96 protein-coding genes, 8 tRNA genes, 3 rRNA genes and 5 pseudogenes (2 of these 112 only partly in view) are annotated in these 115,343 nt (G+C 60.8%); 53 read left to right on the top strand and 59 right to left on the bottom strand.

All coding sequences use genetic code 11. The features are described 5' to 3' along the window. A protein-coding gene (locus PSH78_RS04865) for an SDR family oxidoreductase (RefSeq protein ID WP_305498856.1) crosses the window boundary here: on the top strand, positions 1–220 show its final stretch. The gene continues 545 nt to the left of window position 1, outside the view; the window shows 220 of its 765 coding nt (coding positions 546–765); the start codon falls outside the window, past its left edge; the stop codon is at positions 218–220. Positions 221–248: 28 nt separating this feature from the next. After that, on the top strand, positions 249–554 hold the full coding sequence (locus PSH78_RS04860; RefSeq protein ID WP_305498855.1) for a YkgJ family cysteine cluster protein: 306 nt from the start codon (positions 249–251) through the stop codon (positions 552–554). A 109-nt stretch (positions 555–663) separates the two neighbouring features. Here the strand turns inward: PSH78_RS04860 and PSH78_RS04855 are convergent, their stop codons facing one another. The 6 genes from PSH78_RS04855 to hemA form a co-directional block, all read right to left on the bottom strand. Next, positions 664–1,182 (bottom strand): acyloxyacyl hydrolase, encoded by a 519-nt coding sequence (locus tag PSH78_RS04855; RefSeq protein ID WP_305498853.1) that lies wholly within the window; start codon positions 1,180–1,182, stop codon positions 664–666. A gap of 112 nt (positions 1,183–1,294) precedes the next feature. Then, a complete protein-coding gene (gene murI / locus PSH78_RS04850) occupies positions 1,295–2,086 on the bottom strand; it encodes a glutamate racemase (RefSeq protein WP_305498851.1) in 792 nt (263 codons plus the stop codon). Then, a complete protein-coding gene (locus PSH78_RS04845) occupies positions 2,079–2,834 on the bottom strand; it encodes a molybdopterin-synthase adenylyltransferase MoeB (RefSeq protein ID WP_305498848.1) in 756 nt (251 codons plus the stop codon). Before PSH78_RS04845 ends, murI begins: the two co-directional genes overlap by 8 nt. Next, a complete protein-coding gene (prmC, locus tag PSH78_RS04840) occupies positions 2,828–3,658 on the bottom strand; it encodes a peptide chain release factor N(5)-glutamine methyltransferase (RefSeq protein WP_305498847.1) in 831 nt (276 codons plus the stop codon). Before prmC ends, PSH78_RS04845 begins: the two co-directional genes overlap by 7 nt. A 14-nt stretch (positions 3,659–3,672) precedes the next feature. Beyond that, a complete protein-coding gene (prfA, locus tag PSH78_RS04835; RefSeq protein WP_305498846.1) occupies positions 3,673–4,755 on the bottom strand; it encodes a peptide chain release factor 1 in 1,083 nt (360 codons plus the stop codon). Beyond that, positions 4,752–6,041, bottom strand: a complete 1,290-nt coding sequence (hemA, locus tag PSH78_RS04830; protein ID WP_305498845.1) for a glutamyl-tRNA reductase — start codon at positions 6,039–6,041, stop codon at positions 4,752–4,754. The genes prfA and hemA overlap by 4 nt, the downstream gene beginning before the upstream one ends. A gap of 181 nt (positions 6,042–6,222) precedes the next feature. Here hemA and PSH78_RS04825 point away from each other — a divergent pair, with 181 nt between their 5' ends. The 8 genes from PSH78_RS04825 to ychF all read left to right on the top strand — a co-directional run bounded on the left by PSH78_RS04825 (position 6,223) and on the right by ychF (position 13,139). Then, positions 6,223–7,947 (top strand): tetratricopeptide repeat protein, encoded by a 1,725-nt coding sequence (locus PSH78_RS04825; RefSeq protein ID WP_305498843.1) that lies wholly within the window; start codon positions 6,223–6,225, stop codon positions 7,945–7,947. Between the two features lie 3 nt (positions 7,948–7,950). After that, positions 7,951–8,568, top strand: a complete 618-nt coding sequence (gene lolB, locus PSH78_RS04820; protein WP_305498841.1) for a lipoprotein insertase outer membrane protein LolB — start codon at positions 7,951–7,953, stop codon at positions 8,566–8,568. A gap of 1 nt (position 8,569) precedes the next feature. Then, positions 8,570–9,421 (top strand): 4-(cytidine 5'-diphospho)-2-C-methyl-D-erythritol kinase, encoded by an 852-nt coding sequence (gene ispE / locus PSH78_RS04815; protein ID WP_305498839.1) that lies wholly within the window; start codon positions 8,570–8,572, stop codon positions 9,419–9,421. A gap of 37 nt (positions 9,422–9,458) precedes the next feature. Continuing rightward, positions 9,459–9,533: transfer RNA gene (locus PSH78_RS04810), tRNA-Gln, on the top strand. A gap of 47 nt (positions 9,534–9,580) precedes the next feature. Then, on the top strand, positions 9,581–10,522 hold the full coding sequence (locus PSH78_RS04805) for a ribose-phosphate pyrophosphokinase (RefSeq protein ID WP_003171603.1): 942 nt from the start codon (positions 9,581–9,583) through the stop codon (positions 10,520–10,522). Between the two features lie 142 nt (positions 10,523–10,664). Further along, complete coding sequence (locus tag PSH78_RS04800) at positions 10,665–11,267, top strand: 50S ribosomal protein L25/general stress protein Ctc (protein WP_186612429.1); 603 nt, start codon at positions 10,665–10,667, stop codon at positions 11,265–11,267. 164 nt (positions 11,268–11,431) lie between these two features. Continuing rightward, a complete protein-coding gene (pth, locus tag PSH78_RS04795; protein ID WP_047735973.1) occupies positions 11,432–12,016 on the top strand; it encodes an aminoacyl-tRNA hydrolase in 585 nt (194 codons plus the stop codon). Between the two features lie 22 nt (positions 12,017–12,038). Then, positions 12,039–13,139 (top strand): redox-regulated ATPase YchF, encoded by a 1,101-nt coding sequence (ychF, locus tag PSH78_RS04790; RefSeq protein WP_305498836.1) that lies wholly within the window; start codon positions 12,039–12,041, stop codon positions 13,137–13,139. Between the two features lie 57 nt (positions 13,140–13,196). Here ychF and PSH78_RS04785 read toward each other — a convergent pair whose 3' ends face one another. The 5 genes from PSH78_RS04785 to PSH78_RS04765 form a co-directional block, all read right to left on the bottom strand. Beyond that, positions 13,197–15,272 (bottom strand): calcium-binding protein, encoded by a 2,076-nt coding sequence (locus PSH78_RS04785; RefSeq protein WP_305498834.1) that lies wholly within the window; start codon positions 15,270–15,272, stop codon positions 13,197–13,199. 31 nt (positions 15,273–15,303) lie between these two features. Beyond that, positions 15,304–15,507: a hypothetical protein gene (locus PSH78_RS04780; protein WP_305498832.1), complete on the bottom strand. Its 204-nt coding sequence runs from the start codon at positions 15,505–15,507 to the stop codon at positions 15,304–15,306. 134 nt (positions 15,508–15,641) lie between these two features. Next, positions 15,642–16,229, bottom strand: coding sequence for a hypothetical protein (locus tag PSH78_RS04775; protein WP_305498830.1), 588 nt, complete (start codon positions 16,227–16,229; stop codon positions 15,642–15,644). A gap of 4 nt (positions 16,230–16,233) precedes the next feature. Beyond that, positions 16,234–16,677 carry a DUF3592 domain-containing protein gene (locus PSH78_RS04770; protein WP_305498828.1) on the bottom strand — a complete coding sequence of 148 codons (444 nt, stop codon included), beginning with the start codon at positions 16,675–16,677 and terminating at the stop codon, positions 16,234–16,236. Between the two features lie 163 nt (positions 16,678–16,840). Continuing rightward, entirely contained in the window at positions 16,841–18,058 is a 1,218-nt protein-coding gene (locus tag PSH78_RS04765; RefSeq protein ID WP_305498826.1) for an MFS transporter, read from the bottom strand. Positions 18,059–18,392: 334 nt separating this feature from the next. Here PSH78_RS04765 and PSH78_RS04760 point away from each other — a divergent pair, with 334 nt between their 5' ends. Further along, the gene (locus PSH78_RS04760; protein WP_305498824.1) at positions 18,393–20,450 is read left to right on the top strand and encodes a methyl-accepting chemotaxis protein; all 2,058 of its coding nucleotides are present in this window, start codon (positions 18,393–18,395) and stop codon (positions 20,448–20,450) included. Between the two features lie 103 nt (positions 20,451–20,553). Next, positions 20,554–20,630 (top strand) — tRNA-Met (locus PSH78_RS04755). 125 nt (positions 20,631–20,755) lie between these two features. On the opposite strand, the gene PSH78_RS04750 is transcribed toward PSH78_RS04755, so the two are convergent. Both PSH78_RS04750 and PSH78_RS04745 read right to left on the bottom strand, forming a co-directional pair. After that, positions 20,756–22,081: an APC family permease gene (locus tag PSH78_RS04750; protein WP_305498823.1), complete on the bottom strand. Its 1,326-nt coding sequence runs from the start codon at positions 22,079–22,081 to the stop codon at positions 20,756–20,758. 230 nt (positions 22,082–22,311) lie between these two features. Beyond that, positions 22,312–23,133, bottom strand: coding sequence for a carbon-nitrogen hydrolase family protein (locus PSH78_RS04745; protein ID WP_305498822.1), 822 nt, complete (start codon positions 23,131–23,133; stop codon positions 22,312–22,314). Positions 23,134–23,257: 124 nt separating this feature from the next. Here PSH78_RS04745 and PSH78_RS04740 point away from each other — a divergent pair, with 124 nt between their 5' ends. Further along, positions 23,258–24,058: a LuxR C-terminal-related transcriptional regulator gene (locus PSH78_RS04740; RefSeq protein WP_305498821.1), complete on the top strand. Its 801-nt coding sequence runs from the start codon at positions 23,258–23,260 to the stop codon at positions 24,056–24,058. A 124-nt stretch (positions 24,059–24,182) separates the two neighbouring features. Then, complete coding sequence (gene ggt, locus PSH78_RS04735) at positions 24,183–26,027, top strand: gamma-glutamyltransferase (RefSeq protein ID WP_305498819.1); 1,845 nt, start codon at positions 24,183–24,185, stop codon at positions 26,025–26,027. 164 nt (positions 26,028–26,191) lie between these two features. Here the strand turns inward: ggt and PSH78_RS26590 are convergent. Beyond that, positions 26,192–26,623: pseudogene (locus PSH78_RS26590) on the bottom strand (methyl-accepting chemotaxis protein); the annotation flags it as partial. 156 nt (positions 26,624–26,779) lie between these two features. Next, a pseudogene (locus PSH78_RS26585) lies at positions 26,780–27,352 on the bottom strand (PAS domain-containing protein); the annotation flags it as partial. Between the two features lie 374 nt (positions 27,353–27,726). Here PSH78_RS26585 and PSH78_RS04725 point away from each other — a divergent pair. Next, the gene (locus tag PSH78_RS04725; protein WP_305498815.1) at positions 27,727–29,145 is read left to right on the top strand and encodes a short-chain fatty acid transporter; all 1,419 of its coding nucleotides are present in this window, start codon (positions 27,727–27,729) and stop codon (positions 29,143–29,145) included. A gap of 112 nt (positions 29,146–29,257) precedes the next feature. Further along, positions 29,258–30,418, top strand: a complete 1,161-nt coding sequence (locus PSH78_RS04720) for a hypothetical protein (RefSeq protein ID WP_305498813.1) — start codon at positions 29,258–29,260, stop codon at positions 30,416–30,418. 92 nt (positions 30,419–30,510) lie between these two features. Here the strand turns inward: PSH78_RS04720 and can are convergent, their stop codons facing one another. Then, positions 30,511–31,155, bottom strand: coding sequence for a carbonate dehydratase (gene can, locus PSH78_RS04715; protein WP_305498811.1), 645 nt, complete (start codon positions 31,153–31,155; stop codon positions 30,511–30,513). A gap of 133 nt (positions 31,156–31,288) precedes the next feature. Between can and PSH78_RS04710 the strand changes: the two genes are divergently transcribed. Continuing rightward, positions 31,289–31,693, top strand: a complete 405-nt coding sequence (locus PSH78_RS04710; RefSeq protein WP_305498810.1) for a serine kinase/phosphatase — start codon at positions 31,289–31,291, stop codon at positions 31,691–31,693. 347 nt (positions 31,694–32,040) lie between these two features. Here the strand turns inward: PSH78_RS04710 and rimI are convergent, their stop codons facing one another. Together rimI and PSH78_RS04700 are read right to left on the bottom strand one after the other, a co-directional pair. Further along, a complete protein-coding gene (rimI, locus tag PSH78_RS04705; RefSeq protein ID WP_003205585.1) occupies positions 32,041–32,493 on the bottom strand; it encodes a ribosomal protein S18-alanine N-acetyltransferase in 453 nt (150 codons plus the stop codon). Further along, positions 32,486–33,271, bottom strand: coding sequence for an energy transducer TonB (locus PSH78_RS04700; RefSeq protein WP_305498808.1), 786 nt, complete (start codon positions 33,269–33,271; stop codon positions 32,486–32,488). Before PSH78_RS04700 ends, rimI begins: the two co-directional genes overlap by 8 nt. A 181-nt stretch (positions 33,272–33,452) precedes the next feature. On the opposite strand from PSH78_RS04700, the gene mksB reads away from it, so the two are divergent. The 3 genes from mksB to mksF are packed head-to-tail and all read left to right on the top strand — an operon-like array spanning position 33,453 to position 38,261. After that, positions 33,453–34,733 carry an Mks condensin complex protein MksB gene (gene mksB / locus PSH78_RS04695; protein ID WP_305498806.1) on the top strand — a complete coding sequence of 427 codons (1,281 nt, stop codon included), beginning with the start codon at positions 33,453–33,455 and terminating at the stop codon, positions 34,731–34,733. Continuing rightward, positions 34,723–35,424, top strand: a complete 702-nt coding sequence (mksE, locus tag PSH78_RS04690) for an Mks condensin complex protein MksE (protein WP_305498804.1) — start codon at positions 34,723–34,725, stop codon at positions 35,422–35,424. Before mksB ends, mksE begins: the two co-directional genes overlap by 11 nt. Beyond that, positions 35,421–38,261, top strand: a complete 2,841-nt coding sequence (gene mksF / locus PSH78_RS04685) for an Mks condensin complex protein MksF (RefSeq protein WP_305498803.1) — start codon at positions 35,421–35,423, stop codon at positions 38,259–38,261. Before mksE ends, mksF begins: the two co-directional genes overlap by 4 nt. A 212-nt stretch (positions 38,262–38,473) precedes the next feature. Here the strand turns inward: mksF and PSH78_RS04680 are convergent. From PSH78_RS04680 to PSH78_RS04615, 14 genes and pseudogenes are all read right to left on the bottom strand, one after another. Beyond that, positions 38,474–40,776 (bottom strand): annotated as a pseudogene (locus PSH78_RS04680) (MlaD family protein). Continuing rightward, a complete protein-coding gene (locus PSH78_RS04675) occupies positions 40,769–41,392 on the bottom strand; it encodes a paraquat-inducible protein A (protein WP_305498801.1) in 624 nt (207 codons plus the stop codon). The pseudogene PSH78_RS04680 and the gene PSH78_RS04675 overlap by 8 nt, the downstream one beginning before the upstream one ends. Then, positions 41,379–42,038 carry a paraquat-inducible protein A gene (locus PSH78_RS04670; protein ID WP_305498800.1) on the bottom strand — a complete coding sequence of 220 codons (660 nt, stop codon included), beginning with the start codon at positions 42,036–42,038 and terminating at the stop codon, positions 41,379–41,381. Before PSH78_RS04670 ends, PSH78_RS04675 begins: the two co-directional genes overlap by 14 nt. Positions 42,039–42,186: 148 nt before the next feature. After that, positions 42,187–42,302: ribosomal RNA gene (gene rrf, locus PSH78_RS04665) — 5S ribosomal RNA — on the bottom strand. 149 nt (positions 42,303–42,451) lie between these two features. Next, a 23S ribosomal RNA gene (locus tag PSH78_RS04660) occupies positions 42,452–45,343 on the bottom strand. A gap of 242 nt (positions 45,344–45,585) precedes the next feature. Further along, a tRNA-Ala gene (locus tag PSH78_RS04655) sits at positions 45,586–45,661 on the bottom strand. 10 nt (positions 45,662–45,671) lie between these two features. Next, positions 45,672–45,748 (bottom strand) — tRNA-Ile (locus tag PSH78_RS04650). 122 nt (positions 45,749–45,870) lie between these two features. Beyond that, positions 45,871–47,409, bottom strand: a 16S ribosomal RNA gene (locus PSH78_RS04645). The 16S, 23S and 5S rRNA genes sit together here with 2 tRNA genes alongside, the layout of an rRNA operon. A 552-nt stretch (positions 47,410–47,961) precedes the next feature. Continuing rightward, positions 47,962–48,582: a protein-methionine-sulfoxide reductase heme-binding subunit MsrQ gene (msrQ, locus tag PSH78_RS04640; protein WP_305498798.1), complete on the bottom strand. Its 621-nt coding sequence runs from the start codon at positions 48,580–48,582 to the stop codon at positions 47,962–47,964. Continuing rightward, positions 48,582–49,595 carry a protein-methionine-sulfoxide reductase catalytic subunit MsrP gene (msrP, locus tag PSH78_RS04635; RefSeq protein ID WP_305498797.1) on the bottom strand — a complete coding sequence of 338 codons (1,014 nt, stop codon included), beginning with the start codon at positions 49,593–49,595 and terminating at the stop codon, positions 48,582–48,584. Before msrP ends, msrQ begins: the two co-directional genes overlap by 1 nt. 75 nt (positions 49,596–49,670) lie before the next feature. Then, complete coding sequence (pssA, locus tag PSH78_RS04630; RefSeq protein WP_305498795.1) at positions 49,671–50,516, bottom strand: CDP-diacylglycerol--serine O-phosphatidyltransferase; 846 nt, start codon at positions 50,514–50,516, stop codon at positions 49,671–49,673. 143 nt (positions 50,517–50,659) lie between these two features. Continuing rightward, entirely contained in the window at positions 50,660–51,676 is a 1,017-nt protein-coding gene (ilvC, locus tag PSH78_RS04625) for a ketol-acid reductoisomerase (RefSeq protein ID WP_003185459.1), read from the bottom strand. A 45-nt stretch (positions 51,677–51,721) separates the two neighbouring features. Continuing rightward, entirely contained in the window at positions 51,722–52,213 is a 492-nt protein-coding gene (ilvN, locus tag PSH78_RS04620) for an acetolactate synthase small subunit (protein ID WP_003176102.1), read from the bottom strand. Between the two features lie 2 nt (positions 52,214–52,215). Next, positions 52,216–53,940 carry an acetolactate synthase 3 large subunit gene (locus PSH78_RS04615; protein ID WP_305498794.1) on the bottom strand — a complete coding sequence of 575 codons (1,725 nt, stop codon included), beginning with the start codon at positions 53,938–53,940 and terminating at the stop codon, positions 52,216–52,218. Between the two features lie 400 nt (positions 53,941–54,340). Here PSH78_RS04615 and PSH78_RS04610 point away from each other — a divergent pair, with 400 nt between their 5' ends. Beyond that, positions 54,341–54,763, top strand: coding sequence for a DUF4124 domain-containing protein (locus PSH78_RS04610; protein WP_305498793.1), 423 nt, complete (start codon positions 54,341–54,343; stop codon positions 54,761–54,763). A 6-nt stretch (positions 54,764–54,769) separates the two neighbouring features. Here PSH78_RS04610 and PSH78_RS04605 read toward each other — a convergent pair whose 3' ends face one another. Genes PSH78_RS04605 through mrcB form a run of 3 tightly spaced genes read right to left on the bottom strand, consistent with a single transcriptional unit; the run spans position 54,770 to position 58,156 of the window. Further along, a complete protein-coding gene (locus tag PSH78_RS04605) occupies positions 54,770–55,099 on the bottom strand; it encodes a YqcC family protein (RefSeq protein ID WP_305498791.1) in 330 nt (109 codons plus the stop codon). Continuing rightward, entirely contained in the window at positions 55,099–55,821 is a 723-nt protein-coding gene (locus tag PSH78_RS04600; RefSeq protein WP_305498790.1) for a M48 family metallopeptidase, read from the bottom strand. The genes PSH78_RS04605 and PSH78_RS04600 overlap by 1 nt, the downstream gene beginning before the upstream one ends. Positions 55,822–55,837: 16 nt before the next feature. After that, entirely contained in the window at positions 55,838–58,156 is a 2,319-nt protein-coding gene (mrcB, locus tag PSH78_RS04595) for a penicillin-binding protein 1B (RefSeq protein ID WP_305498789.1), read from the bottom strand. A 116-nt stretch (positions 58,157–58,272) separates the two neighbouring features. Between mrcB and PSH78_RS04590 the strand changes: the two genes are divergently transcribed. The 3 genes from PSH78_RS04590 (at position 58,273) to PSH78_RS04580 (ending at position 60,747) form a co-directional block, all read left to right on the top strand. Further along, positions 58,273–59,829 (top strand): bifunctional aminoglycoside phosphotransferase/ATP-binding protein, encoded by a 1,557-nt coding sequence (locus tag PSH78_RS04590; RefSeq protein ID WP_305498788.1) that lies wholly within the window; start codon positions 58,273–58,275, stop codon positions 59,827–59,829. A 90-nt stretch (positions 59,830–59,919) separates the two neighbouring features. Then, positions 59,920–60,261: a pentapeptide repeat-containing protein gene (locus PSH78_RS04585; RefSeq protein WP_305498787.1), complete on the top strand. Its 342-nt coding sequence runs from the start codon at positions 59,920–59,922 to the stop codon at positions 60,259–60,261. Between the two features lie 213 nt (positions 60,262–60,474). After that, complete coding sequence (locus tag PSH78_RS04580; protein ID WP_039593847.1) at positions 60,475–60,747, top strand: TfoX/Sxy family protein; 273 nt, start codon at positions 60,475–60,477, stop codon at positions 60,745–60,747. Between the two features lie 220 nt (positions 60,748–60,967). On the opposite strand, the gene PSH78_RS04575 is transcribed toward PSH78_RS04580, so the two are convergent. From PSH78_RS04575 to PSH78_RS04560, 4 genes are read right to left on the bottom strand one after another with little or no spacing between them, the layout of a single operon-like run. Then, the gene (locus tag PSH78_RS04575) at positions 60,968–61,816 is read right to left on the bottom strand and encodes a ChaN family lipoprotein (RefSeq protein WP_305498786.1); all 849 of its coding nucleotides are present in this window, start codon (positions 61,814–61,816) and stop codon (positions 60,968–60,970) included. 21 nt (positions 61,817–61,837) lie between these two features. Then, positions 61,838–62,605 (bottom strand): heme ABC transporter ATP-binding protein, encoded by a 768-nt coding sequence (locus PSH78_RS04570; RefSeq protein WP_305498785.1) that lies wholly within the window; start codon positions 62,603–62,605, stop codon positions 61,838–61,840. Beyond that, positions 62,605–63,642, bottom strand: a complete 1,038-nt coding sequence (locus PSH78_RS04565) for an iron ABC transporter permease (RefSeq protein WP_305498784.1) — start codon at positions 63,640–63,642, stop codon at positions 62,605–62,607. Before PSH78_RS04565 ends, PSH78_RS04570 begins: the two co-directional genes overlap by 1 nt. Continuing rightward, positions 63,639–64,508 (bottom strand): hemin ABC transporter substrate-binding protein, encoded by an 870-nt coding sequence (locus tag PSH78_RS04560; RefSeq protein ID WP_305498783.1) that lies wholly within the window; start codon positions 64,506–64,508, stop codon positions 63,639–63,641. Before PSH78_RS04560 ends, PSH78_RS04565 begins: the two co-directional genes overlap by 4 nt. Before the next feature lie 166 nt (positions 64,509–64,674). On the opposite strand from PSH78_RS04560, the gene PSH78_RS04555 reads away from it, so the two are divergent. Continuing rightward, entirely contained in the window at positions 64,675–64,992 is a 318-nt protein-coding gene (locus PSH78_RS04555; RefSeq protein ID WP_305498782.1) for a Rieske (2Fe-2S) protein, read from the top strand. Here the strand turns inward: PSH78_RS04555 and sfsA are convergent. Then, the gene (sfsA, locus tag PSH78_RS04550; RefSeq protein ID WP_305498781.1) at positions 64,948–65,706 is read right to left on the bottom strand and encodes a DNA/RNA nuclease SfsA; all 759 of its coding nucleotides are present in this window, start codon (positions 65,704–65,706) and stop codon (positions 64,948–64,950) included. The genes PSH78_RS04555 and sfsA overlap by 45 nt on opposite strands. Then, the gene (locus tag PSH78_RS04545) at positions 65,706–66,878 is read right to left on the bottom strand and encodes a pyridoxal phosphate-dependent aminotransferase (protein WP_305498780.1); all 1,173 of its coding nucleotides are present in this window, start codon (positions 66,876–66,878) and stop codon (positions 65,706–65,708) included. Before PSH78_RS04545 ends, sfsA begins: the two co-directional genes overlap by 1 nt. 337 nt (positions 66,879–67,215) lie before the next feature. Between PSH78_RS04545 and dksA the strand changes: the two genes are divergently transcribed. The 15 genes from dksA to PSH78_RS04470 all read left to right on the top strand — a co-directional run bounded on the left by dksA (position 67,216) and on the right by PSH78_RS04470 (position 87,350). Further along, a complete protein-coding gene (gene dksA / locus PSH78_RS04540) occupies positions 67,216–67,659 on the top strand; it encodes an RNA polymerase-binding protein DksA (protein WP_305498779.1) in 444 nt (147 codons plus the stop codon). Between the two features lie 231 nt (positions 67,660–67,890). Further along, entirely contained in the window at positions 67,891–68,772 is an 882-nt protein-coding gene (gene gluQRS / locus PSH78_RS04535) for a tRNA glutamyl-Q(34) synthetase GluQRS (RefSeq protein ID WP_305498778.1), read from the top strand. Between the two features lie 78 nt (positions 68,773–68,850). Continuing rightward, positions 68,851–69,027: a hypothetical protein gene (locus PSH78_RS04530; protein WP_003176118.1), complete on the top strand. Its 177-nt coding sequence runs from the start codon at positions 68,851–68,853 to the stop codon at positions 69,025–69,027. After that, complete coding sequence (locus PSH78_RS04525) at positions 69,011–71,965, top strand: sensor histidine kinase (RefSeq protein ID WP_305498777.1); 2,955 nt, start codon at positions 69,011–69,013, stop codon at positions 71,963–71,965. The genes PSH78_RS04530 and PSH78_RS04525 overlap by 17 nt, the downstream gene beginning before the upstream one ends. Positions 71,966–71,987: 22 nt before the next feature. After that, complete coding sequence (locus PSH78_RS04520; RefSeq protein ID WP_305498776.1) at positions 71,988–73,424, top strand: sigma-54 dependent transcriptional regulator; 1,437 nt, start codon at positions 71,988–71,990, stop codon at positions 73,422–73,424. A 710-nt stretch (positions 73,425–74,134) separates the two neighbouring features. Next, complete coding sequence (locus tag PSH78_RS04515; RefSeq protein WP_305498775.1) at positions 74,135–75,532, top strand: polynucleotide adenylyltransferase PcnB; 1,398 nt, start codon at positions 74,135–74,137, stop codon at positions 75,530–75,532. Positions 75,533–75,535: 3 nt separating this feature from the next. Beyond that, complete coding sequence (gene folK / locus PSH78_RS04510) at positions 75,536–76,021, top strand: 2-amino-4-hydroxy-6-hydroxymethyldihydropteridine diphosphokinase (protein WP_305498774.1); 486 nt, start codon at positions 75,536–75,538, stop codon at positions 76,019–76,021. Positions 76,022–76,347: 326 nt separating this feature from the next. Beyond that, positions 76,348–77,148, top strand: a complete 801-nt coding sequence (gene panB, locus PSH78_RS04505; protein WP_305498773.1) for a 3-methyl-2-oxobutanoate hydroxymethyltransferase — start codon at positions 76,348–76,350, stop codon at positions 77,146–77,148. After that, complete coding sequence (gene panC, locus PSH78_RS04500) at positions 77,145–78,005, top strand: pantoate--beta-alanine ligase (protein WP_305498771.1); 861 nt, start codon at positions 77,145–77,147, stop codon at positions 78,003–78,005. The genes panB and panC overlap by 4 nt, the downstream gene beginning before the upstream one ends. Before the next feature lie 213 nt (positions 78,006–78,218). After that, positions 78,219–78,599 carry an aspartate 1-decarboxylase gene (gene panD, locus PSH78_RS04495; RefSeq protein WP_003228271.1) on the top strand — a complete coding sequence of 127 codons (381 nt, stop codon included), beginning with the start codon at positions 78,219–78,221 and terminating at the stop codon, positions 78,597–78,599. 341 nt (positions 78,600–78,940) lie between these two features. Continuing rightward, complete coding sequence (pgi, locus tag PSH78_RS04490; protein WP_305498770.1) at positions 78,941–80,605, top strand: glucose-6-phosphate isomerase; 1,665 nt, start codon at positions 78,941–78,943, stop codon at positions 80,603–80,605. Between the two features lie 191 nt (positions 80,606–80,796). Beyond that, the gene (gene acs, locus PSH78_RS04485; protein WP_305498769.1) at positions 80,797–82,734 is read left to right on the top strand and encodes an acetate--CoA ligase; all 1,938 of its coding nucleotides are present in this window, start codon (positions 80,797–80,799) and stop codon (positions 82,732–82,734) included. Positions 82,735–82,985: 251 nt separating this feature from the next. After that, positions 82,986–84,002 carry a class I SAM-dependent rRNA methyltransferase gene (locus tag PSH78_RS04480; RefSeq protein WP_305498767.1) on the top strand — a complete coding sequence of 339 codons (1,017 nt, stop codon included), beginning with the start codon at positions 82,986–82,988 and terminating at the stop codon, positions 84,000–84,002. Positions 84,003–84,117: 115 nt separating this feature from the next. After that, the gene (locus PSH78_RS04475; RefSeq protein ID WP_305498765.1) at positions 84,118–87,051 is read left to right on the top strand and encodes a DUF748 domain-containing protein; all 2,934 of its coding nucleotides are present in this window, start codon (positions 84,118–84,120) and stop codon (positions 87,049–87,051) included. 2 nt (positions 87,052–87,053) lie between these two features. Next, positions 87,054–87,350: a DUF2845 domain-containing protein gene (locus PSH78_RS04470; RefSeq protein ID WP_370871108.1), complete on the top strand. Its 297-nt coding sequence runs from the start codon at positions 87,054–87,056 to the stop codon at positions 87,348–87,350. A gap of 317 nt (positions 87,351–87,667) precedes the next feature. On the opposite strand, the gene PSH78_RS04465 is transcribed toward PSH78_RS04470, so the two are convergent. After that, positions 87,668–88,021, bottom strand: a complete 354-nt coding sequence (locus PSH78_RS04465; RefSeq protein ID WP_305498762.1) for a BON domain-containing protein — start codon at positions 88,019–88,021, stop codon at positions 87,668–87,670. 285 nt (positions 88,022–88,306) lie between these two features. Continuing rightward, on the bottom strand, positions 88,307–88,717 hold the full coding sequence (locus PSH78_RS04460) for a pilin (protein ID WP_305498760.1): 411 nt from the start codon (positions 88,715–88,717) through the stop codon (positions 88,307–88,309). 223 nt (positions 88,718–88,940) lie between these two features. Between PSH78_RS04460 and pilB the strand changes: the two genes are divergently transcribed. From pilB to yacG, 5 genes are read left to right on the top strand one after another with little or no spacing between them, the layout of a single operon-like run. Continuing rightward, positions 88,941–90,641 (top strand): type IV-A pilus assembly ATPase PilB, encoded by a 1,701-nt coding sequence (gene pilB, locus PSH78_RS04455; RefSeq protein ID WP_305498758.1) that lies wholly within the window; start codon positions 88,941–88,943, stop codon positions 90,639–90,641. Positions 90,642–90,643: 2 nt separating this feature from the next. After that, positions 90,644–91,861: a type II secretion system F family protein gene (locus PSH78_RS04450; protein WP_305498757.1), complete on the top strand. Its 1,218-nt coding sequence runs from the start codon at positions 90,644–90,646 to the stop codon at positions 91,859–91,861. 1 nt (position 91,862) lies between these two features. After that, positions 91,863–92,732: an A24 family peptidase gene (locus tag PSH78_RS04445; protein WP_305498756.1), complete on the top strand. Its 870-nt coding sequence runs from the start codon at positions 91,863–91,865 to the stop codon at positions 92,730–92,732. Next, positions 92,732–93,355: a dephospho-CoA kinase gene (gene coaE / locus PSH78_RS04440; RefSeq protein ID WP_305498755.1), complete on the top strand. Its 624-nt coding sequence runs from the start codon at positions 92,732–92,734 to the stop codon at positions 93,353–93,355. Before PSH78_RS04445 ends, coaE begins: the two co-directional genes overlap by 1 nt. After that, the gene (gene yacG, locus PSH78_RS04435; RefSeq protein WP_305498753.1) at positions 93,352–93,558 is read left to right on the top strand and encodes a DNA gyrase inhibitor YacG; all 207 of its coding nucleotides are present in this window, start codon (positions 93,352–93,354) and stop codon (positions 93,556–93,558) included. The genes coaE and yacG overlap by 4 nt, the downstream gene beginning before the upstream one ends. A gap of 47 nt (positions 93,559–93,605) precedes the next feature. Here the strand turns inward: yacG and PSH78_RS04430 are convergent, their stop codons facing one another. From PSH78_RS04430 to PSH78_RS04415, 4 genes are all read right to left on the bottom strand, one after another. After that, positions 93,606–94,292: an energy-coupling factor ABC transporter permease gene (locus PSH78_RS04430; RefSeq protein WP_305498752.1), complete on the bottom strand. Its 687-nt coding sequence runs from the start codon at positions 94,290–94,292 to the stop codon at positions 93,606–93,608. A 232-nt stretch (positions 94,293–94,524) separates the two neighbouring features. Next, positions 94,525–95,913, bottom strand: coding sequence for a hypothetical protein (locus tag PSH78_RS04425; RefSeq protein WP_305498750.1), 1,389 nt, complete (start codon positions 95,911–95,913; stop codon positions 94,525–94,527). Between the two features lie 161 nt (positions 95,914–96,074). Then, the gene (locus tag PSH78_RS04420) at positions 96,075–96,278 is read right to left on the bottom strand and encodes a response regulator transcription factor (protein WP_305498748.1); all 204 of its coding nucleotides are present in this window, start codon (positions 96,276–96,278) and stop codon (positions 96,075–96,077) included. An 11-nt stretch (positions 96,279–96,289) separates the two neighbouring features. Beyond that, positions 96,290–96,490: a response regulator transcription factor gene (locus PSH78_RS04415; RefSeq protein WP_305498746.1), complete on the bottom strand. Its 201-nt coding sequence runs from the start codon at positions 96,488–96,490 to the stop codon at positions 96,290–96,292. Positions 96,491–96,794: 304 nt separating this feature from the next. Between PSH78_RS04415 and PSH78_RS04410 the strand changes: the two genes are divergently transcribed. The 4 genes from PSH78_RS04410 to PSH78_RS04395 are packed head-to-tail and all read left to right on the top strand — an operon-like array spanning position 96,795 to position 99,530. Further along, complete coding sequence (locus PSH78_RS04410; protein WP_030140261.1) at positions 96,795–97,421, top strand: DUF1780 domain-containing protein; 627 nt, start codon at positions 96,795–96,797, stop codon at positions 97,419–97,421. Beyond that, a complete protein-coding gene (locus PSH78_RS04405; RefSeq protein WP_305498744.1) occupies positions 97,418–97,945 on the top strand; it encodes an MOSC domain-containing protein in 528 nt (175 codons plus the stop codon). Before PSH78_RS04410 ends, PSH78_RS04405 begins: the two co-directional genes overlap by 4 nt. A gap of 52 nt (positions 97,946–97,997) precedes the next feature. Next, entirely contained in the window at positions 97,998–98,171 is a 174-nt protein-coding gene (locus tag PSH78_RS04400) for a DUF3094 family protein (RefSeq protein WP_076386361.1), read from the top strand. Positions 98,172–98,231: 60 nt separating this feature from the next. After that, positions 98,232–99,530, top strand: coding sequence for an NAD(P)/FAD-dependent oxidoreductase (locus tag PSH78_RS04395; RefSeq protein ID WP_305498742.1), 1,299 nt, complete (start codon positions 98,232–98,234; stop codon positions 99,528–99,530). Between the two features lie 147 nt (positions 99,531–99,677). Here PSH78_RS04395 and PSH78_RS26580 read toward each other — a convergent pair whose 3' ends face one another. The 9 genes and pseudogenes from PSH78_RS26580 to rluD all read right to left on the bottom strand — a co-directional run bounded on the left by PSH78_RS26580 (position 99,678) and on the right by rluD (position 106,566). After that, positions 99,678–100,541, bottom strand: a complete 864-nt coding sequence (locus PSH78_RS26580) for a methyl-accepting chemotaxis protein (RefSeq protein ID WP_370871106.1) — start codon at positions 100,539–100,541, stop codon at positions 99,678–99,680. Continuing rightward, positions 100,533–101,303 (bottom strand): annotated as a pseudogene (locus tag PSH78_RS26575) (MCP four helix bundle domain-containing protein); the annotation flags it as partial. The gene PSH78_RS26580 and the pseudogene PSH78_RS26575, both read right to left, overlap by 9 nt. A 155-nt stretch (positions 101,304–101,458) precedes the next feature. After that, a tRNA-Pro gene (locus PSH78_RS04385) sits at positions 101,459–101,535 on the bottom strand. Positions 101,536–101,629: 94 nt separating this feature from the next. Beyond that, positions 101,630–101,705, bottom strand: a tRNA-Lys gene (locus PSH78_RS04380). 5 nt (positions 101,706–101,710) lie between these two features. Next, positions 101,711–101,787 (bottom strand) — tRNA-Pro (locus PSH78_RS04375). A 7-nt stretch (positions 101,788–101,794) separates the two neighbouring features. Further along, a tRNA-Asn gene (locus PSH78_RS04370) sits at positions 101,795–101,870 on the bottom strand. Positions 101,871–102,185: 315 nt separating this feature from the next. Further along, positions 102,186–104,750: an ATP-dependent chaperone ClpB gene (gene clpB, locus PSH78_RS04365; protein WP_305498739.1), complete on the bottom strand. Its 2,565-nt coding sequence runs from the start codon at positions 104,748–104,750 to the stop codon at positions 102,186–102,188. Positions 104,751–104,881: 131 nt separating this feature from the next. Beyond that, a complete protein-coding gene (gene pgeF, locus PSH78_RS04360; RefSeq protein ID WP_305498737.1) occupies positions 104,882–105,607 on the bottom strand; it encodes a peptidoglycan editing factor PgeF in 726 nt (241 codons plus the stop codon). Next, the gene (gene rluD / locus PSH78_RS04355; RefSeq protein ID WP_003205696.1) at positions 105,604–106,566 is read right to left on the bottom strand and encodes a 23S rRNA pseudouridine(1911/1915/1917) synthase RluD; all 963 of its coding nucleotides are present in this window, start codon (positions 106,564–106,566) and stop codon (positions 105,604–105,606) included. The genes pgeF and rluD overlap by 4 nt, the downstream gene beginning before the upstream one ends. Before the next feature lie 150 nt (positions 106,567–106,716). Between rluD and PSH78_RS04350 the strand changes: the two genes are divergently transcribed. The 4 genes from PSH78_RS04350 to PSH78_RS04335 all read left to right on the top strand — a co-directional run bounded on the left by PSH78_RS04350 (position 106,717) and on the right by PSH78_RS04335 (position 111,013). Continuing rightward, a complete protein-coding gene (locus tag PSH78_RS04350) occupies positions 106,717–107,733 on the top strand; it encodes an outer membrane protein assembly factor BamD (RefSeq protein ID WP_305498735.1) in 1,017 nt (338 codons plus the stop codon). Positions 107,734–107,857: 124 nt separating this feature from the next. After that, positions 107,858–108,091, top strand: a complete 234-nt coding sequence (locus PSH78_RS04345; protein ID WP_305498734.1) for a PP0621 family protein — start codon at positions 107,858–107,860, stop codon at positions 108,089–108,091. Beyond that, positions 108,081–109,670 (top strand): nitrogen regulation protein NR(II), encoded by a 1,590-nt coding sequence (locus PSH78_RS04340; protein ID WP_305498733.1) that lies wholly within the window; start codon positions 108,081–108,083, stop codon positions 109,668–109,670. The genes PSH78_RS04345 and PSH78_RS04340 overlap by 11 nt, the downstream gene beginning before the upstream one ends. Further along, positions 109,667–111,013 (top strand): sigma-54 dependent transcriptional regulator, encoded by a 1,347-nt coding sequence (locus tag PSH78_RS04335; RefSeq protein WP_305498732.1) that lies wholly within the window; start codon positions 109,667–109,669, stop codon positions 111,011–111,013. Before PSH78_RS04340 ends, PSH78_RS04335 begins: the two co-directional genes overlap by 4 nt. 121 nt (positions 111,014–111,134) lie before the next feature. Here the strand turns inward: PSH78_RS04335 and thiO are convergent. The 3 genes and pseudogenes from thiO to PSH78_RS04320 all read right to left on the bottom strand — a co-directional run. Next, positions 111,135–112,237 (bottom strand): annotated as a pseudogene (gene thiO, locus PSH78_RS04330) (glycine oxidase ThiO). A gap of 53 nt (positions 112,238–112,290) precedes the next feature. Next, the gene (locus PSH78_RS04325; protein WP_305498730.1) at positions 112,291–112,692 is read right to left on the bottom strand and encodes a type IV pilin protein; all 402 of its coding nucleotides are present in this window, start codon (positions 112,690–112,692) and stop codon (positions 112,291–112,293) included. Between the two features lie 8 nt (positions 112,693–112,700). Then, positions 112,701–115,343 carry the 3' portion of a pilus assembly protein gene (locus tag PSH78_RS04320; RefSeq protein ID WP_305498728.1) on the bottom strand. The gene runs 459 nt beyond the window's last position, so the window shows 2,643 of its 3,102 coding nt (coding positions 460–3,102); its start codon lies beyond the right edge, outside the window — the gene reads right to left on this strand; its stop codon occupies positions 112,701–112,703.

The following is a 115,343-nucleotide window of genomic DNA, read 5'->3' as shown; positions in this document are numbered from 1 at the left end:
ATCGCCGGCCATAGACGATGGCTTGCCGCCGTCGATTCGATGGTCGGCTGAAACGGCGGCCCATCACATCCTGACCCAACTGACCGAACGTCCCCTTGAAGTGATCCTGCCCGCCATGTCCATGAACCTGCTCTGGCCATTGCCCTCGAACGACACGGTGCTGGCGGGCGCGCATTCACGTTCGGACAGCTATCAGTGCCCGATCAAGGGACACCCCTGAATAGCGCGCTTGCCTTACACTGCGCGCCATGAAGACCATCCCGCTGCACGAAATCGCCGCGCCCGCCGTCACGTGTTCAACGTGTGCGGCGTGCTGCTGCCAATTGGAAGTCATGTTGATCACCGACACCGGTGTGCCCGAGCGCTTCATCGACACGGACGACTGGGGTGGAGAGGTGATGCTGCGCCTTGACGACGGCTGGTGTGCGGCGCTGGATCGCGACACCATGAGATGCACGATCTACGAAAAACGTCCGCTGATCTGCCGGGAGTTCGAGATGGGCGCGCCGGAGTGCCTGGAAGAGCGCCAGGGCATTGCCACGGCGTATAGATAGAAGAGGCTTTTTGTGGGAGCGAGCTTGCTCGCGATAGCGGTGGTCCAGGCGATACTTGACCGACTGACCTACCGCTATCGCGAGCAAGCTCGCTCCCACAGTTTCTCAGTTACAGCGGCATCGTGTAGTGCAATGCGTAGCTCTCCACGCCATCGTTGGCCGACTTGATGCCGGCGTTGGAATAGTGGGTGGCACGAATGCCGACTTCATGCCCGCCATTGAACCGCAGGCCAAAACCGATGCGGTCTTCGAACTGGAACGCGGTGCCGAGTTTGTTGCTTTCGATTTCAGTGTTTTCAAACAGCGCAACACCGATACCCGCCTCGATGTAAGGTTTCACGTTCTGACCGGCAAACTCGTACACCAGGACTGGCGAGAACGACAGGCTGTGGTTGCTCGAAGTTTCGTCCCCCTCCCAGTACGTGTAGGCACCGCTCCAATAACCGGTCAAGCGACCCACGTCGCTCTGCAGCCAGCTCTTGTCCCAATCGAATTGCATGCCCAGGCGATAGGTCATGGTCGAGTCGCCGGTCTGGCCAACCCCAAATTCCACGCCCGCCGCCTGTGCGGTGTAAGTGTGCCCCAGCAACGCAGCCGCAAACGCGGCAAAGCAGAATAAACGCTTCATTAGAAACATCCTTTTCCGACAGTCTTAGTTAGTTTTTCTTACAGAAGACACAGCTATAGAAATCCACGCCAAATCAGAAGTTCAGCACGATTCACATAATTTTCACGTTTTTTTACAGAACGAAGCTTCGCACAATGCCAGACGAATTCCATAGCATCGGTAGGATTTTTCTTAAATGTATCGGATCAGCGCTACTCCAGAATTGAGTTTCGCTGGCAGGCCCTTCGGCCAGTAGCGCCCGCTCCGCCAACAGGCGCTGGAGTTGCCGGGCCACGGCGGCGCCCGTATCGATCAGACTGATATGGGCCGGAATCATCTGTTTGAGCAACGGCTTGAGGAATGGATAGTGGGTACAGCCAAGGATCAGTGTGTCGCAGCCAGCCGCCAGCAACGGGTTGACGTAGCCTTGTAGCAGTTGGTGCAAGGCCGGACTGTGCAGGTCGCCCGCCTCGATCAATTCCACCAGTCCCGGACAGGGCTGGGTGATCACGCGGACATCCGTGGCGAAGCGGTCGAGCAACGCGGCAAATTTGGCGCTCTGCAAGGTGCCAGTCGTTGCCAGCACGCCAACGATGCCGCTTCGCGTCGCGGCGGCAGCCGGCTTGACCGCCGGCTCCATACCGACGATGGGCCAGTCGGGGTAGTCGCGACGCAGGTCAGCCACCCCGGCGACTGTCGCGGTATTGCAGGCCACCACCAGGGCCTTGGCGCCCTCGCGCCGGAAAAAATCGGCTATGACCGCGCAACGCTGCCGGATAAATTCCGGACTTTTTTCGCCATAAGGAATATGTCCGCAGTCGCCAACGTACAGCAGCGACTCATTGGGCAACAACCGACGGATTTCCCCCAGCACCGACAGCCCGCCGACACCCGAGTCGAACACACCGACCGGCGCCTCACGCATGCCGGTTACCGCAGACACTGCAGCGCGGATCGCGCTTGACGCGTAATTCGCGAAAACGCGTGCCCAGGGCATCGATCAGCAGCAGGCGCCCCACCAGTGGCTCACCGAAACCCGCCAGCAACTTCAAGGCTTCGAGCGCCTGGAGACTGCCCACCAAACCCACCAGCGGACCAAGCACACCGGCTTCGCTGCAGGTCAGCTCGGCTTCGCTGCCGTGCCCGTAAAGGCAGTGGTAGCAAGGGCTTTCGGGACGGCGCGGATCGAATACTGACAACTGCCCTTCCAGGCGAATCGCCGCGCCGCTGACCAGGGGCTTGGCGGCGGTGACACACGCCGCATTCACCGCTTCGCGGGTAGCAAAGTTGTCGGAACAGTCGAGCACCACATCCACCGCCGCCACCGCGCCGGCCAGGGAGTCTTCATCCATGGCGGTCGAATGGGAAACCAGGCGAACCTCGGGATTGATGGCGGTCAGGCGACGCACCGCCGAATCGACCTTGGTGAGGCCGACGCTAGCGGTGTCGTGAATGATCTGTCGCTGCAGGTTGGTCAGGTCGACCGTGTCGAAATCCGCCAGGTGTAACTCGCCGACGCCGGCGGCGGCCAGGTACAACGCCACCGGGGCGCCCAGGCCACCGAGGCCGATGATCAATACGCGGCCCTGCTTGAGGCGCAGTTGCCCATCGATGTCGATGTGCTGCAACAGAATCTGGCGACTGTAGCGCAGCAGTTCTTGATCATTCAGCACGGCAGGCGTCCCAGGCTGATGCGTTCATGATTACCCAGATCCTTGCGACTGTGGACCTCGGCAAACCCTTGCTTTTGCAACAGGCCACGCACCGCCTCGGCCTGGTCATAGCCGTGCTCGAGCATCAGCCAGCCGCCTGCGCCGAGATGATCAGGGGCCTGGGCGATGATTGCACGCAAGTCGTCGAGACCGTCCGGCCCCGCCACCAGCGCACTGGCCGGCTCGAAACGCACATCGCCCTCGGCCAGGTGCGGATCGCTGGAGGCTATATAAGGAGGGTTACTGATGATCAGGTCGAAACGCTCGCCTTCCAGGGCGCTGAACCAATGGCTGCTCAGCACCGTGACATTACGCAGGCCCAGGCGCTGGCGATTGCGCTCGGCCAGGGCCACGGCTTCCAGCACCCGGTCGACCGCCGTGACGTTCCAGGCCGGACGCTCGCTGGCCAGCGCCAGGGCAATCGCGCCGCTGCCGGTGCCAAGGTCGAGGACCCGGGCGGGCGTGGCTGGCAACAATGCCAGTGCGGTCTCGACCAACAGTTCGGTGTCGGGTCGTGGGATCAGTGTATGGGGCGCGACTTCCAGGTCGAGCTTCCAGAAGCCCTGCTGCCCGAGAATATAAGCCACCGGCTCGCCGGAGCGACGGCGACGCAAGTATTCGGAAAACAACAGCGCCGCCTCGCTCGGCACGATTCGCTCGGGCCAGGTGTGCAGGAAGCTGCGGGACTTGCCCAGGGCGGCGGCCAGCAGCAGCTCGGCATCCAGTCGTGGGGTGGGCGAATCCGGCAATTCTGCGGCACGTAGCAAACTGGCGATGATGGTCATGGGTTTACCTCTGCTTACTCGCCAATCGCGGCCAACTGGTCGGCCTGGTATTCAGCGAGCAAGGGCTCGATGACGGCGTCGACACCACCTGCAAGAATTTCGTCGAGGGAATACAGGGTCAGGTTGACACGGTGGTCGGTGACCCGGCCCTGGGCAAAGTTGTAGGTACGGATCCGCTCGGAACGGTCGCCCGAGCCCACCAGCAACTTGCGTTCGCTGGCGATGGCATTGGCGGCGGCGCTGGTCTGCTGGTCGTTGAGCTTGGCCGACAACCAGGCCATCGCCCGCGCGCGGTTCTTGTGCTGGGAGCGCTCTTCCTGGCACTCCACCACGATGCCCGAAGGCAAGTGCGTGATGCGGATCGCCGAGTCGGTCTTGTTCACGTGCTGGCCGCCCGCGCCGGAGGACCGGTAGGTGTCGACCCGCAGGTCCGCCGGGTTGATCTCGATGGCTTCCTGTTCGTCCGGCTCGGGCAATACCGCCACGGTGCAGGCGGACGTATGGATGCGCCCCTGGGATTCGGTGGCCGGCACGCGTTGTACGCGGTGGGCGCCGGACTCGAACTTCAACTTGCCATAGACGTTATCGCCCTCGACCCGGGCGATGACTTCTTTATAGCCGCCGTGTTCGCCTTCGTTTTCCGAGAGGATCTCGACCCGCCAGCCGCGACGCTCGGCGTAGCGCGAATACATGCGGAACAGGTCGCCGGAAAAGATCGCCGCCTCGTCGCCGCCAGTGCCGGCGCGGATTTCGAGGAACACGTTGCGCCCGTCGTTCGGGTCCTTGGGCAACAGCATGCGTTGCAGGTTGCTTTCCAGCTCGACCAGTTGCTCCTTGGCTTCGCGAACTTCTTCCACGGCCATCTCGCGCAGGTCCGGGTCGCTGTCCTTGAGCAGCGCCTGGGCGCCCTCAAGGTCGCTCTGCACCTTGAGCAACTGCTTGTAGGTCGCAACAATCGGCTCGACTTCCGCGTACTCCTTGGAGTAGGTGCGAAATTTGTTCTGGTCGGAAATGACTTCGCCATCGCCCAGCAAGGCGGTCAGTTCCTCGAAACGGTCCTGGAGAATGTCCAGCTTATTGAGCAGTGACGCTTTCATTGCGGTTTCTTATCCGATAAGCCATCCGGTGAAGCTTCACCGAGGGCGAAAAGTTCCTGGGCCATGGCCAGCGCATCGAGGCGGCCTTCGGCTGTCAGCTTCTTGAGCTGGACGCTGGGCGCGTGAAGCAATTTGTTGGTCAGGCCACGCGCCAATTGCACCAACACCTCTTCGGCACTGCCGCCGTTGGCCAGCAGGCGCTGGGCCTTTTGCAGTTCTTCGTCGCGCAGCCGCTCGCTTTGCTGACGATACGCCTTGAGCACATCCACCGCCGCCAGCTCGCGCAGGCGCACCATGAAGTCCTCGGCGCCAACGGTGATCATTTCCTCCGCCGCCTGGGCAGCGCCTTGCCGGCTCTTGAGGTTCTCGGCGACGACTTCGTGCAGGTCATCGACACTGTAGAGGTAAACGTCGTCGAGTTCGCCCACTTCCGGTTCGATGTCACGGGGAACGGCGATGTCGACCATGAAGATCGGCTTGTGCTTGCGCAGCTTCAGGGCGCTTTCCACCGCGCCCTTGCCGAGGATCGGCAGTTGGCTGGCGGTGGAACTGATGACGATGTCGCTGTGCACCAGCTCGGCGGGAATGTCCGAGAGCAGCACTGCATGAGCGCCGAACTGCTCGGCCAGGGTGCTGGCGCGCTCCAGCGTACGGTTGGCGACCACGATGCGCTTCACGCCGAGGTCGTGCAGGTGCCGGGCGACCAGGGTGATGGTCTCGCCCGCGCCGATCAACAGCGCCTGGCTGCGTTGCAAATCACTGAAAATCTGTTTCGCCAGGCTGACGGCGGCGAACGCCACGGACACCGGGTTTTCGCCAATGGCAGTGTCGGTGCGTACTTGCTTGGCGGCATTGAAGGTGGCCTGGAACAGACGCCCCAGCAGCGGGCCAACCGTTCCGGCCTCGCGGGCCACGGCGTAGGCCGATTTCATCTGGCCGAGAATCTGCGGTTCGCCCAGCACCAGCGAATCGAGCCCGGAGGCGACACGCATCATGTGACGAACTGCCGCATCGTCCTCATGCACATAGGCACTGGCGCGCAGCTCTTCAAGGCTCAGATCATGGTATTGGGCCAGCCAGCGCAGCACCGAATCGGCCGAAACGTGATCCTGCTCTATATAAAGCTCACTGCGATTGCAGGTGGAGAGAATCGCAGCTTCTCGGCTGTCGGTGAGTCGGCAGAGCTGCTGCAGGGCCTCCACCAGCTGCTCAGGCGTAAAGGCCACGCGCTCGCGGACGTCTACTGAAGCAGTCTTGTGGTTGATACCAAGTGCAAGGAAGGCCATTCAAGGTCGCTGATGGTGACGTGAAGCCGGCAATTGTCCTACTTCGTCAGATTCAGAACAACCACCACCGACTATTGTCACAATTACCTGTGCCTATGAGGCATCCACCGAGACTCGGTTATGTTTGGCCGATGGCTTGTGTCATGATGATCCGACCGCAGGTTAGTCGCCCTCTTCCTATATGAATAGATCTTTCGCGTTGCTCCTCGCTTTTGCCTTCCTCGGCGGCTGCCAGTCCATGGCCCCCGTCTCGACGGACGGTACGCCACCGGTCGAAGACAGCACCCCGGCCCCCGAAAAGCCCAAGGTCTACGGATCGTTCAGCGAAGAAACCGTCTTCAGCCTGTTGAGCGCCGAACTCGCCGGCCAGCGCAATCGCTTCGATATTGCCCTGGACAACTACGTGACCCAGGCCATCAACACCCAGGATCCGGGCATCTCCGAGCGGGCCTTTCGCATCGCCGAATACCTGGGGGCCGACCAGCCCGCGCTGGATACCGCGCTGATCTGGGCCAGGAACGCTCCCGACGATCTCGAAGCGCAACGCGCCGCCGCCGTGCAGCTGGCGCGCGCCGGCCGTTACGACGACTCCATGATGTATATGGAGAAAGTCCTGCTGGGCAAGGGCGATACCCATTTCGATTTCCTCGCGCTTTCTGCGGCCGATACCGACCAGGAAACCCGCGACGGCCTGATGAAGAGTTTCGACCGCCTGCTGCAGCGTCACCCGAACAACGGGCAGCTGATTTTCGGCAAGGCCTTGCTCTTGCAACAGAACGGCGACACCCAGGGCGCCCTCACGCTGCTGGAAGACAACCCGCCGGAACCCGGCGAAGTGGCGCCTATCCTGTTGCGCGCCCGCCTCTTGCAAAGCATGAATCGCGGCGATGAAGCCCTGCCGCTGATGGAAAAAAGCATCAAGAAATACCCGGACGACAAACGCCTGCGCCTCACCTATGCACGCATGCTGGTGGAAAACAATCGCATGGACGACGCCAAGGTCGAGTTCTCCAGCCTGGTCCAGCAGTATCCTGAAGACGACGACCTGCGCTATTCCCTGGCGCTGGTTTGCCTGGAAGCCAAGGCCTGGGAAGAAGCCAAGGGTTATCTGGAGGACCTGATCGCCCGCGAAAGCCACGTCGATTCGGCCCACCTGAACCTGGGGCGCATCGCCGAAGAACGCAACGACCCCGAGAGCGCGCTGATCGAGTACGCCCAGGTCGGCCCGGGTAACGACTACCTGCCCGCGCAGTTGCGCCAGGCCGACATCCTGATCGGCAATGGTCGGGCGGCCGAGGCCCAGAGTCGCCTGGCCATCCAGCGCGACACCCAGCCGGACTACGGCATCCAGCTCTACCTGATCGAGGCCGAGACCCTGGCGGCGAACAACCAGAGCGACAAAGCCTGGGCCGTGCTGCAACAAGCCTTGAAGCAATACCCGGACGACCTGAACCTGTTGTATACCCGATCCATGCTGGCGGAAAAACGCAATGACCTGGCCCAGATGGAAAAGGACCTGCGCCTGATCATCCAGCGTGATCCCGACAACGCCATGGCGCTCAACGCCCTCGGCTACACCTTGTCGGATCGCACCACCCGCTACGATGAAGCCAAGGTGCTGATCGAGAAAGCCCATCAGATCAATCCGGAAGACCCTGCCGTGCTCGACAGCCTTGGCTGGGTGAATTTCCGCCTGGGCAATCTCGACGAAGCCGAACGCCTGTTGCGCCAGGCCCTGGAGCGCTTCCCCGACCAGGAAGTCGCCGCTCACCTGGGTGAAGTCCTGTGGGCCAACGGCAAACAACGCGAAGCCCGGCAGATCTGGAGCAAATTCCTCAAGGAACAGCCCGACAGCCCGATTCTGCGCAGCACCATCAAACGCCTGACCGGATCAGAGACTCTTTAAGCCATGTTTTTGCGCCACTTCATCGTCTTCAGCTTCATCGCCCTGCTCGCCGGTTGCGCGGGCTTCGGCGCCCGTGAATCCGTCCAGGGCCAAGGCAACCAGGCCCAGTGGCGCGTGCACAAGGAACAACTGAGCGGCCTCGACGGCTGGCAGATCGACGGCAAGATCGGCATTCGCGCGCCTAAAGACTCGGGCAGCGGCACCTTGTTCTGGCTGCAGCGCCAGGATTACTACGACATCCGCCTTTCCGGCCCGCTGGGTCGTGGCGCGGCGCGGCTGACCGGCAGGCCAGGCCAGGTTTCGCTGGAAGTTGCCAACCAGGGACGCTACGAGGCGCCCAGCCCCGAGGCGCTGCTGGAAGAACAGCTGGGCTGGAAACTGCCGGTATCGCACCTCACCTGGTGGGTACGCGGCCTGCCGGCGCCGGACAGCAAAAGCCGCCTGACCCTGGATGCCAACAGTCGCCTGTCCAATCTGGAACAGGACGACTGGCAGATCGAATACCTCAGCTATGCCCAGCAGAACGGTTACTGGTTGCCCGAGCGCATCAAGCTGCACGGCAGCAACCTCGACGTCACGCTGGTCATCAAGCAATGGCAGCCGCGCAAGCTGGGGCAATGACATGAGCGCAACACGCCTGACGCTGCCCTCCCCGGCCAAGCTCAACCTGATGCTGCATATCCTCGGCCGGCGTCCGGACGGTTACCACGAATTGCAGACGATTTTTCAGTTCCTCGACTACGGCGACGAGATCACCTTTGCCGTGCGCGATGACGGCGTGATCCATCTTCACACCGAGTTCGACGGCGTACCCCATGACAGCAACCTGATCGTCAAGGCCGCGAAGAAACTCCAGGAGCAATCCGGTTGTTCGCTGGGCATCGACATCTGGATCGAAAAAATCCTGCCCATGGGCGGCGGTATCGGTGGCGGCAGCTCGAATGCGGCGACGACTCTGCTGGGCCTCAACCATTTGTGGCAGCTTGGCTGGGACCAGGATCGCCTGGCGGCGCTGGGCCTGACACTGGGCGCCGACGTACCGGTTTTCGTGCGTGGCCACGCGGCTTTTGCCGAGGGCGTCGGGGAAAAACTCACCCCGGTGGAACCCGAAGAACCCTGGTATCTGGTACTGGTGCCGCAAGTATCTGTAAGTACAGCAGAAATTTTTTCAGATCCGCTGTTGACACGTAACTCGGAGCCCATTAAAGTGCGCCCCGTTCCCAAGGGAAACAGTCGAAATGACTGCTTACCGGTGGTAGCAAGGCGTTATCCAGATATTCGTAACGCTTTGAATTTGCTAGGTAAATTTACCGAAGCAAAACTCACCGGAACTGGAAGTTGTGTGTTTGGGGGCTTCCCAAGCAAAGCTGAAGCTGATAAAGTCTCGGCCCTTCTGACAGAGACCCTTACAGGGTTTGTAGCAAAGGGAAGCAACGTTTCGATGTTGCATCGCAAGCTGCAAAGTCTGCTCTAAAAGGAATCGAGTGCTGGGCACTCGCAGCAACAGATACAGGGGCGTCGCCAAGCGGTAAGGCAGCAGGTTTTGATCCTGCCATGCGTTGGTTCGAATCCAGCCGCCCCTGCCATTTTCCTATACTCATCCAGGTATACCCTCAGCCTTCAGGTACTGCGCGTGTCCAAGATGATGGTCTTTACGGGGAACGCCAACCCCGATCTGGCTCGGCGTGTAGTACGTCAGCTGCATATCCCTCTCGGTGACATTTCTGTCGGTAAGTTCTCCGACGGCGAAATCACTGCCGAGATCAATGAAAACGTTCGCGGTAAAGACGTCTTCATTATTCAGCCGACTTGCGCTCCGACCAACGATAACCTGATGGAACTCGTCGTGATGGCTGATGCCTTCCGCCGCTCCTCGGCTACTCGTATTACTGCTGTTATTCCTTACTTTGGTTATGCCCGTCAGGATCGCCGTCCGCGTTCCGCACGTGTGGCTATCAGTGCGAAAGTCGTCGCCGATATGCTCACCGTGGTCGGCATCGATCGTGTACTCACGGTCGATCTGCATGCTGACCAGATCCAGGGCTTCTTCGATATTCCCGTGGACAACATCTACGGCTCCCCGGTCCTGGTGGATGACATTGAAGATCAGCGCTTCGAAAACCTGATGATCGTGTCCCCGGATATCGGCGGCGTCGTGCGTGCACGGGCTGTTGCCAAATCCCTGGGCGTGGATCTGGGTATCATCGACAAACGCCGTGAGAAGGCCAATCACTCCGAAGTGATGCACATCATCGGCGACGTCGAAGGGCGTACCTGTATTCTGGTCGATGACATGGTCGATACCGCCGGCACCCTGTGCCACGCGGCCAAGGCCCTGAAAGAGCATGGCGCTGCCAAGGTCTTTGCCTACTGCACACACCCTGTGCTGTCGGGTCGAGCGATCGAAAACATTGAAAATTCCGTGCTGGACGAGCTGGTGGTAACCAATACCATCCCGCTGTCCGCTGCAGCACAAGCCTGTGCGCGTATCCGTCAACTGGATATCGCACCGGTAGTTGCCGAGGCGGTTCGCCGCATCAGCAATGAAGAATCGATCAGTGCGATGTTCCGTTAAGGGCCCTGCCCTTTCCAGGATGTCTCGTTGACGAAAAGCGCCCCGCCCCGGCATCACCTGTCGGGGCGGGGCTTTTTTGCCCATACCGTGCCTGGCGCTGGTCGCAAACGCCACTCGGTCATGGCTATTTTGGAGATACAACATGAACGATTTTACTCTGAATGCTGAAGTGCGTTCCGACCTGGGGAAAGGTGCGAGCCGCCGCCTGCGTCGTCTCGCAAGCCTGGTTCCAGCTGTAGTCTACGGTGGCGACAAAGCCCCTGAGTCCATCAGCATGCTGGCCAAAGAAGTTGCCAAACTGCTCGAAAACGAAGCGGCCTACAGCCACATCATCGAGCTGAACGTTGGTGGCACCAAGCAAAACGTCGTGATCAAAGCCCTGCAGCGTCACCCGGCCAAAGGCCACGTGATGCACGCTGACTTCGTCCGCGTTGTTGCCGGTCAGAAGCTGACTGCTGTTGTTCCAGTGCACTTCATCAACGAAGCTGCTCCGGTCAAGAAAGGCGGCGAGATCTCGCACGTGACTTCCGAACTGGAAGTTTCCTGCCTGCCGAAAGACCTGCCTGAATTCATCGAAGTCGACCTGGCTGACGCCGAAATCGGCACGATCATTCACCTGTCCGACCTCAAGGCCCCTAAAGGCGTTGAGTTTGTTGCCCTGGCTCACGGTGATGACAAGGCTGTTGCCAACGTCCACGCTCCACGTGTTGCTCCAGAAGCTACTGAAGAAGGCGCTGCAGAGTAATTTCACTCTGTCGCCGGGGTGACCGGAAACATCGCGGACTGGAACGTAGCGAGACAACGGGCAAGAACGCGAAGTTTACTTAACGGTAGATCCGCAATTTTCGTTCGTTGTCGCCACACACCTGACCGCGACATGTTATCCACACTCCAGGAAGGGCCCCTATCGTGACTGCCATCAAACTGATCGTTGGCCTGGGAAATCCAGGCGCTGAATACGAACAGACCCGGCATAACGCAGGGGCCCTTTTTGTTGAGCGCATCGCGCACGCCCAAGGCGTCAGCCTGGCTGCCGATCGCAAATATTTCGGCCTGACCGGGCGCTTTTCGCATCAAGGTCAGGATGTTCGCCTGTTGATTCCCACCACCTACATGAACCGCAGCGGCCAGGCCGTGGCGGCATTGGCCGGTTTCTTTCGCATCAAGCCTGAAGAAATCCTGGTGGCCCACGACGAACTCGATCTGCCTCCGGGCGTTGCCAAGCTCAAGCAGGGCGGCGGCCATGGCGGTCACAACGGGTTGCGCGACATCATCGCGCAACTGGGCAATCAGAATACGTTCTACCGCCTGCGGCTCGGCATCGGCCACCCGGGCGTTGCCAGTATGGTTTCAAACTTTGTCCTGGGTCGCGCGCCTCGCGCCGAACAGGAAAAACTCGATGCCAGCATCGACTTTGCCCTCGGCGTGCTGCCGGATATCCTCGCCGGTGAATGGAACCGTGCGATGAAAAACCTGCACAGCCAGAAGGCTTGACACTTATCCGAGGGGAAACACCATGGGATTCAATTGCGGCATCGTCGGCCTGCCTAACGTCGGCAAGTCCACCCTGTTCAACGCCCTGACCAAATCCGGGATCGCGGCCGAGAACTTCCCCTTCTGCACCATCGAGCCGAACAGCGGCATCGTGCCGATGCCCGACCCGCGCCTGGAAGCCCTGGCAGCCATCGTCAACCCCAAGCGCATCCTGCCGACCACCATGGAATTCGTCGATATCGCCGGCCTGGTGGCGGGCGCCTCGAAAGGTGAAGGCCTGGGCAACAAGTTCCTGGCCAACATCCGTGAAACCGATGCAATCGCCCACGTGGTGCGCTGCTTTGAAGACGAAAACGTGATTCACGTTTCCAACAGCGTCGACCCGAAACGCGACATCGAAATCATCGACCTGGAACTGATTTTTGCCGACCTCGACAGTTGCGAAAAACAACTGCAGAAAGTCGCTCGCAACGCCAAGGGTGGCGACAAGGACGCAGTAGTCCAGAAGGGCCTGCTTGAGCAGTTGATCGCCCACTTCACCGAAGGCAAACCTGCCCGCAGCCTGATGAAGAACATGGGCACCGATGAAAAACTGGTGATCAAGGGCTTCCACCTGCTGACCACCAAGCCGGTCATGTACATCGCCAACGTCGCTGAAGACGGTTTCGAGAACAACCCGCATCTGGACGTGGTCAGGGCCATCGCCGAAGAAGAAGGCGCCATGGTCGTTCCGGTCTGCAACAAGATCGAAGCGGAAATCGCCGAGCTGGACGACGGTGAAGAGAAGGACATGTTCCTCGAGGCCCTGGGCCTGGAAGAGCCTGGCCTGAACCGCGTGATCCGCGCCGGTTACGAAATGCTTCACCTGCAGACCTACTTCACCGCCGGTGTCGAAGAAGTCCGCGCCTGGACCGTTCGTGTTGGCGCGACCGCCCCGCAAGCCGCCGGCGTGATCCACACCGACTTCGAAAAAGGCTTCATCCGCGCCGAAGTCATCGCCTACTCGGATTTCATCCAGTACAAGGGCGAGGCCGGTGCCAAGGAAGCCGGTAAATGGCGCTTGGAAGGCAAGGAATACATCGTCAAGGATGGCGACGTGATGCACTTCCGCTTCAACGTCTGAAATGAAAAAACACCGCGTGGCAGCGACTGCCTGCCACGCGGTGTTTTTCTGTGTACGTCAGCCCAACAAATGCCACTGGTCGACTTCTGGCGCTACCCCAACCAGCCCTAACCCGGCGTCGGGAGCAGCAGGGGCAGCAAAAACCATGTTGTCTTCGCCAAGGCTTTCCCGCCAATCCCCCGCAAGCGCGATCTGAAACCAGTGCCCCTGCGCATCGGCCTGCGCATCCTTCAGATAAGTGCGATCCAGTTCCTCGTTGTAAGCCATCTTCAGCGTGCTGTCCGTACCGTCGCCAAAACCGCTATAGCCCAAGGCTGATACATCAATCCGATCGTCAACCGTAAAGCCTTCGATCAGGTCGGCAAAGCTCTGGCTGTCGGTGCGATAGCTGTCTTCGGTGGAGACATAGCGGAACAGGTCGGCGTTTTCACGGTTATCCGTCCACAACGAAATGTCGGCCCTGTCTCCGCCGTTCAGACGGTCGGCGCCCTTCCCGCCGATGATCACGTCCGCCCCAGCGCCGCCGTTGATACGGTCGTTGCCGTCCAGACCATGGATGACTTCAGACAAGGCAGAACCGCTGATCGTATCGCTGGCCGACGTTCCTTCAATGATGGGCGCACTGAACACCAGATTGGTGCTGTTCAGTAGCCCTACCAGATTGCCGTCCAAGGACAGTTCAAAGCGTTGCCCGGCGGCATCGGCGTCGTAGCTCTTGAGGTAGGTGCGGGTGCCGTCCGCGCTGGCCTGGATGGCCAAGGTGCCGTCATGGCCGTCGCCAATCCCGGTGAAGCCCAGGCCAATCAGGTCGATGCGGTCCTGTGAGACATCGAAGTCCCGGACTCGGTCGCTGTTGTTCAGCGCAGCCGTGCGGAAGCTGTCGCTCAGTTCGGTAAAGCGGAAGATGTCCGCGCCAGCGCCACCTTGCAGAACGTCACGCCCGCCATTGCCCTGGAGCACATCGTCTCCGGCCAGGCCGTGGATGATTTCGGCGGCATCGGTCCCCCGCAGGATTTCCTCACCGGCGTACCCATCCACATGGAGCTTGCCATCCTGGCTGCCGAAACTGCTGTCCAGACTGCCATCGGCGTTCAAGCGGATGACACTGAAATCGCCGTTGCTCGTGCCGGCGGCCAGGATCCTGCCATCTGCCTGTACCGTCAACGCCACTGGCGTGTCGGCCTCGAAGGTCACCCTGCCGTTATCGCCGAAGTGGGTATCGAAGGACCCGTCAGCGTTAAATCGTGCGATGGTGGCCAAGGTACCGCCCTGAGCGTGGCCCATGACAATGATCTTGCCGTCAGCCTGAACCGTGACCGTCGAGTCTTCGCCAAAACCCATCGCGGCGCTCAGGTGCAGGACACCGTTGTCACCAAAACGGGTGTCCAATTGACCGTCGGGGTTGTAGCGCTGTAATGCGAACGTCGGATCACCCGCCCCGGCGGCATTGTAGGCAGCCCCGACCACGACACCTCCATCGGCCTGCACCGCCGTAGAGATTGCTCCGTTGAAATACGGGTCTTCGGCAATATTGACGGTCAGTACGCCCTCGTTGCCAAAGCCGTCGACAAGGGTGCCGTCATCGCCGACCTTGGTGACAGTGGCCTGGTCGAACCCGCGCGCGCTGACCTGGAAGGTGCCGTCCGTGTTGGCCGTCAGGTCGATGTCCTTGAAGTCATGGCTGATGGCGACCGTCACGGCGCCGTTCTGGCCAAAGGCTGCATCGCGTGTCCCGTCGCTGTTGAAGCGCTCCACCTGTATGCCGGTGTTCAGCGCGACAGCGACAAGCACCTTGCCATCGGCCTGCACCGCCGTCAGCTCGTAGCGGGACGACGGGGCCATCGTGGCAGGAACAATGTCGACGCCGCCGTCGTGGAAGCCGGTGTCCAGGCTGCCATCGGCGTTCAGGCGGACAACCGAATGGTTCTGCTCGTAGCCGTAGCTTTCCTCGCCTGGCGCGCCGGGGTAACCCCACGCCAGGTACTCGGTATAACCTCCAATCAGGATCTTTCCGTCCGGCTGGATAATGATGCTCTGGTTGTCATCGGAATGGCCGGTGAGGTCGACCTGGACAGTGCCCGGGCCCGTTCTCACGATATGGGAACTGGTCCCCGTGCTGTCGGTAGTTGCCATGGTTTAATCCTTTAAATGGGTGCTGGATTCGTCACTCTAGTAAAGCGATCAGGGTTTGCACGCCGCCCGACCATGAGCAAGACCAGTGGTTTTGGTGGCCACTGGCCTCGTCGGAGCTGATCGAGATGATCGCTTTTTTACGGAGATATCCACGAGCGGCAAGTTCACTTGCGACTGGAGGAAGACGACCAAAGGAGCTGATCTGGCGTCGGGGAGTGTGGGTGACCGGCATCATCGACTCGCTCCCGTACATGGAGCGAGCCAACGACTCAGTCAGGTGAAGGGTGATTCGTCTATTCGAACTTGGTAACGACTACGGATCGGTGACGGTGGGTGGCAAAGCGCCTTGTGCGATCAACCCCGCCGTGGCTAAAAAAGATAGCCCATATAGATCGCAGCGCCACCACCGGCCTGCAGGCCAGCGTTCACCCCCCCCATGAGCAGCGCTCCCTTGGCTGACAGAGCCAATCGGCGACTGACCGTGGCGGACGCAATGAGCGAGGTCGCCGGGTTGGAGCTCAGGGCCACCGACAATGCCAACAGCTTCGGATCGAGCCCGAACAGCAGAGCAGTGCCCGAAACACCTCCCACCAATCCGAAGCCCGCTTCGGTATACATGCAAGGCCCCGTGATATCGTCGCTGGTGAGGTCGCGATCGGCCAGGGCGTCGCTGACAAACACCCTGCCAATGCTGAAAAAAGACTCCGCCGCACCCGCACCCGATACGCTCTTGCCCTTGATCTGGATATTGATCTTGCCAAAGCGCGGCAATCGCGCGCCAACCCCCGCACCTACACCGACGCCGCCATAGCGGTAACTGATGTCCTCGCCCTCGGGCGAACGCAGGATGATTGAGCCGCCACTGCCCGCCACCATGACCACGGTCAGACCGCCACCGCTGGCGGTCTGATATGTCCAGCGACTTTTGTTGACCGGGATCGGGATGTTATAGCTCATACGTTCAAAGTCCTTTAAGTGAATGAACCGCACCGCGACCGCGCTGGCGGATGGCTTTCAGCGAGCCGACCAGCGTGAAGAACAGCCCCATTGCCCCCAGCATCACAGGCGTCCCCCACAGGGCGCCTCGATCAACGATGAGGGGGTTGTCGGCCGGCTGCTCCGGCAAGTAATACACTCGCACCGGCTGCCCCGGCTCATAGCCGAAGATGAAGCCGCCCTGGGGGTAGGAGATTTTTTCACCTTTGCCGGTAGTGAACGCGATTTCAGGGTGAGAACCACCGGCATTCAACCGACTGACGATGCCATCGGCGATCTGCGCTCGGGCGAGAAATTCCTGGCGTTCGAGGATGAGAAGAACGGTGCCGCCCAACAAAACAATGCCAATCAGGGCGAAGAGCAGGCCCAGCAGTGTTTGTCCAAGGCGTGAAGGGGCGTGTCCAGCCATAGCTTGTCCAGTATCCGTCCATGATAGAAGGCGCTCAGAGTAACAAAGAAGCCTCACCGTCCGCATCCGTGCCAGATTATCGCGAGTGTCTGAGGACCGTAGCGAGGACGCTTGCTCAACTCGCCACGGTCAGAAATGAATATCAGGATGGAGCATTGCGCCCTCAGGCCTTTTTGGTCCTCGGCAGGAAAATCGCCAGCACCCCAAGCAACGGCAGGAACGAGCACAACCAGTACACATATTCGATGCCCCGGATGTCTGCCAGATGCCCCAGCAGCGCAGCACCAATCCCGCCGAAACCGAACATCAGCCCGAAGAACACGCCGGCAATCATCCCGACGTTGCCCGGCACCAGTTCCTGGGCATACACCACGATGGCGGAGAACGCCGAGGCCAGGATGAAGCCGATCACCACGCTGAGGATGCTGGTCCACAGCAGGTCGACGTGGGGCAGGATCAGCGTGAATGGCGCCACGCCGAGGATCGAGAACCAGATCACCGCCTTGCGTCCGATCCGGTCACCGATCGGTCCGCCAAAAAACGTTCCGGCCGCTACCGCGCCAAGAAACAGGAACAGGTGCAACTGGGATGATGCCACCGACACGTCGAATTTCTCGATCAGGTAGAAGGTGAAGTAGCTGGTGAAACTGGCCATGTAGAAATACTTGGAAAACACCAGCAACCCCAGCACCACCAAGGCGCTCAAGACCCGGCCCCTGGACAAGCCGTGGGTCGCCGCCTGGCCTTGCTTGAGCTTGAACAGGTTCAGGTGATTGGCGTACCAGCGGCTGATGCGGTACAGCACGAACAAGGCGAACAGCGCGAACAAGCCAAACCAGGCCACGTTGCCCTGCCCGTAGGGAATGATGATCGCCGCCGCCAGCAACGGCCCGAAGGCGGAGCCGGCGTTCCCGCCCACCTGAAACGTCGATTGCGCCAAACCGTAGCGGCCGCCGGAGGCCAGGCGTGCCACGCGCGATGCCTCGGGGTGGAAGGTCGAGGAGCCGATGCCGATCAGCGCGGCCGCCAGCAGGATCAAGGCAAAACTGCCGACCATCGACATCATCACGATACCAACCAGGGTACAGATCGTACCCGCTGGCAGAAGCCAGGGCTTGGGGTGCCGATCAGTGTGATAACCCACCCAGGGCTGCAGCAGCGAGGCCGTGAGCTGGAAGGTCAGCGTGATCAGGCCAACCTGGGTAAATGTCAGGCCATAGCTTTCCTTGAGCATCGGATAGATTGACGGCAGCACGGCCTGGATCAGGTCATTGATCAGATGGGCCAGCGCCACCGCACCAATGATGCGCATGACCAACGGGCTGCTTTGGGGCGTGGCGGCTGGCGACGTCGTGTCGGCCTGGGTATTGCTGATAGCCATGGGAGTTTCCATACGGCGGATGGGTGCACACGGGCAGGTGCGTCAATGTGCCATTTTTCGGTGCGGCAAGGCTATCCCCTTAGCTTGCTATCTACCTATAAAAAATAGTCGCCGAACAAGGTGATAGCGCAACGCCATGGTCTGAATCTTGCCTTGTTTATGCTCTACGACGCGGCTCCTTACAAAGGAGACCGAGAATGGGAAGTTTCGCTACAGAGCAGGCCCACAGAGCCAGCCTGAACAAACTTTCGAGGCCTTTTAAAAGGGCACCTGTTTCGACACGCGTGTCGAAACGCACAAAAACAGTGCAAAGGGTGTTCAGGGGAGTATGGGCATGCAGGCTTTTCTATCACCGGGCATCCGGTTGCTGGGGCATTTTGGTTTCGCCCGTAAATTCCAATTGTTGTTCCTGTTGTTCATCCTGCCGCTCATGGGCAGCCTGTGGCTGATCGGCCAGGATTACCGGGACAAGCTCAACCTGATTTCCGGGGAACGTGCCGGGGTGCGTCAGTTGCTGGCGCTGGACAACCTGGACAACCTGCTCGCCGCCCAGCGCAATCGCGCGGCGCGCTGGCGAGCAACGGAAACCAACCGCCAACCGACCCCGGCGACACTGGCCGCCATGGCCGCGTTCGAGGCCGTGCAACCGGCGCTCAACCAGGCCGCCAGCGACCTTGGCGCGACCCTGCAAGCCGAAGGCGCGGAGGCCGACACGCTCGCCCGCTATCAGACATTGCAAACCAGCCTCAACGGCCTGGATTCCAAAAGCCTCGGCACCGTCGGTTGGTGGCCGGACGGCTATGATCGTTTCACCGCGGCCCTCGGCGCACTGCAAGCGTTGCGTGAACAGATCGTCATGGACAATCGCCTGACACTCGCCTCCTGGCTGGAAACCTATCTGTTGACCCAGATCTCGACCCAGCAGACACCCGACCTGATCGAACGTGTCGGCCGCCTGGCCAGCGTTGGCCAGGCCTCGGTGGTGTCAGGCCAGTTCACTTTGCAGAGCCGCCTGCAACTGCGCGACTTGCGCAGCCGCATCGGCGATGCCCGGGACCAGTTGGTCAAGACCGGTGCGCTGCTGGAAACGCGCCTGCCCAGCGAATTGCAGACCTGGGCCGGCCAGTTCCAGGGCAGCCTGAAAAACCTCGACGGCGGTTTGAAAATCCTCGATGACGGCGTGTTTGGCGGCGCCATCAATCTCAAGCCGGAAGGCTTCGAGAAACAGATGGATGCGCTCCTCCTCGATCTGGCGACCCTGCGCCAACAATCGTTGATCGCTCTGGATAGCCGGCTGGAGCATTATCACAGCTCGGCGATCCGCCAGTTCACCTTGGTGGCCACCGTGTTGGGCTGCCTGCTGCTGGCCGCGCTGTATCTGTTCATCTGCCTGCAGACCTCGATCCGGCGCAGCGCCAGCGGCATCACCGTGCTGGCCGAAGCCCTGCGTGACGGAAACCTGAGCGTGCAAGTGCCGGTGCAGGGCCGCGACGAACTGGCGGCGATCAGCACCGCTCTCAACGTCGCCGTGGTGCAATTGCGTAACAGCCTGCTGGGCGTCGACCACGAGACCCTGCAACTGAGCGATGCCGTGCGCACCCTCAACACCCATTCCAGCGGGGCCCTGGGCGAGGTCGAGGCACAACAGATCCAGATCAGCCAGATCGCCGCCGCCGCGACGCAACTGGCGGCGACGTCCCAAGGCGTCGCGAGAAGTTGTGAACAGGCCTCCGACAGCGCCCAACAGACCCGCCAGATCGCCGCCGACAGCAGTCGCGACAGCCAGCGCACCACGGCGAGCATCCAGCAGCTCAACCAGCGTCTCAACGAAACCGCCGCGGCACTGGGCCGGGTCAGTGAGCAGGGCCAGCAGATCCAGTTGGTGGTCGACACCATTCGTGGCGTGGCCGAGCAGACCAACCTGCTGGCGCTCAACGCCGCCATCGAGGCCGCCCGCGCCGGCGAACAAGGCCGCGGGTTTGCCGTGGTTGCCGATGAAGTGCGCAGCCTGTCGCAGCGCACCCAGTCCTCGACGCAGCAGATCGCCGGCACCGTCGACAGTCTGCGCGCCACGGTCAACGAGGCCGTCAGCCTGATGGAAGCCGCCTGCGGCCAGGCCCAGACCGACGCCCAAGCCGTCACGGGGCTTGGCGAACGACTGGGCGAAATTGCCAGCGCCGTGCAAAGCGTCACCGATACCCTGGCGCAAATCGCCACCGCGGTTGACGAACAGGCCAGCACCGCCGACGAGGTCAGCGGCAATATCCAACAAGTCGATCAGGCCGCCATGCGCCTGCTGGAAGGTGCCCGCGCCGTGAACCTGGCGGCGGACACATTGAGCCAAGGCAGCCAGGCCTTGAGCGCGAACACGGGGAGATTTCAACTCGGCTGACGAGCGTTACCGACGAGGATGGATAAGCGGTTGAAAGCGCAGAGAAATATTTTCGATTCACGCTTGACACATCTTCGTTACCAGCGAATAATGCGCGCCACTTGGCTACATAGCTCAGTTGGTTAGAGCATAGCATTCATAATGCTGGGGTCCGGGGTTCAAGTCCCTGTGTAGCCACCAAGTCCTGTTCAAAGATGTTCTCGAATATCTTTGAACAACAAGAAGCCCGCCTAGTGCGGGCTTTCTTGTTTCTGGCTGTATCTCCTTCTCCCCTCCTTCGTATATCCCTCCAGGTTGCAGTGCGGTTATGCAGTCTCCTGGAAATCCATCTCCGGTGGCTGGCGCTGGAAGCCGCCCGTCAGCACCGCCAGGTACACCACGCCGATCGCCAGCCAACTCAGGCCCAGGTAGATCGCCAGGTGATCGAGGCTGACCATCAGCCAGACATCCGCTGCCAACCCTATGAACGGGAACAGCAGGAACAATACGAATTCACGCAGGCCCTTCTTCTCTGCGCCGATCCAGTAGTGAAAGATCACTGACAGGTTCACCAGGCTGAACGCCAGGAACGCGCCGAAGTTGATGAACGAGGTGGAGGTAGTGACGTCCAGTTTCAGCGCCAGCAACGCGACCACGGCGCACAACAGGATGCTGTTGATCGGCGTGCCAAAGCGCTCATGCAAGGTACCGAAGAACGATTTTGGCAGCACACCGTCACGGCCCATGGCGAACAGCAGGCGCGAGCCGCTGGCCTGAGCCGACAGCCCCGACGCGAACTGGCCAACGATCAGGCCGATCAGGAAGATCGACACGAACAGGTCGCCACCGATATTGCGGGCAATTTCATAGGCCGCCGCATCGACGCTGTCGAACTGGAACGACGGATGCGCAATCTGCACGAAATACGACACGCTGACGAAGATCAATCCGCCGATCAGGGTGATCAGCATGATCGCGCGCGGAATGGTCCGGCGCGGGTCGCGGGTTTCTTCGGTCAAGGTGCTGACCGCGTCGAACCCGAGGAATGAATAACAGGCGATGGCTGCGCCGCTCATGATCAGCGGCATCTGCATGTCACCGTTGAAGAACGGCTTGACCGACCACAACGGTGTGCTCCCGTCACCGCCGATGTAATGAACGCACAGCGCAACGAAGGCGATCAGTACCAGGAACTGCACCAGCATCAATAACGCGTTGATACCGTTAGCCAGTTTCAGACCGACGATATTGATCGCACTGGTTATGCCGATGAACAGCAGCACCCAGATCCACTGCGGCACCGCCGGGAATGCGGAGTGGAGGTAGGCCGCGCCGATCAGCCAGATCGCCATGGGCAGGAACAGATAATCGAGCAGCACCGCCCAACCAGCGATGAACCCGAGTTTCGGGCTGATCGCCTTGCGCACGTAGCTGTAGGCAGAACCGGCGACGGGGAACGCTGCGGCCATTCGGCCGTAGCTCATCGCGGTGAAAAACATCGCCACCAATGCCGCCAGGTAAGCGGCGGGGACCATGCCGGCGGTGGATTGAGCGAGGATGCCGAAGGTGCCGAGGACAATGATCGGTGTCATATAAGCGATGCCGAACAGCACCACCGACCCCAATGACAGGGTGCGTTGTAAACGAGCCATGAGCGACTACTCCGAATTATTGGATTTATGGCAGAGCCGAGTTCGGCGCAAGTTTTCGGGTGTTACGTTGTTGTTCTGTTTTTTTCTTCAACGAAGAGGTGTTGCTGCTCAGGGCCTCTTCGCGGGCCGGCCCGCTCCCACAGTTTGATCTCGGGCGTTCACACATCCAGTGTGGGCGCGGGCCTGCTCGCGAAGGCGTCAGTCCTGCCACTGCCAATACAGGATCAGGATCAACGCGCAGGAATCAGCAGCTCGCGCGTCCCACAGGCATGCTCGACAATCTCCCCCGGCAACTTCAGGCGCTGATCATCCAGATACCGATAATCATGGCGCGCCGCCGTCAACTGGTTCAGGTCCAGTTCCACCGCAAACTGCCCCTCCTCCCGCCCGGCCTCGAACAACAACTTGCCCAGCGGGTCCACCAACGCACTGCCGCCTGCAAACACCAATCCGCCGTCGCCCTCTTCCACCCGGTTGACCATCAGCGCAAACGCCTGGTTTTCCTGGGCGCGGGCCATGATGGCGGTGCGGTGGGTCGGGCCGTAGGGGTCCATGTTGCCGTTGGTGACGATCAGCAGTTCGGCCCCCAGTTGCGCCAGGGCCCGGGCGGTTTCCGGGAATTCGATGTCGTAGCAGATCAGCAGGCCGACCCGCACACCCTTCCATTCACACGTGGCGTAACGGTCGCCGGGCTCGAACACCCCGCGATCCGATGCCCACAGGTGTGTCTTGCGATACTTCAGCGCAATGCCTTGTGGCGTGATCAGCAGCGTGGTGTTGTAAAAGTGGCCGCGGTCGTTCTCGGCCACGCCGATCACCACGGCAACGTCATGTTCCCGAGCCGCAGCGAGTACCGCGCTGACGGTCGGTCCGTCCAGCGGTTCGGCGGTTTCTGCCACCGTCTCAAGCGACGGAAAACCCATCAGGTGGGTTTCGGGGAACACGATCATCTGCGTATCGGCGGCACACGCGGCAATCGCCTTGAGCGCGCGTTCGAGGTTGTAAGCCGTGGCGTTATCACGGCCCGCCAACTGGGCGAGTTCGACTTTCATGGGTATTCCTTGTTCTTGATCGGCGGGTAGAAAGATTGCCCGCTCGGTGTCTGTGCGCCAGTATGCGCAGCAAGCCCGCGGCCGGGAAATCACGCCGCTGGGGTAACCCGATAGGGGTAGAGGCATGACACTTTCGCTGGATGACATCGCGTGGCACCGCTCGGTCGGGCAACTGATCGACGCCTTGGACAAGCCCAATTTCTGGACGCAGCTGGTACGGTTGCTGGATCAGTACGTCCCCTTCGACAGTTGGGTGGCGCTGCTTTTCAGTGCCGATCAGCGCCCGCAAGTGTTCGCCGAGTGCCCGGGCGCGGACGGCAGCCCCGATCAGTTGTTCCAGGACTACCTGCGCGGTTTGTATCTGCTCGATCCGTTCTACATCGCCTGTCGCGAGCAGTCGCGCACCGGGCTGTATCGCCTGTCGGAAGTGGCGCCGGAACATTTCGAGCTGACCGAGTACTACCAACGCTACTTTCGGCTGAATGTGGTATCCGATGAAATCCAGTTCAATTGCCAGCTCGAAGGCGACCGCACGCTGTGTCTGTCGTTGGGCAGCAAGCAGCGCTTCAGTGGCGAGCAGATCGCACTGCTGTCGCTGATCCAGCCTTGGGTACTCGGCCTGTTGCGCCAGCGCCTGCCTTACGAAATCAATGAGGTCGTGGCCCTCGCGCCAGCACCGTCGCAAGTCGACTGGCGAGTGCAGCTGGAAGCGTCAGTGCAGCAGCTCAAAGGCGCGCAATTGACGGCGCGGGAGTTGGATGTCGGGCGCTTGATGCTCAGTGGCTGCTCCAGCAAGGAAGTCGCCCGCAAGCTGGAAATTTCTGTCGAGACCGTGAAGGTCCATAAGAAGCACATGTACAGCAAACTGGGGATCAAGTCCCAGTCCGAGCTGTTCTCGATTTTTCTCCAGGCGCAGAATGCCTGACGTGCCTATGGGAGCGAAGCAGAAAAGCGCTGATTGAAAGAAGCACGCCCTTGCTGATTTGCACGCCACGTCCCGCATCGCTACAGTCGGTCTCAATATCCCTGGCCCATGGATGGAGCGACACGTGCTTTCAGCCCTCAAACCGAATCTTCATCGCCTGTCAGCCGTTTCACTGCTGGCCGTCGCCCTGACACTCGTTGCCTGTAAGACGCCGCCCGCCTCCACAACCGCCCCGCCATTGCCCACCGCTCCGGAAATCGCTTCCGGCTACCGCACCGACCTGCAGACTCGCCACGCCGACCGGCACATGGCCGCTGCGGCCAATCCTCTGGCGGCCGAGGCCGGGCGGGAAATGCTCCGGCGTGGAGGCTCGGCCATCGACGCGGCGATTGCGATGCAGTCGGTGCTGACGCTGGTGGAACCGCAGTCTTCCGGCATCGGCGGTGGCGCCTTCATTGTGCTGTGGGACGGCAAGGCGGTGCGCACCTACGACGGTCGCGAAACGGCACCGGCCGGCGCCAGCGAAAAACTCTTCATCCAGACCGACGGCAAACCCTTGCCGTTTGCCGCCGCGCAGATCGGCGGCCGTTCGGTAGGCACGCCTGGCGTGTTGCGCGCGCTGGAACTGGCTCATCGCAAACACGGTCGCCTGGAATGGGCGACGCTGTTCGAGCCGGCCATCAAACTGGCGGAACAGGGCTTCAGGATTTCCCCCCGGCTGCACTCGATGATCGCCGCCGATACAGCCTTGCCCAGCTCGCCCGAGATGGCCGCCTATTTCCTCAACGCCGATGGCAGCCCGAAAGCGGTGGGCACGCTGCTGAAAAACCCTGCCTTGGCCGGCGTACTTTCGCGTATTGCCCACGAAGGTCCCAGCGCGTTGTATGAAGGGCCGGTGGCTGCGGAGATCGTCGCCAAAGTGCAAGGCCATGGCAATCCCGGCAGCCTTTCGCTGAGCGACCTCAAGGGTTATGCCGCCCGGGAACGCGCGCCGTTGTGCACCGACTACAAGCGCTGGCAAGTCTGTGGCATGGCGCCACCGTCGTCCGGCGGGATCGCCGTGGCGCAGATCCTCGGGACATTGCAGGCCCTGGAACATCACGACAGCCGCTCGGCCCTCGCGCCGTTGAAACCGCTGCCGTCAGACAAGCCCGCGGGTATCGAGCCGGCGCCGCAAGCGGTGCACCTGATTTCCGAGGCTGAACGCCTGGCCTACGCCGACCGCGCCCAGTATGTCGCAGATGCGGACTTTGTCCCGGTGCCGCTCAAGGGCCTGGTCGATCCGGCTTATCTCGCCAGTCGCGCGAGCCTGATCGGACCACGCAGCATGGGCATCGCCAAGCCCGGCACGCCGCCGGGTATCCAGGTGGCCTACGCACCGGACCGCTCGCCCCTGCGCATTTCCACGTCGCAAGTGGCGGCGGTGGATGACCAGGGCGGCGCCGTGTCGATGACCACCACGGTGGAGTCGGCCTTCGGTTCGCACTTGATGGTGCAGGGCTTCATGCTCAACAACCAGATGACCGATTTCTCGTTCATACCCGAAGAGAACGGACAGAAAGTCGCCAACCGCGTCGAACCCGGAAAACGCCCGCGATCGTCCATGGCGCCAACGCTGATTTTCGATCGCCAGAGTGGCGAATTCCTCGCCGCGATTGGCTCGCCGGGCGGATCGCAGATCATCGAATATGTCGCCAAGTCGGTGATCGGCCTGCTGGACTGGAACCTGGACCCGCAAGCCGCCATCAACCTGCCCAACTTCGGCAGCCGCAACGGCGCCACCGAACTGGAGCAAGGCCAGTTCAGCCCGACGTTGATCCAGGCGCTGAAAGACCAGGGCCACACGGTGAGCGAGATCGACATGACCAGCGGCACCCAGGCGATCGTTCGGGTGCGCGATGCGCAAGGCAAGGCTTCACTGGCCGGCGGGGCGGATCCGCGGCGTGAGGGAGAGGCGCTGGGGGATTGAGCGCGCGCGGATCAGGTAAGGCCCGCCTGGTTTGATGGTGGATGGGCTGACGCCTTCGCGAGCAGGCTCGCTCCCACAATGGATCTGCGTGATCGGGATACCTGTGAACCCCGATCAACTGTGGGAGCGAGCCTGCTCGCGAAGGCGGCTCACTCAGCAAGTTCTCAAGTCGACAACTGATTGGCGAACTGGCTCACCGCATCCACCACTTTTTTCGCCCCGTCCTGGATCTCGACGATGACCGTTCCCGCCTCGGCTGCCAGGGCCAGGCCCTGTTCGGCCTGATGCTGGCCGTCGGTCATCAGCGCCACGGCATTGCGGGCCATGTCCTGGTTCTGGCGGACCACGCCGATGATCTCGTCGGTCGCCTGGCTGGTTCGCGAGGCCAGTTGCCGGACCTCATCGGCGACCACTGCGAAACCCCGTCCCTGCTCACCGGCCCGAGCAGCCTCGATGGCCGCGTTGAGCGCCAGCAGGTTGGTCTGTTCGGCGATGCCGCTGATGGTCTTGACGATGGTCCCGATGACCAGGGACTGCTCGTTCAGCGCCTCGATACCTTGACCGGCGGTTTGCATGTGTCGGGCCAGGTCACGCATCACGTCCACCGCCTGGGTCACGACGGTGGTTCCGCGCTGGGCGCTGTTATCGGTCTGCAATGACGTGCTGTAGGCGATGCTGGCGGCTTCGGCGACGGCTTTTTCCTGGTTGACCTGATCGGTGATATCGGTGGCGAACTTGACCACTTTGTAAAGGCGTTCGTTGGCGTCGAGTACCGGGTTGTAGGACGCCTCCAGCCACACCTCACGGCCATTGCTGTCGAGGCGCTTGAAGCGGCCGGCGACAAATTCCCCGTTGTTCAGGCGTTTCCAGAAATTCTGGTAGGCCGCGCTGTTGTACTCCTCGGGTTCGCAAAACGTGCGGTGGTGCTTGCCCTTGATCTGCGCAAGGCTGTAGCCCATGGCATTGAGAAAACGATCATTGGCGGTCAGGACGTGGCCGCCCAGGTCGAACTCGATCACCGCCGTCGAACGGACCAGGGCGCCGATCAGGTTTTCATGCTCGCGGGAATTTTCGATGGTGCGGGTCAGGTCACTGGAGTACATCGAGAAGTAGCGGATTCGCCCGTTGGCATCCCGTACCGGCTGGAGGATCGAGCGTAGCCAGGCCTCGTCGCCGTTGCCTCGTGCCAGGCGAACGGCACCGGAGAAGTGCTCACCGCGGGTCAGCGCGGTCTTGAAGCGAATCTGGAATTCATTGGATCTCAGGTAGGCCGGCACCAGGTCCTCGACAGCGCGGCCGATCAGGTCCTGGCTCTTGTAGTGCATCTCGTCGAGAAAGTTCTGATTGACCGATTGCACCCGCCCCTCGGCGTCGAGGGTCAGCGCCAACATCTCTCGGTCCAGGCTTTCCTTGACTTGCATGATGCTCGAGAGTTCTTGGCGAAGAGCCAGAAGCTCCTGCTTGAGGCGGGTGTTGAACATGGTCATGCTCCGGCAGGCAGAGAATCTTTTGTGTTCTCTTGCCATCGGCTTGGCGATTTGTTTCTGAAGAGTGCCGCTGGTCGGCCTGAAAAATAATCAAGTGGCGCTCGAACGCCGGTCCGGCTTCCACGGTCATTGGAATGTTCCACCGTTGGCGTCCGACCGCTGATGCTTCGTCGCACCAGATACCCATAACCATAAAAACCGAGGTGATTGCCGTGACCACTGACATTGAAGACAGCCGTTCCGCCCGCTTCGCATTGCGCTGCTCCAGTTTCGCCGAGCGCTGGTTTCCCGACTCCTGGGTCTTCGCCGCGCTGGCGGTGCTGGTGGTTGCAATCGCCACGCAATTCATCGGCGCTACGCCCACGGCAGCGGCGATGGCGTTCGGCGATGGTTTCTGGAGCCTGATTCCGTTCACCATGCAAATGGCCTTCGTGGTGATTGGCGGTTACGTGGTCGCCAGTTCGCCGCCCGCCGTCAAGCTGATCGATCGCCTGGCACGGATCCCGAAAAACGGCCGCAGCGCGGTGGCCTGGGTGGCCTTGATTTCCATGGTCGCGTCGCTGCTCAACTGGGGCCTGTCGCTGGTGTTCGGCGGCCTGCTGGTGCGGGCACTCGCCCGGCGCAGCGACTTGAAAATGGATTATCGCGCCGCCGGTGCCGCCGCCTATCTGGGCCTGGGCGCGGTGTGGGCGCTGGGATTGTCTTCGTCGGCGGCGCAACTGCAGGCCAACCCGGCCAGCCTGCCGCCGTCGATCCTGTCCATTACGGGCGTCATTCCTTTCACCCAGACGATTTTCCTCTGGCAGTCCGGGGTGATGTTGCTGGCGCTGATCGTGATTTCGCTGATCGTCGCCTACGCCACCGCTCCAGGGCCCAACAGCGCTCGTGACGCCGCCGCCTGCGGGATCGACCCGAGCTTCAGCATGCCGGCATTGCAGCCTCGCACCCGTCCGGGAGAATGGCTGGAACACAGCCCGCTATTGACCATCGCCCTGGTGCTGCTGGCTGCCGGGTGGCTGTTCCACGAGTTTTCGACCAAGCCTGCGATCAGTGCCATTTCCGGGCTGAACACCTACAACTTCCTGTTCATCATGCTCGGCGCATTGCTGCACTGGCGCCCGCGCAGCTTTCTCGACGCCGTGGCCCGCGCGGTGCCGACCACCACCGGGGTGTTGATCCAGTTTCCGCTGTACGGTTCGATCGCCGCGCTGCTGACCACGGTCAAGGGCAGCGACGCGCAGACGCTGGCCCACCATATCTCGACCTTTTTCGTACAGATCGCGTCGCATGACACCTACGCCTTGTTGATGGGTGTCTATTCCGCGGTGCTGGGCTTCTTCATTCCCTCGGGCGGGGGCAAGTGGATCATCGAAGCGCCCTACGTCATGCAGGTGGCCAATGACCTGAACTATCACCTGGGCTGGGCGGTGCAGATCTATAACGCCGCCGAGGCGCTGCCGAACCTGATCAATCCGTTCTACATGCTGCCGCTGCTGGGTGTCCTGGGGCTGAAGGCCAGGGATTTGATCGGTTTTTCCTTTGTGCAGCTGCTGGTACACACCCCTCTGGTGCTGGCACTGCTGTGGGCGTTGGGAACTACGTTGACCTATTTGCCGCCCGTGATGCCATAAAGCCATAAAAAAGGGCCGATATTTACATCGGCCCACTTCTTCTTCGGCTCCGTCTGTTTCAGTATGGATACACCCTGTTCGAAGGGGCCCACACGCTGAAAAGGATCTGAGCATGTCCAAACTCGCCGTATTTTCTGTCGCCGCCCTGGCCTTCAGTGCCGCCGCCCATGCCGCCGACATTGACGTACAACTGGGCAGTACCGAACGTGTCACCCGTCTCTTCGCCTACCCCAACAACTGCAACGTCATCTGTTTTCGCAACTGGACGCTGGAGCAGACCGTCGAGCATTACCTGACCCAAAGCGTACAGCGCGACGGCTACGGCGCGGCCAAGGTCAGCGTCAAGCGCGATAACGACATCGTCTACGCGAACATCAGCGGAGTGCCGAAAAGTTACGGCCAACCGCTGGCCGCGCTGCTCAACGCCGGAGACCTGGCGTACAACGGCGCGACGAAACTCAACAATGACAAAAAGTGGGCCTACAACTGGTACCTGTTCCTGCCCCTGGGCATGGCCCTGGAAAACCGCAAGAGCGTAGAGTTGCTGCACTTCCCGCCGGATTACTCGCTGACCCAGGCCCAGGATTACCTCGAGTCGGCCACTACCGACCGCTGGGCCACGCTGCTGACCGCCAATGGCATCGCCGCCGACCAGACGCCGGCCTACCAGACGATCATCGACATCGCGCCGATCGCGGCCCCGTCCAACGCCGGCCAGGCGCTGGAAGGTGTCTACGATTATTTCAATGACTACCAGACCACCATGGTCAAGCAGGTCAGCCAGAACGCCAGCGGCAATGCACTGCCGATGGTGGCTTTCGGTGCTCCGGTGCGGAACTGGATCAAGACCCAATACGGCCCGACCGTGAATGTGCTCGGCCTGGCGACCATCACCCCGACGGAAGGCGTCAAGGTTCCGGTACTGGGCTCCAATCACCCCAGCTATATCTGGTACGCCGCCGACCCTGAAAGCTATGACGGCGACCAGGCCAAGGCAGATGCCGCGGGCTTGAAAGTCATGGGACAGGACCTGAGCGCCGCGTGCTGGCAAGCCGGAATGGGCAGCAAGCCCGATACCGATCCGACCCAGCAACTGAACCAATGCACGCAGACCTGGCAGGTTACCCAGAAGGAGAAGACCTGCGAGTTGTTCTATACCTCGATTCGCAAACTGACGCCGGCCGAAGCGGCGACAAAATGCGCGGCGCCGGCGATCAAGTCGCAACTTCAGCAATTGAAGGTGCCGATGCCGCTGCCAGCTGAATCAGTCTGAACCTGACGGAGCTTTCCCGCGTGAGCCTTGGCTGACGCGGGAAAGCGCCGCTGCCGTCAATCAGCGACGATGCTGATCACTGACGTCTACGCTCAGGGCGCGTCTACAGGACGCAAGCGATACTGCGGTGGCAACTGCTCGAAACCGCTGATCGTGGTGTCCAGGCTTTTCCAGCGCCCGTCCTTGATCCCATAGATGCAACCATGAATGGACAGTTTCTGCCCGCGGTGCCAGGCATTCTGGACGATGCTGGTATGACCGACGTTCGCCACCTGCTGGATCACGTTGAGTTCACACAGGCGGTCCACCCGTTCCTCTTCGGTCGGCAATTTGGCCAACGCTTCGCGGTGCTCGTAGTACAAGTCGCGAATCGAGCGCAGCCAGCCGTCGATCAGGCCGAGCTGGCGGTCCTGCATCGAGGCGCGCACGCCGCCGCAGCCGTAATGGCCGGTGACCAGGATGTGCTTGACCTTGAGCACGTCCACCGCGTACTGGATCACCGAAAGGCAGTTCAGGTCGGTGTGCAACACCACGTTGGCCACGTTACGGTGCACAAACAGATCACCTGGCAACATGCCGACGATTTCGTTGGCCGGCACTCGCGCGTCGGAGCAGCCGATCCACAGGTATTCGGGGGTTTGCTGACGAGCCAGCTTGGCGAAGAAGTCAGGATCCTCCTGCTTGATCGCATCGGCCCAGCGCGCGTTGTTATCAATCAGATCTTGTAATTCATTCATGCTGTCCAGCCTCGATAGAGAGTGCGCAACTGTGACAGACGACCGCCGGTCGAGGTCACGTCGGCAGCGCGTTGGAATTCCTGGCACCGCAGCCGGTCGACTCATAGTAAGGCCCACAGTATGAGGAATTGCCATGAATGATTCACGACGTCCCTACGATGCGGTGCAACCGGAACCCATCGACGACAACGAAGACCGCATGGGCTCGATGCGTGAGCTGGAATTCGATGACGATGAATACGAGGCCAGGATCGGCGACGAGCTGCCCGAAGACGAGCGCGAGCAACTGCTACCGGACGAACGTGTCCGTGAAGCAGGCATGACGGGGGCGTCCATGGATGACCGCCAGCCGACCGAAGATGACCTGAGCCCCGAGACCCTGATCCGTGATGATGGCGCCAGGGACGCCCTGGAGGCTGGCGAAGGTGAACAGGCCGATTGGGACCTGAGCGTCGTGAATGAAAATGACATCGGCGGCGGCGACGGCCTGGACGAAGCGGAAATGGCCGATATCGACCCGTTGGATGGCAAGCGCTGAGCAACCTCGCCAGTCCCTTGTGGGAGCGAGCCTGCTCGCGAAAGCGGTGATTCAGCTTGCATCAATGCTGAATGTACCGCCGTCTTCGCGAGCAGGCTCGCTCCCACATGGGTTCTGTGGCTGGCCTAGGATTTGATGTACGCCGCCAGCCCCCTGTAGGAGCGAGCCTGCTCGCGAAAGCGGTGATTCAGCTTGCATCAATGCTGAATGTACCGCCGTCTTCGCGAGCAGGCTCGCTCCTACATGGGTTCTGTGGCTGGCCTAGGATTTGATGTACGCCGCCAGCCCCCTGTGGGAGCGAGCCTGCTCGCGAAAGCGGTGGCTCAGTCAACATCAATGCCCTTGATTCAGTCCACCAAGGTACAGGCCATGACCACCGCATCCTCACGCCCGCCCACCGCTGGGTAGTAATCCCGCCGCCGGCCAATCTCGTTGAAACCGTAACGCTCATACAGCCGGAACGCCGTGCGATTGCTGTCGCGCACTTCCAGGAAACATTCGCGTGCCTCGGCCTTGTAGGCAATCGACATCAAGTGTTCCAGGAGCCGCAAACCCAGGCCGCGTCCCTGGTTTTCCGGCTTGACGGTGATATTGAGCAGGTGCGCTTCATCGAGGATGATCTGCACCACGCCATGGCCGACTTGCTGCTGGCCTTCGAACATCAGCCAGATCTGGTATTTGCCCAGCCCGTCGAGAAATATCCCGCGGGTCCAGGGATGGCTGTAGGCCGCGTATTCGATCTTCAGTACAGCGTCGAGGTCCGCCTCGGTCATCGGGCGGAACGATACAGCATCACTCATTCGATTCTTTCCAGCGCGCCATCAGCCGGCGCATGGCTTGCCAGACATCAGCCTTGTGCCGTGGCGTTTCCATTAACGATTCCAGTCCCGGCAATGCCCAGGCCGAGCCCAGGCCTTCGACCTGCAACTCACGGTTGAACGCTTCGGCATCCGCCTCGCCGGCGAACCTCACTGCCGGCAGGCCGATCAGCCACAGACACACGCACGGTTCGTCTTCCAGACGCGCCGAAACAAATCCCTGGACAAAATCCCGCGCCGCCTCCGGCCCCTGGTCCATCGTGCCGCGCGACAACAATGGCCAGCGCACCGGCTCGCCGATGATTTGCGGGCTGTCCGGCAGGCCGGCGGCACGCAGCATGTCCTTGAGCAGCAAGTAGGCTGGATCGCGGCTCTGGAAGGGTTCGCCGGTGGGTAACTCCACCAGCAGCAGGCAGCGCCCGGCTCGAAGCAATTGCAGGGCGAAACGTGGCGGCGGCACCTGTGCGACCTTCACCGGGGGCGGCGCTTCGTCGACCTCTTCCACCGGTTTGGCATTAGTCCGGGTCGAGGCCAGGCTCGGACGCGGGACTTCGACTTTCGGCCGTTCGACAACGGGCGCCAACGGTTCGGCAACGGTCTTGGACACGGGCGCGGCCTGGGGCGGCGCGACCTCCATCGGCTCAGGCGCTTCCAGCAGCTCGGGCCGCGACGGGGCGGCAAATGGCAATTCGGTACGCGGCAGCCAGTTGACCACCTGCATGGCGGTCAGATAGGCGCGGCGGCGGGACTCGATAAGCAAGGGTCGGCCACTTGTGGATAACTGAAAGTGGGGAGGATTCTACCGCCCTTCGGCGCGGATCGCTTCCCTGTTGAGCCGATAGTTGAGCGATACGCGACGACAGTCCGTCTCGGGGGTGAATAGCAACCGGCCCGATGCAGTACAATCGCCGCTTTTAATTGCCAACCCGACGGCCATTGCGATGATCGAACCCAAGCGCGTCTTGCGCGCCCTCGCTGAACACTGGGCATTGCTGGAACCTTTGTGCGAGCACTTCGACCAGGGCACCCTGAGCCTCAACGAACTGCGTTCACAACTGGCCGCCCAACAACTGGACAGCACGCCCCAGGACATTACCCACCTGCTGGACGTGTGGATCCGCCTGGACATCCTCGTGCCGGTGGCGAAAAGCCCCAACCGTTTCGAGCTCAACGCCCAGATCCACGACTTCCTCGCCTACCTGCGCCGCGAACACCGCCTGGGCCTGTGCCTGGAAATCGAAGCCTACCTGCGCCACCTCGAGCGCCTGGCCGGTTACATCCAGGACGCTTTCGAGGTGCGCGACGGCAACGACCTGGCCCGCCAGTTGCGCTTGCTGGACATGCGCGTGCGCGACGTCCTGAAGAAGCTCGCCAACGATGAGCAGGCACTGGTGGCCGTGGCCGAACGGGCCAAGACCAGCGACCGACAGATTCCGCTGCGCCAGCGCTACGCCGAAGTACTGGCGACCTGGGACGAATACGTCGAACCGATGATCCAGCTGGTGAACGCCGACGGCGCCTTCGAGCAAGGCGTGCGCAAGGTCGAGAACGTGCTGTTGCGCATGCTCACCGAACAACAGCGCCTCGGCCACCTCGTCGACGACGACATGCTGCTGCGTACCCATGCACGCATCCTCGAAATGCAGACCAGCGCCCAGCTGACCCTGCGCCACGCCCGGGAACTGCTCCTGCCGCTGCGTGAAGAAGCCCGCCGGCATAACGCCGTGACCCGAGGCGCCGCCCTGGCCCTGGCGGCCATTCGCCGCAAGGGCATCGACGCCGTGCCGCAAGCCGCCATGCCGCTGTTCACCCGGCCGCAAAGTACGTTTTTGGGCAGTGCCAGCCAGGTCGAAGCCTATGTCTATGCCCTGGCCCGTTTCGAGCCGAAACCGGCGCGCTTTCCCAAGTCCCACAAGACCCACAAGGGCGGCGAGGCACCACGGGCGCCGCGCACCGTACGCGAGATGGTCGAGCGTTGCGAAGACGCCCTGCCGATGCCGGACCTGATGAGCTGGCTGCTGGAGCAGGAACCGGACGGCGCCACCGACGAATTGCTGTACTGGTTCTCGCGCCTGTCGCGGGAAAAACGTTTCAAGCGCGAGCGTCTGGAACGCCGCGATTACCACACCCACGAGCATCAGGTCAGCCTGCGCTCCTTCGCCCTGCTCTCGGCCGGCGATACCGCCGCCGAGGATTCTGCGAGCATCCCCCATGCATCTTGATCTATCCGAACTGTCCCAGCTGGCGCCGATCTTTCGCGAGCTGTTCAAGGGTTACCACGTCAGCCGCCGCGACCCGGAGCTGTACGCGCAACTGTCGAACTTCCAGGACCAGTACCGCACGCTGTTCAAGGCCCTGGGCTTCGAACTGGTGTGCGATACCCGCGGCTTCTATTACTTCGTGCCCGACCTGGCCGCCGCCGCGGTGAACAAGACCGCCCAGCGCCTGGCCCTGTTCACCTTCATCCTGGTCGAACACCTGGCCGACCAGGGCCGCGACCCGATCGCCGTGCTCGACGGTGGCAGCCTCGGCCGCGATGAGTTGCCGTCGTTGCTGGAAAAATACCGCGACCTGTTCATCCAGGCCGAAGTACAGACCCAGGAGGAGCTGGAAGAAAAAATCATGCGCCGCATGACCCAACTGGGTTTCGCCAGCGAAGAGAACGGCGTGTACCGCTTCCTGCCGCCGATGCACCGCTTCCTCGACGTCTGCCTGTCGGTCCAGCAGGACCGCGACCTGGCCGCCAGCCTGCACAGCGTGTTGCCGCTGCCAGCGCCGGTACTGATCGACGACGACAGCGACGAAAAACTGCTGCAGACCGACGACCCGCTGGACCTCAGCGAGTTCGACGGTGAAAGCGAAGAAGACGCACTGGCCCGCGCCATTGCCGAAGAACAGGAGACCGACGCATGAGCAAGGAACGCTACGGCATCCGCCGCTTTGCCCTTTTGAACACCGCCGGCTACAGCCTCGGCCTGTTCCCGCTGGAAGAGCCGCTGTCGGTTTACGGCGCGAACAACCTGGGTAAATCCGCCTCGATCAACGCCCTGCAGTTCCCGATCCTGGCGCGCATGTCGGACATGAGCTTTGGCAAGTACAGCCTGGAGCAATCCCGGCGTTTCTACTTCGCCTCGGACACCAGCTACATCCTCGTGGAAGTTGCCCTGCCCCACGGCCCGCACGTGATTGGCGTGGTCGGTCGCGGCCCTGGCGGCGGTTTCGGCCATCAGTTCTTTGCCTACGCCGGCAAACTGGACCTGGCCCACTATCAGAAAGATGACACTTGCCTGCGCCAGAAAGAGCTGTTCACCAACCTGGAGCGCGAAGGCCTGAAAGCCTACGAACTCAAGCCGGATGAACTGCGCCGTCTGCTGGTCGGCGGACACACCTCGATTCCCCTGGACCTGACGCTGATCCCGCTGCGCTCCACCAGCGAGCAAAGCCTCAAGACCTTCCGCGCGCTGTTCATCAACCTGCTGCACATGCGCGAAATCACCGCCGCCAAGCTCAAGCAACTGTTCCTCGATGCCTTCGAGCACAGCCTGCGCTCCGGCAGCGTGGACTACATAGCCGCGTGCGAAGAAGCCTTCCGCGACGTGCGACGCATGGAACAGGACTACAACTCCCTGGTGGCGGCCGGCCCGTTGGTGGAAGCCTTGGCCAACGGCGTGCAGCAGCGCGATATCCTGCGCGGCAAACTGCATCGCCTGTCACCATTGCTCGACTCGCTGCTGGGCACCTGGTCGGACTATGCCAGTGCGCGCAAGGAAGAGCTGACCATCCAGGCCGAGCATTACCGCAACGAGCAGGATTCGCTGCAGAACGACCAGCGCGGCGGCACCCAGGAGCTGATGCGCCTGGAGCGTGAAATCAGCGGCATCCAGCGCTGGCTCGGCGAACTGTCGGTGCTCAAGCATCGCTTTGCCCTGGTGGACGACGTCAAGGTCCTGGAGCAGCAACTGCTCGCCGCCAAGGACGCCCACGACGAACTGGCCGGCGCCCTGGCTCAGTCCCGGCAGTTCAGCGCCGAAGACCTGGAAGAGCGCCTGCGGGATCTGGAAAAACGCCTGAAGTCGGTCAAGCAGCAACTCGATCACGCCGACAACAACAGCTACGCGCGCCTGCGCGAAGAGTTCTCCCAGCAGGACGTCGAGCGCCTGATGCGCCTGTTCAACAGCGCTTTGTTCAGCCTGCCGCTGGGCGAACACGGCATCGCGCTGGACGAGAATGGCGAGTGGGTCAAATCCATGGGCCTGATTCTCGACGGATTCAAGGGCGAGCGCTTCGAAGTGCCCGGCCTGTCCATCGACCTGTCCCACATCGAACCGCCGGCCTTGCAAGCTCTTGCCGACCGCGCCGCGCTGCGCGACCAGAAAGAGCGTCTGGAAAAAGAGCTCAAGCAGCTCAAGACCCAACAAGCCGTGGCCGCCGACCGTGCCGCGAGCAAGACCCAGACCGAAGCGCTGTACCAGCAGGTCCTAGATGCACAGAAAGCCCTGGAGGACTTCCGCCGCAGCCAGACCTTGAGCGCCGAGGAAGGCGAGAAACTCGAGCAACTGGCGCAGATGGAAGCCGCCCAGGACGAACTCAAACGCTCCAGCGATGCGTTCACCGAGCGCGTCCAGCAGCTGTCCGCCAAGTTGCAACTGGTGGGCCGGCAGATCGCCGACATGGAAGCCAAGCAGCGTACCCTCGACGATGCCCTGCGCCGTCGTCAGTTGCTGCCGGCGGACCTGCCATTCGGCACGCCGTTCATGGACCCGGTCGACGACTCCATGGACAACCTGTTACCGCTGCTCAACGATTATCAGGACAGTTGGCAGGGCCTGTTGCGGGTCGATGGCCAGATCGAAGCGCTGTACGCCCAGGTGCGCCTCAAGGGCGTGGCCAAGTTCGACAGCGAAGACGACATGGAGCGCCGTCTGCAACTGCTGATCAACGCCTATGCCCACCGCACCGACGAAGCCCTGACCCTGGGCAAGGCGCGTCGTGCGGCCGTGACCGACATCGCCCGGACCCTGCGCAACATCCGCAGCGACTACGACAGCCTCGAACACCAGTTGGCGCTGTTCAACCGCGAGATCAACAAGCGCCAGGTGTCCAACCTGCAAAGCTTCCGCATCGTCCTGGCGCCGAACAAGGAAGCGCTCAAGCACATCGACCAGATCATCCACAGCGCCGGCCAGTACGAGGAAGGCGAGACGCTGTCGGTGTTCGACCTGAGCCAGAGCGCCGAGCAGGACAACAAGAACGAAGAAGCCAAGGAATACCTGGCGCGGCTGGTGGCGGCAAACCACAACCAGCTCGGCCTCAAGGACCTGTTCGAACTGGCGTTCGAGATCACCAAGGTCAACGACCAGCCGGTGATCCACACCGACATCGACGGCGCAGCGTCCAACGGCACCACCATGACCATCAAGGCGCTGACCAACATGTACTTGTTGTTGCACCTGATGGACCGCGAACAGGCTGGCCGCGTGCGCCTGCCGTATTACCTGGACGAAGCGGCGGACATCGACGAAAAGAACCAGGCAGCGCTGCTGGAAACCAGCTTGCAACTGGGCTTCGTGCCGATCCTCGCCAGTGTGAAGCCGCAGGTCTGCGCCAGTGTCGCCATCGACCTGGAAGGCGGCAGCGGCCCGAACGGCATCTACATCGACGAGGCGGACTGGAAATACATCCGTCGTCACGATGCGGTGAAAGCCACGGTGAACGTCCAGGCCGATGAGCCGGAGCTGGATCCGGTCTGAGGTAGACAGCCGTATGAAAAAGGCCGCGATCCATTGGATCGCGGCCTTTTTTCATTGCGCTAATTTCAGGCTTTCAGTGCAACTGATGGCCTCATCGCGAGCAAGCTCGCTCCCACATTGGAATGCATTCGGATGAACGATCCGGCATCCCTGCGGGAGCGAGCTTGCTCCGGGCGGCGTTCCGACGATTGCGTCAGGGCAGACTCCTTGAATTACTTGCCGAGCGTGATCTTCGGCGCCCAGGTCAGCCATTCATCTTCGAACTTATCGAACAGCGGGAACGTCTGCTGCGGTCGCGCTGGATTGCCCATCCGCTCGCCGTCCGGTGTCGCAAAAGCGATACCGCCCTGAATCAGTGTCTCCAACGACTCGGTCCGCACCGTCGCGCCCTTGAACAGGCCGAAGTCCAGGCCAAAACCGCTGCTGTTCCAGAAGCGCGAACCACTGCGCACCAACGGCGCGTACTTGGGCTCGATCAGGATATGGATCAGCACCCGGTCCGCCGTCTGCCCCAATTCATATCCCGTGACTTTGCCCACCGTCACCTCGCGATAGGTCACCGGCACGCCAATCTTCAACGAACCACGGCGCGCCGCACTCAATACCCAGGCTCAACCCAGCCTCCGGAACCGCGCTTTCCGGTGGTTCGGCCAACGCAACGAAGCTTTTCTGTGGACCCGGGCTTTTCAGCGGGCTGCACTTCAATGTATTGACCGGTCACCAGGGTTTCCAGGTTCGACGTCTTCATCAACCCCAGCTCTGGCTTGACCACCCAAAACTGGGTCCCGACGCGGGCGATACGCTCCGGCACCTCGGTGATACGCGCGGTGACCAGCACCGACTGCATGTCGGCGCTGAGATCGACGTTCTCGATCTTGCCCACGTCCAGCCCCTTGAAACGGATCGGCGTGCCGCTGCGCAAGCCGTCGGCGCGATCGACCTTGATCGTCACGACCGTGCCGTTCTGCTGTGCCGCTTCGCGGTCTTCATGCAGGCGGAACCGAGGGATGCGTCTTTTCAACGGTACATTCGGCTCCGGCGTCTCGAAGGCGATCCCGCCGGCCATCAGGCTCTGCAGGGACTCACTCTTGACCTGTATCCCGCCAGTCAGACCGCCCGTGAGGGTGACGCCGCTGGCGTTCCAGAATCGCGTCGAACCGTTCACCAGCCCTTCGTATTCCTTCTCGATGTGCACACCGATGATCAACTGTTTTTTCTTGCGGGAGAATTGGTAGCTCTGCACCGAGCCGACCTTGACCTGCTTGTAGAGAATCGGACTGCCAACTTCCAGCGATCCCAGATTCTCAGTCAGCAGCACCAGGTGCAGGCCAGGGGAACGCAGGTCCAATGGCGGAGCCTTCGCCCTGGCTTCGAATTCGCGCTGCGGCGCCGCGCCCTTGTCGCCCGGGCGCACGGCGATGTAGTTACCCTTGACCAGCGCTTCGAGGCCGGTGATACCCGCGAGGGAAATCGATGGCTTGACGACCCAGAACTGAGTGCCGGTCACCAGGTAGTCCTCGGCCAAAGGATCAAGGGTCAGCTCGGCACTGGCGCTGGACAGGTCGGGGTCGACCTTCAACGTCTTCAGGCTGCCGACCTGGATGCCTTTGTACATGACCGGCGTGCGCCCAGCCTGTAACCCTTCGAAATCGCTGAGCTTGACCTTTACCCGGATCCCGGCGGCGGCCGCATCGAAGTCTTCGTACAGACGAAACGGCAGGCTTGGGTCCGTGGGCGGGCTGTCTTTGCGGTTCTCCGGCGTGGCGAACGCGATACCGCCGGCCACGATACTGGCCAGTGATTCACTGCGTACTTTGACGCCCGACAGGTTGGCATCGATGCTGATGCCGCTGGCGTTCCAGAATCGTGTGTGTTTACGAACCAGACTCGCGTAGGTCGGCTCGATGAAGACCTTGACCTCGACTGTGCGCTGATCTTCGGACAGGGAATAACTTTTCACCTGGCCAACTTGAATCTGTTTGTAGAAAACCGGGCTGCCACGGTCCAGCGAACCCAGGCGCTCAGCCTTGATCGTCAGGTGCAAACCTGGCTTGGCGTCCGACAGCGGCGGCTCCTCGGCCAAGGCCTTGAACTTGCGTGTCGACTCGCCTTCCCCCGGGCTTATGGCCACGTAATTGCCTGATACCAGCGTCTCCAGGCCGGTGATCCCGGCCAGGCTCACACTCGGCTTGACCAGCCAGAAACGTGTGCCGGTCTTGAGGTATTGCTCGACGTCCTTGTTCATTTCGATGGTCGCGATAACGCCCTTCGAGCTGCCCTCATCATCAAGCGTAAGGTCCTTTACCTTGCCCACCGTCATGCCTTTGTAGACGATCTCGGTCTTGTTGACCTGGATGCCCTCACCGCTTTCAAAACGTACGCTGATCTCGATACCGGTCTCGTTATAAGCCCGCCAGCCGAGCCAACCGCCGATGATCAAGGCAATCAACGGCAAGACCCAGATGGCGGACCAGTTCGAAGCCGGTCGGGTTTTAGCAGTAGGCAAATCAGTCATGGTCGTCATCCGACTCCGTGTTATCCCAAATCAGTCGGGGATCGAAGGTAACTGCGGCAATCATTGTCAAAATCACTACGCTGGCAAAGGCGATGGCACCGAGACCGGCTTCAACACTGGCAAGCCGCCCGAAATTGACCACCGCCACCAGGATTGCGATTACGAAAATGTCCAGCATCGACCAGCGGCCGATGAACTCAATGAAGCGATACATGAGGATGCGCTGACGCGCGGACATGGGCTGGTGCCGTTGCACCGAAAACAGCAACAAGGCGAGCCCCACCAGCTTGAAAGTGGGCACGACAATACTGGCAACAAACACCACCGTGGCAATAGGGATCATGCCGTGCTGAACCAGCTCGATGACACCGGCCATTATGGTGCTGGGCGATCCCTGGCCCAGCGAATTGATGGTCATGATCGGCAGCATGTTGGCCGGGATATAGAGAATCGCGGCCGTGATCAATAATGCCCAGGTCCGCATGAGGCTGTTCGGACGACGGGGGTGAATGCGTGCGCCACAACGGGAGCAGGTCTGTTTGTCAGTGTCTGCATCCTGTCGATTCAACTCGTGACATTCGACGCAGATCAGAATGCCCGCATCAATCGCCCGCATGAGAATCCTCTCCTGACAGCGCCTGCCAGATCTGATGCGGTGACATCACCACTTCCAGCCAGACCTGAACCAGCAACAAGCTGACAAAACACACCAGGCCCAGGCCCACGGTAATAGCCGCCATGTCGGCAAGTTTGACGATGGCAACCAGCACGCCCATGAAATAGACCTCGAGCATCCCCCAATCCCTTAAGTGATGGTAAGTGCGGTACAACAACAATCCGTAACTTCGCCCGACGTTCCAGCGAATGGCCAGCAGCACAATCAGCTGACAGAGCAACTTGAGCAGCGGAATCGCCATGCTGCACAGGAACACCACCACCGATACACCGTGCATGCCGGTATTGAACAGCCCGACCACGCCACTCCAGACGGTGTCCTGGGACGACTGTCCGAGCAGATTGAGCTGCATGATGGGTAAAAAGTTCGCCGGCACAAACAACAGCAAAGCGGCAACTACCAGGGCGAGGCTACGTTCGACCACGTTATGTCGGTGTGCATAAAGTTCGTATCCACAGCGGGGGCATTCGGCTTTTTCGCCGTGGGCCAGCTCTGGCTTGCGCATCAACAAGTCGCATTCATGACACGCCACCAGACCGTCCAAGGGTAGATCTGACAACCTATCGATGTCTGACGGATCGGGCATATAGCGCTCTGGCTCAACTAAGGTGGGGCTATTCTAGTGCTCCAGCTCGAAAATAACTGCGCAAATTTACCACGAGCTTCGGCCGGTTTTATTACAGATAAAAACAAAACCCCTACCTGCGTCAGCAGATAGGGGTTTCGGAATTTAATCTTGACGATGACCTACTCTCACATGGGGAAACCCCACACTACCATCGGCGATGCATCGTTTCACTTCTGAGTTCGGGATGGGATCAGGTGGTTCCAATGCTCTATGGTCGTCAAGAAATTCGGTAGCCAGCGCGTGCCTTGCGGTCACGTTCCAGCGAATGGGTATGCGATAGTTTGTGGGTTTTGACTCGAACTTTCGGTTCATTTCGTCTTCACACACCGCAATCTGGCCTCTTTCGAGTCTACAGATTGCTTGGGTGTTATATGGTCAAGCCTCACGGGCAATTAGTACAGGTTAGCTCAACGCCTCACAGCGCTTACACACCCTGCCTATCAACGTCGTAGTCTTCGACGGCCCTTCAGGGGACTCAAGGTCCCAGTGAGATCTCATCTTGAGGCAAGTTTCCCGCTTAGATGCTTTCAGCGGTTATCTTTTCCGAACATAGCTACCCGGCAATGCCACTGGCGTGACAACCGGAACACCAGAGGTTCGTCCACTCCGGTCCTCTCGTACTAGGAGCAGCCCCTCTCAAATCTCAAACGTCCACGGCAGATAGGGACCGAACTGTCTCACGACGTTCTAAACCCAGCTCGCGTACCACTTTAAATGGCGAACAGCCATACCCTTGGGACCGGCTTCAGCCCCAGGATGTGATGAGCCGACATCGAGGTGCCAAACACCGCCGTCGATATGAACTCTTGGGCGGTATCAGCCTGTTATCCCCGGAGTACCTTTTATCCGTTGAGCGATGGCCCTTCCATACAGAACCACCGGATCACTAAGACCTACTTTCGTACCTGCTCGACGTGTCTGTCTCGCAGTCAAGCGCGCTTTTGCCTTTATACTCTACGACCGATTTCCGACCGGTCTGAGCGCACCTTCGTACTCCTCCGTTACTCTTTAGGAGGAGACCGCCCCAGTCAAACTACCCACCATACACTGTCCTCGATCCGGATAACGGACCTGAGTTAGAACCTCAAAGTTGCCAGGGTGGTATTTCAAGGATGGCTCCACGCAGACTGGCGTCCACGCTTCAAAGCCTCCCACCTATCCTACACAAGCAAATTCAAAGTCCAGTGCAAAGCTATAGTAAAGGTTCACGGGGTCTTTCCGTCTAGCCGCGGATACACTGCATCTTCACAGCGATTTCAATTTCACTGAGTCTCGGGTGGAGACAGCGCCGCCATCGTTACGCCATTCGTGCAGGTCGGAACTTACCCGACAAGGAATTTCGCTACCTTAGGACCGTTATAGTTACGGCCGCCGTTTACCGGGGCTTCGATCAAGAGCTTCGCGTTAGCTAACCCCATCAATTAACCTTCCGGCACCGGGCAGGCGTCACACCCTATACGTCCACTTTCGTGTTTGCAGAGTGCTGTGTTTTTAATAAACAGTCGCAGCGGCCTGGTATCTTCGACCGGCGTGGGCTTACGCAGCAAGTGCTTCACCCTCACCGGCGCACCTTCTCCCGAAGTTACGGTGCCATTTTGCCTAGTTCCTTCACCCGAGTTCTCTCAAGCGCCTTGGTATTCTCTACCCAACCACCTGTGTCGGTTTGGGGTACGGTTCCTGGTTACCTGAAGCTTAGAAGCTTTTCTTGGAAGCATGGCATCAACCACTTCGTCACCCAAAGGGTAACTCGTCATCAGCTCTCGGCCTTAAGATCCCGGATTTACCTAAGATCTCAGCCTACCACCTTAAACTTGGACAACCAACGCCAAGCTGGCCTAGCCTTCTCCGTCCCTCCATCGCAATAACCAGAAGTACAGGAATATTAACCTGTTTTCCATCGACTACGCTTTTCAGCCTCGCCTTAGGGACCGACTAACCCTGCGTCGATTAACGTTGCGCAGGAAACCTTGGTCTTTCGGCGTGGGTGTTTTTCACACCCATTGTCGTTACTCATGTCAGCATTCGCACTTCTGATACCTCCAGCAAGCTTCTCAACTCACCTTCACAGGCTTACAGAACGCTCCTCTACCGCATCACTTACGTGATACCCGTAGCTTCGGTGTATGGTTTGAGCCCCGTTACATCTTCCGCGCAGGCCGACTCGACTAGTGAGCTATTACGCTTTCTTTAAAGGGTGGCTGCTTCTAAGCCAACCTCCTAGCTGTCTAAGCCTTCCCACATCGTTTCCCACTTAACCATAACTTTGGGACCTTAGCTGACGGTCTGGGTTGTTTCCCTTTTCACGACGGACGTTAGCACCCGCCGTGTGTCTCCCATGCTCGGCACTTGTAGGTATTCGGAGTTTGCATCGGTTTGGTAAGTCGGGATGACCCCCTAGCCGAAACAGTGCTCTACCCCCTACAGTGATACATGAGGCGCTACCTAAATAGCTTTCGAGGAGAACCAGCTATCTCCGAGCTTGATTAGCCTTTCACTCCGATCCACAGGTCATCCGCTAACTTTTCAACGGTAGTCGGTTCGGTCCTCCAGTCAGTGTTACCTAACCTTCAACCTGCCCATGGATAGATCGCCCGGTTTCGGGTCTATTCCCAGCGACTAGACGCCCTATTAAGACTCGCTTTCGCTACGCCTCCCCTATTCGGTTAAGCTCGCCACTGAAAATAAGTCGCTGACCCATTATACAAAAGGTACGCAGTCACCCAACAAAGTGGGCTCCCACTGCTTGTACGCATACGGTTTCAGGATCTATTTCACTCCCCTCTCCGGGGTTCTTTTCGCCTTTCCCTCACGGTACTAGTTCACTATCGGTCAGTCAGTAGTATTTAGCCTTGGAGGATGGTCCCCCCATATTCAGACAAAGTTTCTCGTGCTCCGTCCTACTCGATTTCACTTCTAAGATCCTTTCGCGTACAGGGCTATCACCCACTATGGCCGCACTTTCCAGAGCGTTCCGCTAAAATCAAAGAAGCTTAAGGGCTAGTCCCCGTTCGCTCGCCACTACTAAGGGAATCTCGGTTGATTTCTTTTCCTCAGGGTACTTAGATGTTTCAGTTCCCCTGGTTCGCCTCTTGCACCTATGTATTCAGTACAAGATAACCATCTTATGATGGCTGGGTTCCCCCATTCAGACATCTCCGGATCACAGTCTGTTTGCCGACTCCCCGAAGCTTTTCGCAGGCTACCACGTCTTTCATCGCCTCTGACTGCCAAGGCATCCACCGTATGCGCTTCTTCACTTGACCATATAACCCCAAGCAATCTGGTTATACTGTGAAGACGACATTCGCCGAAAATTCGAATTTCTCAACTAAGAGAACTCACAAATTTTACCTTAGCCTGAGCCGTTACCAGTGAAAGTAACGTTCAGTCTATCTTTCTATCACATACCCAAATTTTTAAAGAACGATCTAATCAAAAGACTAGAAATCAACATTCATCATCCAACGGATGGAACGCTCATTTCTAAGCTTTCAGAAGCAGTTTATGGTGGAGCCAAGCGGGATCGAACCGCTGACCTCCTGCGTGCAAGGCAGGCGCTCTCCCAGCTGAGCTATGGCCCCATTACAAAATTGGTGGGTCTGGGCAGATTCGAACTGCCGACCTCACCCTTATCAGGGGTGCGCTCTAACCAACTGAGCTACAGACCCAATTTCGAGCTTGTAACTGTTAGCTGTGAGCTATCAGCTTGGAGCTTAAAGCTGCTTTATCGTCTTCTTCAATGAATCAAGCAATTCGTGTGGGAGCTCATGAAGCCGCTGCGGTCGTCGATTAAGGAGGTGATCCAGCCGCAGGTTCCCCTACGGCTACCTTGTTACGACTTCACCCCAGTCATGAATCACACCGTGGTAACCGTCCTCCCGAAGGTTAGACTAGCTACTTCTGGTGCAACCCACTCCCATGGTGTGACGGGCGGTGTGTACAAGGCCCGGGAACGTATTCACCGCGACATTCTGATTCGCGATTACTAGCGATTCCGACTTCACGCAGTCGAGTTGCAGACTGCGATCCGGACTACGATCGGTTTTGTGGGATTAGCTCCACCTCGCGGCTTGGCAACCCTCTGTACCGACCATTGTAGCACGTGTGTAGCCCAGGCCGTAAGGGCCATGATGACTTGACGTCATCCCCACCTTCCTCCGGTTTGTCACCGGCAGTCTCCTTAGAGTGCCCACCATAACGTGCTGGTAACTAAGGACAAGGGTTGCGCTCGTTACGGGACTTAACCCAACATCTCACGACACGAGCTGACGACAGCCATGCAGCACCTGTCTCAATGTTCCCGAAGGCACCAATCCATCTCTGGAAAGTTCATTGGATGTCAAGGCCTGGTAAGGTTCTTCGCGTTGCTTCGAATTAAACCACATGCTCCACCGCTTGTGCGGGCCCCCGTCAATTCATTTGAGTTTTAACCTTGCGGCCGTACTCCCCAGGCGGTCAACTTAATGCGTTAGCTGCGCCACTAAGAGCTCAAGGCTCCCAACGGCTAGTTGACATCGTTTACGGCGTGGACTACCAGGGTATCTAATCCTGTTTGCTCCCCACGCTTTCGCACCTCAGTGTCAGTATCAGTCCAGGTGGTCGCCTTCGCCACTGGTGTTCCTTCCTATATCTACGCATTTCACCGCTACACAGGAAATTCCACCACCCTCTACCATACTCTAGCTCGACAGTTTTGAATGCAGTTCCCAGGTTGAGCCCGGGGATTTCACATCCAACTTAACGAACCACCTACGCGCGCTTTACGCCCAGTAATTCCGATTAACGCTTGCACCCTCTGTATTACCGCGGCTGCTGGCACAGAGTTAGCCGGTGCTTATTCTGTCGGTAACGTCAAAACAATTACGTATTAGGTAACTGCCCTTCCTCCCAACTTAAAGTGCTTTACAATCCGAAGACCTTCTTCACACACGCGGCATGGCTGGATCAGGCTTTCGCCCATTGTCCAATATTCCCCACTGCTGCCTCCCGTAGGAGTCTGGACCGTGTCTCAGTTCCAGTGTGACTGATCATCCTCTCAGACCAGTTACGGATCGTCGCCTTGGTGAGCCATTACCTCACCAACTAGCTAATCCGACCTAGGCTCATCTGATAGCGCAAGGCCCGAAGGTCCCCTGCTTTCTCCCGTAGGACGTATGCGGTATTAGCGTCCGTTTCCGAGCGTTATCCCCCACTACCAGGCAGATTCCTAGGCATTACTCACCCGTCCGCCGCTCGCCACCAGGTACAAGTACCCGTGCTGCCGCTCGACTTGCATGTGTTAGGCCTGCCGCCAGCGTTCAATCTGAGCCATGATCAAACTCTTCAGTTCAAACATCTTTGGGTTTTGAGAAAACCCTAAACTTGGCTCAGCAATCGTTGGTTACATCTTTGATTTCTCGCGGAGTAACTTGTGATGCTGATAATCTGTTGACTAGCAGTCTGACTCCACAAGCACCCACACGAATTGCTTGATTCAGTTGTTAAAGAGCGGTGGGTTGAGCCTTTCGTCTCAACCGAGGCGCGCATTCTACAGCGCCCCGTGTATCTGTCAAGCGGTTATTTTAAGAAGTTTTTAAAGTTTCGCTTGGAAATCCTTAACAACTTCAACCACTTGCGCTTCCGATCTCTCGTTAGCGGGAGGCGAATTCTACAGCGTTAGCCGCTGCTGTCAACACCTCTTTTTTACCGCTTTCGACCGAGAGGATCGAACCGTCGACAGCGCCCATCAAACCGGCCTGCCCACTCCTTCCGCGCTTCGATGACCTGAAGCCGCACACTTTCGAAACCTACTTAACTCATTGAAACTCAAGGAGTTTTCCGTTTCGACTGCGCCGGAAGTGGGGCGAATTATAGACATCCAGAATTTGCCGTCAACCATTAATTACGTTTTTGTTGCAGAAGACTCCTTTCGCCCCATCAGACGCGGGATACGCCGCATCACCGCCGGCACCCTGAGTACCAAAAGTACCGCACCTATAGAGGCATATATCGCCCACTCCTTCAGATCCGCCCGCACGATCCACAACATATGCAGCAACCCAAGCCCCAATATCGGATAGACCAGGCGATGCAGTTTCTTCCAGCGCCCGCCCAGTCGCCGCTGGCTGTACCGGTTGGACGTCACTGCCAGCGCCAGCAATCCGAGAAAACCGAGCGCTCCGACGATGATGTAAGGCCGCTTGCCCAGCTCCACACCCAGTTGCGACCAATCGAACCCCAGGATGAACGCCAGATACCCGCTCAAATGCAGTACGACATAAGTAAAGCACCACAAACCCAACTGACGCCGGACGGCTATCCACCCCGCCCACCCCGTCAGTTTCTGCAGCGGCGTCATGCACAAGGTAACCAGCAACAGGATGAGCGTTCCCAGCCCCAACCGATCCACCAGGACCTTGCCTGGATCCGGCCCCAAGTAATTCGCCAATGCCTCGTAAAGCCAAAGCATCGGCCAGATCGCCGCCGCAATGAATACGCCGATCCGCCACGCCAGAAAACGCATCAATAATCCTTCCTCAGGTCCATCCCCGCATATAAAGAAGCCACTTCATCCTGATAGCCGTTGAACATCAACGTATCGCGAACGTTGGGGCTGAGCAGCCCGCTCGGCAAACGACGCTCCCGCGCCTGGGTCCAGCGCGGATGATCAACCGTGGGATTGACGTTGGCATAAAAGCCGTACTCATCAGCCGCGATGCTTTGCCAGGTTGTCTTGGGCTGCTCGCTGACCAGGCTGATCCGCACGATGGATTTCACGCTCTTGAAGCCATACTTCCATGGCACCACCAACCGCAACGGCGCGCCGTTCTGGTTCGGCAACTCCCGCCCGTACATCCCAACCGCGAGGATTGCCAGCGGGTTCATTGCCTCATCCAGTCGCAAACCCTCTACATACGGCCAGTCGATCAGGGCAAAGCCTGAACGCTGGCCCGGCATGGTCTTGGGATCCTGCAGCGTCTCGAAACGAATGTACTTGGCCTTGGAGGTCGGCTCGACCTGCTTGAGTAGCGCAGAGATGGGAAAGCCGATCCACGGAATGACCATCGACCAGGCCTCGACACAGCGCAATCGATAGATCCGCTCCTCCAGCTGATAAGGCTTCATGAAATCTTCCAGCCCATAGCGGCCCGGCTTACCCACCTCACCCTCCACGACTACGCTCCAGGGCTCGGTTTTCAAAGACCCAGCATTGGCCGCCGGATCACCCTTGTCGGTTCCGAACTCATAGAAGTTGTTGTAGTGGGTGGCGTCCTTGAATGGAGTGATCGACTCATTTCCAGCCGTCACCGCGCCCCATTGGGTAGCTGCAACCTTCTCGGCCAACCAGGCCGGCGCCTTGCCTGGCTCGACATTGGGATAACGCGCCACATCCGCAGCGCCGGCCCATCGAGGCAAGCTACCCACGGCGAGGCCAGCCACGGATGCCCCTAGCAACTTGCGACGGGATAGATAGAAGGATTCAGGCGTGACGTCCGATTCACGGCTGTCGGACGATTTGGGGATCTTGATCAGCATGACGACTCCGCAGTGTTGGAGGGCAGATGCACCAATAGACTGCGGAGTATGGGGGAAATTAGATTAAGGCAACGTTTAGCGTCGGCGAAGACGCAACAAATATTGCACCGGACCCGACGCAGCGTAGGCGAGAAATACCAGCAGCAGGATACGCGGCGGATCGCTGAAGACCACGGCGAACACCAGCACCACAGCCAGGATCGCGACGAACGGCACGCGACCTTTCAGATCCAGTTCCTTGAAGCTGTTGTATTTGATGTTGCTGACCATCAGCATCCCGGCCGCCGCAACCAGCAATGCCACCAGAAACGACATTTTCGAACCCTGGATGCCGTAGTCGCTGAATGCCCAGACCACGCCGGCCACCACGCCCGCGGCTGCCGGACTCGCGAGACCGATGAAGTAGCGTTTGTCGGCGGTGCCGACCTGGGTATTAAAACGTGCCAGGCGCAACGCGGCACCGGCCACATAAATGAAAGCCACCATCCAGCCGACCTTGCCCATGTCGCCCAGCGCCCAGCCGAACGCCAGTAACGCGGGGGCAACACCGAACGCGACCATGTCGGACAGTGAGTCGTATTCGGCGCCGAATGCACTCTGGGTATTGGTCATGCGGGCCACGCGCCCGTCAAGGCCATCGAGCACCATGGCGACGAATATGGCAATGGCAGCCAGGGCGAAATAGCGGCTTGCCCCGGCACTGTCACCGGCACTGAGTGCCGCCTGGGCGCTCATGGAGCTGATGATGGAATAGAAGCCGGCAAACAGGTTCGCGGTGGTGAACAGGTTCGGCAGCAGATAGATGCCACGATGCCGGACCTTACGGCCTTCAGCGTCATGGCCCTCTTCGACGTGTTCATCGATGGGCAACAGGCTTTCGGCGTCAGGAGCCTGGTTCGGCTCGTCGGGACGTTCGCTCATGGACAGTACCTTGCAACGGTGTGAAAAAATTCGACAGGCGTCTGGGACGACGGTTCGGCCGCAAACGATGCAGCTTTATACCAGAAGCCAATGCCCAAACGAAAAAACGCGGCCAGGGCCGCGTTTTTCGATCAAGTCGCGACTCAGTTCTTGGCTTTGTCGACGATCTTGTTGGCACCGATCCACGGCATCATGGAGCGCAGTTGCTCGCCGATGATTTCGATACCGTGAGCGGCGTTGTTGCGGCGCTTGGCGGTCATCGAAGGATAGCCGGTGGCACCTTCGCTGATGAACATCTTGGCGTACTCACCGTCCTGAATACGTTTCAGGGCGTTGCGCATGGCCTGGCGGGATTCGGCGTTGATGACTTCCGGACCGGTCACGTACTCGCCGTACTCGGCGTTGTTGGAGATCGAGTAGTTCATGTTGGCGATACCGCCTTCGTACATGAGGTCAACGATCAGTTTCAGTTCGTGCAGGCATTCGAAGTAGGCCATTTCCGGCGCATAGCCAGCTTCAACCAGGGTCTCGAAACCGGCCTTGACCAGCTCGACGGTACCGCCGCACAGAACGGCTTGCTCACCGAACAGGTCGGTTTCGGTCTCGTCCTTGAAGGTGGTTTCGATGATGCCGGTACGACCGCCACCCACGCCGGCGGCGTAGGACAGCGCAACGTTCTTGGCATTGCCGGACGCATCCTGGTAGATCGCGATCAGGTCAGGGATACCGCCGCCCTTGACGAACTCGGAACGTACGGTGTGGCCCGGGGCCTTCGGCGCGATCATGATCACGTCGAGGTCGGCGCGCGGCACAACCTGGTTGTAATGGATCGCGAAGCCATGGGAGAAGGCCAGAGTGGCGCCTTTCTTGATGTTCGGCTCGATTTCGTTCTTGTACAGGGCAGACTGGAACTCGTCCGGGGTCAGGATCATGACCAGGTCGGCAGCGGCAACGGCGGAAGCCACGTCGGTGACTTTCAAGCCGTGGGCCTCGGCCTTGGCGACGGTAGCCGAGCCTTTGCGCAGGCCGACGGTTACGTCAACGCCGGAATCCTTCAGGTTGCACGCCTGGGCGTGACCTTGGGAGCCGTAGCCGATGATGGCGACTTTCTTGCCCTGGATGATCGACAGGTCGCAATCTTTATCGTAGAAAACTTTCATGAATTTCCCCTATATCCGGCCGTTCCGGCCATTCGCTAATTTGGTTTAGATGCTCAGTACTTTGTCGCCACGGGCAATCCCGGTGACGCCACTGCGTACGGTTTCCAGGATCGAGGCAGTGCCGATCGATTGGATGAAGCTGTCGAGCTTGTCGCTGGTACCGGTCAACTGAACGGTATAGACGCTGGCGCTGACATCGACGATCTGCCCACGATAAATATCGGTAGTGCGTTTGATCTCGGCGCGCTGGGCGCCGGTGGCCTTGACCTTGACCAGCATCAGTTCGCGTTCGATGTGAGCGCTCTCCGACAGGTCCACCAGCTTGACCACCTCGATCAGCTTGTTCAGGTTCTTGGTGATCTGCTCGATGACTTCATCGTGGCCCACGGTGGTCAGCGTCAGACGCGACAGGGTCGGGTCCTCGGTTGGCGCCACGGTCAGGCTTTCGATGTTGTAGTTGCGCTGCGAGAACAGGCCCACTACACGAGACAGAGCACCCGGTTCGTTTTCCAGAAGCAAGGAAATAATATGTCGCATGATTAGGTACGCTCCGTCTTGCTCAGCCACATATCGCGCATGGAACCGTCTTTGATCTGCATCGGGTAGACGTGCTCGCTGGTATCGACCTGGATATCGAGGAACACCAGGCGGTCCTTCATGGCGAAGGCTTCTTCAAGCCCGGACTTCAAGTCCTTCAGGTCGGTGATGCGGATGCCCACGTGACCGTAGGCCTCGACCAGCTTGACGAAGTCCGGCAACGACTCCATGTAGGAATGCGAGTGACGGCTGCCGTAGCTCATGTCCTGCCACTGGCGAACCATGCCCAGTACACCGTTGTTCAGGTTGACGATCTTCACCGGCAAACCGTACTGCAGGCAGGTTGACAGTTCCTGGATGTTCATCTGGATACTGCCTTCGCCGGTGACGCAGGCGACGTCGTTGTCCGGGAAGCTCAACTTGACGCCCATGGCCGCCGGGAAGCCGAAGCCCATGGTGCCCAGGCCACCGGAGTTGATCCAGCGGTTAGGCTTGTTGAACCGGTAGTACTGCGCCGCGAACATCTGGTGCTGGCCCACGTCGGAAGTCACGAAGGCATCGCCCTTGGTCACTTCGCACAGGGTCTCGATGACGGTCTGCGGCTTGATCACGCTGCCATCGCCCTTGTCGTACGGGAACAGGCCACGATCACCGCGCCATTCATCGACCTGTTTCCACCAGGCGGCCACGGACTCCTTGTTCGGAGCCTCGCCGATTTCCTTGAGGATGGCGACCATCTCGGTCAGCACGCTCTCGACCGGACCGACAATCGGCACGTCTGCCTTGATGGTCTTGGAGATGGACGCAGGGTCGATGTCGATGTGGATGATCTTGGCGTTCGGGCAGAATTTCGCCGGGCCGTTGATGACCCGGTCGTCGAAGCGCGCGCCCACGGCCAGGATAACATCGGCATGGTGCATCGCCAGGTTGGCGGTGTAGCTGCCGTGCATGCCGAGCATGCCGATGAACTGGCGGTCGGTGCCCGGGTAGGCGCCAAGCCCCATCAATGTATTGGTAACCGGCAGATTGAGCATCTTGGCCAATTCGGTCAGCGGCGCGGAGCCACCGCCGAGGATGACCCCTCCCCCCGAGTACAGGACCGGGCGCTTGGCCGCGAGCAGCATTTCGGCGGCCTTGCGGATTTGTCCCGAGTGACCGCGTACGGCCGGGCTGTAGGAGCGCAGCTTGGCTTTTTTCGGATAGATGTACTCGAATTTCTCGGCCGGGTTGGTCATGTCTTTCGGCACGTCGACCACGACCGGGCCTGGACGACCGGACTCAGCCAGGTAAAAGGCTTTTTTCATGACCTCCGGGATTTCCGACGCGTGCTTGATCATGAAGCTGTGCTTCACGATCGGCCGGGAGATACCGATCATGTCGGTTTCCTGGAACGCATCGGTACCGACCATGGTGCTGGGCACCTGGCCAGAGATGATCACCATCGGGATCGAGTCCATGTAGGCCGTGGCGATACCGGTGATGGCGTTCGTGGCGCCAGGGCCGGATGTCACCAGAACCACACCGGCCTTGCCGGTGGCGCGGGCATAGCCGTCGGCCATGTGGGTGGCCGCTTGTTCGTGGCGAACCAGGATGTGGGTCACTTCCGGTTCTTTGAACAGGGCATCATAGACATGAAGAAGAGCACCGCCGGGGTACCCGTAGATATATTTGACGCCTTCGTCACGCAAGAAGCGGACGAGCATCTCACCGCCAGATAAAAGCTCCACGTTGTTCACCTCTAAAACGCCAGAATACCGACCCACGAAAAGGGGACGGGTCTTAATAGGTTTACTTCTCGGCAGAGCATGAGCGACGGTGGTCGCCGACTACGTCAGCACTGACTGAGCAAGTATTGGGATCGTCCCAAGTGTTGCGGGCTTTTCCCACCCAGCGCGAGGTAACGCGTTGCGGGTGTAACAGGTCGGCGCGGATGTGCGCCTCATGATCTGCCGAGTGGGTCTGCTTCTGGCAGTCCCTCTACAGCGGACTTTGGATTCTTCTGTTTCGCCCTCTGCAAGTCAAGTCGTCAATGTGCTTTATTGAAGTAAGCACATGAGAACGCAAGAAAAAACCTTTAAACGGCTACTCTGTTAGCTTCAATTGCGCAACCCAGGACAAGGAAACAGCATGCGAATGATGTTATTGACGGCCTGCCTGCTGGCGGGCCTGAGCCCGATGAGCATGGCCGGCCAGATTTACAAATGGGTCGACGCCCAGGGCGTGACCCACTTCGGCGCCCAGCCGCCGCAAGGCGTAGAGGCGACAACCGTGGGCAAATCCGCACCGCCCGCGCCCAAGCCGGCAGCACCTGTTACCGGCGGTGTCGTCGGCGATCAGAAAGCCATCGACCAACAGGTAAAGCAGCAGGTTGCCGAGCAGGAAGCCCAACTCAAGGCGTTTTGCGAGCAGGCCAGGACCAACCTGGCGCAACTGCAGAACAACCCCAGGGTCAGGGAAGACGTGGAAGGCGAAATGCGCCGGCTAACGGATGAAGAGCGGCGCCAGCGCATCGATGAGACCCGCAAGCAGATCGAAGAACACTGCCAGTGAAGGCAGTCAGCTGGCGCCGCTGATCAACTGGTCGAACTGCGCCAGCAACCGCTGCAACTGGGCGCCCTGCCCTGGCCGCTGGGCATAGACCATTTCGGCCATGGCCAGGATGCCCGAGGCGTTGGGCAGTGGCAGGTCGTTTTCCAGGATCGCCTTCATCCGCGGCAGGAAGATCCATTGCAGCCACTGCTCGAAATCCAGGGTATCGACCGCGAACGGCTCGACACTCGCCAGCGCCTCGGCCGAAGGCGAAACACTGCTCCACCAACCCTGGACGCGCAGTTCGCGCTCGATCAACAGCAACTGATCGGCGATCTGGGCAAAACGCACATCCATCAGAGTGAAACCTTGGCTTTCTGACGGGCCAGCGCGGCGCCAGCGGAATCGCCCTGTTTCTCGCGGGCCTGGGCAATCAGTTCCCACAGGCTTGCCTGGAGTGCCGGCCGACCGCTGGAGAATGTCAGGCCGCGGCGCGCCAGTTGCTCGGCTTGCGGCGCATCGCCCTGGGCCATGCGTACCTGGGCCAGTCGATAAAGAACCTGCGGCTCGCGCGGTGCGACACGCTGGGCGCGCTCGAGGCTGGAGGACGCGCCGTTGAGGTCACCACCGGCCTGCTGCTGTTGGGCCGTAGTCAGCAGCGCCAACACCGGACCATCCAGTTGCTCATCGGCGGACAAGCCACCGGAGCTCGCCGACGGAATGCTGCTCGGCGTCGATGGCATGCTGTAGCTGCCCTGGTCGATCGGCGAGGTCTCGATAGGACCCGGCGTGATCGGCCCCGGTGTGATCGGCGTGCTGCTGATAGGTGCCGACGTGGTAGCGCCACCACCGGGCACCATTACCACGACGCCCGTATCACCCTGGGGAATCGCCTGGGTCTGAGCCCCCTGCACCGGACGTTTTACGGTCGTCTGACGGAAACCGCCATTGGCCGAGACGCGCTCGCTGTTGGAAACGGCGGTGCCGGAGTCGACAACCGGAATCGAACCGCGCTGTACGGTAGAGCAGCCGCTGAGCAAAGCCACGGCGGTTACCGCTGGAATCAACCACTTGTTCACTTGGAACCCTCTTTGCTTAATTCACCCAGTCCTTGACCCAATCCATCACCGATTCGGCTGGGTTCTGGCCGCCACACGCCGCACCGGGCGGCGGTTCGCTGCCGCGAATATACGGCATCTGAACCGCGCCCGGGCAATTCGCGTCGGAGCCCTGCCCGGTGCGTGAATCGACCCAGGCCTGGACGATGTTATCCGGTTGCGGCATGTCCAGCGGCAACGGGTCGGCCTTGCGCATGAAACTGGTCCAGACCTGCAATGCGCCGGTGGCGCCGGTGAACGGCGTCTTGCCGTTGTCGTCACGCCCCAGCCAGACCACCGCCAGCAAGTCCTGGCTGAACCCGGCGAACCAACTGTCGCGCGAATCGTTACTGGTGCCGGTCTTGCCCGCCAGGGTCAGCGTCCGCGGAAGCACGTTATAGACCGAGCTGCCGGTGCCTTCACGCATCACCCGCTGCATGGCGCTCTGGATCAGATAAATGGAAGCCGGATCGAAACGCTGCTGGATCTGGAACGGATAACGCTTGAGCGGCTCGCCATCGGCGGTCAGCACACTGCGGATGCCACGCATCGGCGTATTAAAACCACCGTTGGCCAGGGTCTGGTACATCGCCGCCACTTCGATCGGGGTGAGCCCACCGGCGCCCAACAGCATCGACGGGAACGCCGGGAACTCGCGGTTCACCCCCAGGCGCGCCAAGGTCTTGAGCACATTCGGCACGCCGACTTCCAGCCCGAGGCGAGCCGTTGAGAGGTTGTAGGAATGCGCCAGGCCCTGGTAAAGGAATACCGTGCCGTGGGGACGCCGATCATAGTTTTGCGGCGTCCAGACCTGGCCGTCCGCGCCCTTGACCGAGAATGACTCGTCGGAGAGCCAACTGGTCAGCGTGTACTGGCTCGGTTTTTCCAGGGCGGTGAGGTACACCGCCGGCTTGATCAGCGAGCCGATCGGGCGCACCGCATCCAACGCCCGGTTGAAACCGGCATAGCTGGCCTGACGGCTACCGATCATTGCCTGGACTTCACCGGTTTCCGGGTTGGTCACGACCATGGCCGCTTCGACTTCGTCAGAGCCCTTGCGCCCCGCCAGGCGCTTGAACGTGTCATTGACCGAGGCCTCGGCCTTCATTTGCAGGATCGGATCGAAGCTGGTGAAGATGCGCAAGCCTTCTTCGGTCAAGTCTTCGTCACGATAGTCTTCACGCAACTGACGCTTGACCAGGTCCATGAAGCCTGGGAAGGAGCTATCCGCCAGGCTGCCGCGCTTGGTCACGCCCAGCGGCATCTTTTTCGCCGCTTCTACCTGCTCGGCCGTGGCCACGCCCTGTTGCTGCAGCAAGTCCAGCACCAGGTTGCGCCGCTCGAGGGCGCGCTCCGGATTGCGACGCGGGTTGTAGGAAGACGGCCCCTTGACCATGCCGACCAGCAACGCCACCTGATGCAACTTGAGCTCGGACAGCGGCTGGCTGAAGAAGAACTGGCTGGCCAGGCCGAAACCGTGCACCGCTCGCTGGCCGTCCTGGCCGACAAAGACCTCGTTGAGGTAGGCCTCGAGAATTTCCTGCTTGCTGTAATGCAGCTCCAGCAACAACGCCATCATCGCTTCGGTGAGCTTGCGGGTCAGGCTGCGTTCGTTGGTCAGGTAGAAGTTCTTGACCAACTGCTGGGTCAGCGTACTGCCGCCCTGGCGCATGTGTCCCGACGAGGTATTGACCCAGACGGCCCGGGCAATCGATTTGGGCGAGACGCCGAAGTGATGATAGAAATCACGGTCTTCGACGGCGATCAGGGTATCAAGCAGGAACGGCGGCACCTGGTCGATCTTGATCAGGATCCGGTCTTCGAGATTCTTCGGGTACAGCCCACCAATCAGCAGCGGCTCGAGGCGCACCACCGACAGGCTCGCATTGTTGGCGCCGGTCAGCGCGGCCACATAGTCACCGGAGAAACGCACCCGCACCGGCTGCGCCTGCTCCAGGCCTTCATAGAACTGGAAGCCACGAGTGTTGATGTCGATGGTGTTGCCATTGACCGAAGCTGCACCCGGGCCATTGGCCACACTTTCGCGGCGATAACCCAAGGCATCGAGCTCGGTCAGGAAATCCTCCTTGCTGAGCTTTTGTCCGACGAACAGCTCCAGCGGCCGCGCGTAGACCTTGGCCGGAATGGTCCAGCGCTTGCCGGAGAATTTCTCCTGGACCACGGCATCGAGGTAGACGGCAAAACCGGCGAGCACGACAAGGCCCACCAGGCTCAGTTTAAGGGCCCAGCCCAGCCAGGGCCGCAGGCGGCTGGCGGGAGGTTTCTTGGGGGTACGGGGGGATCGGGTACGAGTCATGGCGGCGGATTATACGCACTTTGGCGTGGTTCAACATGCGTCCGCCAAGGTTTGCGTTAGCCTCGCTTGCCGCCATAATGACCGCCTTGAATTTTCCAGTCTCTGAAGGATCGCCCGTGAGCCAGTCACTGATCGCTGCCCTGCAAAACCCGGCCCTTTATCCGCATCCCGTCGAAGGGTTCCAGGTCATCGAAACCCATATTTCCTGGGTGTTGCTCACCGGGCCCTACGCCTACAAATTCAAGAAGCCGGTCAATTTCGGCTTCCTCGACTTCACCAGCCTCGAGGCGCGCAAGCATTTTTGCGCCGAAGAACTGCGCCTGAACCAGCGCCTGACGCAAGACCTCTACCTGGAAGTCCTGTCGATTACCGGCAGCGCCGAAGCGCCAGGCCTCGGCGGTGATGGACCGGCCATCGAATACGCCCTGAAGATGCGCCAATTTCCCCAGAGCCAACTGCTCAGCACGCTCCAGGCCAACGGCGAACTGACCACCGCGCACATTGATGAACTGGCCGCGCAGATCGCCCAGTTCCATCTTTCGACCCCCAAGGTGCCAGCCGACAACGCGGCTGGCACGCCGGACAGCGTCATGGCGCCGGTGCGGCAGAACTTCGAACAGATTCGTCCGTTCCTCAGCGACAAGGCCGACCTGCTGCAACTCGAAGCCCTGCAAGCCTGGGCCGAAAGCAGCTTCGAACGCCTCAAGCCGCTGCTGGCCCAGCGCAAGACCGAAGGCTTCACCCGCGAATGCCACGGCGACATCCACCTGGGTAACGCCACCGTGATCGATGGCCAGGTAGTGATTTTCGACTGCATCGAGTTCAACGAGCCGTTCCGTTTCACCGACGTCTACGCCGACACCGCGTTCCTGGCGATGGACCTTGAAGACCGCGGCCTCAAGTCACTGGCGCGGCGGTTCGTCAGCCAGTACCTGGAGCTGACGGGCGATTACCAGGGCCTGGAGCTGTTGAATTTCTACAAGGCCTACCGCGCCCTGGTCCGCGCCAAGGTCGCGCTGTTCAGCATGCCCGCCGAAGCCGATCCGGTGCAGCGCGCGACGACTCTGCGCCAGTACCGCAACTACGCCAACCTGGCCGAAAGCTACAGCACCATCCCGTCGCGCTTCCTGGCGATTACCCACGGTGTTTCCGCCGTTGGCAAAAGTCACGTCGCCATGCGCCTGGTAGAGGCGCTGGGCGCGATTCGCCTGCGCTCGGACGTGGAGCGCAAGCGCCTGTTCGGCGAGCAGCAAGTATCGAACGATCCCCAGGCCGGCATTTATAGCAGCGACGCCAGCAGCACCACCTACACCCGTCTGCATGAAATTGCCGATGTGATCCTGCACGCAGGTTTCCCGGTGGTTATCGACGCCACCTACCTCAAGCGTGAGCAGCGTGACGCCGCCGCCAGGATCGCCGAAGGCACGGGCGCGCCGTTCCTGATCCTCGACTGCGACGCGCCGCAGGCGGTGATCGAAAGCCGGCTCGCACAGCGCCAGGCGGACCAGAAGGACCCGTCCGACGCGAACCTGGCCGTCATCGCCGCCCAACAGGCCGGCCGCGAAGCGTTGACCCCGGCGGAAATCCTTTGCAGCAAACGGGTTCAGACCAACGAAAGCGGCACGCTGGATGTTGTGGTCGCGCAGATCCGCCAACGCCTGCCAGGCCTGTAGGAATTATTTCGGCCGTGAAGCGACGCCCGGCTTCACGGCCATCAAATAGTGGCACTATACTGGCGTCATAAAACCAGCAGGTGATATGAAATGAGCCACCCCAAGCTTCTCGACACCCCGCTTTATGCCTTGTTGCGCAACGACGATATTGCCGGCTTCAACAGCGAACGGCCTCAAGGGCCGATCGACATGCGCGGCGGCGATTTCCGTGGTCTTGACCTGCGGGAACTGAACGCGGACAACGTCGATTTCACCGATGCCTACTTCCGTTCCGCCGATTTGCGCGGCGTCGATTTTCGCAACTCGTCGCTGGAAGGGGCGAGCCTCGCCCACGCGCAGATTTCCGGTGCCTACTTTCCGCCCGAGCTGTCGGCCGATGAGATCCTGATGTCGATGAATTTCGGTACACGCCTGCGCTACCGCACCCGCTAAGCCTGAAGCAACCGAGGCCCGGCATCGAACAGACCTCCAGCGCCCCCGCCTGCGCTGGACGATGTGCCGTATTTGTCGTTCTGCACTCTATCGTGCGTAATGCATTAGAAGGTTTTGCGTCGATTCCGACCAAACAATCACGCTTTTCCTACTGACCGCTACACTCCTGAGAAGCTTGCCCACTGCACCAGTCGGCCGTCGCAAGGAGGCTCGATGAATGATGAACTGCAACACCTGAAGAATCTGGGCAAGACGTCAGCCCAGTGGCTGCATGCCGTGGGCATCCACAGCGCCTCGGATCTACGCCGCCTCGGCGCGGTGGACGCCTACCGCGCCGTTCGCACTCGCGGGTTCCGGGCCTCAAAGGTATTGCTGTATGCCATCGAAGGCGCATTGATGGACATGCATTGGAACGATATTCCCGCTGAACGCAAGGAAGCCCTCAATAAACAGCTGGATGCCATTTCGGCTCGCCACAAAGCCTGACGCCCGGTTTTTTGCCGCGCACATCGCGCCGCCCCATTATTTTTGGCGAATCGAAAAACTTTGTTTGACTTGGAAATGAGAATCGCTATGATTACCACATCCAGTCGCGAGACTGGTCGATATTTGAAAAGCCCTTGGTTCGGACTCTCAGATATCTCCTCATCAGGCTAATCACGGTTATTTGACCCGGCTTTTGCCGGGTCTTTTTTTGCCCGGAATATCACTTGCCGTGTTGTCCACGCATCTGCGCGCAGTAATCCTGAGGCGGGGTGGCCGGGGTGTACCACACATAATCAGCCATAGCCGACGTAACGTCGCTCCCCTCCTCGGCCAGCATCAGCACAACCGGCGCTTCGTTGGAGGCCAGGTCCCGCACATGCAGCGGCACGCCGACGTCCTTTCGCCCATGCCAGGCACCGGCAAACAACAATGCAGGCGTCGGCGCCTTGAGCAACTGCTCCGCCATTCGCCGGTCTCGCTGCTGCTGGACCGCCAGCATCGCCGGCATCTGCGATTCCGGCAGCAGGCCGCAGTGGGACTCGCGGATCTGTCCCAGCAGCTTTTCCTTCACCTGAGACGAATTGGAGCGCTCGCCCTCCACCGAGGGCATTTGATGATAAATGCGCTGGATCTCCGTGCGGTCGAGATTAGCTGCCAGCACCGGATAAGGCTGAGGCAAGGCGAACTCCACCACGGGTCCGTACAGGTTCCAATCCCAACCCGGCGACCAGTCCAGCGCGCCGGGCAAATCCTTGGGCAAGGCCGGCAACTGGCGGACCGCGTCGACCTTCGGCTGCTGCTGGGGCGTCAGCATCTCCAAGAGCAAGCTGCCTTGGGCTCGCTGTTCGGCCAAGGCCTGGAGCAACCAGCGTTGCAACATATGATGGTCGCGGTTGTCGTGCTGCTCTCCGACCACGACACGCGGAGCTTGCGCCAAGCGCGCGACCAAGGCATGCGACGAGAGGGCCTGGCCACTTTGCAAGTCAAGGATCCGTCCGTTGACCGGAGGCGGCGCGATACTTTGGCAAGCCGTCAACACACTCAAAGCCAGGATCAGAAACAGGCGCACAGCTGCATCCTCCAGATTGCCTCAGCGGGCGATGATCAACGGATGCCCGCGCTCCGGATGGGACTGCACCAGCACTTCCAGGCCGAATACCGCTTTGAGCGGCTCCGGGCGCAGCACTTGCCGGGGCGTGTCCAGAGCCACCGGCCGGCCGGACGCGAGCAACAACAGGCGGTCACAGTAACGCGCCGCCAGGTTCAGGTCATGCAGGATCACCAGCACGGCGGCACCGCGACCGGCGAACTCACGCACCGCTTGCAGGATGGTGTGCTGGTGCAAGGGATCGAGCATTGAAGTCGGCTCGTCCAACAACAGCGTCTGCCCCACCTCGCCCGGCCACAGTTGCGCCAGCACCCGCGCCAGGTGCACCCGCTGGCTTTCGCCACCGGACAAGGTCAGGTAGTTGCGGCCATACAGGTGCGTGGCATCCGCGGTCTGTAATGCCGACTCAACGATCTGCGCGTCCCGCAATTGGCCGCTCTGGTGGGGCAGGCGCCCCATGCCGACCACCTCTTCCACGCGGAATGCAAAATCCAGGGTCGATGATTGTGGCAACACCGCCAGACGACGGGCGCGCTCGGCGCCGCCCCACTGGGCGAGGGGCCTGTCGTCGAGCCAGACCTGGCCCCGGGCCGGACGCAACTCGCCACACAAGCCTGCCAGCAGCGTACTTTTGCCCGCACCGTTAGGGCCGAGCACACCGAGCACTTCGCCGGGATTGAGCTGAAAGTCGATATCCGCCAGTACGGTTTTGCGTCCCCGGAGAATATGCAGGTCATGCGCTCGCAGCATCAGGCACGCCCCCGCAGCAACAGATACAGGAAGAACGGTGCGCCGATGAATGCCGTGACAATGCCGATGGGCAATTCCGCCGGGGCCAGCGCGAGGCGCGCCACCAGATCGGCAAACAGCAGCAGGCTCGCCCCGGCCAGGATTGAAGCCGGTAGCAGGACGCGATGGTCGGGGCCCGCCATCAGCCTTACCAGATGCGGCACCACCAGCCCGACAAAACCGATCATGCCCGCAGCCGCCACCGCGGCCCCAACGCCCAGCGCCGTGCAGAACACCAGCTCACGCTTGAGCCGTTCGACGTCAATGCCCAGGTGCGCGGCCTCAGACTCGCCGAGCAACAAGGCGTTGAGCGCACGGGCCCGACGCGGCAACCAGATCGCCACGCCGACGCTGACCAGCAGCAGGGGCCACAAGCGCGCGTAGGTGGCGCCGTTCAGGCTGCCCAGGTTCCAGAACGTCAGGGTGCGCAGGGTCGCGTCATCCGCCAGGTAAGTGAACAAGCCGACCGCCGAGCCGGACAGCGCGGTCAGGGCGATCCCGGCCAGGAGCATGGTCGCGACGTGAGTCTGACCGTTGCGCCGGCCGAGGCGATAGACCAGCGCCGTGACCCCGAGCCCGCCGAGGAACGCACACAGTGACAAGAGATAAGGTCCCAGCGCTTCGGGCAGCCCGCCCAGCATCGAACCGCCGACGATGGCAAACGCCGCCCCCAGCGCCGCACCACTGGAAACCCCGACCAGCCCCGGGTCCGCCAGCGGGTTGCGAAACAGCCCCTGCATCGCCACGCCGGATAACGCCAATACCCCGCCCACCGCCAGCCCCAGCAAGGTGCGCGGCAGGCGGATCTGGCCAAGGATCAGTTCGGCCTGTTTCAGGCCATCGGCAGCCACCGGCAAGCCCGACAGGCGCATGGCGGCGCGCAGGGTATCGAGCAGCGGCAAGCTCACCGGCCCCAAGGCCAGGGACAACCAGATCGCCAGTAGGCATAGCAGGCCGAGCCCAATGAATAAAGTGCGTGGCTTGACCAGCGCCGTCATGGGGTCTTGACCGGATAGAAACCGTTGGTGAGCTTCACCAGGCTTTGCGGCAAGCGCGGACCCAATCCGCCCACCAGCAGCGTCGGGTCCAGTTCCATGACCCGCCCACTCTTGGCGGCCCGGGTCGAGGACAAGATCGGATTTTCCTTGAACAGCGCGGCGCGCGCTTCTTCGCCGGTCAAGGCTCGATCGGCAAAGACCAGCACTTCAGGATTCAAGCTGGCGAGGGTTTCCACGGAAAACGGTTTGTAGCCGCTGTGGGTCGCCAGGTTGTGACCACCGGCCTGCTCCAGCAACCAGTCGGCGGCGGTGCCTTTACCGGCGATCAGCGATTTGCCGCCAGCATTGCCCACCAGCAGCAATACACCAGGCGCCTTCTGCTTGAGCCGGGCTGCGTTTACGCGGACGGCGTGCTGGGAAAGCCGTTGTTGATAGTCATCGAACAACTGCGCAGCCTTGGTCTCGGCCCCCAAGAGCTGCCCCAGGTGGCGAAGATTGGTCTGAAGCGCCTCCAGGCTCGGCGCTGCCGAGAACAACTCGACCGGCACCCCGGCCGCACGAATTTGCGCGAGCACCGGCGGCGGTCCCATTTCTTCGGTGCCCACCAGAATTTGCGGCCGCAAGCTCAGCACGCCCTCCGCCGACAGCTGTCGCTGATAACCGACACTGGGCAGCGCTCGCAACGACTCGGGATGCTGGCTGGTGGTGTCCACGCCCACCAGCTTCGACTCACCGCCGAGCGCACTGACCCACTCCGACAAGGCACCCCCAGCGCTCACCCACCGTTGCGGCAGATCGGCCGCCAGCGCTCCCTGGCTGGCCAAAAGGACGACACAGAGCGCAGCAACGTGGAAATTCAAGCGCATCGGACAGCTTCCTCAGAGAAATTTTTCACAGGGCCGAGCCTGGCGACGTATCCTCGGTTACCTGTGAAGGAGGCGCCATTTGATAATTGTTTTCATTTGACCGTCAAGCGCGGAACCTATGCCACATTAATCCCACAGGAGGATTCACAGACATGTCGAGCCCCACATGAAATACCTTTGCGCCGCCGCTGAGTTACCGGACAACAACAGTCGCGGCTTCGACATCGAAGGGCGCAAGGTCCTGGCCGTGCGGCGTGCAGGCCAGGCCTACGTCTATCTCAACCGCTGCCCGCATCGCGGCGTGCCGCTGGAATGGCAACCCGACCAGTTCCTCGACCCCAGCGCCAGCCTGATCCAGTGCGCAACCCATGGCGCATTATTCCTGATCGAAAGCGGTGAATGCGTCGCCGGCCCTTGCGCCGGGCAGTTCCTGGCCGCGCTAGACAGCCGGGAGGACGACCAGGGCATCTGGGTCGACCTGTAGCGGTTCAAGCAATACCGGCAGCGGGCGGTCCACCCATATCTGCTCCGGCGTCAGGGTGACCCCGTAGGCCAACACCTCTACCCCGGCGGCCACCGCCTCACGCAACGCCGCCGCGTAGACCGGGTCGATTTCCTGCGCCGGGCGCACCGCGTCGATGCCACTCAGGTTTACGCAATACAGCTGCACCGCGCGTACGCCGTCGCGGGCCAGACAAGCCAGTTCCCGCAGATGTTTGGCGCCTCGCAGCGTCACAGCATCGGGAAATGCCGCCACATTTGTTGCATCGAAACCCAGCGTGACACTTTTGACCTCGACCCAGGCCGAGGTCTGGTCGGCATAGTCGAGTCGAAAATCGATACGGCTGTTCTCCACGCCGTAGGCGACTTCGCGCTTCAGCCCGATAAATCCGTTCAGTTCCTTGATGACACCCGCGCGCAGCGCCTCTTCGATCAGGGGGTTGGCTCGTGCGGTATTGATGCAGGCCAACCGGCCCTGAGGGGTTTCGCCTATTTCCCAGGTCCCCGGCAGCTTGCGCTTGGGGTCGCTGGAGCGGCTGAACCAGACACGCGCGCCCTCGGCCATGCAATTGAGCATCGAACCGGTGTTCGGGCAGTGGATGGTGAGCAGTTCGCCATGAACGGTCTCGATATCGGCGAGAAAACGCTTGTAACGTCGAATCAGTCGACCTTCTTCCAGTGCAGGAGAAAAACGCATCAGCCTTGCCAGCTCCGCAGTCCACGTTCGATTCGCGTCACCGCTTCCTGTAGCCGAGGAAGGCTTTGGGTGTAGGCGAAACGCACATGATGACCGGCCTGGTGCCGACCGAAATCCAGCCCCGGCGTGAACGCCACGTGTTCGGTTTCCAGGAAATGCTGGCAGAACGCAAAGGCATCGCCGCCGAACGCGTTGATATCGGCGTAAAGATAGAACGCACCTTCGGGCTCCACCGCGATGCCGAATCCCAACTCACGCAACGCCGGCAGCAGGAAGTCGCGACGCCGCGCGAACTCGGCACGACGCTGCTCGAAAATCTCGATGGTCGCGGGTTCGAAACAGGCCAGGGCCGCGTACTGGGCCATGCTCGGCGCACTGATGTAAAGATTCTGCGCAAGTTTCTCCAGCTCACTGACCGCCGCCGAAGGGGCCACCAGCCAACCGAGCCGCCAACCGGTCATGCCGAAATACTTGGAAAAACTGTTGAGAACAAAAGCATCGTCGTCGACTTCCAGCACACTTGCGGCGTCGGTGCCATAAGTCAGGCCGTGATAGATCTCATCGACGACCAGGTGGCCATTGTGGCCCTTGATTGCCCCGGACAACCCCGCCAACTCGTCCCGAGAGAGAATCGTCCCGGTCGGGTTGGCTGGCGATGCCACCAATGCCCCCACGCTATCGTGATCCCAATGGCGATCCACCAGGTCCGGGGTCAGTTGGTAACGCACGTCCGGCCCTACTGGCACCAATTGCGCCGCACCTTCGATCAGACGCAGGAAATGGCGGTTGCAAGGGTAGCCAGGATCGGCCAGCAACCAATGCTTGCCCGGGTCGACGAGCAGGGCACTGGTCAGCAACAAGGCACCCGACCCACCCGGCGTGACCAGGATCCGCCGCGGATCGATGTCAACGCCGTGGCGCTGCGCATAAAAGCCGGCGATGGCCTCGCGCAGCTCGGGAATGCCGCGGGCTGCGGTGTAACGGGTCTTGCCAGCCGCCAGGGCGGCCTGACCGGCCTGGATGATCGGCTCGGCGGTGGTGAAGTCCGGCTCGCCGATCTCCAGATGGATGACGTCGTGCCCGGCAGCCTGCAATTCGTTGGCGCGTGCCAGCAGCGCCATGACATGGAAGGGTTCGATGGCACGGCTGCGTGCGCTGTAGGGCTGGGCCATTGGGGCCATCCTTCACGAAAAAAGAACCGATTCTACCCAACTCGGGCAGCGGTGCGGGAACGAGCGCGAATACCCGATGGTCCTAGCGTAGATCGCTGGAAATGGCTCCGGCGATTGGCCCAGGCTTGACTAGAATCAAGCATTGAGCAGGATTACACCCCCACCGAAGCGAACCCGGCCACGTTTTACAGGCCCCGGCCGCCGCAGGCTCGACAACCGGGAGTAGCGCGGCCCGATTTGATCTGGTAAGTTCGCCCGCTTGCAGCCGCAGGGCCGGCAGGTGTCGGTGATGGAGCAATCCTGCGTAGTGGATTACAAGAGTAGAGGCGGTCCATTCATGCCCACCCAAGCAAAGCAGAATCAAAATCAGTCGCTCAGCGGGTTTGAGCCGTATATCCCCAAAGAGGGCGAAGAGTACATGGGCGCCCCCATGCGGGCTCACTTCACCAAGATCCTGAACAAGTGGAAACAGGACTTGATGCTGGAAGTCGACCGCACCGTGGACCATATGAAGGACGACGCTGCCAACTTCCCCGACCCGGCCGACCGTGCCAGCCAGGAAGAAGAGTTCGCCCTCGAACTGCGCGCCCGTGACCGGGAACGCAAGCTGATCAAGAAAATCGACAAGACGCTGCAACTGATCGAAGACGAAGAATACGGCTGGTGCGAGTCCTGCGGCGTCGAGATCGGCGTCAAGCGACTGGAAGCACGTCCAACCGCAGACATGTGCGTCGACTGCAAGACCCTGGCGGAAATCAAGGAAAAACAGGTCGGCAAGTAATCGCCGGGGCTGTCACAGAAACGGAGCGTTCATACGCTCCGTTTTTTGTTTGCGCACCTCCCGCACACCCAACCCCTTGTGGGAGCGAGCTTGCTCGCGATGACGGCGGCACATTCAATATTGAGGCAAGCTGACCCACCGCTATCGCGAGCAAGCTCGCTCCCACAGGGAATTATGTTTCGTCATCAAGACCTATATTCCTCCTGACCGGCCCCCAGTAACATTCGCCCTATGACCACTTACATCGGACGCTTCGCCCCCACCCCCAGCGGCCATCTGCACTTCGGCTCGCTGGTCGCCGCCCTGGCGTCGTACCTTGATGCCCGGGCTGCGGGCGGGCGCTGGTTGTTGCGCATGGAAGACCTCGACCCACCGCGGGAAGAGCCCGGCGCGCAAGCGGCGATCCTGACTGCGCTGCAATCCTATGGTTTTGAATGGGACGGCGAAATGGTCCGCCAGAGCGACCGCCATGAAGCCTATCAACGGGTCATCGATCGCTTGTTCAGCCAAGGCCTGGCCTACGCCTGCACCTGTTCGCGCAAGCAACTGGAACCGTATCAGGGTATTTACCCGGGGCTATGCCGCAACGCCGGCCACGACACCGAGGACGCCGCCATCCGCCTACGCGTCCCCGAGCTTGAATATCACTTCACCGACCGGGTCCAAGGCGAATTTCGCCAGCATCTGGGCCGTGAGGCCGGTGATTTCGTGATCCGTCGTCGTGACGGGCTCTACGCCTATCAACTGGCGGTGGTGCTGGACGACGCCTGGCAAGGCGTCACCGATATCGTCCGCGGCGCTGACCTGCTGGACTCCACGCCACGCCAGCTCTACCTGCAGGAACTCCTCGGGCTGCCGCAACCGCGTTACCTGCATGTGCCGCTGATCACCCAGCCCGACGGGCACAAGCTCGGCAAATCCTATCGTTCACCGCCGCTGACAGCGGACCAGGCTACGCCGCTGCTGTTACGGGCATTGCGCGCACTGGGCCAGCAACCGGGCCCGGAACTCTGCGATGCCAGCCCCCGCGAGGTGCTGGCCTGGGGCATTCGGCACTGGGCTGCGAGCAAGATCCCGCGCGTCCTCACCCTGCCCGAAGCGCAAATACCATGACGGCCCTTGCAGCCTGCCGCCTATCCGTTACCATCGCCGCACGTTTTCGGGCACGCGCCTAAACAAAGAGAGGCCGGGATGTACATCTATCGCTTGGTCCTGCTTTTGGTAGTCGGGATCTACCTGTTCTCCCCGGCCATCATGGATTGGTGGATCGATGCCACGGGTGCCTGGTATCGGCCGTATCTGCTCTGGCTGATCCTGATCGTCGTGACCTTCATCCTGCAGAGCCAAAAAGATGCCGATGAGCTTTAGCCTGACCCAGATGATCCTGATCAGCGCCGCCTACCTGGCGGTGCTGTTCGGCGTGGCCTGGATCAGCGAACGAGGCATGATCCCCCGGGCGATCATCCGTCACCCGCTGACCTACACCCTGTCGCTGGGGGTCTACGCCAGCGCATGGGCGTTTTATGGCACGGTCGGGCTGGCCTATCAGTATGGCTATGGTTTCCTTTCCAGCTACCTTGGAGTGTCCGGGGCCTTCCTGCTGGCGCCGGTGTTGCTTTATCCAATCCTGAAGATCACCCGTACCTACCAACTGTCATCGCTGGCCGACCTGTTCGCCTTCCGCTTTCGCAGCACCTGGGCCGGCGCGCTGACCACGATCTTCATGCTGGTCGGCGTGTTACCGCTGCTGGCCCTGCAAATCCAGGCCGTGGCCGATTCCATCAGCATCCTGACCCGCGAACCGGTGCAGCATCGAGTAGCGCTGAGCTTCTGCGCGCTGATCATTCTGTTCACGATTTTTTTCGGCTCCCGGCACATCGCCACCCGGGAAAAACACGAAGGGCTGGTGTTCGCCATTGCCTTTGAATCGGTGATCAAGCTGATTGCCATCGGCGGCGTCGGTCTCTACGCGCTGTACGGCGTGTTCGATGGCCCGCAACAGCTCGAGCTTTGGCTGTTGCAGAACCAGACCGCCCTCGCCGCCCTGCATACGCCCTTGCAGGAAGGCCCGTGGCGCACGTTGTTGCTGGTGTTCTTCGCCTCGGCAATCGTGATGCCGCACATGTACCACATGACCTTCACCGAAAACCTCAACCCGCGCTCACTGGTCAGCGCAAGCTGGGGCCTGCCGCTGTTCCTGCTGTTGATGAGCCTGGCGGTGCCGCTGATTCTGTGGGCAGGTCTGAAACTCGGCGCCAGCACCAATCCGGAATACTTCACCCTCGGTATCGGCATCGCCGCCAACAGCAAGGCCCTGGCATTGCTGGCCTATATCGGCGGGCTGTCGGCGGCCAGCGGCCTGATCATCGTCACCACTTTGGCGTTGTCGGGCATGGCCCTCAATCATCTGGTGCTGCCGCTCTACCAGCCGCCGGCGGAAGGAAATATCTACCGTTGGTTGAAATGGACCCGTCGCGCGTTGATCGTTGCGATCATCATGGCCGGTTATGGTTTCTACCTGATGCTGGGCGACGGGCAGGACCTGGCCAACCTGGGCATCGTCGCGTTCGTCGCCACCCTGCAGTTCCTGCCCGGCGTGCTGTCGGTCCTGTATTGGCCAACCGCCAATCGCCGCGGCTTTATCGCCGGCCTGCTGGCGGGAATCCTGGTCTGGCTGGTCGCGATGCTGTTGCCGCTGCTGGGCAACCTGCAGGGGTTCTATATCCCGCTGCTGAACATGATCTACGTGCTCGACGACACCAGCTGGCACATGGCAGCCATCGCCTCGCTGGCGGCGAACGTGCTGATGTTCACCCTGATTTCGCTGTTCACCAACGCCAGCAGTGAAGAAGCCAGCGCCGCCGAAGCCTGCGCCGTGGATAACGTGCGTCGCCCGCAACGCCGCGAACTGCACGCCGCCTCGCCCCAGGAATTCGCCACGCAACTGGCCAAGCCGCTGGGCGCCAAGGCCGCACAGAAGGAAGTCGAACAGGCCCTGCGCGATCTTTACCTGCCGTTCGATGAGCGCCGCCCGTACGCGTTGCGTCGCTTACGCGACCGGATCGAAGCCAACCTGTCCGGCCTGATGGGCCCCAGCGTGGCCCAGGACATGGTCGAAACCTTCCTGCCTTATAAGGCGGGCGGCGAAAACTACGTGACCGAAGACATCCACTTCATCGAAAGCCGCCTCGAGGACTACCATTCGCGCCTCACTGGCCTCGCCGCCGAGCTGGATGCCTTGCGCCGCTACCACCGCCAGACCTTGCAGGAACTGCCGATGGGCGTCTGCTCGCTGGCCAAGGACCAAGAAATCCTCATGTGGAACAAGGCCATGGAAGAGCTGACCGGCATCGCCGCCCAGCGCGTGGTCGGCTCGCGCCTGAGCACCCTGGGCGAGCCGTGGAAAGGCTTGCTGCAAGGCTTCATCGACCTGCCGGACGAACACCTGCACAAACAGCACTTGGCCCTCGACGGCCAGACCCGTTGGCTGAACCTGCACAAGGCGGCGATCGACGAGCCTTTGGCGCCGGGCAACAGCGGCCTGGTGCTGCTGGTGGAAGACCTGACCGACACCCAGATGCTCGAAGACAAACTGGTCCACTCCGAGCGCCTGGCCAGCATCGGTCGACTGGCCGCCGGCGTGGCCCACGAAATCGGCAACCCGATCACCGGCATCGCCTGCCTGGCGCAGAACCTGCGCGAAGAACGCGAGGACGACGGCGAACTGACGGAAATCAGCGGGCAGATTCTCGAACAGACCAAGCGCGTGTCGCGCATTGTCCAATCCCTGATGAGTTTCGCCCACGCCGGCGGCCACCAGCACAACGACGAACCGGTATGCCTGGCCGAAGTCGCCCAGGACGCCATTGGCTTGCTGGCACTCAACCGGCGCAATTTCGAAGTGCAGTTCTTCAACCTGTGCGACCCCGATCATTGGGTCGATGGCGATCCTCAGCGGCTCGCCCAGGTGCTGATCAACCTGCTTTCCAACGCACGCGACGCCTCGCCGGCCGGGAGCGCGGTACGGGTCAAGAGCGAAGCCTTTGAACACACGGTTGACCTGATCGTCGAAGACGAAGGCAGCGGAATCCCACAGAACATCATGGATCGATTGTTCGAACCTTTCTTTACCACCAAGGATCCTGGCGAAGGCACCGGTCTGGGCCTCGCACTGGTCTATTCCATCGTTGAAGAGCATTATGGACAAATCACCATCGACAGCCCGGCCGATGTTCAGAGCCAACGCGGCACCCGTATCCGGGTGACCTTGCCGCGTCATGTCGAAGCGACGTCCGCTGTGAACTGAGACCGTCGAGAGAATCGAATCAATGCCGCACATTTTGATCGTCGAAGACGAAACAATTATCCGCTCCGCCTTGCGCCGCCTGCTGGAACGCAACCAGTACCAGGTCAGCGAAGCCGGTTCCGTGCAGGAAGCACAAGAGCGTTTCAGCATTCCAACGTTTGACCTGATCGTCAGTGACCTGCGCCTGCCTGGTGCCCCGGGGACCGAGTTGATCAAGCTCGGCCAGGGCACGCCTGTGCTGATCATGACCAGTTATGCCAGCCTGCGCTCGGCGGTCGACTCCATGAAAATGGGTGCGGTCGACTACATCGCCAAGCCGTTCGACCACGACGAAATGCTCCAGGCCGTCGCTCGAATCCTGCGTGACCGACAAACGGCGAGCAGCCAGCCTTCGGAACCGACGAACGGCAAGGCCACTGCTCCAGGCAAGGCGGGCGCCAGCAACAGCAACGGCGAAATCGGCATCATCGGCTCCTGCCCACCCATGCAGGACCTTTACAGCAAGATCCGCAAAGTGGCGCCGACCGATTCCAACGTCCTGATCCAGGGCGAGTCCGGCACCGGCAAGGAGCTGGTGGCTCGGGCGCTGCATAACCTGTCCCGCCGAGCCAAGGCGCCGATGATTTCGGTGAACTGTGCGGCCATCCCGGAGAGCCTGATCGAGTCCGAGCTGTTCGGCCATGAGAAAGGCGCCTTCACCGGCGCCAGTGCAGGGCGTGCGGGCCTGGTCGAGGCGGCGGACGGAGGCACGCTGTTTCTTGACGAAATCGGCGAGCTGCCCCTGGAAGCCCAGGCGCGGCTGTTACGCGTCCTCCAGGAAGGCGAGATTCGTCGAGTCGGTTCGGTCCAGTCGCAAAAGGTCGATGTGCGCCTGATCGCCGCGACGCACCGCGACCTCAAGAGCCTGGCGAAAATCGGTCAGTTCCGTGAAGACCTGTATTACCGTCTGCACGTGATTGCCCTGAAGCTGCCGCCACTGCGCGAGCGCGGCGCGGACGTCAACGAGATTGCCAATGCCTTCCTCGCCCGCCAGAGCGCGCGGGTCAACCGCACCGACCTGAAGTTTGCCCCCGACGCCGAACAAGCCATTCGTCATTACGCCTGGCCGGGTAACGTCCGTGAGCTGGAAAACGCCGTGGAGCGCGCGGTGATCCTGTGCGAGAGCCCGGAAATTTCCGCCGACCTGCTGGGGATCGACATCGAATTGAGTGACCTGGACGATGAAGAGTTCATCGGCCTGGCCCCTCAACAGGGCGGCGGCGCCAACAACACCAGCCACGAGCCCACCGAAGACCTGTCGCTGGAGGACTACTTCCAGCACTTCGTCCTGGAGCACCAGGACCACATGACCGAGACGGAACTGGCGCGCAAGCTGGGCGTGAGCCGCAAGTGCCTGTGGGAGCGCCGCCAGCGCCTGGGTATCCCACGACGCAAGACTGGCGTCGCCAGCGAGAGCTGAAACACGCAGGTAACACTGCAGGATGTGAAAAAACTGTTACCTCAGCTTTTTCACGTAACAGATGCCGGGGCTTACGGTAACGAAACCCCGGCTTTTTTTCGCCTCGAAAAAACCGCTTTAACCATAGAACCCCCGGTTTCGCTGGGCCTGCCAAAAGTTGGCACGCACCCTGCTATAGCTTTGGTACAAGAACAATAACAAGCAATGCACAAGACAATAAAAATAAGACGAATCGACTCACGCACAATAAAAACAAGACGGCGAGAGGCGCAGCTAACTGATTCTTTTGGAGAGGCGTTGTAATTGGGGCTTGCCCCACGACCAGGCCGAGAACAATAAAACTGTCTCAAGACAGGTGCCTGAACTGGTTGGATCGATTGATCACTGCAACACAGCGACCAAAGCAATCCGTTTGCTCTTGGCTCCCGATTGGGAGGGTCACGAAGGGAAACCTCGTGGCGCGGGCACTCAACAAAAACAAGAAGCCCGAAACCAATAATAAAAATAGCGCAACTAATTCTGGGGGAGCTTCGGCTCCCCTTGTGGTTTCTGTGATTCCGCCTTCCCCGCAGCCTACAAGCTTGTCGCCTAAAGCTTGCAGCTCAAAACTCCTGTGTCCTACACCATCCCTCGACTAAATGCTAGAATCCCCGCCCATCATGCGGTCATTCCTCGTTTTTGGCCGAATATTCCTTCAAACAGTGCATCCCATGCTGAAGAAGCTGTTCCAGTCATTCCGTTCTCCCTTGCGTCGTACGCAACACATTCGCAGCACGCCTGAAGTGCTCAACAGCGGCCAGCACTCGTTGCAAAAGGCCCAATTCAGCCGTTACGCGGTGAACATCGTCGAACGCCTGCAGAACGCCGGCTACCAGGCTTACCTGGTCGGTGGTTGCGTGCGCGACATGCTGCTCAATATCACGCCCAAGGATTTCGACGTCGCCACCAGTGCCACGCCTGAGCAGATACGAGCCGAGTTCCGCAATGCGCGGATCATCGGGCGGCGCTTCAAGCTCGTGCACATCCACTTCGGCCGCGAAATCATCGAGGTCGCGACGTTCCGCGCCAACCACCCGCAAAACGATGAAGACGAAGACAGCAACCAGTCTTCGCGCAACGAGAGCGGGCGCATCCTGCGCGATAACGTCTACGGCACATTGGAAGAAGACGCGCAGCGCCGCGACTTCACCATCAACGCGCTGTATTACGATCCGGTCAGCGAACGCATCCTCGATTACGCCAACGGCGTTCACGACATCCGCAACCGGCTTATCCGCCTGATCGGCGACCCAAGGCAGCGTTACCAGGAAGACCCGGTGCGGATGCTGCGAGCCGTGCGTTTCGCCGCCAAGCTGGATTTCGGCATTGAAAAGCACAGCGCCATGCCGATTCGCGAACTGGCGCCGATGCTGAGAGAAATCCCGTCGGCGCGCCTGTTCGAAGAAGTGCTCAAGTTGTTCCTGTCGGGCAACGCCGCAGACACCTTCGAAATGCTCGTCGACCTGCAGTTGTTCGACCCGCTGTTCCCCGCCAGTGCCGAGGCGCTGGAATACAACCCGACCTACACCCACACCTTGATCAGCGAAGCGCTGGTCAACACCGACCTGCGCATCAAGCAGAACAAACCGGTGACCCCGGCGTTCCTGTTCGCCGCCTTGCTCTGGCCCGCCCTGCCCGCCCGAGTCCTGCGTTTGCAGGAACGCGGCATGCCGCCGATTCCGGCGATGCAGGAAGCTGCCCACGAACTGATCGCCGAGCAATGCCAGCGCATCGCCATTCCCAAACGCTTCACGATGCCGATCCGCGAGATCTGGGACATGCAAGAGCGCCTGCCGCGGCGTAGCGGCAAACGCGCCGACCTGCTGCTGGACAATCCGCGTTTCCGTGCCGGTTACGATTTCCTGCTGCTGCGCGAAAGCGCCGGCGAACAGACCGATGGCCTGGGCGAATGGTGGACCGATTACCAGGACGCCAACGACAGCGAGCGCCGCGACATGATTCGCGAACTGAATGGCAAGGATGACGGCGCCAGCGGCCCGCGCAAACGTCGCCGCAGCAGTGGCGCCAAGCGCAAACGCACCGGTGTACCAAGCGCCTCGGACGAATAATCGGTGGAACGCATCTACATCGGCATGGGCAGCAACCTGGCCGAACCCGCCGAACAATTGCGCAGCGCCAGCGAGGCGCTGGCGCGATTGCCCGAGACGCGACTGGCCGGCGTTTCGGCGTTTTATCAAAGCGACTCGCTGCTCCCCGGCCAGCCGCGCTATACCAATGCCGTTGCGGCGCTGGACAGCGACCTCGCGCCGCTGGACTTGCTCGATGCACTACAGGCCATCGAAACCGGCCAGGGTCGCGAGCGCCTCGAGCGCTGGGGCCCGCGCACCCTGGACCTGGATATTCTGCTGTTCGGTGATCGCCTGATCGACGAGCCGCGCCTCAGAGTCCCTCATTACCATATGCACGCCCGGGCCTTTGTCCTGTATCCGTTGGCCGAGCTCGCGCCCGCCGACCTGCGCCTGGCCGATGGGCGCTTGCTCAAGGACCTCCTCGCGGCGTGCCCCTTTGTCGGCCTGGAACGCTTGCCTGCTAACTGACACCAATCTCCTGTGGGAGCGAGCCTGCTCGCGAAGGCGATGGATCAGTTATCCACATATCCACTGACACACCGCTTCGCGAGCAGGCTCGCTCCCACAAAAATCCGGGACCAGGCAGTCAGGTTTTAAACACGCCTCTGCGCTGAAACGCATCAGTAACCTCGGTAACACCCACCGGTAACACATCCAATTGACTTCCCGGTTGCTCCTCACGACTATAGGCGTCCCGTCGCCGCCAACGCGGCGCTAATGGGCGTAATCCAGGCCTTACAAGCACCACGCATAGAAGGTGCGCCTGTATTCGAGCGCCTAATGAGGACTTTTTCATGCCAGCTATTACCCTGACCACGCTGCAAGGTCTCAAGCAGAAAGGTGAAAAAATCACCATGCTGACCTGCTATGACGCAACCTTCGCCCATGCCTGCAACGAGGCCGGTGTCGAAGTGCTGCTGGTGGGCGATTCCCTCGGCATGGTGCTGCAAGGTCACGACAGCACGCTGCCGGTGACCACCGCCGAGATGGCCTACCATGTAGCCGCCGTCAAACGCGGTAACACCGACGCGCTGATCCTCGCCGACCTGCCGTTCATGGCCTACGCCACCCTGGAACAAACCATGACCAACAGCGCCATGCTGATGCAGGCCGGTGCCCACATGATCAAGGTCGAAGGCGCGTTGTGGCTGGCCGACTCGATCCGCCTGCTGGCCGAGCGCGGTATCCCGGTGTGCGCACACCTGGGCCTGACGCCCCAGGCGGTTAATATCCTCGGTGGCTACAAGGTCCAGGGCCGCAACGAAAACCAGGCGCGGCAGATGCGTGCCGATGCGATTGCGCTGGAACAGGCCGGTGCCGCCATGTTGCTGCTCGAATGCGTACCCAGCGAGCTGGCGCAGGAAATCACTCAAGCGGTAAAAATCCCGGTGATCGGCATCGGTGCCGGTAACGCTACCGACGGCCAGGTACTGGTGCTCCACGACATGCTTGGGCTGTCGATTACCGGCCGCGTACCCAAGTTCGTGAAAAACTTCATGGCCGGGCAAACCACTATCCAGGCAGCCTTGTCCGCCTATGTCGCTGAAGTGAAGGCGACGACCTTCCCTGGCGCCGAGCACGGATTTTCCGCATGAACACCGTCAAGACCGTACGCGAACTCCGCGCCGCCGTGGCCCGTGCCCGCGGCGAAGGCAAACGTATCGCCTTTGTCCCGACCATGGGCAACCTGCACAGCGGGCACATGGCGCTGGTGACCAAGGCGGCGCAGCGGGCCGATTTTGTCGTGGCGAGTATTTTCGTCAATCCTCTGCAATTCGGCGCTGGCGAAGACCTCGACAAATATCCGCGCACCCTCGCGGCCGACCAGGAGAAACTGCTCCAGGCCGGCTGCCATCTGCTGTTCGCGCCCAGCGTGGAGGAGATGTATCCCGATGGCATGGCCGGGCAGACCCGCGTCAGCGTCCCGCAGTTGTCCGAAGGCTTGTGTGGCGCCAGCCGTCCGGGGCATTTCGAAGGCGTGGCTACCGTGGTCAGCAAGCTTTTCAACATGGTCCAGCCGGATCTGGCGGTGTTCGGCCAGAAGGATTTCCAACAACTGGCGGTGATCCGCGCGCTGGTGCATGACCTGAATATGCCGATCCAGATCATCGGCGAGCCGACCGTGCGCGCCGAGGATGGCTTGGCGCTGTCTTCGCGTAATGGTTTTCTCAGCCCCGAGCAGCGCGCCGTGGCGCCCGTGGTCTACCGTGCCCTGAGCCAGATCGGCGAAGCCATCAAGCAAGGGCAACGGGATTTCCCGGCGCTGATCGGCGAGCAGCTCAAACAGCTCGAATCCGCCGGCCTGCGTCCCGATTACCTGGAAATCCGTGACGCCAGGACCTTGCGCCCGGCTGTGAGCGAGGATCGCGACCTGGTGATTCTGGTTGCCGCCTTCCTGGGCACCACGCGCCTGATCGACAACCTGCACCTGGAACTCGACACGCCCGCCTGAACACCTCAGCGCCCCTGTGGGAGCGAGCCTGCTCGCGAAAACGGCGGGTCAGTTGGCGCAGGCGTCGACTGATACACCGCCTTCGCGAGCAGGCTCGCTCCCACAGGAGTATGGGGTGCCTGACAGACTGTATTTGCAGTTCTCCGCGTATTGCCGCCCCCCAACCCTTCGGGCAAACTGCCCGCCGTTTGGACCCGACCAGAGGAAACACTCATGCACGCCATCATGCTCAAGGCCAAGCTGCACCGCGCCGAAGTCACTCACGCCGTGCTCGACTACGAAGGCTCCTGTGCCATTGACGGTGAGTGGCTGGACCTGTCGGGCATCCGCGAATACGAACAGATCCAGATCTACAACGTCGACAACGGCGAGCGCTTCACCACCTACGCCATCCGTGGCGAAGAAGGCTCGCGGATGATCTCGGTCAACGGCGCTGCGGCGCACAAGGCCAAGGTCGGAGACCGCGTCATCATCTGCGCTTATGCCCATTACAGCGAAGCCGAACTGCTCAACTTCAAGCCGCGCATGCTCTACATGGCGCCGGGCAACGAACTGAGCCACACCAGCAACGCCATTCCGGTCCAGGTGGCCTGACCGAATCCCACGACTCCCACGCTCCTCTTCTGTGGGAGCGAGCCTGCTCGCGAAGGCGGTGTGTCAGTCACTCCCAACGTATCGGCCAGAGCGCTTTCGCGAGCAGGCTCGCTCCCACAGGGGAATCTGCGTTCCGCCTGTCGACCCCTGTCACCCGCTGTTGTATAAAAAAGTACCGGGAAACTGTCAGACAAAGTCAAGACAGATCGCAACGCGAGGTTTACTGTAGTCGCCCTGCGTCTGGCGATCGTGTCGACGCAGTTGTCCGGACGCCCTTCTCGGGCTGCGCCGGAATTTTCAGTGTTAAAAAGGCCGTTCAAAGTAAAAGGAAACCCGCAGCGATGGCGTATTACCGAACTCCTCATGACGTGACCGCTCTGCCCGCCTGGCAAGCGCTGAATGACCACCGCAAAGCCATGCAGGATTTCAGCATGCGCGAAGCGTTCAATGCCGATCCGCAGCGTTTCAATCAATTCACCCTGTCGAGCTGCGGCCTGTTTCTCGACTATTCGAAGAACCTGATCAACGCACAGACCCGCGACCTGTTGGTCAACCTGGCCAACGAAGTCGACCTCAAGGGCGCGATCGAGGCGCTGTTCGAAGGCGAAATCGTCAACGCCTCGGAGAACCGCCCGGCCCTGCACACAGCGCTGCGTCGCCCGGTCGGCGACAAATTGCTGGTCAACGGCGTCAACGTGATGCCCGATGTGCACAAAGTGCTGAACCAGATCACCGATCTGGTCGGTCGCATCCACGATGGCCTGTGGCGCGGCTACACCGAAAAACCGATCACCGACGTGGTGAACATCGGCATCGGTGGTTCATTCCTCGGCCCGCAGCTGGTGTCCGAAGCGCTGTTGTCCTACACGCATAAAGGCGTGCGCTGTCACTACCTGGCGAACATCGACGGCAGTGAGTTCCACGAGCTGGCCCAGAAGCTGCGCGCCGAGACCACGTTGTTCATTGTCTCGTCGAAATCCTTCAATACCCTCGAAACCCTGAAGAATGCCGAGGCCGCGCGTGCCTGGTACCTGGCCCAGGGTGGCTCGGAAGCGGAGCTCTATCGCCACTTCATCGCGGTATCGAGCAACAACGCCGCAGCGGTGGCCTTCGGCATCCGTGAAGAAAACATCTTCCCGATGTGGGACTGGGTCGGCGGCCGTTACTCGCTGTGGTCGGCCATCGGCCTGCCGATCGCCCTGGCCATCGGCATGTCGAACTTCAAGGAGCTGCTGTCCGGCGCCTATTCCATGGACCAGCATTTCCAGAGCGCGCCGTTCGACCAGAACATGCCGGTGCTGCTGGCGCTGCTTGGCGTGTGGTACGGCAATTTCTGGGGTGCGCAAAGCCACGCGATCCTGCCGTACGACCACTACCTGCGCAACATCACCAAGCACCTCCAGCAACTGGACATGGAATCCAACGGCAAGAGCGTCCGCCAGGATGGCACGCCGGTATCCACCGATACGGGGCCAGTGATCTGGGGTGGCGTCGGCGCCAACGGTCAGCACGCCTACCATCAATTGCTGCACCAGGGCACCCAACTGATCCCGGCCGATTTCATCGTGCCGATCGTCAGCTTCAACCCGGTTGCCGACCATCACCAGTGGCTGTACGCCAACTGCCTGTCCCAGAGCCAGGCGCTGATGCTCGGCAAGACTCGCAGCGAGGCCGAGGCCGAGTTGCGCGATAAAGGCGCCAGCGAAGAAGAAGTGCAGAAGCTCGCCCCCCACAAGGTGATCCCGGGCAACCGCCCGAGCAACACCCTGGTGGTCGAACGCATCAGCCCGCGCCGCCTCGGTGCACTGGTTGCGCTGTATGAGCACAAGGTATTCGTGCAAAGCGTGGTCTGGGGCATCAACGCCTTCGACCAATGGGGCGTGGAGCTGGGCAAGGAACTGGGCAAAGGCGTCTACAACCGCCTGGTGGGCAGCGAAGAAAGCCCGGCCGAAGATGCTTCGACCCAAGGCCTGATCAGCTACTTCCGCGGACGTCATCGCGGCTGATCCGAAGTTTGCGCTAACCCTGTGGGAGCGAGCCTGCTCGCGAAGGCGGTGTTTCAGTCGACCTCCGTGTTAACTGGTCCATCGCCTTCGCGAGCAGGCTCGCTCCCACAGTTGTTTTGCACATGACTTGAACCCTCCAGTTACTCGGCGCATCTTTATGTCTTGTCGCAAAACAAGAATAAGGAACCGTCATGTTCGATATCAGCCAGTACCCCCACGCCGATGCCGTCCGCCGGGCTGCGCAATTGAGTCAGGACGAGTACAAGCGGCTCTATAAAGAATCCATCGAGCACCCCAGCGCCTTCTGGGCCGAGCAGGCCACGCGTTTTCTTGACTGGATGACGCCCTGGCAGACCGTCCAGCGCTACGATTTGAAAAGCGGCGAAGCGAGCTGGTTCGCCGGTGGCAAGCTGAACGTCAGCGCCAACTGCATCGACCGTCACCTGGACACGCGCGGCGATCAGATCGCGATCATCTGGGAAGGCGACAACCCCGCCGAATCGGCACAGATCACCTACAAGAAACTTCACCACCATGTGTGCCGCCTGGCCAACGTGCTGAAAAGCCGTGGCGTGAAAAAAGGCGATCGGGTCTGCATCTACATGCCAATGATCCCGGAAGCGGCCTACGCCATGCTCGCCTGCACCCGCATCGGCGCGGTGCATTCGGTGGTATTCGGCGGGTTCTCCCCGGACTCGCTGCGCGACCGGATTCTCGATGCCGATTGCCGCACCGTCATTACCGCCGACGAAGGCGTGCGCGGCGGACGGTTCATACCGCTCAAGCGCAACGTCGACAAGGCGCTGGAAAGCTGCCCGGACGTCAGCACCGTGCTGGTGGTGGAGCGTACCCAAGGCGAGGTGGAGTGGGTCGAAGGGCGCGACGTCTGGTATCACCAGGCCATGCACGACATGAGCGACGACTGCCCACCCGAACCGATGGACGCCGAGGACCCGCTGTTCATCCTCTACACCTCCGGCAGCACCGGCAAACCCAAGGGCGTGCTGCACACCACCGGCGGCTATCTGTTGCAGGCGGCGATGACCTTCAAGTACGTGCTCGATTACCGCGACAACGAAGTGTTCTGGTGCACCGCCGATGTCGGCTGGGTCACCGGCCATAGCTATATCGTCTACGGGCCACTGGCGAACGGCGCCACCACGCTGATCTTCGAGGGCGTGCCAAGCCATCCGAGCAGTTCGCGATTCTGGCAGGTGATCGACAAACATCAGGTGAATATTTTCTACACCGCGCCGACCGCCCTGCGCGCGCTGATGCGCGAGGGTGCCGGGCCGTTGCAGGACACCTCGCGCAAGAGCCTGCGATTGCTCGGAAGTGTCGGTGAGCCGATCAACCCGGAAGCGTGGGAATGGTATTTCAACGTCGTCGGCGAACAACGCTGCCCGATTGTCGATACCTGGTGGCAGACCGAAACCGGCGGCATCATGCTCAGCCCGCTGGTGAGCGCCCCACGGCTCAAGCCGGGCTGCGCCACCCGGCCGATGTTCGGCGTGCAGCCGGTGCTGCTGGATGAAGTCGGCAAGGAGATCAGCGGCGCGGGCAGCGGCGTACTGGCGATAAAATCCAGTTGGCCGGGGCAGATTCGCAGCGTCTACGGCGACCACCAACGAATGGTCGACACCTACTTCAAGCCTTACCCCGGATACTACTTCACCGGCGACGGCGCCCGTCGCGACGAAGATGGCGACTATTGGATCACCGGGCGTATCGACGATGTGATCAATGTGTCGGGCCACCGCATCGGCACCGCCGAGGTGGAAAGTGCGCTGGTGTTGCACGACAGCATTGCCGAGGCAGCAGTCGTGGGTTATCCCCATGACTTGAAGGGCCAGGGCATCTACGCCTTTGTCACGCCGATGAACGGGGTCGAAGCCAACGACGAGTTGAAGAAGGAGTTGCTGGCCCATGTCAGCAAGGAAATCGGCAGTTTTGCCAAGCCGGAACTGATTCAGTGGGCGCCGGCCCTGCCAAAGACCCGCTCGGGGAAGATCATGCGGCGGATCCTGCGCAAGATCGCCTGCAACGAGCTCGACAGCCTGGGCGACACCTCGACCCTGGCCGATCCGAGCGTGGTGGAGGGTTTGATCGACACACGCCTGAACCGCTGAGACAGGCGCCCCAATATCCTGAAGCACCCATTTCTCGTGGCGAGGGGATTTATCCCCGTTGGGCTGCACAGCAGCCCTGCAACCTAACCATTCGGAGTGTCGATTAGACCTCGCTCTCTCTATGGGGACTGCTGCGCAGTCCAGCGGGGATAAATCCCCTCGCCACAGATGATCGGTGCCAGTCTGAACAGTGGGTCTCTAGCCTATAACTGCTAAACTCCCGCGCTTCATTTCCTTAAGGCGCGCCCGGCATGTCTTCCTTGAATCTGGCGCTGCGCGCCGCCCTCGACCAGCGTCAGGACCTGCTTGACCAACTGCATCAGCAAGGCACCGATTGCTATCGCCTGTTCCACGGCAGCCAGGAAGGCGCTCCCGGCCTGACGGTCGACCGCTACGGCCCGCAGCTGCTGGTGCAGAGTTTTCATCAGTCACTGGAGCGCGAGGCCCTGTTGCAACTGCACGGCATCGTCAATCAACACTTGGGCCTGGATACCCTGCTGGTCTACAACGACCGCGCCCGGGGCAACTCGCGCATCGACCGCCAGGACAGCGTCTACCAGGCTGACGAGGCTGCCTTGCAAGACCTGGTCGGCCATGAGTGGGGGTTGAATTACCGGGTTCGCGGACGTCACGCCGGGCAGGATCCGTTGCTGTTTCTCGATCTGCGCAACGCCCGGGGCTGGGTCAAGGACCACAGCCGGAACAAAAGCGTGCTGAACCTGTTCGCCTATACCTGCGGCGTCGGCCTGAGCGCCGCGGCGGGCGGAGCGCGCGAGGTGTGCAACCTGGACTTCGCCGAGGGCAACCTGGCGGTGGGCCGCGAGAATGGCCTGCTCAATCCCGACCTGCCGACGATGGAATTCGTCCAGTCGGATTATTTCCCGGCGATTCGCCAACTCGCCGGCCTGCCGATCAGTCAACGCCGCGGGCAGAAACTGCCCGCTTACGTGCGCCTGGAGCAACGCCAATATGACCTGGTGCTGCTCGACCCGCCGGCTTGGGCCAAGAGCGCTTTCGGCACGGTCGACCTGCTGCGCGATTACCAAAGCCTGCTCAAGCCGGCACTGCTCACCACCGCCGAAAACGGCGTGCTGATCTGCTGCAACAACCTGGCGAAGGTGTCCATGGACGACTGGCGCGAGCAGGTATTGCGCTGTGCGGAAAAAGCTGGCCGCCCGGTTCGCGAGTGGAGCGTGCTGACACCTGGCAGCGATTTTCCCTCGCAGGATCAACAGCCGCCGCTCAAGACGTTGATCCTCCAGCTCTGAGCCTCATGAATTCCCACCGATAAAACGGACAATTCTCATAAAACACAGTGGCTTCGGAACCGTAATCACATGCCATACTCCAAGGCACTCCGATTCACACCAGATGAAGCCACACATGCCCAAAGGATTGATTCGCGCTTTCGGCGCCCTGTTGACCGCACTGGCCCTCTACAGTCTGTTGGGTTTTCTGATACTGCCGGGCATTGCCCTGCGGATCGCCAATCAGCAACTGGCCGCCCATGCGACGGTGCCGGCGCAGATCCAGCGCATCGAGCTCAATCCTTTCAGCCTTGAAGTGACCTTGTGGGGGCTGGTGGTCGGCGAGCCTGGCAAGGAACAGGTCGGTTTCGAACGGCTCTATGCCAACCTGCAACTCGACAGTCTTTGGTCCGGCGCCCTGCACCTGGCCGACGTCGAGCTGGACAAGCCCAGGACCGAGATCGTGTTCGCCAAGGACGGCCAGCTGAATCTGCTGGGCCTGTTCAAGCTGCCGCCCAGCGAACCGACTCCGGCGGATCCTGACGCCAAGCCATTTCCCTTGCGAGTCGAGCGGATCAAGCTGGCCAGCGGCTACGTGCACTTCCAGGACCTGCGCCCCAGCGAACCCATCGAGTTCCTGTATGACACCCTCGACTTCGAGCTGAAGAACCTCAGCACGCTGCCCGACGACAGCGCCGACATGACCCTGGTGGCCCTCGGTCCCGAGGGCGGGCAGATCGACTGGACCGGTAACTTCAGCCTCGCGCCGATCGCCTCCGAGGGCACGCTCAAGGTGACCGGCGGCCAAATGAAAGCCTGGTGGCCCTACGTGCGAGACGCAGTGCCGCTCGTTCTGGAAAACGGCGTGCTGAACCTCAGCACCGAGTACAAGCTCAACCTCGCCAAGGGCACGGAACTGCTGCTCAACAACGCGTCGGTCAGCGTCGCGCCCTTCGCCATCAAGGCGCCCGACGGCCGTCCGCTGGCAAGGCTAGAGCGCCTGGACGTCAGCGAAACCTCGCTGGACCTGGGCAAGCAGCAGGTCATCGTGGGCAAGATCCGCAGCCACAAACTCGAGACCTGGGCCGCTCGGGAAGCCGACGGGCAGCTGGATTGGCAGAAGCTCTTCGCCAGCCAGGCAGCCAAACCCAAGGTCAAGGCCGAACCGGCCTCGGCCCCGGCAGCCGCCGATTCGCCCAAGCCTGAGCCGACAACACCGAGCAAGCCTTGGCAAGTGCTGCTGAAGGACGTGCAACTGCGCGATTACCAGGTACACCTGGCCGACCGCCAGGCGCAGCCGGCCGTGGCCCTGGACCTCGGCCCGCTGAACCTCGACCTGCAGAACTACGACACACTCAACGGCTCGCCTTTCAACCTCAAGCTGGACACCGGGCTAGGCAAACAAGGCAAGCTGCTCGCCGATGGCCAAGTCAATCTGAATCCGGTTACCGCGAAGCTCAACGTCAAGACCCAGGACATCGACCTGCGGGTCGCCCAGGCCTACATCAACCCGTTCATCCGCCTGGAGCTACGCTCCGGGATGCTCGGCAGCGATCTGGCGGTAGACCTGAAAAGTACCGAACCGCTGGCATTTGCCGTGACCGGCCGCGCCCAGGTCGATCAGTTGCATACCCTCGACACGCTCAAGACCCGTGACTTCCTCAAATGGCAGCGCCTGGAACTCCAAGGGCTCAATTACCAGCATGGCGACAGCCTGTCGATCCACAAGGTCAACCTGTTCCAGCCCTATGCACGCTTCATGATCAACGACGATCGCACCACCAACGTCGACGACCTGCTGATTCCACAACCTGCCGACGCCCCGGCCAGAAACACTGCGGCCAAACCGGCATCCAAGGAAAAACCGCTGGGCATCCATATCGGCGGAATCGCCATCAATGACGGTTCGGCCAATTTCGCCGACTTCAGCCTGACGCCGAACTTCGCCACAGCCGTCCAGCAGCTCAACGGCGAGATCGGCACCATCGACAGCCGCCAGGCCAAGCCCGCCACCGTCGATGTGAAAGGCAAGGTCGACCGCTACGCGCCCGTCACGATCAAGGGCGCGGTCAACCCCTTCGACCCGATGGCGAGCCTCGACATCGCCACCAGTTTCAAACGGGTCGAGCTGACCACCCTGACGCCGTACTCCGGCAAGTTCGCCGGCTATCGCATCCGCAAGGGCCGGCTCAATCTCGACCTGCATTACCGGATCACCAAAGGCCAGCTCCAGGCCGACAACAAAGTCGTGGTCGAACAGTTGCAGCTAGGGGAAAAGGTCGACAGCCCGGACGCCGTGAGCCTGCCGCTCAAGCTCGCCGTCGCCCTGCTGAAAGATTCCGAGGGCAGGATCTCCATCGAGCTGCCGGTTTCCGGCAACCTCAACGACCCGCAGTTCAGCGTGATGCCGATTGTCTGGCAAACCCTGCGCAACCTGGTGGTCCGCGCGGCACAAGCGCCGTTCAAGCTGATCGGCGGGCTGGTGGCCGGCGGCGGCTCGGAAGACCTGGGCAGCGTGGCGTTCGCGCCGGGCTCCAGTGACCTGAGCAAGGAAAACGAAAACGCCCTGCTCAAGTTGTCCGAAGCCCTGGGCAAACGGCCAGAGCTGAAGCTGGAGATCGAAGGCACCGCCGCCGAAAGCAGCGACGGCCCGCTGCTCGCCGCCCAGCGCCTGGAACGCGAATATCAGTACAACTACTACAAGATGCTGCAGCGCAGGGGCGACAAGGTCCCGGCCAAAGCTTCGTTGCTGGAAGTACCGGAAGACGAAAAAGCCCCGCTGCTTGAAGGCATCTATCGCACTCGCCTGAAGACTCAACCACCGGCCGAATGGACGCAACTGGATAAACAGGCCCGTATCGAAAAACTCCGTGAAGGGGTCATCAAGTTCTGGAGCGGCAGTGATCTGCTGTTGCGCGAATTGGGGCAGGAACGGGCCAGCAGCATCAAGGATTTCCTGGTGGACAAGGGCAAGCTGGCCGATGACCGCGTGTACTTCATCGACGCCAGCCTCGGTCAGGCCGAAAGCGACGGTAGCGTCATTACGCCTATGCATCTGGATGCCGAATGAAAATGAAGTGTCTGTCTGGAATCAGCCTGGTCCTGCTGCTTGCGACCGGCCAGGCATCAGCTGCCGAGACCCTGCGCTGCGGCAGCCAATTGATCAGCGTCGGTGATCGCACCAGCGAGGTGCGGCAGAAGTGTGGCGAGCCCACGGCGCGTGATGACCTCGGCTACCAACGCAGCGCCAATCGACGGAATGAGTACCCGGTAGAGGAATGGACCTACGGGCCCAACAACGGCATGTACCAATACTTGCGCTTCGTGGGGAATCGGCTGGTGGAGATCACCAGCAAGCGTGGGCGGTGATTGTGCCTTTGGGACAGGCATTTCTCATGCATAGCGCCGACGCCTTCGCGAGCAGGCTCGCTCCCACACTTGATCGCATTTTTGCCTGACGAAACTCGGTTTAGTGTGGGAGCGAGCCTGCTCGCGAAAAGCGCAACCCGATTTCCGGGCCGGACACCAGATTTCCCCCCGCAGAATAGAACAGGCCCCCGGCACGAATGCCGGGGGCCTGTAATGGCCACGTCCGTGTGGCCTTTCGCATGAACTCCAAAGCAACGGCATACGTATATCTCAGCCCGCGTGCCGTGCCTTCTCCCGTTCAGGCGAGAAGCCTTGTATTACTCGGCTTTCAGGCCGTCAGCCGATACGGCTTTGACACCTTTGATTTTCTTGGTGATCGCAACGGCGGTGTCTTTTTGTGCCTCAGTGACTTTGGTCATAGAAGACAGGGACACAACGCCCTTGTTGGTTTCAACCTTGATGTCGGAGCCTGGAATGCCTTTCTCGGTGACCAGGTCAGCTTTGACCTTGGTGGTGATCCAGGTGTCGGAAACGTCTTCCTTAGCCTCTGTCACTTCGCCAGCAGCCAGCATCATCGGTGCCTGAGTCGCTTGAGTGGTCTCGGCAAATGCGTTAGCCATGGTCAGGGTCAGTGCAGTGGCAGCAGCGGCAGTGATAGCGAACTTCTTCATACGAGTAACTCCTGTTTTTCTCAGAAACTGCCGAAAGTGCATCGCGGCAGGTTGTCAGGAGTAGTGCGAAGGCTGTGCCAGTTTTGAAACAATAAGATTTCCCTTTAAATTCAACTGCTTAAGCGAAGCGGCATTTTTCATAATCATGCAATTTGCATGACCGGGTGATTTGGTACATGCAAGTTGCGGGTTTTGACCCGGTTGCTAACTCCATGAATTCCGTAAACATTTCTCACCCAATAAAAAGCCCCGCTGTAAAAGCGGGGCCAAGTCATACGGCTTGGTCTATGCCCCGTCACAACCCGCCGGCAAGAACTCCTGAGCAGCGGTTGAAGTGCAGGTCCAGACCCCTGTAGCAGCTCGACTGAGCGTAATGGTTCGGCCGAGCACGGGGGCAGGCGCATTAAGAAGGGTGCAAGCGATCGTGCCGACCCCATCGTTGGCCGTTCCCGACGCCGTCATAGTGCAGTTGCTGGTTGGAGTTGTGCCGCCAATATTCGCCAGCGTCGGGTTCGTCCCCTGGTTCATCACATCTTCGAACGCCACCCTCAAGGCAGAAATTTCCGCCAAACCAGCGGTTGCCTTGGCCCGCGCTTGATACCTCGAATATTGCGGCAACGCAAACGTCGCCAGGATGCCGATGATCGCCACCACGATCAGCAGCTCGATCAAGGTGAAACCCTTTTGCCTGCTCATAGTCATCTCCCGTGCATGAGTCGGATCTCATGCGATGAAACGAGCATTGCACGGCACATGCCAAGCGCCGCGGCCCCACCAGCCGGAGCTTTACAGCTATAGATGGGAAGCGTCCTACCCCAACAACCGCACTATCTGACGCTTTTTGTCACCTCTGCTCGCTGGTGAGGCACCGATGCTTGACTAGGCTATAAATCATGAACAGTCCGCCACCGGTATTCCCATGAATGACATCGCCCTTAGCGGCCTGGCCAAGCAACTGGTGCTGGCCGAACTGATCACTGAACAAAGCGCGCAGCAGGCCTACCAACAGGCGCAGCGCAATCGCACGCCCCTGGTCAGCTATCTGGTACAGAGCAAGCTCGTCCAGAGCCGCCAGGTGGCGGAAATCGCCTCGGAGCATTTTGGTATCGCCCTGCTGGACCTCAACAGCCTCGACAAGGACAACCAGCCCGCTGGCCTGGTCAGCGAGAAACTGGTGCGCCAGCATCACGCCCTGCCCCTGTGGCGGCGTGGCAACAAGCTGTACGTGGGCATTTCCGATCCGACCAATCACCAGGCCATCAACGACATCCAGTTCAGCACCGGCCTGACCACCGAAGCCATCCTGGTGGAGGATGACAAGCTCAGCGATGCCATCGAGAAATTCTTCGAGTCCAGCAGCACGGGCCTGGAAGGCATGGCCGACGTCGACCTCGACGGTCTGGACATCGAGTCGATCGACGACCGCAAGCAGGACTCGATCGCGGGCCAGGACGGCGACGATGCGCCAGTGGTGCGCTTCGTCAACAAGATGTTGCTGGATGCGATCAAGGGCGGCTCTTCCGACCTGCACTTCGAACCCTATGAAAAGACCTATCGGGTACGCGTGCGCACCGACGGTATGCTGCGGGAAGTCGCAAAGCCGCCCATCCAACTGGCCAACCGCATTGCCGCGCGCCTCAAGGTGATGGCGAGCCTGGACATTTCCGAACGGCGCAAGCCCCAGGACGGTCGGCTGAAGATGCGCCTGTCGAAGACCAAGTCCATCGATTTCCGGGTCAATACCCTGCCCACGCTCTGGGGAGAAAAAGTGGTGATCCGGATCCTCGACCCCTCCAGCGCGCAAATGGGCATCGACGCCCTGGGCTACGAACCGGAACAAAAAGACCTGTACATGGCCGCCCTCAAGCAACCCCAGGGCCTGATACTGGTGACCGGGCCGACCGGCTCGGGCAAGACCGTGTCGCTGTATACCGGCTTGAACATCCTCAACACCGTGGACATCAATATTTCTACCGCCGAGGACCCGGTGGAAATCAACATGGAAGGCATCAATCAGGTCAACGTGAATCCGCGCCAGGGGCTGGATTTCGCCCATGCACTGCGCTCGTTCCTGCGCCAGGACCCGGACGTGATCATGGTCGGCGAGATCCGCGACCTGGAAACCGCCGAGATCGCCATCAAGGCAGCCCAGACCGGGCACCTGGTGCTGTCCACGCTGCACACCAACAGCGCCGCCGAAACCCTGATCAGGCTACAGAACATGGGCATCCCCGGTTTCAACATCGCCACGGCGGTGCACCTGATCATCGCCCAGCGCCTGGCGCGCAAGTTGTGCATGCATTGCCGCAGAGCCATCGAGATTCCCGAGGAAACCCTGCTCAAGGAAGGTTTCCCACGGGAACGCATCGGCTCATTCACGATCTATGAGCCGGTCGGTTGCGAACAGTGCAACAACGGCTACAAGGGTCGCGTGGGGATCTATGAAGTGGTCAAGAACACGCCGGAGCTGCAGCGGCTGATCATGGCCGAAGGCAACTCCCTGGAAATCGACCTGCAAATGCGCAAGGACGGCTTCAATGACTTGCGCACCTCGGGGCTGGTCAAAGTGATGCAAGGCGTCACCAGTCTCGAAGAAATCAACCGGGTCACCAAGGATTGAGCATGGCGGTCAAGGCAGTAAAAACCGACGTCTACACGTGGGAAGGCAAGGACCGCAAAGGCACGAAAATGTCCGGCGAACTGACCGGCCAGAGCCCGGCATTGGTCAAGGCGCAGCTGCGCAAGCAAGGGATCAACCCGGGCAAGGTACGCAAGAAGTCCACTTCGATATTCAGCAAGGGCAAACGCATCAAGCCGCTGGACATCGCGCTCTTCACCCGCCAGATGGCGACGATGCTCAAGGCCGGCGTTCCTTTGCTGCAAGCATTCGACATCATCGGCGAAGGCTTCGACAACGCCAACATGCGCAAGCTGGTGGACGAGGTGAAGCAGGAAGTCGCCGCCGGTAACAGCTTCGCCGCCTCGCTGCGCAAATGCCCACAGTATTTCGATGAGTTGTACTGCAACCTGGTCGATGCCGGTGAGCAGGCCGGTGCCCTGGACACGCTGCTCGACCGAGTCGCGACCTACAAGGAAAAGAGCGAAGCCCTGAAGGCCAAGATCAAGAAAGCCATGACCTACCCCGCGGCGGTGATCGCCGTCGCGGCAGTGGTCACCAGCATTTTGCTGATCAAGGTCGTGCCGCAGTTCGAGTCGGTATTTTCCGGCTTTGGCGCAAAACTGCCGGCCTTCACGCTGATGGTCATCGGCTTGTCGGAATTCCTGCAAGACTGGTGGTGGGTGCTGCTGGGCGGGCTGGTAGGCGGATTTTTCGGGGTGAAATATGCCCTCAAGCGCTCCCAGGCGTTTCGTGACTGGCGAGACAAGTGGCTGCTCAAGCTGCCCTTGGTCGGGACCTTGATGTACAAGTCCGCCGTGGCGCGTTATGCGCGCACGCTCTCGACCACGTTCGCCGCCGGCGTGCCGCTGGTCGAAGCCCTCGACTCCGTCTCGGGCGCCACCGGTAACGTGGTATTCAAGCGTGCCGTGCAGCGGATCAAGCAGGACGTCTCGACCGGCATGCAGTTGAATTTCTCGATGCGCACGTCGGGCATTTTTCCGAACCTGGCAATCCAGATGACTGCCATTGGCGAGGAGTCCGGGGCGCTGGACGACATGCTCGACAAGGTGGCGAGTTTTTATGAGGCCGAAGTGGATAATCTGGTGGACAACCTCACCAGCCTGATGGAACCCTTCATCATGGTGATCCTCGGGGTGGTCGTCGGCGGCCTGGTGGTTGCCATGTACATGCCCATCTTCCAACTTGGCTCTGCGATCTGACATGCCCCTGAGCGAATTTTTCGTGCTTTACCCGCTGGCCTTCGTACTGACAGCGCTGCTGCTCGGGTTGATCATCGGCAGCTTTCTCAACGTGCTGGTATGGCGTCTGCCGAAGATGCTCGATCGCGAGTGGCGCCTGCAAGCCCAGGACTTGCTCGGCTTGCAGGCCGACGCCCCCGGTCCGGTCTACAACCTGATGCTGCCCCACTCCCAGTGTCCCCATTGTGGCCATCGCATCCGCGCCTGGGAAAATATTCCGCTGTTGAGTTACCTGATGTTGCGCGGCCGCTGCGCCAACTGCGCCGCGCCCATCGGCAAGCGCTACCCGCTGACCGAACTGGCCTGTGGCGCCCTGTCGGCGTTCATTGCCTGGCATTTCGGCTTTGGCTGGCAGGCCGCCATGGCGATGCTGCTGAGCTGGGGCCTGCTGTCCATGAGCCTGATCGACGCCGAGCACCAGTTGCTGCCCGATTCCCTGGTGCTGCCATTGTTATGGCTGGGCTTGATCGTCAACAGCTTCGGGCTGTTCGTCCCGCTGAACCAGGCATTGTGGGGGGCGGTGGCCGGTTATCTGGCGCTGTGGTCGGTGTTCTGGGTCTTCAAGCTGCTGACCGGAAAAGAAGGCATGGGTTACGGCGACTTCAAGCTGCTGGCGATGCTCGGTGCCTGGGGCGGCTGGCAGATCCTGCCGCTGACGCTGCTGCTGTCGTCGCTGGTGGGCGCCGTTATCGGCGTCATTGTGCTGCGAACGCGCGGCGCGCCGACATCGACCCAGATCCCCTTCGGACCTTATCTGGCGATTGCCGGCTGGATTGCCTTGCTCTGGGGTGGTCAAATAACCCACTTCTATTGGCAGTCAGTCGGTTTCTAATGAACAGCTCTGCGAAAAACCCCTGGATCCTCGGCCTGACCGGTGGCATCGGCAGCGGCAAGAGTGCGGCGGCCGAGCACTTCATCGAGCTGGGTGTGCACGTCATTGACGCCGACCATGCGGCGCGCTGGGTCGTTGAACCCGGGCGCCCGGCGCTGACAAAGATCAGCGAACACTTCGGTCCTGGTGTATTGCAGGCAGACGGTACGCTCGATCGGGCAGCGCTGCGCAGGCTCATCTTTGAAAATACCGAGGAACGCCGCTGGCTGGAGGCATTGCTGCATCCGCTGATCGCCGAAGAAATCGTCCATCACCTGGGCCAGGCCCAATCGCCGTACGCGATTCTGGTATCGCCACTGCTGATCGAATCCGGGCAGTACGCGATGACCCAGCGGATCCTGGTGATCGACGCTCCGGAACAATTGCAGATCGAACGCACCTTGCAGCGCGACCAGACCAGCGAACAGCAAGTCCAGGCGATCCTCAAAGCCCAATCCAGTCGCCAGGACCGCCTGAGCCATGCCGACGACGTGGTGGTCAACGACCGCGACCTCGCCTGGCTGCACAGCGAGGTCGAACGCCTGCATCACTTCTACCTTACTTTGCGTGGAGGCCAACCATGAGCCAAACCCCAACCGTTGATTGCCCAACCTGCGGCGCCCCTGTCGAATGGACCCCGGAAAGCAAATCCCGGCCGTTCTGCTCCGATCGCTGCAAACTGATCGACCTGGGCGCCTGGGCGTCGGAAGAGCACAAGATCCCGGTCGCACCGGATGCCGAGGATGAATTGTTCAGCGAAGACTTCAACCCTCGCTCCCATCACTAGGTTTACCATGGCATGAGGGCCTGAAGGCGGTGCAGCCTTGAGGTGAATCAAGGCTTGTCGTCATCATTCCAGGGGGCCGACAGGTAGCGCGTACGGTTGAAGGTTTCCAGCCATTCGGGGCTGAACACCACCAGCGCGCTGACCACCATGCCGTTGATGAACGCTTCGGGAAAGATCATCAGCCAGAGATAGCCGATGAAATCCTCCAGCCAATAAGGCATCGCGAAGATACCGTCACGCCACAGCAGGCCAAGCCCCAGCAGCAGGCACGCCAGCGCCGACAGGGCGGCGGCGAGGAATCCCGAACAGAAGATATACACGAACAGATTGCGCGGCTGGGCACGCTCCACCAGTATCGCGCAGCATTCCGTGACCAGAACCGGCAGGAGCACCAGCAGCGCGCCATTGACCCCGACGGCCATCATGTCCTGGCGCCCCAACAGCACCAGCGCAAGCTGGGCAAATAACCCGCCAAGGATCGCCAGCGGCCAGTCCAGCAACAAGGTGACGGCGGTCAGGCCAATGAAGTGGTACGAGACCCCCGTATCGAAATCCCGTCGCACCATCCACAACAGGAACAGCGCGAATACCGTGCCGAACAAGAGATGCTGGCGGCGACTGTCGGTAAACAGCTCGACCCACGGTGCCTTTGCCACCGCCCAGGCCAACGCCGGCACGTAGATCAACCAGCCGACCGCCAGGGTCTGCGTGGAGAGCAATTCGGCACCGATCATCGACCTACTCCTTTGGCGTGCCCCTGCATCAGAGACTCCATGAGCGCCCTGAGATTCAAGCCGGCAGTCTACACCCCCGCCCGGCCGCGATTAATCAACGCAACGCTTTCGGCTTGTCGATCTGAGGGATAAAAACGGTCCCACTCAGCCCCGGAATGGAAAAGGCCGGCCGCCACCCCTGATGGGGCAGCAGCCGGCCGCTTGGCCGCACCTCTCGGCGCGACGGAGGCTCCTACACCGCTTGGCGCGTGTTCAGCAGGGTCTCGATAGTCCGTGGCGGCGTGCCGGCCGTGCGCGGATATTCGACCAGGCTGACGCCAAGCATCTGTTCGGCATCGAGCAGTGTACCCAGTGCCGGCGACGCGACGGGCGACGTCGTATCGTTCAGGATGGCGTCCAGATTGTTGGTCGCCTCCTTATACGAGATGCCCTGGGCTCTGTCGAGAAAGGCGACGAAGCTCTTGTAGTCGGTTGACTCCGAATCCAGGATCGACGCCTTCAACCCCGTGACGTAGTACTCGTACCTGAAGTTGAAGGTGATTTTCTCCACTGAGCTGCACGGCGACGTAAACGCCTGCTGCGACGAATCGACGGACAAGTAGTAATACTTGATCTTCGGGAAGTACACCGTCGTGGCGCCGGAGCTATCCGTAGGCACTGCCTCGTGGCACTGCGCGAGGATCGCGGTCTCGTAGTTGCGCGAGCGGTCGTCCCAGCTCGCGCGCAGGCTCTTGCCCACACCGGAGATGAAGGCCGTCACGTCCGTAATCACCGCTTCGGGCACGGTGACCGCGTCGAAGACCAGCTTGAGGAATGCCGTGTTGAATTCCGTGATCACCTGCGTGAAGGAGTAGGTCTCGGTGGTGACGCGATAATTGGTCAACCCGCCGGCCTGTGCCAGCATGAACTGCATGTAGTGCGTCACCGATGCCGACCATTGCGATGTCGGTACGCTATCTCCAGGGAGAACCTTTTCCGGGTGTTCCTTCAGGGCCTTGAAGACCTTGATCCGCAACGTGGCGAAGAAGTTGGAGACCTTGTCGCAGACCGCGCGACCGGTCTTGAATTCCGGATTCGACGTGACGAACGAACTCGACAGGTTCACGAACGAGATCAGGCCGTCCGAGTCCTGGAATACCGGTTTTTCGTTGTCAGCCAGCGCGAGCACCGAACCGAGGAGTTCATGCGGAGTGGCCAACGGGGGTTGCTTGAGCGACAAGACTGCACCGGCGTTGGCCGGCGGATAGGTGGCGGGCGCCTGGCAGACCACAGTGTTGCTGGTGCCACCCGGGGTCAGATGCCCGGGGATGCTGCCGTTCGGAATCCAGATGTAGGTGCCTGTGGGACGGAACTCCACATGGTACGGGTTGACCGGCTGCACGCCGGTGGGCTGGGTGCCGGTGACTGGCGTCTCTCCGCCCCATACATGCGGCGGCGTCGTCGACACCGGCACCCACCAGGAGCCGCCTTGCAGCGCCAGGACCTCATAATGCTGGTGAGGTTGATTCGACCAGCTCCAATGACCGGTGACATCCATATAATGCCCATGATTGCGCTGCCAGACGCGCACTTGGGGCCAGTTGCGCATCGTTGTTCCAGAAACGACGAGGGTACGAGGCATGGTGAACTCCTTGAAGATCGTTAATCCGTTAAGGGCACGCCTGCCTCGGGTTCTGCCAATCGATCGGGGATAGGCGGGGCACCAGGAGCAGGCAAACGAAGCATCGACCAACTGCGTCGGACCGGCAACGGCACCGATGCCGTATTGACAGCGCAGCGACCTTAATCGGTCGCGTCGTGCGCCGCTGCGTCCTGAAGGGCTTGCGCAATCAACGGCCAGCACACCGCCAGCTGGGCCGTGTCGCACAGTTCCAGCTTCCCCAGAAGATTCTCTCGGTGCTTGCGCACCGTCAGGTCACTGATGCCCAGCGTGCGCGCGATGCGCTTGCTGCTCAAACCGAGCACAACAAGCCGGGCGACGGTCACCTCGCGGCCCGTCAGCCGAGCGGCCAACGCCCGCGGGCTGGGTCCGATGCGGCGGACACCCTCTGCGGTGCGGTTGCCAATGCGAGCGCGACGAGTTCCACGGCATTGTGCGCACCGAATTTGCGCAGCAGGTTGCCCCGGTGCTTGCGCACCGTGTGCTCGCCGATGCCGAGTTGTCGCGCGGTCTGCTTGCAGCCCATGGCCTGCAGCATGCAGCCTAGGACGTCCAGCTCCCGTGTAGTGAGGTCCAGTCCCTGGCCTGTTGATTCCTTTCCCTGTTCGATGACTTCAGCTCCCAGCGGCTAGTTATCGTTTCCCAAAAGCTCATTCACCCGAAGTTAAGATGAAGGTTTTCAAGCCAAACCATCTGCTTCGCCGTTCCCACCCGTGCTCTACGCCATCCATTTCGAACACATCGGCTGGAGGGAAGGTCTCTCTTCGCAATCGCTCCGATCTGGGCCGCTGTCAGGACAGACATATTCTCTCAGAGCACAATTGAACGCTAAGCTTGGGCTCATGGATGATTCCGATTATTTACGCTTGCTGACCATCGCGGCCGAGCAAGCCAACGCCTTCCTCTCCAATGCCCGCAAATGGGAGCGTGAGCGTTGGGTCTGCCAGCGCCTGCTGCAAGGGCTCAACGTGCCCTATCGCGCCGATGAGTTCGCGCCCGCCGGGGAGCCGCCGGACGTGTTGTTTCGCGACGCCAATTTCGAAGTGTTTTTTGTCCTCGATGAAGGCCGGCGCCTCAATGATGAATGGCGCGACGAACTGCAACGCCGCCGCAGCGCCTTTTCCCTGAGCCAACTGGTGCGTCGCGAGGCCAAGCCACGGCGGATTCCGGCCAACGAGTTCCTGATGAGACTGGCCCCGACCCTGCGCAAGAAAGCCCATAACTACACCGAGCGCGGCATGGACCTGGGGGAGCTGGATATCATCGCTTTCGCCAGCCTCAAGCGCGAAGTCCTCGACCTCAACAGCCATTTCCCGCCGCCCACCGAGTACCTGCGCCAAGGGTGGCGCTCGTTGTCGCTGGTGGGCCCGACCTTTGCCCGCGTGCTGTTCGCCCATCCCGATGCACCCGACTTCCTGCGGGGCAACCTGGGCCGCAGCATCGTCTTCGACGTGGGGATCAGCCTTTGAGCCCGTTACAGGAACTGCTCGCCGCCGTGCCGCAGCAGGGCCGGGTACGCTGGATCGGCGTGCGCCCCGCAGGGCATGCACCGATGATCGAGCTGGACGCCGTCGAGGCACGACTGGAAGCCGGCCTGACCGGCGATCACGCTCGCCCAGGGGTGCGTAACGCGCGGCAAGTGACGTTGATCCAATGGGAACACCTGGCCGTGATCAGCGCGCTGATGGGCCGTCCCGAGGAACAACCGGTGCGTCCCGAGGAGCTGCGTCGCAACATTGTGGTCAGCGGCATCAACCTGTTCAGCCTCAAGGGCCGGCGCTTTCGCATCGGCCAGGCGATCTTCGAAACCACTGGCTGGTGCCAACCCTGCGCGCGACTTGAGCGAAACCTTGGCGAAGGCACGTTCCAAGCGGTACGCGGCCATGGCGGAATCACCGCCCGGGTGTTAAAAAGTGGAATCATTCGCCTGGACGACAGCCTGTTCGTCGAGCCCGTCCCGGCAACCGGCTACGCTGCTTTTAATGCCGGATAGCCGGATGCTGTAACGTCTGCACCTTTCGCAACGTCTACCTGACGAGGCCTTTATGACCAGCCGCCTGAACCCAGAAGACCAGAAGCATGTCGAAGAGTACCTGCAACTGTCCCAGCACCGAGTCGAGCGCCGGCCTTTCCGGCCGTGGATGCTCCTGGTGGTGGTACTGGCCATCACGATTGGCCTGGGCCTGTTGAGCCGATTGATCAGTTACCTGACGCTATGAGCCGATTGATGCTCGCGCGGGTGACGGCACCGAATTCCTTTAGCCTTGCGAGATATCCCCATGACTCATCGTATTGTCATCGTTGGCGGCGGCGCCGGCGGTCTGGAGTTGGCTACCCGTCTGGGTAAGACTCTGGGCAAGCGTGGCACGGCCAGTGTGATGCTGGTCGACGCGAACCTGACCCACATCTGGAAACCCTTGCTGCACGAAGTGGCCGCCGGTTCCCTGAATTCCTCCGAAGACGAACTCAACTATGTCGCCCAGGCGAAATGGAACCACTTCGAGTTCCAGCTCGGGCGCATGAGCGGCCTGGACCGTGAGCGCAAGCGCATCCAGCTGGCCGCCACCTACGACGACGCAGGCCTGGAGTTGTTGCCGGCCCGCGAGCTGGGCTACGACACGCTGGTGATCGCGGTCGGTAGCACCACCAATGATTTTGGCACCGAGGGCGCGGCGCAGCATTGCCTGTTCCTCGACACTCGCAAACAGGCCGAGCGCTTCCATCAGCAGTTGCTGCACCACTATCTGCGCGCCCATGCCGGGCAGACGGACGTGGTCGAGCGCATCAGCGTCGCGATTGTCGGCGCGGGCGCCACCGGTGTCGAACTGGCGGCCGAGCTGCATAACGCCGCTCACGAATTGCATGCCTATGGACTGGACCGGATCAAGCCGGAAAACATGCACATCACCCTGATCGAGGCCGGTCCACGGGTCTTGCCGGCGCTGCCGGAGCGGATCGGCGGGCCGGTGCACAGGACTCTGGAAAAACTCGGGGTCAAGGTCATGACCAACGCGGCCGTCAGCCAGGTGACTGCCGACAGCCTGATCACCGCGGATGGCAAAGTGATCGACGCGAGCCTGAAAGTCTGGGCCGCCGGGATTCGCGCGCCGGAGTTCCTCAAGGACATCGACGGCCTGGAAACCAACCGGATCAATCAGTTGCAGGTGCTGCCTACACTCCAGACCACCCGCGACGAGAATATCTTCGCCTTTGGTGATTGCGCCGCCTGCCCGCAACCGGACAGCGATCGCAACGTCCCGCCCCGTGCCCAGGCCGCGCACCAGCAGGCCTCGCTGTTGGCGAAATCGCTGAAGCTGCGGATCGAAGGCAAGGCCCTGCCTGACTACAAATACACCGACTACGGCTCGCTGATCTCGCTGTCGCGCTTCTCGGCGGTCGGCAACCTGATGGGCAACCTCACCGGCAGCGTGATGCTTGAGGGCTGGCTGGCGCGGATGTTCTACGTGTCGCTGTACCGCATGCACCAGATGGCGCTTTACGGCATGTTCCGCACGGCGATGCTGATGCTGGGCAGCAAGATCGGGCGCGGGACCGAGCCTCGGTTGAAGTTGCATTGAGGCCTTACTGACGATTGTGCTGGATCAGCAGTATTGGTGCTGACTGATCCACCGTCATCGCGAGCAAGCTCGCTCCCACAGTTGATCGCGGCCATCCTGTGCGAGCTTGCTCGCGATGAGGGCGGCACAGCCAGTACTTAATCTCGATCAAACCTGAAACCGCTGCACCATCGTGCGCAGCGAGTTCGCCAACTGCGACAGTTCATGGCTGGACGCGCTGGTCTGGTCGGCACCAGTGGCCGAGCGCACGGACAAATCACGGATATTGACCAGGTTGCGATCCACCTCGCGGGCCACTTGTGCCTGCTCTTCGGCGGCGCTGGCGATCACCAGGTTGCGCTCATGGATCTGATGCACCGACGCGGTAATGGTTTGCAGCGCCTCCCCCGCGCGCTCGGCCATTGCCAGGGTACTGGCCGCACGGCTGGAGCTGGCCTGCATGGAATCCAGGGCCTGGGTGGCACCGCTGCGCATGCCCTGGACCATCTGCTCGATTTCCTGGGTCGATTGCTGCGTGCGATAGGCCAATGCCCGGACTTCGTCGGCGACCACGGCAAAACCACGGCCGCTCTCTCCGGCCCTCGCCGCTTCGATGGCCGCGTTGAGCGCCAACAGGTTGGTCTGCTCGGCAATGGCCCGGATCACATCCAGCACCTTGCCGATGTCCTGGGACTGGCTGGCCAGGGATTGCACCAGGCCGCCGGTGATTTGCACATCGCTGGCGAGGGCGCTGATCGCGTTGACGGTATCGCTGACCCGTTCCTGGCCCAACATCGCCGACTCGCTGGATTGGCGTGTCGCATCGGAGGTGGACACAGCGTTGCGCGCGACCTCTTCCACGGCGGTGGTCATTTCGGTGACCGCAGTGGCGGCCTGCTCGATTTCGTTGTTCTGCTGTTGCAGGCTTTGAGTGCTGTCGAGCGTGACGGCGTTCAGCTCATCGGCAGCGGTCGCCAGTTGCGTCGCCGAGCCGCTGATGCCCTGCAGGGTTTGCCGAAGGTTCTGCTGCATGGTGGCCAACGCCTTGAGCAGGCGACTCACTTCATCATTGCCATGGGTCTCGATCGGCCGGGTCAGGTCACCGCGGGCCACACTCTCCGCGGCAGTCAGCGCCTCGCCCAGCGGCTTGACGATGCTGCGGGTCAGCAACATTGCCAGGACCACCGTGGCCAGAGCCGCCAGCACCACGAACAGACTGACGATCATCCGCGAGTTGACGTAGTGCTCCTGGGATTTCTGGCTCTCGATGGACACCTGTTTGGAGAACAGTTGCGCAAGGTCGTTGAGCTGCTTGCCCGAGCCATCCACCACGGTTTTCATGTCCACCAGCAACAACTTGATCAATTCGTCCCGCCGCCCCTGCTCCGCCAGGGTGAATGACTGGGCGATCCCCGCGCGGTAGGCGGTGAAGGTCTGCTTGAACTGCTCGTAGAGCGCCTTGCCTTCCGGTGTCACCACAAGCTTGTCGTAACTGGCGATTTTCTCGCTCAGTTCCTTGTCGCGGGTATCCATCTGCCCGCGATACACCGGGATGTTCTTCGGGTCTTCATCCAAGGCCATGCGCAGGGAAATGGTGCGGATGCGCAACATCAATTCGCGGATCTCGTCGCCGCCCCGGATGCTCGGCAGCCATTGGGTTTCCACCGCGACCTCGCTGTCGCGAATACTCGACATCTGCCCCAGCGCAAATACGCCGAGCAGCGCCACCAGCACGGCGATCAAGGCGAAACCCAGCGCGGCACGGGGGGCGATATTCAACTGACGAAGAAACATAACGGGCGCCTTTTCTTGTTATCGGCCTGAAGAGAGGGCGATTGTTCATGCCCCTGTCGGCGGGTTATCGGCAAGTTGTATGATGACTTGAAGGCAAGCGGCTTTCCGGCGGGCAAAAAAAATCCCCGTATCTTTCGATACGAGGATTTTTAATATGGTCGGGGTAAGGGGATTCGAACTCCTGACATCCTGCTCCCAAAGCAGGCGCGCTACCGGACTGCGCTATACCCCGGTAAAAAAAAGGCGACCTTCGCAAGTCGCCTTCCTCGATCAGCGCTTTTGGCCTCTGATCTTAAGATTCGATTCCAGCGAACTGGTTTCAAAAATGGTGGGTCGTGTGGGATTCGAACCTACGACCAATTGGTTAAAAGCCAACTGCTCTACCAACTGAGCTAACGACCCAAATATGGTCGGGGTAAGGGGATTCGAACTCCTGACATCCTGCTCCCAAAGCAGGCGCGCTACCGGACTGCGCTATACCCCGATTGAAATGGCTCCGTGACCAGGACTCGAACCTGGGACCCAATGATTAACAGTCATTTGCTCTACCGACTGAGCTATCACGGAACTGATATTTCAAGTTACTGCTATTTACCGCTACAGCGTTGAAGCTTGCTGCAACCTCTTCGACCCGTTTGCATTGCTGCGTTCGTGTGTCTGAGGCGCGCTATTCTACAATCTTAAAAACCTCTGTCAACCCCTTAAATTGCTTTCAAGACAATGATTTGCAACTTATTTTGGATTCCTTCTCAGTGAGAAGTCGCCCTTGGGGTGACGTACTGCGGGGCGCACTTTACAAGCCTTTTCCTTTGAGTTCAACGGCCTGATGAAAAAAATGGCCTCGCCAGGCGAGGCCATTTCAATCACCGGCTGTTGCGGCTTTCAGTGGAAGACGATCTCGTCGTTTTCCACGGTGCCGGTCACGGTTTCGCCGGGCATGAAGCGGCCGGACAGGATCAACTGCGCCAACGGGTTTTCGATCCAGCGCTGGATGGCCCGTTTCAGCGGCCGTGCGCCATAGACCGGGTCGTAACCCACCGCGATCAGCTTGTCCAACGCCTCGTCGCTCAGTTGCAGCTTCAGCTCACGCTCGGTGAGACGGCTGCGCAGGCGACCCAGCTGGATCTCGGTAATACCGGCGATCTGCTCACGGGCCAGCGGCTCGAAGATCACCACTTCGTCCACCCGGTTGATGAACTCGGGACGGAAGTGCGTGGAAATCGCGTCCATCACCGCAGCGCGTTGCGCCTCGCGATCGCCGACCAGTTCCTGGATCTGCGTCGAGCCCAGGTTGGAGGTCATCACGATCACCGTGTTGCGAAAATCCACCGTACGACCGTGGCTGTCAGTCAGGCGACCGTCCTCAAGCACCTGCAAGAGGATGTTGAACACATCCGGGTGGGCCTTCTCGACCTCATCGAGCAGGATCACCGAGTACGGTTTACGCCGCACGGCCTCGGTCAGGTAACCGCCCTCTTCGTAGCCGACATAGCCTGGCGGCGCACCGATCAAGCGGGCCACGGAATGTTTCTCCATGAACTCGGACATGTCGATGCGCACCATGGCCTCTTCGGTGTCGAAGAGGAATTCGGCCAGCGCCTTGCACAGCTCGGTCTTGCCCACGCCGGTCGGGCCGAGGAACATGAACGAGCCGCTCGGACGGTTAGGGTCCGACAACCCGGCACGGGACCGACGCACGGCGTTGGAGACCGCCACCACGGCTTCTTCCTGGCCGATCACGCGCTGGTGCAACAGGCTTTCCATCTTCAGCAGCTTGTCGCGCTCGCCTTCGAGCATTTTCGACACTGGGATGCCGGTCCACTTGGAAACCACCTCGGCGATTTCCTCTTCAGTGACCTTGCTACGTAGCAGCTGATTTTCACTCTTACCGTGCTGGTCAACCATCTGCAGGCTGCGCTCAAGATCCGGGATCACCCCGTATTGCAGCTCGGCCATGCGGTTGAGATCGCCCTTGCGGCGGGCCGCTTCCAGTTCCTGGCGAGACTGCTCGATCTTCTGCTGGATCTGCGCCGAGCCCTGGACTTCGGCTTTCTCCGAATTCCAGATTTCTTCGAGATCGGAATACTCGCGCTCGTGCCGGACAATTTCTTCCTGCAATCTTTCCAGACGTTTCTTCGCGGCCTCGTCGCTCTCTTTTTTCAGGGCCTGGGACTCGACCTTGAGCTGAATCAAGCGCCGCTCCAGACGATCCAGTACCTCAGGCTTGGAATCGATTTCCATGCGGATGCGGCTGGCGGCCTCGTCAATCAGGTCGATGGCCTTATCCGGCAATTGCCGGTCAGTGATATAGCGGTGGCTGAGCTTCGCTGCCGCGATGATCGCCCCGTCGGTGATCGCCACCTTGTGGTGAACCTCGTAGCGCTCCTTCAGGCCGCGCAAGATCGCGATGGTGTCTTCTTCGCTCGGCTCCTCCACCAGCACTTTCTGGAAACGTCGCTCCAGGGCCGCATCTTTCTCGATGTACTGGCGGTATTCGTTGAGCGTGGTCGCGCCAACGCAATGCAACTCGCCACGGGCCAGCGCAGGCTTGAGCATATTGCCGGCGTCCATCGAGCCCTCGCCCTTGCCGGCCCCGACCATGGTGTGCAATTCGTCGATGAACAGGATGATCTGCCCTTCCTGCTTCGACAGTTCATTGAGCAAGGCCTTGAGCCGCTCCTCGAATTCGCCGCGGTACTTGGCGCCAGCGATCAGCGCCCCCATGTCGAGGGACAGCAAGCGCTTGCCCCGCAGGCCGTCGGGCACTTCGCCATTGATGATGCGCTGGGCCAGGCCCTCGGCGATGGCGGTCTTGCCCACGCCAGGTTCACCGATCAGCACCGGGTTGTTCTTGGTGCGACGCTGCAGGACCTGGATGGTGCGGCGAATTTCATCGTCACGGCCGATCACCGGGTCGAGTTTGCCTTCCTCGGCGCGCTTGGTCAGGTCAACGGTGTACTTGTCCAGCGCCTGGCGCGCTTCCTCGTGGTTGGGGTCGTTGACCGCATCGCCACCACGCAGGTTGTTGATGGCATTTTCCAGGGCTTTCTTGCTCACGCCCTGGCCGAGCAGCAACTTGCCCAGCTTGCTGTTCTCGTCCATCGCGGCGAGCAGCACCAGTTCGCTGGAAATGAACTGGTCGCCCTTCTGTTGGGCCAGGCGATCGGCCTGGTTGAGCAGCCGCGCCAGATCCTGGGACATGTTCACGTCACCGGTCGGATTCTGGATCTTGGGCAGTTGGTCGAGTTCTTTGGCCAACTCTTTGCGCAGGCTGTTGACGTCAAAGCCCACCTGCATCAGCAGTGGCTTGATGGAGCCGCCTTGCTGTTCGAGCATGGCCTGCATCAAGTGCGCCGGTTCGATACCGGGATGGTCCAGGCCGACGGCCAGGGACTGGGCATCGGACAAGGCCAATTGCAATTTGCTGGTTAAACGATCAATACGCATGGGTCACCTTCCTAATGAGCAGGCCGGACCTGGAAAAACATCCTGAATGAAGAAACCTGCCAGATACCGCTATAGATGTGGCCGATTCTGGAAGATTCAAGCAGTGCGTGGTTGATACAGATCAGCAGAGTCTAGCGTTCAAGCCAGATCAGGGAAGCGAAGCGACCGGTGCGGGCGTTGCGACGGTAGGAAAAGAAGCGCGGATCGGTCACGGTGCACAGGCCGCCACCGTACACGGCGGTGACGCCGCGAGCCGCGAGACGCAGGCGCGCCAGCGCATAGATATCCGCCAGGTATTTCCCGGCATTGTGGCTGGGCATGAAGGCTTGTTGCGCCTCGGGCAGTTGCGCAACAAAAACCTCACGCACCTCAGGCCCCACTTCGAACGCTTGCGGGCCGATGGCCGGGCCGAGCCAGGCGAGGATTTCTTCGGCCGGTACTTGCAGACGATCAAGGGTGGCTTCCAGGACTCCGTTGGCCAACCCGCGCCAACCGGCATGGGCCGCCGCGACATGGGTGCCGGCGTAGTTACAGAACAATACAGGCAGGCAATCGGCTGTCATTGCCGCGCAGGCGATACCCGGCGTGGCGCTCCAACTGGCATCGGCGACAGCCACCTCGGCCGGGTCAGCTTCGACCACGTCAATACCGTGGACCTGCTGCAACCAGGCCGGACGCATGGCGAAACGATCGGTGAGGCGACAACGGTTTTCGGCGACAGCCGCAGGCTCATCGCCGACATGGTCGCCGAGGTTGAGGCTGTCGAACGGCGCCAGGCTGACGCCGCCCTCGCGGGTGGTGACACAGGCCTTGACCCGGGCCGGCGCGGGCCAGTCGGGTATCAGCCAGTCACTCATCCGATGAATGCCTCGCGATCCTGCTTGAGCAGCGTCAGCAGCCAGACGAAGTCATCCGGCAAAGGCGATTCCCAGCTCATGCGCTTACCGGTCGTCGGGTGGTCCAGCTCCAGGAAACGCGCGTGCAGCGCCTGACGCGGGAAGTTTTTCAACGATTCGACCATCGTCTGGCTCGCGGCCGGCGGAATGCGGAAGCGACCACCATAGGCCGGGTCGCCCACCAGCGGGAAGTTGATATGGGCCATGTGCACGCGAATCTGGTGGGTCCGGCCGGTTTCCAGCTTGACCCGCACATGCGTGTGCGAACGAAAACGCTCCAACACGCGGTAGTGACTGACCGCCTGCTTGCCACCTTCCATCACCGCCATGCGCTGGCGCTGCTGGCCGTGACGGCCGATCGGGGCGTTGATCTTGCCACCGGCGGTGACCACGCCGATCACGATGCATTCATAGATGCGGCTGACGCTACGGCTTTGCAGCTGTGTGACCAGCTGTGTCTGCGCCTGGATGGTCTTGGCGACCACCATCAGGCCGGTGGTGTCTTTGTCCAGGCGGTGCACGATCCCGGCGCGGGGCACATTGATGATGTCCGGCACGTGATGCAGCAAGGCGTTGAGCAGGGTGCCATCGGCGTGACCGGCCGCCGGGTGGACCACCAGGCCCGCGGGCTTGTTGATCACCAGGATGTCGTCGTCTTCGTAGACGATGTCCAGGGCAATGTCCTGGGCGACCCATTCTCCCTGGGCCTCCTGCTCGGCGGTCAGTTCGAGGATGGCACCGCCATGGACGATGTCGCGCGGACGGATCACCGCCCCGTCCACTGTCAGGCGACCGTCCTTGATCCAGGCGGAAAGGCGCGAGCGCGAGTGCTCGGCGAAGAGTTGGGCGGCGACTTGATCGAGGCGTTGGCCGCCCAATTCGGACGGCACCTCTGCGCGAAGTTCTATTTTATCGGACATGCTCGGACTGGGCGTCGGCACAGCCTTTGGTTTCGGCTGCGCGCTTGTGGTTAAATACGGCGTCTTTTGCCCCGAGGCTTTCAACGGGGCGCTCATCATAACAGGACGGCCCCGCCCAAGACAGCGGCCGTCATAGGGACGCAAGCCGCCATGCAAGTGAAACACCTGCTGCTGATCGCCATCCTCGCATTGACTGCTGCTTGCTCGTCGAAGGAAGTCGTAGACGAAAACCTGAGCGAAGTCGAACTGTACCAACAGGCGCAGAACGACCTGGATAACAACAGCTATACCAGCGCCACCGCCAAGCTCAAGGCGTTGGAGTCGCGGTATCCGTTCGGTCGCTACGCCGACCAGGCGCAGCTGGAGCTGATCTACGCCAACTACAAGAACGCCGAGCCGGAAGCTGCCAAGTCCGCCGCCGAGCGTTTCATTCGTCTGCACCCGCAGCACCCGAACGTCGATTACGCTTACTACCTCAAGGGCCTGACCTCCTTCGACCAGGACGTCGGCCTGCTGGCGCGCTTCCTGCCGCTGGACATGACCAAGCGTGACCCGGGCGCCGCGCGCGACTCCTACAACGAGTTCGCCCAGCTGACCAGCCGCTTCCCCAACAGCCGCTATTCGCCTGATGCCAAGCAGCGCATGATCTATCTGCGCAACCTGCTGGCGTCCTACGAAATCCACGTGGCGGACTATTACCTGACCCGCCAGGCCTACGTCGCCGCTGCCAACCGTGGCCGCTACGTGGTGGAAAACTTCCAGGAAACCCCATCGGTTGGCGACGGCCTGGCTGTCATGACCGAAGCCTACCAGCGCCTGCACCTGGATGACCTCGCGGCCACCAGCCTTGAGACATTGAAGCTTAACTACCCCGATCACCCATCGCTGGTCGATGGCCAGTTCACCCCGCGGGTCGATGAAGCCGACAACCGTTCGTGGCTGAGCAAGGCGACCCTCGGCCTGATCGAATCCCGTCCGCCGCTGCCGCCGGGCGAAACCCGCGCCAACCAGGACGTCCAGCGCCAGTTCCAGGACGCCAAGGAAGCCATCCCGAACGAGCTCAAGCCCAAGGATGAAAATGGCGACGTGATCGAAGAAGAAGAGCCGGAAAGCGAATCCAGCGATCGCTCCTGGTTCAGCTACATGACCTTCGGCATGTTCGACTGAAAGCCAAGGCGCCATAAAAAGGGAGACGCTGGGTCTCCCTTTTTCATGCCTGCATTTTATTGCGCTGTGCGCCGTTCCTGTCCTTGGCTAAACTGCCTGATCTCTAGCCAAAAAGCCGCCCATCATGCTTCGTTTACTGTTCTGGATCGCCCTGATTGCCGCCGCGATATGGTTGTGGCGCAAGTTCAAGGCAACCTCCGCCACATCGAACGCCCCACGCGACCATGACGCGCGGCCCATGGTGCGTTGCGCCCAGTGCGGGGTGCACCTGCCGCGCGACCGGGCGCTGGCCCTCGACCAACAATGGTATTGCAGCCAGGCTCACCTCGAGCAAGGCCCGGGTACTCGTGATCGCTGAGGCCTCGCGTCCCCGCGTCAAACAGGCGCAGCGTCTGCTGCGCCTGTATCACCTGTACCGCCTGAGCATCGGCATCACCCTGGTGCTGCTGATCACCAGCAACATGGACAACCGGCTGCTGGAGTTCGCCAACGACGACCTGCTGCGCAGCGGCAGCTGGTTGTATCTGGTACTGAACATCCTGCTGGTGGTGTTCCTTGAAAATACGCGTCGCCCTGCCCGGCTGTTCGGGCTGGCACTCACCGACGTATTGCTGCTGTCGTGGCTGTTCTTCGTCGCGGGTGGCGCCCCCAGCGCCATCGGCAACCTGATCATTGTCTCGGTAGCCATCGGCAACACCTTGCTGAAAGGGCGCATCGGCCTGCTGATCGCCGCCGTTGCCACCCTTGGCATCGTCGGCTCGACATTTGTCCTCGGCCTCAGCGACGCGAGCCGCCCCAGCAGCTATCTACAGGCGGGCACCCTGGGCGCCTTGTGTTTCGCCGCCGCTTTGCTGGTGCAAGGCCTGACCCGACGCCTGGAAGCCAGCGAAACCCTGGCCGAGCAACGGGCCAGCGAAGTGCTCAGCCTCGAAGCGCTCAACGCCTTGATCCTGCAACGCATGCGCACCGGCATCCTGGTGCTTGATCACCAGCACCGGGTGCAGCTGGCCAACGAAAGCGCCTTGAACCTGCTGGGCATGCACGACCTGATCGGCCAGCGGATAGACGATTATTCCAGCGCCTTGGTCGAACGGCTGCAATCGTGGCGGAACAATCCCAGCCTGCGCGCGCAAAGCCTGACCATCAGCGGCACCGGCCTGACGCTGCAACCCAGCTTCATCGCCCTCGGCCCACAGGATCAGCAGCAGATCCTGGTATTTCTCGAAGACCTGGCCCAAGTGGCCCAACACGCCCAGCAGCTGAAACTCGCCTCCCTCGGGCGCCTCACCGCCGGTATTTCCCATGAAATCCGCAACCCTCTGGGCGCCATCAGCCACGCCGCGCAATTGCTCGGTGAATCCGAGGAACTGAACAACGCCGACCGACGTCTGACGCAGATTATTCAAGACCACTCCCTACGAATGAATCGCGTCATCGAAAACGTCCTGCAGCTGTCCCGCCGCCAGCAAACCTCGCCGCAACGCCTGGATTTACGCACATGGCTTGAGCAATTCGTCCTGCGGACCCGCGAAAACGCGGCCGAAAACCAGCAATTGCACCTGAGCATCGACCCGGGCGACTACATCACGCTCATGGACCCCGACCAACTGGCCCAGGTGCTCGACAATCTGCTGCGCAACGCCTGGCGTCATAGCGCAATGGTCCATGAACAGGCCGAGGCCTGGTTGAAGCTCTTCATCGACCCGCACAGTCAGTTGGCCACGCTGGACATCATCGACAACGGCCCTGGCGTAACGCCGGAGCAGCAGGCGCACTTGTTCGAACCTTTCTTCACCACCAGCAGCCAGGGCACCGGCCTCGGCCTCTATCTGTCCCGTGAGCTGTGCGAAAGCAACCAGGCCCGCCTAGACTTCAAATCACGCCAAGGCGGCGGTTGCTTTCGCATCACCTTTGCTCACGGACGGAAACAGATTTGAATACACGCTCACGGCAACGAATCCTGATCGTCGATGACGAACCGGACATCCGCGAACTCCTGGAAATCACCCTGGGAAGGATGAAACTCGACACCCGCAGCGCCAAGAACCTCGCCGAGGCCCAAGCCCTGCTGGCAGGTGAAACCTTCGACCTGTGCCTGACCGACATGCGCCTGCCCGATGGCACCGGCCTGGAACTGGTGCAACACATCCAGCAACGTATTCCTCAACTGCCGGTGGCGATGATCACCGCCTATGGCAGCCTGGAAGTCGCTATCGACGCGCTCAAGGCCGGCGCCTTCGACTTCCTGACCAAACCGGTCGACCTCGGGCGGCTGCGGGAGCTGATCGGCAGCGCCTTGCGCCTGTCGCCGGGTGCTGCGCCGAGTACGACCGTCGAGCGCTGCCTGTTGGGCGACTCGCCACCCATGCGCAGCGTGCGCCGACAGATTGAAAAACTCGCCCGCAGCCAGGCGCCGGTCTACATCAGCGGCGAATCGGGCTGCGGCAAGGAACTGGTGGCGCGCCTGATTCATGAACAAGGCCCTCGCTACAACCAGGGGTTTGTGCCGGTCAATTGTGGGGCCATTCCAACGGAGTTGATGGAAAGCGAGTTTTTCGGCCATCGAAAAGGCAGCTTCACCGGTGCCATCGAAGACAAGCCCGGCCTGTTCCAGGCGGCTCACGGCGGGACCCTGTTCCTTGATGAAGTCGCCGACCTGCCACTGGCGATGCAGGTCAAGCTGCTGCGTGCCATCCAGGAAAAAGCCGTGCGCGCGGTGGGCGGGCAACAGGAGGAAGTGGTGGATGTGCGAATCCTCTGCGCCACCCACAAGGACCTCGGCGCAGAAGTCGCCGCCAGTCGCTTTCGCCAGGACTTGTATTACCGGCTGAATGTCATCGAACTGCGCGTCCCACCCTTGCGTGAACGCCGGGAAGACATCGAGCTGCTGGCCAACCACATGCTCCAGCGCCTGGCCATCAACGCCTGCAGCCCAGCGGTGACGCTCCATCCGCACGCCCTCAAAGCGCTGCAGAACTACCGCTTCCCGGGCAACGTGCGAGAACTGGAGAACATGCTCGAACGGGCCTACACCCTGTGCGAGCACCAGCAGATCGAGGCCGATGACTTGCGTCTCGCCGAACACAACGGGGCTGGCGAGGCGGGCAATCCTGATCTGATGCAGGTCGACAATCTGGAAGATTATCTGGAGGACGTCGAACGCAAGGTCATCCTCCAGGCCCTGGAGGAAACCCGCTGGAACCGCACCGCAGCGGCGCAGAGATTGAAGTTGTCGTTTCGGTCGATGCGGTATCGGTTGAAGAAGTTGGGGTTGGATTGAAGTCAGCGCTCGAACCCTTGTGGGAGCGAGCCTGCTCGCGAAGAGGCCAGCATTTCCAACATCTTCATTGACTGTCACACCGCTTTCGCGAGCAGGCTCGCTCCCACAGGGAAAGCCGAACCTACAGCCGCCCCGCCGGGGCATACGGCGCAGGATCAATCACCGGCTCACGCCCCAGCATCACGTCGACGAACAACCGGCACGAAGCCGGCGCCAGCACCAGGCCGTTGCGGTAATGGCCGCAGTTCAACCACAACCCCGCAAACCCCGGCACTTCGCCAATGTAGGGAATACCCTCCGGCGATCCTGGCCGTAACCCGGCCCAATGCCCCACCAACTCGGCGTCGGCCAACGCCGGGATCAACTCCAGAGCCGAAGCCTTGAGGCTTTCCAGCGCCGCATCGGTCGGCGTCTTGTCGAAGCCTTCATGCTCCAGCGTACTGCCGATCAAGATGTGCCCGTCACGACGCGGAATCGCATAACGGCCCTTGGCCAGGACCATGCTCGAGAGGAAATCGGACGCGCACTTGTACAGGATCATCTGGCCCTTCACCGGCTCGACCGGCAGCTCCAGCCCCAGCGTTCCCAGCAACTCGCCGCTCCAGGCACCCGCGGCGAGAACCACTTGATCACCGCGCATCTCCCCCCCGCTGAGCTCTTCACGCCACGGACACGCTCACCGTCGCGAATGAACCCGCTGACTTCGCAATGCTCATGAAGCGTGACATTCGGCATCGTCTGCAATGCAGTCTTGAGGGACTTCACCAGCCGCGGATTACGCACGTTCGCCACATCGGCCATGTAGATCGCCCGGGAAAAGCCCGAGCCCAATACCGGAACCGCATCATGGACCGCGGAGATATCCACAGCCCGCAGCGGGCGCCCTTCCCGCTCGGCCCAGGCCAGTGCTTCGGCCTGATCGTCGAGGTCCAGCCAATACAGGCCGGTGACATGCACTTGCGGATCGATCCCGGTCGCCGCGAACAAGCGCTCGCCCAGCTGTGGATAAAAATCCTGCGACCAGTGCGCCAGCGCAGTGACCGCCGGGCTATAGCGCCATGGGTACAGCGGCGAAACAATACCGCCGCCGGCCCAGGAGGATTCCTGGCCAACGCCGGAGCGATCCAGCAGCACCACTCGCTGGCCTTCGGAGGCGAGATTGAAAGCCGTCAGCAGGCCAATGACTCCGCCGCCGACTATCACCACTTGCTGTTGCCTGGTCATGTTCTGTTTCGACTCACAAGACAGAGGGCGCTCGTCTGCACCCGGTAAAAATCTCAACGACCCCAGCAATCCTTGGTGGTCAGCCCGGCGGATGCGTTCAGCATGCTCCGTACGCCAGTGTTGTTGATGGTGAAATCGCCGCATTTGTCCGTCGCCATGGACGAACCACTTTTGCGCACCGCAGTCAGGGTAAAGCTCTGGTCCGCGAGCGTCGGGGTGATGGTGTAGAAATCGTTGCCACCGCTCAGGCCAGTCGCGTTGGTATAGACGTTGGTCTTCGAGTAGTGGCGCTCAAGGATTTGCGCCTGTTCCGACAGCAACCCGGCGATTTCGGCCCGCCGTCCCTTCTTCATGTATTCGGTCAGGCTCGGATAGCCGACGGTGATCACGATACCGATGATCGCGATGACGATCATGATTTCGATCAAGGTGAAACCCCGGTTGGATGTGCGCATGCCTTACCTCACTGTATTTGCCGCCACATGATACGACGGCTGCCACCGACGGACTTGGTCAGCAGGTCGGTGATTCCACCACCGGAGTCATTCACCACCATATTGGTTGCTCCATTGGCGCTGACGACGGCACTCAAGGTCGGGATCCCCCCGGTGAACACCACGCCAGCGGAAATCGTGTCGAGGGTATTGATCGAACCATCGTTGTTGGTATCGAGCACCGCGTAGTTGAGCATCTTACCGTTGAACGCATCCACTTCGATCAGTTTGCCCGTACCAAAGCTCGCACAAGGATCAGTGGTGTCCACGGCGGCGGTGGTGAAGACAACACGCCCAAGCACCAGGCTGGCCGGGTTGATCACCCGTTCACCGGTCAGCGCGTTGTTGTATATCAGCGGCAGATACCAGCCTTTCTGCGTGGGATAGGCCACGTTATTCTGGCTGGTGGTCACGAATTGCCCGGTAGTACCGGAAAAAATGCTGGTGATCGATTGGGCCTGCAGGTTCGCCACGGTGATCTGCCCGGCGCCACCGCTAGCGTCCCAGATCGAATAGAACCCTTGCAGGTCCTTGTTGAGCTTGTCCGCCGACTCATTGAACTTGCCCGTGCCGAAAAATACCTGGATACCGCCCTGGGGGTTCTCCGCCAGCAACGGTTGCGCGGTGATCGGCTGTGTCGCCCCACCTGGAGCGGTGAACAACGGCTGGCCGGCAAACGCCAGGCCCCAGGTGTTCGGCGAAGTTGCGCTGATGTCGAACTTCCACATCCGTCCCTTCAGGTCCCCGCCATAGGCCGCCTGCACAACGTTCTGGGCGTTGACCCGCAACTTGACCGACGAAAGGCCGTTATTGGTGTCGGGGCTGTTGACGACAATCTTGCGAATCAGCGAGCCGTCGCGAACGTCCACTACATACAGCGCCGCCACGCCGGTATTACTGCCATAGCCATTGGCGATGAACGCCGCCCAGCGACCGTCCGCAAGGCGCGCGACTTCAGGGCGCGCATAGGCGTAGCCCAGGTCATTGAAGGCATTGGCTGCGTTGGCGATGGTCGGCGCGCTGATCTCCCACAAGGCCCGGATCGCATTGCCTGCCGCTGCATCGAACAGCTGCACCGCGTAAAACGCCCGGCCACCCGCGCCAGTGCCACCCAGGGCCAGCGTTTTCCAGACGCTGCCCAGCTGCGCATCGAATACGGCAACCTGTCCGTCCACCAGGAACTTATGACTCACGCCATTGATGTAGCCGGGATCCGCGATGAGTTGCAATGAGGGCAGCACGGTCGACGGCATATACGCATAGCGCCGGGTTCCGTTGGCGCTGTTGATGACGCTGAAAAAACCATCGTTGCCATTCACCACCAGGCTGCTGCTCATGTTTGCCGCCTTGGTCGTCAGGTAATTGCTGTAACTGGTGTCGTTCAGCAGGTCCGAGGCGGTCTGGTCATTGGGCGAGGCCAGGACCAGCGGCGAGTTGATGATGTCCCCCAGCAGGACGCTGCGCACCTTGAGCCCGGTCTTGTTGACGCCCTTGCTCCATTCCACCAGATCGCTGCCGGTGATCCCCGTTGGCAGGCCCTGGCTCAGGCTGGTTTGCTGGGCCGGCGAAAAGTTGCCATAGGCCAGGGTCACCGGCACGTTGGTCGCGGTGTTCCAGGACTGGTAGAGCGGCGGTGTGGCACCCGGAACGATAGCGGTGTCAGTGGTCCACTGCGCTGCTGCGGTGTTCACCGTTCCAGTGGAGTTGAAGCCGAATGCCTTGATGGTGCCGCGCCAGTCCCTGGGGTCGTAGGTGGTCTGGTAAAAACTGGAAGTGCTGGAGAGCGTCGCGCCATTGCTGGTGCCGCCGCCTCCCGAACCGGCCTTGGAGGTGATGTCGCTCAGGGCCGACGACAGGGCCGAGTTCAGGCCTTCACTGTCGGTGGCCGGATAATATTTGCCCGCACCGTAGCGAGCGGCGTCGGAAAGCATCTGGTTGGTGACAGCAAAACCCACGGTGTAGGTATTGAGGTACTGCCGGCGGAATTCGGCTCCATCCCAGCTTTTCCCAGTGACGTCGGTGCCGGTGGAGCGCATGTCGATGTCGAAGGCGAACTTGGCGATGTCGTCCAGGTACAGCGTGTCGCCCTCCGCATCGCCCGTGGCACTGGCGCCATCATTCGCGCTGATGCCATCCCAATTCGGCAAGCGACCTGCCCCTAGCGGATCGTTGGTGGGAAACGTTCGATCGTAGGTGGGCAGGCCATCGGTAATCACCACGCCGAAATTCTTCTGGCAGCGATACTGGATCGGGCTGGTATAGGTGCTGGGCGTGCCGTTGTAATACGGTGCCATGCCGCGGAAATAGCGGGTAACCTCGTAATAACTTTCGGCCAACGGAGTGTTGGCGACGGCGCCCAAAGCGTTGATGGCATTGATAAGAGCGCTGTAGTTGGTGTTGGCCTGGGTCTGGGTGACACTGCCGCTGACCGGCGACAAGTCGCTGATGGCTCGGGCGATATAACCACCGGGGCCGGAGTTGATACTGCTGGGCGGGTTGAAAGTGGCCAGGCCAATGCGCAGGGCGCGGTTGTTGGCCACCAGGTCGGTGGAGACATCCCGAGCCACGTTGATTCGATAATCGTTGGGAATCGTGCCGGTGGTGAAGTCGCG

Origin of the sequence: Pseudomonas sp. FP198, from assembly GCF_030687895.1 — a bacterium.
Taxonomy (GTDB): domain Bacteria; phylum Pseudomonadota; class Gammaproteobacteria; order Pseudomonadales; family Pseudomonadaceae; genus Aquipseudomonas.
This window is presented reverse-complemented; position numbering and strand designations above follow the sequence as displayed.

Bases quoted from the DNA above. Each gene is read 5' to 3' on its own strand.
- PSH78_RS04860 (WP_305498855.1), top strand. From the start codon at position 249: ATGAAGACCATCCCGCTGCACGAAATCGCCGCGCCCGCCGTCACGTGT.
- PSH78_RS04855 (WP_305498853.1), bottom strand. From the start codon at position 1,182: ATGAAGCGTTTATTCTGCTTTGCCGCGTTTGCGGCTGCGTTGCTGGGG.
- murI (WP_305498851.1), bottom strand. From the start codon at position 2,086: ATGCGTGAGGCGCCGGTCGGTGTGTTCGACTCGGGTGTCGGCGGGCTG.
- prmC (WP_305498847.1), bottom strand. From the start codon at position 3,658: ATGACCATCATCGCCAGTTTGCTACGTGCCGCAGAATTGCCGGATTCG.
- prfA (WP_305498846.1), bottom strand. From the start codon at position 4,755: ATGAAAGCGTCACTGCTCAATAAGCTGGACATTCTCCAGGACCGTTTC.
- hemA (WP_305498845.1), bottom strand. From the start codon at position 6,041: ATGGCCTTCCTTGCACTTGGTATCAACCACAAGACTGCTTCAGTAGAC.
- PSH78_RS04825 (WP_305498843.1), top strand. From the start codon at position 6,223: ATGAATAGATCTTTCGCGTTGCTCCTCGCTTTTGCCTTCCTCGGCGGC.
- lolB (WP_305498841.1), top strand. From the start codon at position 7,951: ATGTTTTTGCGCCACTTCATCGTCTTCAGCTTCATCGCCCTGCTCGCC.
- ispE (WP_305498839.1), top strand. From the start codon at position 8,570: ATGAGCGCAACACGCCTGACGCTGCCCTCCCCGGCCAAGCTCAACCTG.
- PSH78_RS04800 (WP_186612429.1), top strand. From the start codon at position 10,665: ATGAACGATTTTACTCTGAATGCTGAAGTGCGTTCCGACCTGGGGAAA.
- ychF (WP_305498836.1), top strand. From the start codon at position 12,039: ATGGGATTCAATTGCGGCATCGTCGGCCTGCCTAACGTCGGCAAGTCC.
- PSH78_RS04785 (WP_305498834.1), bottom strand. From the start codon at position 15,272: ATGGCAACTACCGACAGCACGGGGACCAGTTCCCATATCGTGAGAACG.
- PSH78_RS04780 (WP_305498832.1), bottom strand. From the start codon at position 15,507: ATGATGCCGGTCACCCACACTCCCCGACGCCAGATCAGCTCCTTTGGT.
- PSH78_RS04775 (WP_305498830.1), bottom strand. From the start codon at position 16,229: ATGAGCTATAACATCCCGATCCCGGTCAACAAAAGTCGCTGGACATAT.
- PSH78_RS04770 (WP_305498828.1), bottom strand. From the start codon at position 16,677: ATGGCTGGACACGCCCCTTCACGCCTTGGACAAACACTGCTGGGCCTG.
- PSH78_RS04765 (WP_305498826.1), bottom strand. From the start codon at position 18,058: ATGGCTATCAGCAATACCCAGGCCGACACGACGTCGCCAGCCGCCACG.
- PSH78_RS04760 (WP_305498824.1), top strand. From the start codon at position 18,393: ATGCAGGCTTTTCTATCACCGGGCATCCGGTTGCTGGGGCATTTTGGT.
- PSH78_RS04750 (WP_305498823.1), bottom strand. From the start codon at position 22,081: ATGGCTCGTTTACAACGCACCCTGTCATTGGGGTCGGTGGTGCTGTTC.
- PSH78_RS04745 (WP_305498822.1), bottom strand. From the start codon at position 23,133: ATGAAAGTCGAACTCGCCCAGTTGGCGGGCCGTGATAACGCCACGGCT.
- PSH78_RS04740 (WP_305498821.1), top strand. From the start codon at position 23,258: ATGACACTTTCGCTGGATGACATCGCGTGGCACCGCTCGGTCGGGCAA.
- PSH78_RS04720 (WP_305498813.1), top strand. From the start codon at position 29,258: ATGTCCAAACTCGCCGTATTTTCTGTCGCCGCCCTGGCCTTCAGTGCC.
- can (WP_305498811.1), bottom strand. From the start codon at position 31,155: ATGAATGAATTACAAGATCTGATTGATAACAACGCGCGCTGGGCCGAT.
- PSH78_RS04710 (WP_305498810.1), top strand. From the start codon at position 31,289: ATGAATGATTCACGACGTCCCTACGATGCGGTGCAACCGGAACCCATC.
- rimI (WP_003205585.1), bottom strand. From the start codon at position 32,493: ATGAGTGATGCTGTATCGTTCCGCCCGATGACCGAGGCGGACCTCGAC.
- mksB (WP_305498806.1), top strand. From the start codon at position 33,453: ATGATCGAACCCAAGCGCGTCTTGCGCGCCCTCGCTGAACACTGGGCA.
- mksE (WP_305498804.1), top strand. From the start codon at position 34,723: ATGCATCTTGATCTATCCGAACTGTCCCAGCTGGCGCCGATCTTTCGC.
- mksF (WP_305498803.1), top strand. From the start codon at position 35,421: ATGAGCAAGGAACGCTACGGCATCCGCCGCTTTGCCCTTTTGAACACC.
- PSH78_RS04675 (WP_305498801.1), bottom strand. From the start codon at position 41,392: ATGCGGGCGATTGATGCGGGCATTCTGATCTGCGTCGAATGTCACGAG.
- PSH78_RS04670 (WP_305498800.1), bottom strand. From the start codon at position 42,038: ATGCCCGATCCGTCAGACATCGATAGGTTGTCAGATCTACCCTTGGAC.
- msrQ (WP_305498798.1), bottom strand. From the start codon at position 48,582: ATGCGTTTTCTGGCGTGGCGGATCGGCGTATTCATTGCGGCGGCGATC.
- msrP (WP_305498797.1), bottom strand. From the start codon at position 49,595: ATGCTGATCAAGATCCCCAAATCGTCCGACAGCCGTGAATCGGACGTC.
- pssA (WP_305498795.1), bottom strand. From the start codon at position 50,516: ATGAGCGAACGTCCCGACGAGCCGAACCAGGCTCCTGACGCCGAAAGC.
- ilvC (WP_003185459.1), bottom strand. From the start codon at position 51,676: ATGAAAGTTTTCTACGATAAAGATTGCGACCTGTCGATCATCCAGGGC.
- ilvN (WP_003176102.1), bottom strand. From the start codon at position 52,213: ATGCGACATATTATTTCCTTGCTTCTGGAAAACGAACCGGGTGCTCTG.
- PSH78_RS04610 (WP_305498793.1), top strand. From the start codon at position 54,341: ATGCGAATGATGTTATTGACGGCCTGCCTGCTGGCGGGCCTGAGCCCG.
- PSH78_RS04605 (WP_305498791.1), bottom strand. From the start codon at position 55,099: ATGGATGTGCGTTTTGCCCAGATCGCCGATCAGTTGCTGTTGATCGAG.
- mrcB (WP_305498789.1), bottom strand. From the start codon at position 58,156: ATGACTCGTACCCGATCCCCCCGTACCCCCAAGAAACCTCCCGCCAGC.
- PSH78_RS04585 (WP_305498787.1), top strand. From the start codon at position 59,920: ATGAGCCACCCCAAGCTTCTCGACACCCCGCTTTATGCCTTGTTGCGC.
- PSH78_RS04580 (WP_039593847.1), top strand. From the start codon at position 60,475: ATGAATGATGAACTGCAACACCTGAAGAATCTGGGCAAGACGTCAGCC.
- PSH78_RS04570 (WP_305498785.1), bottom strand. From the start codon at position 62,605: ATGCTGCGAGCGCATGACCTGCATATTCTCCGGGGACGCAAAACCGTA.
- PSH78_RS04565 (WP_305498784.1), bottom strand. From the start codon at position 63,642: ATGACGGCGCTGGTCAAGCCACGCACTTTATTCATTGGGCTCGGCCTG.
- PSH78_RS04560 (WP_305498783.1), bottom strand. From the start codon at position 64,508: ATGCGCTTGAATTTCCACGTTGCTGCGCTCTGTGTCGTCCTTTTGGCC.
- PSH78_RS04555 (WP_305498782.1), top strand. From the start codon at position 64,675: ATGAAATACCTTTGCGCCGCCGCTGAGTTACCGGACAACAACAGTCGC.
- sfsA (WP_305498781.1), bottom strand. From the start codon at position 65,706: ATGCGTTTTTCTCCTGCACTGGAAGAAGGTCGACTGATTCGACGTTAC.
- PSH78_RS04545 (WP_305498780.1), bottom strand. From the start codon at position 66,878: ATGGCCCAGCCCTACAGCGCACGCAGCCGTGCCATCGAACCCTTCCAT.
- dksA (WP_305498779.1), top strand. From the start codon at position 67,216: ATGCCCACCCAAGCAAAGCAGAATCAAAATCAGTCGCTCAGCGGGTTT.
- gluQRS (WP_305498778.1), top strand. From the start codon at position 67,891: ATGACCACTTACATCGGACGCTTCGCCCCCACCCCCAGCGGCCATCTG.
- PSH78_RS04530 (WP_003176118.1), top strand. From the start codon at position 68,851: ATGTACATCTATCGCTTGGTCCTGCTTTTGGTAGTCGGGATCTACCTG.
- PSH78_RS04525 (WP_305498777.1), top strand. From the start codon at position 69,011: ATGCCGATGAGCTTTAGCCTGACCCAGATGATCCTGATCAGCGCCGCC.
- PSH78_RS04520 (WP_305498776.1), top strand. From the start codon at position 71,988: ATGCCGCACATTTTGATCGTCGAAGACGAAACAATTATCCGCTCCGCC.
- PSH78_RS04515 (WP_305498775.1), top strand. From the start codon at position 74,135: ATGCTGAAGAAGCTGTTCCAGTCATTCCGTTCTCCCTTGCGTCGTACG.
- panB (WP_305498773.1), top strand. From the start codon at position 76,348: ATGCCAGCTATTACCCTGACCACGCTGCAAGGTCTCAAGCAGAAAGGT.
- panC (WP_305498771.1), top strand. From the start codon at position 77,145: ATGAACACCGTCAAGACCGTACGCGAACTCCGCGCCGCCGTGGCCCGT.
- panD (WP_003228271.1), top strand. From the start codon at position 78,219: ATGCACGCCATCATGCTCAAGGCCAAGCTGCACCGCGCCGAAGTCACT.
- pgi (WP_305498770.1), top strand. From the start codon at position 78,941: ATGGCGTATTACCGAACTCCTCATGACGTGACCGCTCTGCCCGCCTGG.
- acs (WP_305498769.1), top strand. From the start codon at position 80,797: ATGTTCGATATCAGCCAGTACCCCCACGCCGATGCCGTCCGCCGGGCT.
- PSH78_RS04480 (WP_305498767.1), top strand. From the start codon at position 82,986: ATGTCTTCCTTGAATCTGGCGCTGCGCGCCGCCCTCGACCAGCGTCAG.
- PSH78_RS04475 (WP_305498765.1), top strand. From the start codon at position 84,118: ATGCCCAAAGGATTGATTCGCGCTTTCGGCGCCCTGTTGACCGCACTG.
- PSH78_RS04470 (WP_370871108.1), top strand. From the start codon at position 87,054: ATGAAGTGTCTGTCTGGAATCAGCCTGGTCCTGCTGCTTGCGACCGGC.
- PSH78_RS04465 (WP_305498762.1), bottom strand. From the start codon at position 88,021: ATGAAGAAGTTCGCTATCACTGCCGCTGCTGCCACTGCACTGACCCTG.
- PSH78_RS04460 (WP_305498760.1), bottom strand. From the start codon at position 88,717: ATGAGCAGGCAAAAGGGTTTCACCTTGATCGAGCTGCTGATCGTGGTG.
- pilB (WP_305498758.1), top strand. From the start codon at position 88,941: ATGAATGACATCGCCCTTAGCGGCCTGGCCAAGCAACTGGTGCTGGCC.
- PSH78_RS04450 (WP_305498757.1), top strand. From the start codon at position 90,644: ATGGCGGTCAAGGCAGTAAAAACCGACGTCTACACGTGGGAAGGCAAG.
- PSH78_RS04445 (WP_305498756.1), top strand. From the start codon at position 91,863: ATGCCCCTGAGCGAATTTTTCGTGCTTTACCCGCTGGCCTTCGTACTG.
- coaE (WP_305498755.1), top strand. From the start codon at position 92,732: ATGAACAGCTCTGCGAAAAACCCCTGGATCCTCGGCCTGACCGGTGGC.
- yacG (WP_305498753.1), top strand. From the start codon at position 93,352: ATGAGCCAAACCCCAACCGTTGATTGCCCAACCTGCGGCGCCCCTGTC.
- PSH78_RS04430 (WP_305498752.1), bottom strand. From the start codon at position 94,292: ATGATCGGTGCCGAATTGCTCTCCACGCAGACCCTGGCGGTCGGCTGG.
- PSH78_RS04425 (WP_305498750.1), bottom strand. From the start codon at position 95,913: ATGCCTCGTACCCTCGTCGTTTCTGGAACAACGATGCGCAACTGGCCC.
- PSH78_RS04415 (WP_305498746.1), bottom strand. From the start codon at position 96,490: ATGCTGCAGGCCATGGGCTGCAAGCAGACCGCGCGACAACTCGGCATC.
- PSH78_RS04410 (WP_030140261.1), top strand. From the start codon at position 96,795: ATGGATGATTCCGATTATTTACGCTTGCTGACCATCGCGGCCGAGCAA.
- PSH78_RS04400 (WP_076386361.1), top strand. From the start codon at position 97,998: ATGACCAGCCGCCTGAACCCAGAAGACCAGAAGCATGTCGAAGAGTAC.
- PSH78_RS04395 (WP_305498742.1), top strand. From the start codon at position 98,232: ATGACTCATCGTATTGTCATCGTTGGCGGCGGCGCCGGCGGTCTGGAG.
- PSH78_RS26580 (WP_370871106.1), bottom strand. From the start codon at position 100,541: ATGCAGCAGAACCTTCGGCAAACCCTGCAGGGCATCAGCGGCTCGGCG.
- clpB (WP_305498739.1), bottom strand. From the start codon at position 104,750: ATGCGTATTGATCGTTTAACCAGCAAATTGCAATTGGCCTTGTCCGAT.
- pgeF (WP_305498737.1), bottom strand. From the start codon at position 105,607: ATGAGTGACTGGCTGATACCCGACTGGCCCGCGCCGGCCCGGGTCAAG.
- rluD (WP_003205696.1), bottom strand. From the start codon at position 106,566: ATGTCCGATAAAATAGAACTTCGCGCAGAGGTGCCGTCCGAATTGGGC.
- PSH78_RS04350 (WP_305498735.1), top strand. From the start codon at position 106,717: ATGCAAGTGAAACACCTGCTGCTGATCGCCATCCTCGCATTGACTGCT.
- PSH78_RS04345 (WP_305498734.1), top strand. From the start codon at position 107,858: ATGCTTCGTTTACTGTTCTGGATCGCCCTGATTGCCGCCGCGATATGG.
- PSH78_RS04325 (WP_305498730.1), bottom strand. From the start codon at position 112,692: ATGCGCACATCCAACCGGGGTTTCACCTTGATCGAAATCATGATCGTC.